A 101,999-nucleotide genomic window follows, 5' to 3' on the forward strand; every position below is an offset into this window, starting at 1 on the left:
GGCCAGGGATGGCCCATGACGGCGGCCCACGGTCCAAAGCCGGAGTGAGGGCACTCCGAGCCTAAGCGAGGTGCCGAGTGGTGGGGCAAGAGCGTTTTGCTTACTTTTGCGCTGTTCAAAAGTGAGCCGCTGTAAGAGCGGAACCAATACCAGCCATAACCGAAGAAACGGATATGTACTCCCGCCTAAGGATCCAACACCCCCCCGCTGTACCCCTCAGACAACCGCGTCCCGGTAAACTTGGCCACCACCGAACCCTGTGAAACCAGCCGCTCCCGATGCCCCGTCACCATCCGCCCGGTTTGCGCCGCATGCAGTACAACCTCAGAAGCCGGATCCCCAGGCCGCCGAATAATCCGCGCAAACCGCTCACCCTCTTCCACCTGTTCACCCAAACCTTTCTCAAACACCAACACCCCGGCACACGGCGCCAGGATGGTCTCCATGCAACCCATATCCACCACCTGCCCGTGCCATTGCGCAATCACCGGCGCCTCATCAATCACCCCACTGGCACAAAGCCAACCCCAGATCCCATCACCATCCTGCCCGGCCAGGGCATCACTCACATCCGCCTGCCCACGCAATTCAATCGTCGCCGCCAACCGCGGCTGCCCATGATCAATGATGGTCTCCTCAAACGACCCATCACCACCCTCGTCCCAGACAATCACCACATCCACCTGCAACGCCGCCGCAAGCGCCCGGCCCGCGGGCCAAAAGCTGCGGTGGATGTAGAGATATGGCAGGGCTTCATCATCGGTGTGCAGGTCCAGCACCAGGTCAGCATCGGCGGCCAGTTGCACCAGGCTTTTCTGCCATTGCGCCAGGTTGCTGGCCGGCCGCTCCATGGCCAATGAATGATCAAACGCCCGGTTGAAATTCTGCCCGGTAGCTTCGTGAAACCGCCCCAACAACCGCCCCTGGCGAAACTGGCCAATGCCAAACGGGTTGGCCTGGGGCACCACCGTCACCGTGCCCTTGAGCCGCCCCTGATCCTGGCAGGCCTGCAAACGCGGCAGCAGTTGATGCAACACCAGCATCCCGGCGATTTCATCGGCATGCACACCGGCCTGCAGGTGCACCCGAGGGCCGTCGCCGTCACCCTCGAAGCGCCAGGCGCCAATGTGCAGGGTGTTCCCGGAATCCCCGGGGACTTGCCACGAAAGGTCTTTTGCCATGCCGTTGCCCTCCTCTTGTTGGTTCTGCAGGTATATATTGAACACACGTTCAACCATGTATCTTCACCGAGGGTGTGCCTGTGGCCGAAGACCGTCGCGACCTGTTGATTGCCGCCACCCTCACCAGCCTCGCCCGTGACGGGCATGCCGGCATTTCCGTGCGGCGCATCGCCGCTGAAGCCGGGGTTTCGGTGGGGTTGCTCAATCACCATTTCGGCAGCATCGATGCACTGATCGCCGAGACCTACCACAAACTCGCCAGCGAACTGACCACCGCCCTGTGGCAGGAAGTGGACCAGGCCGTGGGCCCTGCCGCGCGGCTCGATGCATTCCTCGCCGGTTCGTTTTCCTCGCGGGTCATGGACCCGAAACTGTTGGGCGTCTGGGTGGTGTTCTGGAGCCTGATCCGCCACTCGAACCACGTGAATGACTCCCATGAAAAAAGCTACCGCGCCTACCTCGACCTGATCCGCCAGTTGCTCGACGACCTGGCCGAGAGCGAAGGCTTCGTGATCCACGACACGCGCCTGGCCGCCATCGGCTTATCGGCGATGCTCGACGGACTCTGGCTCGAGTGGTGCCTCAACCCCGGCACCTTCAGCCCCGCCAACGGGCTGCACATCTGCCGTTGCTGGATACAGGGGCTGCGTCACGGAGCATTCGGCGCCGACCACATCCTGTGACACGGGGTGCCGGGCGCTGAGCATGGCCAGGGTGCCGCTGATGGCGATCAGCACGGCGCCGAAAATCAGCGACACGTCCATCACCGTGCCCCAGACCAGGCTCGAGAGCAGGAACGCCCAGATCAACCCGGTGTACTCGAACGGCGCCAGCAGCGTCGCCGTGGCCCGGCGGAAGCTCGCAAACAGCAGGAACTGGCCAATCCCGCCCACCAGCCCCGCGCCGAGCATCCCCAGCCATGCCGGGGTCGGCGATGGCGTGTGGGTCCAGGGCAGCGTCAGCGCCATGCAGATCACAAACACCACATTGGTGATCAGCATCTGCTCCAGCACCGAGGTGTTGTCGTCCACCTGGCGCAACTGGATATAGGTAAACGCCCAGCACAGTGCTGCCGCCAATGTCAGGGCGATTGGCAATGGGTCGAGCATGTTGCTGGGGCGACAGGCGATCACCACGCCGACAAAGCCGATGATCAGCGAAATCCACTGGCCGCGACTGGCGCGCTCCTTGAGGATCAATGCCGCGAGCAACGTGACCATGATCGGTGCGGAAAAATACAGCGTGGTCATTTCCGCCAGGGTCAGGTCTCTGGCGGCGGTGTAGTACAGCAGCCAGGCCAGCAGCGACAGCAGGCCGCGGATGATCAACAGCTTGCGGCTGACCGAGTGCCAGGCACGCTTGAGCAAACCCATTCGCCCGGCGATCACGCACGCGGCGACCACCACCAGGCTGCGCCAGAACAGGATGGTGAACACTGAATAGTCGGCCACCAGCCATTTGATCCCGGCGTCCTGCAGCGCCAGGAACGCATAGGCCAGCGAGCACAGGGCAATCCCTTGCAACGAGCGATCGGTTTTCATCCGGCAGACCTGCGCAACGGTGTGCCGCGTCGCTCGGCAATGGCGTACAGGGCTTCAATCAAAAAGGTCAGGCACAGGTAGACCCCGGCCACCAGCAGCAGCGGCTGGTAGATCTGCAAGGTCTGGGCGCGTACCACGTTGGCGGCGCCAAGCAGGTCGACCACGGCAATGGTCGAGGCCAGCGCCGTGGACTTGAGCAGCATCACCGTCTCCCCCGCCAGGGTCGGCAGCAGCAGGCGCATGGCCCGTGGCAGGCGCACCCGCAACAGTGCCTGGCGTGGCGTCATGCCGAACGCCGAGGCGGCTTCCATTTCACCCTTGGGCACGGCCAGCAGCCCGCCGCGAATCACTTCACCGACGTACGCGCCCACCGACAACACCAGGGCGAACACGATGTACCAGTAACCGTCCCGCAGGAACGGCCAGAGGAAACTCCCGCGAATCATCGGGAACTGGGCAAACAGGCTGCCCAGGCCGTAATAGAAGATGTAGATCTGGATCAGCAACGGCGTGCCCCGCAGCACACTGGTGTAGCCCAGTGCGCAACGGGCCAGCCACTTGCGCCGGGACAGCCGCGCCAGCGCTACCAGCACCGCCAGGGCGAAGCCGAGCACTGCCGAGATCACCAGCAGCGACAGCGTCGTCTGCAAGCCCTTGGCGATCAGTCCTGCGTAATAACTTATCCACTCAGGCATGTGCGGCTCACTCGACAACCGGCATCCAGCGACGAATACGTCGCTCCAGGCGCCCGGACAGGTAGTTGGAGGCCAGTGTCACCAGGTAATACAAGGCGGCGGCCGTGAGGTAGAACAACAGGTAATGCCGGGTCGAGCCCGCCGCCTGTTTGGCGGTGTACAGCAGTTCGTTGGTGCCCACTACGCTGATCAGCGCGCTGTCCTTGATCAGGTTGATCCACAGGTTGGACATCCCCGCCAGGGCGTATGGCGCCATGATCGGCAGGGTCACCCGACGGAACAGGCCAAAGCCGCTCAAGCCAAACGCCCGCGCCGCTTCGATCTGGCCATGGGGAATCGCGAGGATCGCCGCGCGAAAAATCTCCGAGGCGTACGCGCCTTGCACCAGCCCCAGTACCAGGACCGCTACCAGCGGGCCGCTGATGTTGAACTGCGCAAACCCCAGCCACAGCATCAATGCGTTGAGGCCCATCGAGCCTGCGTAATACAGCAGCAGGATCAGCAGCAACTCGGGCACCGCGCGAAACACCGTGGTGTAGCCGCGCATCAGCATGGCTATCGGGCGCGGTGCACTGAGCTTGGCGCAGGCCACCACCAGGCCGATCAGCAGCCCCACCGCAAACGAGCCGGCGGAGATCTGCAGGGTCATCCATAACCCCTTGAGCAATGCGTTGCCCCAGCCTTGTTCGCTGAAGCTGAGTAGATCGAACATCGCGGCTCCCTATTTCGATGACACGCGGTGACCCTGTGGTGAGGGAGCTTGCTGTGGCGAGGGAGCTTGCTCCCGCTGGACTGCGTAGCAGGCCCATTTTTTTGGGGGCGCTTCGCACCCCAGCGGGAGCAAGCTCCCTCGCCACAAGCACTCTCTTTCTACCGGGTTAGTTGGTGTAGGGGCTGTCGCAGACTTTGCTCACATAGGCAGGCGTGTCGGCGCGTTTGCACGGGCTGACCGATACCCCAAACACGCTCTGGGACAGGTCGGCGTAGTCCTTGCTCACCAGCAACTCACCGATGGCCTTGTCGAGCCGGGCCTTGAGTTCGGTGTCTTCCTTGCGCAGGCCAGCCCCCACGCCGCGGCCGATGATCGGGTCATAAGGCACTTCGGCGATTTCGGCCAGGCCCTGGGCCTCAGGGGTCTTGACCATCATGGCGATGGCGACGCCGTCGGCCATCATCAGGTCGGTGCGCCCGGCAATCAGGTCGGCGTTGGCCGATTCCTGGGTGTCGTAGTACTTCAGGTCAGCAATGTTCTCGTAGTACTTCTTCAGGTAGTTGGCGCTGACCGTGGAGATCTGCACGCCGATGATCTTGCCCTTCAGCCCTGCCGGCGAGACTTCGACCGTGGTGCCCTTGGGGCCGGCAATGCCCAGCAGCGAATCGTAGTAGGCGCGGCTGAAGGCGATCTGTTTTTCACGCTCTTCGGTGACCGACATCGAGGAGAAAATCACGTCGATTTTCTTCGCCAGCAGCGACGGAATAATCCCGTCCCAGGCCACTTCCTTGATCTGGCACTCAGCCTTCATCAAGCCGCAGAGCTTATGGATCAGGTCGACTTCAAAGCCCGTCCACTCACCATTGCCGCCCTTTACCGTGAACGGTGGGTAGGGTTCTGCCGCCACCGCGAACACAATGGGTTTCTCCGCCGCCAACGCAGTACCTGCCGCCAGCATCAACACAGCACTGCTCAACCACTTTGCCAATCGTTTGGATTTCATGATCTTGCCCCGTCTTTTTTTGGAGTTAGCGAGTTTGATGCGCGTTGACGAACTGCCGGCAACGTTCACTGCGTGGGTCGATAAACACCGAGTCCGGCGAGCCGGTTTCCTCGATCAGGCCTTGATGCAAAAACGCGACTTTGGATGACACATCCCGGGCGAACGCCATTTCATGGGTCACCAGGATCATGGTGCGGCCTTCTTCGGCCAGGGAGCGAATCACCCGCAGGACTTCGCCCACCAGCTCCGGGTCGAGGGCCGAGGTGGGTTCGTCGAACAGCATGACTTTGGGACGCATGGCCAGGGCGCGGGCGATGGCCACCCGCTGCTGCTGGCCGCCGGAGAGGAACGCCGGGTATTCATTGCGCTTGGCGGCCAGGCCAACCCGGTCGAGCAAGGCTTCGGCGCGCTCGATGGCTTCGGCCCGGCTTTCGCGCAGCACCTGGGTCGGCGCTTCGATCAGGTTCTCCAGCACAGTGCGATGGGGCCACAGGTTGAAGTTCTGGAACACCATGCCGAGTGTCGAGCGAATCCGCACCAGTTGCCTGGCGTCGGCCACCAGCGGTGCGCCGGGCCGGCCGTAGTTGAGCTTGATGCTTTCACCGTCGACGTGAATGCTGCCCTGGTCCGGCACTTCGAGCATGTTGATGCAGCGCAGCAAGGTACTTTTGCCCGAGCCGCTGGCGCCGATCAGCGAGATCACCTCGCCTTCGTGGGCGGTCAGGGAGATACCCTTGAGCACCTCGATATTGCCAAAGCGTTTATGCAGGTCGAGCACCTCGATCATCTTCTTCGCAGCCACCGGCTGTACGCTGATGATTTTCGCCGCAGGCTCGATTCGCGGTTCTCCGGCGAGCTTGGCGACGAAGCGGCTGATACGTTCACAGGCTTCGGCCAGTCGCGCTTCACCCAGGGTAAACGACAGCCGCACAAACCCCTGGGCCGGCTCGCCGAAGGCCGCGGCATCCAGCACGGAAACCCCTGCTTCGCGGAACAGCCGCCAGGCGAAATCCAGGGAGCCGAGGCCGGTGTCCCGCACATCCACCAACACGAACATGCCTGCCTGCGGGGCCCGCACGTGAATGCCCGGGCAACCGCCGAGACCTGCTACCACCAGGTCGCGGCGGCGGCGGTAGGTTTCGCGCATGCCCTGGGTGACTTCATCGTGGGCCAGCACGGCGGCGGTCGCGGCCTCCATCACGAACCCCGGCAAGCCGTAGAGCATGCTCAATACCAGGGTTTCCGCGTGGGCCACCATCGCAGGCGCGGCGACGATCCAGCCGATGCGCCAGCCGGTCATGGCATGGGACTTGGACAGGCTGCCGATCACGATGCAGCGATCGGCCATGCCCGGCAACGCGGCCAGGCTATGGTATTCGCCATCGAACACCAGGCTTTCGTAGACCTCGTCCACCACGACCCACAGTTCATGCTCGATCGCCAGGTCGGCGATCACCTGCAATTCCTGAGGGTTGAGGACAACGCCGGTGGGATTGTTGGGGTTGGAGAAGAAGATCGCCCGGGTGCGAGGCGTAATGGCGGCAGCCAGCAGTGCCGGGTCGAGGCGAAAGCCCGAGTCGGCGGAACACGGCACCCGCACCAGCGTTGCGCCGCTGGCCTTGAGGGTCGCTTCGTAGGTGACGTACATCGGGTCGAGCACGATCACTTCATCACCGGCCTGCAACAGGCACAGCGAGGTGACGAACAAGGCGTTCTGGGCACCGGCCACGGTGATGACGTTTTCAGCGTCGAGCGGGCGAGCCAGGGACTGGCTGTAGCGCGCGGCGATGGCATCGCGCAGTGCCGGGCGGCCGGGGATTTCGGTGTAGTGGGTGTCGCCCTGGCGCAGGGCCTCGACGGCGGCGTCGGTGATGAACGAGGGTGTGGCGAAATCCGGATCGCCCACACTCAGGATGATGATGTCTTCGCCTTTGCTGCTGGCCTGGAAGGCAGCGTGGTGGATGTCCCAGGCGGCTACGCCCTGCCCTGCAATTCGCTCGACAAAAGGTGAAAACCGCATGCCAGTGCCTCTCGTTCAATCAGAAAAAGCGCAAGCCCGCCTGTTACCAGGCAGGGGGTGCAGCCAACATAATTGAAACTGAACACTCGTTCAACGGCAAACTTCACCGGATGTCGTTAACAGCTAAAACAGGTCGTTGTGGTGGTTTGTCCATCAGGTTGCACTGGCGGTCCTGCAGTTCTTCGGCGGAGGCCAGGTTCCATTCCTTGAGCGTCAACCGCGTGGTCAACAGGACGAAGTTGCCGTTCGCCGCCGGTGCCAACAGCAAGCTGTAACTGGCCATGGCGTCGCCCTGGGCCTGCACGTAGTCATTCAGGATGGCCAATGGGTCGCGCAGGTCGAATTCCACCGCCGACAACGTACGGGCACTGTAGGTATGCCCCTGCAGTTTTACCGGCAGGGTTTGCCAGTGCTCGTCGAGGGTTGCCGCGCGTTCGTTGAGGGTGTTGAAAATGTCGGGGCGCAGGCAGGCGATGTGAATGTGCAGTTGGTTTTGCGTGCGGCCATACCGCGAGTTGATCGCCAGGGAAACATAACGGTCGGCAATCGGCGTTTGCAGGCCGGCGGAGAGCACGTCGTGGTGTTTCCAGGCCTGGGCAAAGTAATGCGGCAACAAGTCCCGGGCCAGCGCGACGTCTTCGATTCCGGTGACTTTATCGGTGGGGATCAGCAAGTCCTGGTACGGGCCGTTGAGGTCCTTGAGCAGCGCGAAACCCTTGTCCGGATCAACCTCCAGGCAGGGGCGCGGATTCTGGTGCTGGTTCTGGTCGGGCACGCATTGACGGCTGACGATCTGCCACAGCACATCGGGATTGCCGCGCCATTTCCAGGCGGCTGCCATCGCCACCACACACAGCAAACCACCCATGATCTTGAACAAGGGACCGCGCTTCATGCCAAAAACCTCAACGCCAAAGGAATGTCTTTTGTGTTTTGCAGCTGCAAGACATCCCTGTCGCAAAGGTTAACGCTGGGCCGGGGCCATGAACTCCGGCCCTACCGGGTCTTTTATCGTGCTGGCCAGAATACGGTCGATATGTTGCAGGTCGTCGGCCGTGAGCTGCCAGCCGAACGCATCTTCAACGCCTTTGAGCTGCTCCGGCCGGCGGGCGCCCCACAGTGCAACCGTGGGGCCCTGGTCCAGCACCCAGCGCAACGCCAGGGCCAGCACAGACTTGCCGTGGCATTCGCGAGCGTACACGTCCAATGCCGCGACCGCCGCCAGGTACTGCTCAAAGCGTGGCGCCTTGAATTTCGGGTCGAGCTTGCGCACGTCATCCCCGGTAAAACCCGTGGCCGCGTGCATGCTGCCGCTCAACAAACCCCGGCACAGCGAACCGTAAGCCAAAACCACCAGTGAATTTTGCTTGGCGTACGGCAGGATATCGCTGTCGATCGCCCGCTCAAACAGGTTGTAGGGCGGCTGCACGGTGTCCAGGTGCGTGTACTGGCGGAAATCGTCCATTTGCGCAGGCGAATAATTGCTCACCCCCACGGCAAGGATCTTGCCTTCACGGCGCAGTTTTTCCAGCTCGCCGGCGATTTCCTCCTGGGCTACCAACGGGTCGGGCCAGTGAATCTGGTAGAGGTCGATGTAGTCGGTTTCGAGGCGCAGCAGTGAGTCTTCGATTTCCTTGCGGATACGTCGGGCCGTGGCATTGCGGCGCACCGTGCCGTCGTCCCATTGCAACCCGGCCTTGGTGGCGATCACCGCCGTGTGGCGTACGCCGCGCAGGGCCCGGCCGATCAGTTCTTCCGACAGCCCAAGGCCGTAGACCGGCGCACTGTCGATAAAGTTGATGCCGCTGGCCAGCGCATGGCGAATGGTCTTGACCGAGACCTCATTATCGGCGCCGCCCCACATCGAGCCACCCATGGACCAGGTGCCCAGGGCAATCCGCGAGACGGCCTTGTCGATGCCCGGGATCTTGATGGTTTCGATACTCATGAAAAAGCCTCCGCCAGAAACAATCAGTAAAAAAACGATTACTCTAGATCATCCGTGGTTGAATCGGGCTCAACGCCGCGTGCAACCCAAACCCCATAAAAGGTGCTTGATATGGCTGCGTTCAACCGCTCCGAGTTGGCCGACCTGAATGTTTTCATGGCGATCATCCGTCGCCGCAGTTTCCGGCATGCCGCCAATGAACTTGGCGTCACCACCTCGGCCCTGAGCCACACCATGCGCAACCTGGAAACGCGCCTGGGGGTCAAATTGCTGTATCGCACCAGCCGCGCCGTAGAGCCTACCGATGCCGGCGTGGTACTGGCGGAAAAACTCAGTGCCGGCTTTGCGACGATCCAGGACGGCCTCGACACCCTCGAACTGTACCGCGAGGCGCCGATTGGCCGCCTGCGCCTGAACGTACCCCGGGATGCCGCGGTGCTGCTGATTTCGCCGGTGCTCGGCGAGTTCACCCGCACCTACCCGCAACTGCGCCTGGACGTGATGATCGAGGACCGCATGCTCGACATCGTCGCAGAGGGCTACGACGCAGGGATCCGCTATGGCGCCACGGTGCCCCAGGACATGGTGGCCGTGCCGCTGACCGGCGAGCTGCGCTGGATCATGGTCGCCTCCCCGGCCTACCTCGCACAGGCAGGGACACCTGCAGTGCCCAGGGACTTGCTCACGCACTCCTGTGTACGCATGTACCTGGGCGACAAGACCACCTACAAATGGGAACTGGGCAATGGTGCACGCCAACAGCGGCTCGATGTGCCCGGCCACTTCAGCGCGGCCGACACCCAGACCATCGTTGATGCGGCCCTGCAAGGCGTGGGTATCGCCTATTGCCTGGAGAATCGCGTGCTGGCGGAACTGGCCGAAGGGCGCCTGGTGGAAGTGCTGCCCGACTGGGCCTGCATCGGCGCGCCGCTGTGCATGTACTACCCCAGCCGGCGTCAGTCGCAGCCGGGATTGCGCCAGCTGATCGACATGATTCGGCTGAGGACCGCGGCGCACCCTTAGCATGGGCGCGTAAAACGCCGTATCAATCTGCATGCCAGTGGGATGGAATCGCTGAGGGGGCATCGGGTACGAAGAGTTACACCCGCTGGAGCGAAGCGCTGCTTGGGTGTACTCGATAAATTACCGGATCCCCCTCCTATGACAATTGCTCCTACTCAGGCTACGGCTTCTTTCATTCCTTTGAACGCACCTGACAAGCCGCTTCCCCCGGCGCGGCTCCAGGCCGCAGCGCCGGAAAATGCCGCGCCAGGCTCCCCCGGGACCAGGATCCCCAGCCCGCGTGCCGATGCCGACGGTGAACTGGCAGGCCAGGTAGCCAGCGCGCTGCGTCAGGTCAAGGGCGACGGCCATGACGACGCGATCATGGTCGAGAACATTCCGCCGAACTCAACGTTCGGGCAGTGGTGGTCGCAGTTGGGGCGTGCCATGGAGTCCCCGCAAGTCCGTGACTGGATGAGGGAAAACGGGATAAACCCCAATTCAGTGATGATTGACCCCAATACCGGGAAGATCACCTACCAGCGCAGGCCCTCCGCCGCCGCGCAACCCAACGGCCCCGATGACAAAGGCTGGGCGCAGGTGAGCGCACAGGTCAGGGACGCCGCACGCGTTATCGGCGACGGTAACCCGATCCCCTTCAAACCGCCGCTCTCCCAAAACAGCAACAGTGCCCCCCTGTGGTTGGTGAGCCAATTCTACAAAGAGCAAGAACATATCCTGCCGGATCATGCCCACGAGCGTGCAGATGAGTTGGCGCGCGACAAGGCTTTTACCGGCGTGAGCGGCCCGCGTTTTGCGGACCTGCACGAAACCCGTGGTGAGGATGAGGTTGAGCGCCAGAAAGCCCTGGTGGGCAATACCCAGACGCTGAACACCGTGGGGCGTGAACTCAATTACCTGCTTGAGCGGATTCGATCGGGCAGCATTGGGAGCGGTGACGTTCTCGACTACCTGCAAAAGAATAAAGTCGAGCTTCACCCCGACAGCGCTTACCGCCAGGTCGGGAGCACCGACTCAGGGAGCACCATTAGCCTCAAGGAATTCCTTGAGATCAATGGCTGGGACGTGCCAACCACGCCCGAGGAGGTGGAGAACCTGACGAATTATCTGCTCAGGCCTGAACTCCAGACGCCGCTCCATGGCAATTATGGCGGTGCGCTGGAATGGCAGCCCCCGCTTGCGCCCGAGGCGGCGAATCAGCTGCGGTCCGACCTGCGCCGCGGCAAGATCGGCGACGTTGATTTGAACGGCGCCAGGAACGTAGTGGAATACCTCATGCAGGGCAAGTCGTTCACGCCTTCCGAGCTGGCTGACCCGCAGCGGGTGCTCGACTCGCTGATCCGCTCCCCCAAGGGCAAGGCGTTGGGCGAGGCCCTCCAGGCAAAATTTGACGCGCAGTCCATCAAAGGCAGTGCCACTGATTGGCTGTTGGCAGCCATGAGTGTGGACAAAGACAACTCGTTCCGCGCGACAGACCCCAGGTCCAGGCATCACATCGCCGGTTTTGCCGTGACCGGGAACAGTACCTGGGGCAAACCCGCATCCGGTATCGTCAGCCGGTTGGCCGAACATCTTGTCAGTACCGGCAAGGCATCGTCACCCGAGGCAGCGGCGCTACAAGCGCATCTGCTGCTCTCCACCCGCGCTCCGGAGTTCCTGGTTAAAGACATCCCGGACCAGGTCACCCCCGGTTCCCATAGTTGGGTCAGTTTTGTCACCGCGGTAGAACGCATCGAAGCCCAGTCTCCGGGTTCAACCGCAGGGATGTCCTATGGGCAGGTCATGCTCCACGCTGAGGTCGCGCCGGTCTCCGCCCAGGAGCGTTATGTCGAATATGCCGCCCAGCAAGAGGCGCTCAAGGATTGGGGAAGCGCGAACGGTATGCCGTATCCGGTGACCGAAGGCCAAATGAATGATGTACGCGATGCATTCGATGCGCAGATCACCGAGCTGAGCGCGGCCAGTCAAACACAGAGCATGCCGATGCCATTACGCAAGGAAATGGCCCTGGAGCAGTTGCGCAAAGCCCTGCCAGGCATGGATACGGCAACCCTGGAAGACAAGAGCATCACGCTGGAACCCGCCCATAGCGATTTCCCGGGGCCTTATTCGATCCTCGACTTGTATATGAAGGACGCGCTTCACCATCGACCTGGCGTCGAAGAACCACCGGCCGTAGGGGTACTTGGAATTGGGCCCCCGCCCCCCGCTGACAATCAGTGGGTGACCTCATCCAGTACGTTGAACCTCAGCGAGGTGCTGGAAAAAACCAAAGACCTGCCAAGTATGCCGAACGTGTTCCAGGACGCGTTCGGGGAATACGCCGACGGCATCGAAAAAAGCGTCGCGGCCCAGGTGAAGTGGATGGTTTCGCGGCTCCCTGAAGAAGACCGTAAAAACCTGGAATACGGCGAAATCACAGTGGTCAGGGAAGTCGACGTCGATAAGGACAACTTTGGCAAGGAAACCCGCAAGCGGGTGCCCGAAGACAATTGCCTGCTGGTGAAAACCAGGCGCAAAAACCAGGTGCACACCTACGAAATCAATCTCAGGACCGCGAAGATTACCGAGCGTACGGACCTGGGTGACTTCACGGCAGGCAAACAACCTTCCAACCACACCCATTACCATAAAGACCTGGAAGAAGTCATACCTTCGGGCGAGTACGCACCCGGGTTGACGGATGAAAAAATCCAGGACGCCAACCCCAAGAGCTTTGGCAGTGCCCGAACGTCTTATATTGCCGATGCCATGGTGACGGATGTTGATATCCGGTCATTCAAAAAAGAGGCCGAGGGGGTCACCACGCTTGATACCGAGGTTCCCTTTTACAAGAAAGTCAATGAATTCCTCCTCAACCTGATCCCCTTGAGGTCGGCAATCGTCAACTTTCAAAACGGCAACATCGGCGAAGGTGTCGGCGACCTGGCCCTGGATATATTTGGGTTTGCCGTGGGCCTCGGTGCGGCAGCCAGGGGGGCCAAGGCCGTGGCCGCCGGCGCATCGGCTTTCAGCAAGTTCGCCCAGGGCGCGAAGATTGTCGGGCGCGCGGCGCTGGGGAGTTTCAATCCGTTGAGCGGGGCTGATGATCTGGCCCGGAGTGCATTGAAGCTGGGGCGCACCACGCTGACCGCTGGACGTAACGGCGTCAATCATCTGCGTGGCGCCTTGCGCAGTGTCGACCTGACGTCACTGGCGAAAAAGCCCGGCATTGCCGAAGGCACTTACAAGGCGGCCAATGCGACCGAAGAAGCCAAGGTGTTTGCGAAGTTTGATGACGCCACCGGTAATTGGCACGCCTTGAATGTGAAAACCAGACAGCCCTTTGGCGAGCCGCTGGAAAATTTCAAAGCTGACGCCGTGCCGGTAGAAGCGCTTCGCGACAAACTGGAGAAGCTCCATGCCAAAACGGGATACACCGGGACAATCTGCTACGAAAAAACCATGTTCGTCGGGATGGCAGACAATGCACTCCCGTTGAAAACTCGCGAGGCCGTGCTGGGCAGTGTGGTCAGGAGCGGGGATTCCAATTACACGCAACGCTACAAGGATCTGATGGGTATTACTGTCGAGAATACCAGCGCCGTATTCAGGCCCGCGGACATTACCGAATCAGGCGTTATCAACTTCATGAGCAATAAAGCAGACGGCAATATCGTACACACCGCCTATATTCAAAAGAGCAGTGATGGAAAGCTCTATATCTACAACACCAACCAAGCCGGCCTGGACAAAGCCATGTTCGATGCCACTGGCACTCTTGATCAATCGGTCGGTGCAACGGTATTCAGTCTTGATAATGACGGGCTGCAAAAGTTTCTCGACTCGGGGTTCACCTTCTCCTTCACCCCAAACAGCACCCTCAATGCCAACGTAACACGCCTGGCGACCTGACAAACCGCGGATTGCCCGAGCAGGCAATGCGCGTTTTTTGAACCTCTCTCTCCCGGCAAACCTCAAACGTTCACACAGACCATGCCCGGGACTATTCAATGACCTTCATCCTATGGATGGCCGTACTGGGCGCGGTGTTGCTCACCCTCGCCCTCACCTCCTCCTACCTGCGCTGGATGCCGGTCACCACCTCGGCGGTGTGCCTGTTGCTCGGCGTGGGTATCGGCCCGCTGGGCATGGACCTGCTGCATCTGGACATCAAGGCCTCGGCCAGTTGGATGGAGCACCTGACAGAAGTCGCGGTGCTGTTTTCGCTGTTCGTCAGCGGGCTGAAACTGCGCCTGCCCCTCAAGCACCGAACCTGGCGCATTGCGTTTGGCATGGCCGGGCCGGTGATGCTCTTGACCATCCTCGGGACGTGCCTGGTGCTGCATTGGCTGCTGGGGTTGTCGTGGGGGGTTTCACTGCTGGTGGGGGCGATTCTTGCGCCCACCGACCCGGTGCTCGCGGGCCTGGTGCAGGTCAATAACGCGCAGGATTATGACGCGCTGCGCTTCGGTCTTTCCGGTGAGGCAGGCTTGAACGACGGCACGGCCTTCCCGTTCGTGATCTTTGCGCTGTTTTTCATGCAGCACGGCGGGTTCGACGGTGACTGGCTGGGCGGCTGGGTGCTGAAAAACCTGCTCTGGGCCGTACCTGCCGGGTTGCTCGTGGGCTACTGGATGGGGCGTGGCATCGGTCGCGTCACCCTGAAGATGCGTATCACCAATGCCGACAGCACTCTGTCACCGAATGACTACCTGACGCTGGCGCTGATCGCCCTCGCCTATGTGGTGGCCGAAGCCATCGGCGGCTACGGCTTCCTGTCGGTATTTGCCGCCGGCCTGGGGCTGCGCCAGGCCGAGTTCAAGTCCACCGGCAACTCACAAACCCCGGCGGAACATCTGGCACAGCCGGTGGTTGGCCACATGGAAGTTGAGCCGGAGCATGCGTTGCATGGCGATGTCGGGCAACTGCAGGACACGCAAATCGCCGCCGGGGTGATGATGGGCGACATGCTCGCCTTTGGTGGGCTGGTGGAGCGTTCGATGGAAGTGTTCCTGGTGACCTTGCTGGGCGTGGTGCTGGTCAGCCATTGGGACTGGCGGGCGCTGGCGGTGGGGGCGGTGCTGTTTTGCGTGATTCGCCCCCTCAGCGTGCTGTCGATACCCTGGGGCAGCTTGCTGAATCGCCATCAGCGCGGGCTGGTGGGCTGGTTCGGGATTCGCGGGATCGGCAGCATCTACTACCTGTTCTATGCCATCAACCACGGGCTGGTGGGCACCAGCAGTGCGGTCGCGGTGAACCTGACGCTGTCAGTCATTGCCCTGAGCATCGTCGTTCATGGTCTCAGCACGCAGCCGATGCTGGCGTGGTATGAACGACGTGCCCAGGCACAACAATGACGTCTACTCCTGGTTTTCAGTGTTGCCGACGTCAGCGGCATCATCCAGGTCGTTAAGCGGTACTTCGGCATCATCCATCAATGAACCCGGGTCTTCGTTGCCCGGGTCATTGAGTTCATCGTCTTCGTCTATTTCAACTGACATCACCGTCTCCTCTAACCGCCTTGGGTATCGATATCGGCATCGGTTTCAGGCTTGGGCTCGCGCTCGGGCTTGAAATCTGGACTGTAGTCGTTTTCCTTGGCCTTGGGGTCGCTGGCAGGCTTGGGGTCTTTCGGCGCGTCGGCCGCGGTGCCGGGGGCCGGTTCGCCGCGGTCGATGGCGGGATCGTTACGGTTGCTGGTTTGCGGGTCGTTGTCTGTGCTCATGGCTCACCTCTGTTGGAAAACGCAGACTGCGTAAAGGTAAGGTCCCGTGCGGGTCGGTGAAGTTCCAATTGCTTATGAGCCGGGATTGTCCACCTGGATGTAAAACGCGTAGGCCCCCAGCATCACCCAGAACACCATGAACAGCCAGGGCGCGCGCATCGAGAACAACAGCGACTTGCGATAGCCCTTGTGGGACGACTCCATCTCACTGAACAGTGGCGACTCATCGTAGGCCAGGCCCATCACCGGCTCGCTGCGCAGCAGTTCGCTCTGCTTGTAATGCCAGTGGTCGATGATTTCGTAGGCCGCCCGAATCCCCGGCCAGGCGTTGAGGGAACTGAGAATGCCCAGGGTCGCCAGGAACACGGGCACCACCAGGGTGAACAGCTTGCCCCATTCGGGGTTCAGGTTGCCCATGCCGGACACGAAGGCGATCACCAGGAATGACTGCGCCGTGAGGTAGGCGTCGGTGCGGTTGGCCAGGATGCTGGTTTCGTACTGGATTTCACGCCGGTAAAAGTCGAGACGGTCCTTGGGCGAACCGAAAATCTTCGCGTTGTGTTCGCTGTGGTCGGTCAGGCTCGATTCCGGGGTGTCGGGTGAGATGATTCTGGGCACATCCGTGCTCCGTGCTGGCATTTGAAGCAGTTTAGAAGAACCGGGCTGGTGCAAAGTTCAAGTAATCAGCGCACCGTTTTGAGGCGATAGGGCCGCATCGGTGGCGCGGGAGCTTGGTGCCGCTGGACCGGGACAGCGCTCCGGTGCGCAGCGGTCTGGTTCCTTTTTGGGGCCGCTGCGCAGCCCAGCGGGAGCAAGCTCCCTCGCCACAAGGTGGATGGCACAGGCATTGCTTTAGTCCTTTATCTGCCCGGATACAGGAGCAATCGTTACCCCCCGACCCAGAGCCCACCCCAAAAGAAAGTAAGGACCAGGCCTGCTGGCACCATCAGCCACGGGCTCATAAAAAAATGCGTTTTCTAAAGCGGCAGTGCCAAAGCGCAGTTAGTCCCGGCACTGACAAGGTAATTGGAATGGCTCGATCTTTCTTTGATGAAATGAATGACGCACAAGGCGTTTGCCGTGCGCATTATCAGGAATTCTCCCGCTGGCTGGCCAACACGCCGCCAGAACTGCTGGCCCAGCGCCGCCGTGAAGCCGACCTGCTGTTTCACCGCGCCGGGATCACCTTCACCCTGTATGGCGACGAGCAAGACACCGAGCGCCTGATCCCCTTCGATATCATCCCCCGCAGCATCCCCGCCAGTGAGTGGAGTGTCATCGAGCGCGGCTGTATCCAGCGGGTGAATGCGCTGAACATGTTCCTTGCCGACATCTACCACGACCAACGCATCATCAAGGCCGGGATCATTCCCGCCGATCAGGTGCTGGGCAACGAGGGATACCAGAAAGCCATGGTCGGCCTGGACCTGCACCGCGATATCTACTCGCACATCTCCGGGGTCGACCTGGTGCGCGATGGCGACGGCACCTACTACGTGCTCGAAGACAACCTGCGTACCCCCAGCGGCGTGAGCTACATGCTCGAAGACCGCAAGATGATGATGCGCCTGTTCCCCGAGGTGTTCGCCAAGCAACGCATCGCCCCGGTGGACCACTATCCCAACCTGCTGCTCAAGACCCTGAAAAGCTCCAGCCGCCTGGACAACCCGAATGTGGTGGTGCTGACGCCGGGCCGGTTTAACAGCGCGTTCTTCGAGCATGCATTCCTGGCCCGGGAAATGGGCGTGGAGCTGGTGGAAGGCGCCGACCTGTTCGTGCACGACCTGAAGGTGTTCATGCGTACCACCGACGGCCCCAAGGCCGTGGATGTGATCTACCGCCGCATCGACGATGCCTTCCTCGACCCGCAGGCTTTCAACCCCGATTCGATGCTCGGCGTGCCCGGCCTGGTCGCGGCGTACTGCGCGGGCAACGTAGTGCTGGCGAATGCGATCGGCACCGGCGTGGCGGACGACAAGTCGATCTACCCGTACGTGCCGGAAATGATCCGGTTCTACCTGGATGAAGAGCCGGTCCTGCAAAACGTGCCGACGTTCCAGTGCCGCAAGCCGGATGAGCTGTCCCACGTACTGGCGCACCTGCCGGAGCTGGTGGTCAAGGAAACCCAGGGTTCCGGCGGCTACGGCATGCTGGTGGGCCCGGCGTCCAGCGCGGCCGAGATCGAGGACTTCCGCCAGCGTATCAAGGCCCGCCCTCACGCCTACATCGCCCAACCGACCTTGAGCCTGTCCACTTGCCCGACGTTTGTCGAAAACGGCATCGCGCCGCGGCATATCGACCTGCGACCGTTCGTGCTCTCGGGCAAGGAAACCCGCCTGGTGCCCGGTGGCTTGACCCGCGTGGCGCTGCGCGAAGGCTCATTGATCGTCAACTCGTCGCAAGGCGGCGGAACCAAGGACACCTGGGTGGTGGAGGGCTGAGTATGCTGAGTAGAACCGCCGCAGATCTGTATTGGATGTCCCGTTACCTGGAGCGTGCCGAGAACCTGGCGCGCATGCTGGAAGTCAGTTATTCGCTGTCGTTGATGCCCCAGGCCGGGCGCAGTGACGGGCTGGACGAGTTGGCCATGTCGCTGCTCAGCAGCGGCACCCTGGACAGTTACCTTGAGCGCCATCAGCAACTGGACGCCGAGCGCATGCTGCACTTCTTCGCCCTCGACGAGGAAAACCCCGCCAGTATCTACAACTGCCTGCGGGCTGCACGGGGTAATGCCCATGCGGTGCGGGGACGGATCACGGCTGATATGTGGGAAAACCTCAACGCCACCTGGCTGGAGATGCGCAGTATTGCGGCCGGCGGGTTGGCGCGGCATGGCATCAGCCACTTTTGTGACTGGGTGAAGCAGCGCTCGCACCTGTTTCGTGGGGCGACGTCCGGGACGATCATGCGTAACGATGCGTATCGGTTTATTCGGCTGGGGACGTTTGTCGAGCGGGCGGATAACACGTTGCGGTTGCTGGACGCGCGGTATGAAATGTTTGGGGAAGAGTCCGAGGAAGTCAGCGACCTTTCGGCACGCGGGTATTACCAGTGGAGCGCGTTGTTGCGGGCGCTGTCGTCGTTTGAGGCGTATACCGAGCTGTACCCGAATGCGCTGAATGCGCGGTCGGTGTCGGAGTTGTTGCTGTTGCGCAGTGATGTGCCGCGCTCGTTGCATGCGTGTATCGAGGAGTTGAGCCATATCCTGGCGGACCTGCCGGGGAGTTATGGGCGTACGGCCCAGCGTTTGGCGGCGGAGTTTGAGGCGCGGCTGAGGTATACGGGGATTGATGAGATTCTGGAGGATGGGCTGCATAGCCGGTTGACGGATTTTATCGACACCGTGCGGGAGTTGGCGCGGGCGATTCATAGCTCCTACCTTGAAGTCGTCTGATAATCGTTCCCACGCTGATCGTTCCCACGCTCCGCGTGGGAATGAATCCGGTGACGCTCCGCGTCACGACTTCAAGAGCGGACGCAGAGCGCCCTGGCGGCGTTCCCACGCAGAGCGTGGGAACGATCGTCGATCGTCGAGAGTGGGAACGATCATAGGTCTACTGGTTTTTCACCAGTACCGGTTCTGCGCGGTACTGCTCAGGGAACAATTTTTTCAGCTGGGCCACCTTTGGCAGGTCGTTGATCACGATGTAGGGGTACGACGGGTTTTCGGTCAGGAAGTCCTGGTGATAGGACTCCGCCGGGTAGAAGGCTTTGCCCATCTCGATCTTGGTCACGATCGGCTTGTCGAAGGCTTTCGCGGCGTCGAGCTGGGCGATGTAGGCCTGGGCGACTTTTTGCTGTTCGGCGTTCTGGGCAAAGATCGCCGAGCGGTACTGGGTGCCGCTGTCCGGGCCCTGGCGGTTGAGTTCCGTGGGGTTGTGGGCGACCGAGAAGTAGATCTGCAGCAGCTTGCCGTAGCTGACCTTGCTTGGGTCGTAGGTCACGGCGACGGACTCGGCGTGGCCGGTGTCGCCGCCGCTGACGCTTTCGTACTGCGCGGTGCTCGCCGCGCCGCCGTCATAGCCGGAGACGGCGTTTTTCACCCCTTGTACATGCTGGAACACACCCTGCACGCCCCAGAAGCAGCCGCCGGCGAAGACCGCGGTTTGCAGGTTGTTCGCGTCTGCCGCCAGGTCCATGGCCGGCGGCGCGATGGCCACGGCGTCGTCGGACGGGCCGAAGGAGAACGCCGAGCTGTGGCCGACAAAGGCGGCGAACGCCAGGGCCGGTAAGTACTTAAGCAGTTTCATCTCAGTCACTCCGAAACATCAGGATAAATGCGGTCAACTGTGGGAGCTGGCTTGCCTGCGATTGAGGTGGTGAATTCAACATCGCTATCGCAGGCAAGCCAGCTCCTACATGATCGGGTTAACCATGCCAAATTTCGCTATGGGTTAGCCGAAGGTGAAGGCATAGGCCGCCACTTGCGGGTCCAGGAACTCGATGGTGAAGGTCCGGTCCTTGACCGCGCCCGGCTGGCGCACCAGTTGATACAAACGTTGTTCGGTCACGGTGCCGCTGCCATCCGGTGCGACGTCGGTGCCGTGGGCATCCCCCGGCGCCTGGCCGTCGATGCTGACCTTGAAGCGCACCGGCTTGCCGTCGGCGCCCGGGCCCAGCACCAGGTGCAGGTCACGGGCGTGGAAGCGGTAGACGATCTTGCCGTTGGCCGCTGCGAGGGTGGCTTGCTGGCCGCCGACGTTCCATGGGCCTTCCAGGGTCCAGTTGTTCAAGGCCAGGTTGCCGGCTGCCGGGTAGTTCACCACCTTGTCGGTGCCCAGGGTGCCGGTGGTCACGAAGTTCTCGGCGCGCTGGAAGCCCAGGTAGGTTTCCGGCGACTGCACTTCGTTCATGTCCGGTGCGGCCTGGATGCCCTTGGCATCGGCTTCGATCAAGCCGCCCGCCACCTTGGTAGCGCCTGCCTCACGCAGCAGTTGCTGGATCACTCGTTCGGACTCGGCGTAGTCACCCTCGCCAAAATGGTGATAGCGGATCTGGCCCTTGGCATCGGCAAAGTAATGCGCCGGCCAGTACTGGTTGTTGAAGGCGCGCCAGATCTTGTAGTTGTTGTCGATGGCCACCGGGTAAGTGATGCCCAGGTCCTTCATGGCCTTGGTGACGTTGTTCACGTCGCGTTCGAAGGCGAATTCCGGAGCGTGCACACCGATCACCACCAGGCCCTGGTCGCGGTATTTCTCGGCCCAGGCCTTGACGTACGGCAAGGTGCGCAGGCAGTTGATGCAGGAGTAGGTCCAGAAATCCACCAGCACCACCTTGCCTTTCAACGCCTCGGCAGTCAGTGGCTCGGAGTTGAGCCATTGCACGGCACCGTCCAGCGGCGGCAACTGGCCTTCCACTGGCAGCGTGTCACTGCGGTTGGCGGCCATCATCGCGCCGCCGGCCATCATCGCCCCGCTCTTCTGTTCAGGCTTGGCGCTGAGTTTCTCCACCAGGCTTTGTTCCAGGCCACCGGTTGACGCCGTCGACAGGCGCGCCAGGATCCCGGTGTCCAGGCCCAGGGCGATGGCCGCCACACCAGCCAACATCAGGGCGCCGAGACCACGACGCAGCCATTCACCAGCGCCCAGCGAACGCTTCATGAAGCCGAAGACTTTACCGCCGACCAGCAGCGCCAAGGCCAGGGAGGTGGCAGCCCCTGCCGCGTAGGCCAGCAAGAGCAAGGTAGTGCCGATACTGGCGCCCTGCAGCGCGGCGCCCGTCAGCACCAGCCCGAGGATGGGCCCGGCGCACGGCGCCCACAGCAGCCCGGTGGCCACGCCGATCAGGAACGATGCGCCCGGACGCGGCCGCGAATCGGCCCCGGCGGCTTCCGACAGGCGACTGCCCGCGGCCACCAGCGGCCGGGTCAGGCGCTCGGACAGGCTTGGCAGCAGCAGCGTCAGCCCGAATAGCGCAACAAACAGCAACGCGAGCCAGCGACCGTACTGATTGACTTGCACCACCCAACCGCCGCCCACCGCCGCGAGCGAGGCGACCAGGGCGAAGGTCATCGCCATCCCCAGCAGCAGCGGCAAGCCACTGCGCAAAAACGGCTGCCCGGTGCGAGCGAAGACAAAAGGCAGAACCGGCAGGATGCAGGGACTGACAATCGTCAGCACGCCGCCCAGATATGCGAGAACCAAAAGCCACATGGGGTAGACCCTTATAGGAAGACATTGAATTAAGTCGCGGTGAACGTCATGGCTGCGCCGTTCATGCAGTAGCGCAGGCCGGTGGGTGCCGGGCCGTCATCGAACACGTGGCCCTGATGACCGCCGCAGCGGCGGCAGTGGATTTCCTTGCGTACCACGCCGAAGGAGGTGTCGACGTGGCTGGCCACGGCGTTTTCCAGGGGTTGCCAGAAGCTGGGCCAGCCGGTGTGGCTTTCGAATTTGGTGGCTGAGGCGTACAGGGGCAACGCGCAACCGGCGCAGGCGAAGGTGCCGTTGCGGTGTTCACTGTTGAGGGCGCTGCTGTAGGGGCGTTCGGTACCCTCCTCCCGCAGGATCGCGTACTGCTCGGCGGTCAACAGGGTGCGCCATTCGGCGTCGGTGTGGCTGACTTCGAAATTTTCGGCGGCTTCGGCTTCGGCGATCAGGGCGGGGCCGGCGTTGATTTTTTGCAGCAGGCCACCGGCGATGACTGCGAGGCCGAGGCCGCCGCCGGCGAGCAGGATCTGTCGACGTGAATACATGAGTTGCTCCTCACACAAGTGCGGATGGCTGGCGAAGCCCCTATGGCTGATAAACAAACTGTGGCGAGGGGGGCGTACTTTTGCCGTTGCGATGAGTAAGGTTAGGCCCGGGGTGGTCGCGGAATCCTCACGCAGAGTTAAACAATTCGTGATAACTACACTGTTGCAAAAGCCGCACAATGCGCGAATCAAGAAGACAGGTTTTTATCAATGGATCAGCCCAAACGTGTCCTGGTGGTCGAGGACGATGCCCATATTGCCGATTTGATCTGCCTGCACCTGCGGGACGAGCAGTTCGAGGTGGTTCACAGTGCCGATGGTGACGAAGGCCTGCGCCTGCTGGAGCAAGGCGGCTGGGATGCGTTGATCCTTGACCTGATGCTGCCCGGCGTCGACGGCCTGGAGATCTGCCGGCGGGCCCGGGCAATGACGCGCTACACGCCGATCATTATCACCAGTGCCCGCTCCAGCGAGTTGCATCGCATCCTCGGCCTGGAACTGGGGGCGGATGACTACCTGGCCAAGCCGTTTTCCATGCCGGAGCTGGTGGCGCGGGTCAAGGCGCTGCTGCGCCGGGTCGACGCTATGGCGCGCAACTTGAAGATGGACGCCGGCAGCCTCGACCTCGGCCAGTTGTTCATCAACCCGCTGACCCGTGACGCCACCCTGCAAGGCCAGCGGCTGGACCTCACGCCCCGGGAATTCGACCTGCTGTACTTTTTCGCCCGCCAACCGGGCAAGGTATTCTCGCGCATGGACCTGCTCAACGCCGTGTGGGGCTACAGCCACGAAGGTTACGAACACACCGTCAATACCCATATCAACCGCCTGCGGGCCAAGGTCGAGGCCGATCCGGCCAACCCGGCGCGCATCCTCACGGTGTGGGGCCGTGGCTACAAGTTTGCCGAGCAATCGGCATGAGGCTGACCCTTACCCAGCGCCTGTCCCTGGTGTTCGCGCTGTTGCTGCTGATTTGCAGCGGCACGTCGGCCTGGCTGCAAGTGCGCTCCAACCACATGCATGAACTGGAAGTGGTGCAAGGCCTGTCCCGCGACCTCGCCGCGCACATCGCCCGGGATACGCAGTTGATGGACGCCGACGGTCTCAAGCCGGACGCGGTGCGCAACCTGTTCAGCCAGTTGATGCTGGTAAACCCGAGTGTCGAGGTGTACCTGCTGGACATTAACGGGCGCGTGGTCGGCAACGCTGCGCCCAGCGGCCATCTGCGCCGCGACCAGGTCAACCTGGAACCGGTGCGCCGTTTCCTCAGCGGCGCGATGCTGCCGATCCTCGGCGACGATCCGCGCAGCGTCGACGGCCTCAAGGTGTTCAGCGCCGCGCCACTGCGGGTCAACGGCCAGCAGGCCGGCTACCTGTATGTGGTGCTGCTGGGCGAAGCCCATGATGTGTTCGACGCCCGGGATGCCACCGGCATGGCACTGAACATCGCCCTGTGGTCCATCGCCCTGGTGGCATTGTTGTGCTTGCTCGCGGGTTTGACCGCGTTCGCCTGGATCACCCGGCCCTTGCGGCAACTGACCGAGAAGGTCGGCCAGTTCGACATCAACGGCGCACCGAAAGTCCCGCAGGCCGTGGCGCCCGAGGTTGCCAGCCAGGATGAAATCACCGTGCTCGACCACGCATTCGTGCAGATGGAGAACCGCCTGGGTGAACAGTGGCGCGCCATCACCCATCAAGAGCAGGAACGCCGGGAGATGGTCGCGAATATTTCCCATGACCTGCGCACACCGCTGGCCTCCTTGCATGGCTACCTGGAAACCCTGTCCCTGAAAGACGCCAGCCTGACCCCGCAGGAACGCCGGCGTTACCTGGGCATCGCCCTCGACCAGAGCCGCAAGGTCGGCGGGCTGGCCCAGTCGCTGCTGGAACTGGTACGCCTGGAACACGGGTTTGTGCAGCCGGTCATCGAAGGCTTTTCAATACCCGACCTGGTGCAGGACATTTTCCAGAAGTTCGAACTGACCGCGGAAGCCCGGGCGATCACCCTCACCGCCAGCCTGCCGCCGGTGGTGCCAACCGTATTGGCCGACCTGGGCCTGATCGAACGGGTACTCACCAACCTGCTGGATAACGCCCTGCGCCATACACCGCCCAATGGCGAAGTTGAAGTGACCCTGGCCCCCAAGTCCGGTTTTGTTGAAGTCACGGTGAGCGACAGCGGCCCCGGGATTTCGGCGGATCTGCGCGAAGGTCTGTTCCTGCGCGCCTTCACCATTGGTGGGGCTCGACGCGATGGCGGCCTGGGCTTGCGCATCGTGCACCGGATCCTGCAACTGCACGGTCAGGAAATCCGCCTGATCGATGTGCCAGGACGCGGCGCGACGTTCACGTTCGCCCTAGAAACCCGAGCAGCAGTTCGTTGACCTTGGGCCCCTGCTCGTTCTGAATCCAGTGGCCGCAGTTGGCCAGGACGCTTTGTTGCAGGTTCGGCACGACGTCGGGCATGCGCTTGAGGGTGTGGGCTTCGAACACGCCGACCGGGTCGCGGTCGCCGATCAGGAACAGCGTCGGTTGCAGCACCTGCCTGCCGGCGAGGAACTCGGTGCGCTGCCAGTTGCGTTCGAAGTTGCGGTACCAGTTCAACGGGCCGCGAAAGCCGTCATTGGCGAAGGTCTGAACATACACGTCGAGGTCCTGCTGGCTGCACCAGGCCGGGAGCGTACCGGGCAGCGGCACACCTTCCAGCAGCTTCGCGCTGGCGGGTTTCTTCTGCAGGAAAACGTCCTGGTCCTGCATGAACAGCCGTAATGTCCGCTCGATATCGGCATCCAGTTCCTTTTCAGCCACGCCCGGGGCCTGGAAGTACAGGATGTAATTGAAGCGATCGGCGTACAGCTCGCGCATGATCTCGATCACCGGCCTGCGGGAGCGTCCGGCGAACGGTACCGACATCGTCACCAGCTGGCTGACGCGCTCTGGCTCGAGCAACGCCAGGTGCCAGGCCACCACGGCGCCCCAGTCATGGCCAATCATGACGACCCGGCGATGCCCGAACAGGTCCATGGCGCCCTGGATATCGGCGCACAGGGTCAGCAGGTCATAGTCGGCCACTTCCGGCGGCGCGCTGGATTGTCCATAGCCGCGCATTTCCGGGACAAACACCCGATAACCCTGGGCCACCAGCGCCGGAATCTGCTCGCGCCAGGAGTGCCAGCACTCGGGAAACCCATGCAGCAACCACACCGGCGGGCCGCTCTCGGGGCCGGCGATGTGCACGTTCAACTCAATGCCGTTGACCTTGACCTTCTGCTGCTGGATTTCGCTCATCACTGGGTTCCTTGTGTGGGGTTCGCTCGCGGTATTCCCGGGGAGAACAAGCCATCACGCGCTTGAAAGCATTGCTGAAAGCGCTGTCTGACTGATAACCCAGGGACTGGCCGATCGTGGACACGCTGTTGTCGCTGGCTTTCAAGGCCTGTACCGCCAGGTGCATACGCCAGCGGGTCAGGTATTCCTGCGGTGCCAGCCCTACCCGTTGCTTGAAGTGCAAGGCGAAGGTGGAGCGGGATTGACTCGCCACGCCGGCCATTTCACTCAATGTCCAGCGCCGGGCGGGCGCTGCGTGAATTTCCCGCAGCACCGGGGCCAGCCTTGGATCCGTCAAGGCTCCCAGCCAGCCTGTGGTATGGGTGCCCATGGAAGATTGATAGAGCCGCAGGATTTGCACCAGCATCATTTGCGCCAAATGCTCGGTCATCAGCGCCGCTCCCTGCAACGGGCTGGCGTATTCCCGGGCCAGGCGATCCAGGCACCAACGCAACACGGCGGCCTGTTCGGAGTTGGCACTCACCCGCAACACCGGCGGCAGGCTATCCAGCAACAGTCGGGCGTCGTCCCCGTAGATAAATCGTCCGCCGATCAAGAACAGATCCACCGTGGCACCCACCGTGGCGATGCCTCCCACCGCATCGGCATACACCTCACGTGCATCGAGTCCTTCAGGGCACAGATTGCTGGACAGCCTCCACGGGCGTGCCTGGGTCAACAGGAAACAATCTCCCTCATACAAGCGTATCGGTACTGCCAGCCCTTCCACTTCCAGCCAGCAACTACCCTCCACCACCGCGTTGAACTTGATGCCATCCGGCGCCGCAAAGTCAATGGCCCAGTTGCCGCCAGCCTTCAAGCCGGCGAAGGTCGAGCGATGGCTTTTTAACAGTGCCAGCACATCGGAAAGGGTATCCATAAAAGCTCCGGACGATCGCGACAGAAACACGGACTCTAGGGCATTCCGCGTCCGGGCTCCAGCGAGAGACTCTAGGCCTCCCATAAGGAGATCTTTCATGGCTGACAAACAAACCCCAATTGGCAGCGGCTTCGATGCCGGCACTACCGCCCAGCAAGCCTTGGCGGGCAGCGATTTGCGAGGCAAGACGGTGATTGTCACCGGTGGCTACTCCGGCATTGGCCTGGAAACGGTTCGCGTGTTGGTCGACGCGGGTGCGCAGGTGATCGTTCCCGCGCGGGATCCTGAAAAGGCCGAACGCAACCTCTCGGGCATCATCGGTGTTGAACACGCCAGCCTGGATTTACTCGACCCGATTTCCATCGACCGTTTTGCCGAAAACTTCCTCGCCAGCGACCGGGCATTGAACCTTCTGATCAATAGCGCCGGAATCATGGCCACACCACTGCAACGGGATACGCGAGGTTTCGAAGCGCAGTTCGCCACCAACCACCTGGGCCACTTCCAGCTAACCGCGCGGTTGTGGCCGGCGCTGCGTGAGGCTAATGGCGCACGAGTGGTTTCGGTATCATCCCTCGGCCATCGTCTCAGCCCTGTGCATTTCGATGACCCGCAATTTGAACACCGCCCCTATGACAAGTGGCTCGCCTACGGCCAATCAAAAACCGCCAACGCACTGTTCGCGGTAGCACTGGACCGACGAGGTAAAGCGGAGGGTGTGCGCGCATTTTCCGTGCACCCGGGGGAAATCCTCACCGACCTGATCCGCTACCTGGACAAGGACGACCTGGCATTCGTCGGTGCACTGGATGAGCACGGCAATATCCGCCGCGCCAGTCACTACAAGAGCCCCGAGCAAGGCGCCGCGACCTCGGTGTGGTGCGCTGTCAGCCCGCAACTGGAGGGCATGGGCGGACTCTACTGCGAAGATTGCGATGTGGCCGCTTCGTCGCAGGATGACACCAGCCGTAACGGCGTATGGCCCTGGGCTGTCGACCCGGAGCAGGCCGAACGCTTATGGGCAGTGAGTCAGCAGTTGTGCAATGTCACGTTGTAGTCCGGGACCCCAGCGTTCATATTTGGCAGTCATGCACTGCCAATGAGCGACCTGAACCATGCAGCCTCCTGCCAGATACCTCGTGCCCCTTGTCGCCTCCCTTTGCGCCACCCTCGCCTGCGCCGACAGCCAAGACCCACTGCTCGCCAAGCGCGTGGATGCGGTGGTCGACAGCGCCATTGCCGACAATCGCCTGGTGGGCACCGTGGTGCTGGTGCTGCGGGACGGGCAGCTGGTTTATCACCGTGCTGCCGGCTTGGCGGACCGCGAAGACGGGCGCCCGATGACAGAGGACACGATCTTTCGCCTGGCATCGGTGACCAAACCGCTGGTATCCGCCGCCGCGATGCACCTGGTGGAACAAGGTCGCTTGGGCCTGGACGATCCAGTCAGCCGCTGGCTGCCCGACTTCAATCCCAAGCTGGCGGATGGCACCATCCCGGTGATCACCGTCAGCCAGTTGCTTAACCACACAGCCGGCCTGAGCTATGGATTTCTGGAAAGCCCGCACGGACCCTACCGCACCGCCGGGGTTTCCGATGGTTTGGGCGAGCCGGAAATCAGCTTTGCCGAGAACCTGAAGCGCATCGCCAGCGTGCCCTTGAGTTACCCGCCGGGTACCCGCTGGCAGTATTCGATGGCCACCGATGTGCTGGGTGCGGTGCTGGAAAAGGCGTCCGGCCAGAGCCTGCCGGCATTGCTCCGCGACTCGGTGACCGAACCACTGGGGCTAAGCGATACCGGGTTTTCCGTGACGGATATAAAACGCCTGTCCGCCGCCTATCAGGATGGCTCGCCACAGCCGTTGCGCATGGTCGACAAGGCCACGATCACCTCGGGCAACAGCACCGCGCTGTTTGATGTGCGGCGGATTCTCGATCCCCAGGCCTACCCTTCCGGCGGCGCAGGCATGGCCGGGACGGCAGGTGATATTGCGCGGTTCCTGGAAACCATTCGCCGGGGCGGCGCTCCGATCCTGTCGGCACACAGCGTGCAGTTGATGGTCACCGATTCGGTCGGCGCCAAGGCGCAAACCCAGGACCCGGGCTGGGGGTTCGGTTATGGCTGGGCGGTGCTGGATGACCCGGCGTTGACAGGCACACCGCAATCCCGGGGCACCTTTGAATGGGGCGGCGCCTACGGTCACAGCTGGTTTGTCGACCCGCAGCAGAAGCTTACGGTGGTGGCACTGACCAATACGGCTTACGAAGGCATGTCCGGCCAGTTCACCCACCAGTTGCGGGATGCGGTGTATCCGCCGCAGTGATCGACCACCAGCGCGGCAATAACTGCCGCACTCGCGCTTCGCCAAACCGGTCATCAATCAGCATTACCACCCCTCGGTCCTGCTGGCTGCGGATCACCCGGCCCGCGGCTTGCACCACCTTCTGGATGCCCGGATAAAGGTAGGTGTAGTCATAACCGGCGCCGAAAATCGCGCCCATCCGCAGCTTGAGCTGCTCGTTCACCGGGTTGAGTTGCGCCAGGCCCAGGGTGGCGATAAACGCGCCGATCAGCCGGGTGCCCGGCAGGTCGATGCCTTCGCCGAATGCGCCGCCAAGCACGGCAAACCCGATGCCCTGGCTGTGCTGGGTGAACTGGTCGAGAAATGCCTGGCGTTCAGCCTCGGCCATGCCCCGTGACTGCTGCCACAGCGGGATGCGCGGGTGCCGCTCGGCAAGCAAATGCGCCACTTGCTGCAGATAATCAAAACTGCTGAAAAATGCCAGGTAGTTGCCCGGCGCCTGGGCAAACTGCGCTGCAATCAGCTCGACGATGGGCTCCAGGGACGCCTGGCGATGCACAAACCGGGTGGAGATCCGGTCGACGATATGCACCCGCAGCTGCTCGGCCTTGAACGGCGATTCCACATCCACCCAGGCGGTGTCAGGCGGCATCCCCAGCAAGTCCGCGTAGTAGTGCCGTGGGCTCAGGGTTGCGGAAAACAGCACGCTGCTGCGGGCCGCTGTCAGCCGGGGCCGAATGAATTCGGCGGGCACCACGTTGCGCAGGCACAGGTTTGATGAACTGCGCTTGCCGCTGAGTTCGCGTTTGCTGATGTCGAAAATGAAGTGTTCGTTGAACAGCTCGGCGACCTTGGCAAACTGCAAGGCCTCGAAGTAGAAGGCTTGCAGTTCGCCATTGAGTGCTTCGGGATGGTCGTTGAAATATTCACCCATGGCGCTGGTGCACAGGCTCAGCGCCTGCAGCAGTTTGTCGGGTTTCTGGGCGTAGGCCTGATAAGGTGCCACTTGCTCCTTGTGCAGGGCATTCCACTCACGGTTCAGGCGCTGGAGCGGCTTTTTCAGCGGCTCGGGTGCGATCTCGCGCAGGGTCTTGAGCGTGTACTGGTCGAGGGCCGCGCTGTACATCGAGCGGCCACGCTCCACCAGGTTGTGGGCTTCGTCCACCAGCACCGCGACGCGCCACTGGTTGAGCTGGGCCAGGCCGAACAGCATGGCGCCGAAGTCGAAGTAATAGTTGTAGTCGGCGACCACCACGTCGGCCCAGCGTGCCATTTCCTGGCTCAGGTAATAGGGGCAGACGTCATGGGCCAAGGCGACTTCCCGCAGGTTGCGCTGGTCCAGCAGGCGCACGCGGGAAGCGGCTTCGCGGGCCGCCGGCAAGCGGTCATAAAAACCCTTCGCCAGTGGGCAGGAGTCGCCGTGGCAGGCTTTGTCCAGGTGTTCGCAGGCCTTGTCCCGCGCCACCAGCTCCAGCACCCGCAATGGCAGATCGGGACTGCTGTCATACAGCACCTGCGCCGCATCCAGCGCGAGTTTGCGGCCCGGGGTCTTGGCGGTCAGGAAGAACACCTTGTCCAGCTGTTGCGGCGCCATGGCCTTGAGCATCGGGAAAATCGTGCCGACGGTCTTGCCAATTCCGGTAGGCGCCTGGGCCATCAGGCAGCGGCCGGTGCTGACCGCCTTGTAGACCGTTTCCGCCAGGGCGCGCTGGCCTGGGCGAAACGCCGCATGGGGAAAGCCCAGGGCAACCGCTGCGGCATTGCGGGCTTCGCGCTGGTGCATTTCCTGTTCGGCCCAGCCGAGGAACAGGGCGCATTGCTGCACGAAGAATGCCTGCAGGTCATCAGCCTGAAACCGTTGGCTGAGCAGCGTCTCATGCTCGCCAACAATGTCGAAGTACACCAGCGCCAGGACAATCTCCGACAACCCGAGCTTCTGGCACATCAACCAGCCGTAGACCTTGACCTGGGCCCAGTGCAGTTGCCGGTGGTTGGCCGGTTGTTTGTCCAGGTCGCCGCGATAGGTTTTCACCTCTTCCAGCTGGTTGCGGTCCGGGTCGTAGCCATCCGCCCTGCCCCGGACTTTCAACTGCTGGTATTCGCCCTCCAGCGCGACTTCATTCTGGTAATGGGCGCTGCGCCGCGAGGCCACGGTGCGGTGGCCGACAATCCCTTCCTGGGCACTGGGAGACGGGGTAAAACGCAGGTCGAGGTCGCCGACCTTGGCGGTGAATTCACATAACGCACGCACCGCAACGCTGTAGCTCAAGCGGCCTGCCCCGCCCAGCGCACATAACACACAGTGACGGGCATCTGGTGTTCGCCGCAGAACTCTAGCCAGCGCAACTGGTTGTCCTGCAGGCGATCACCGGGGCCTTTGACTTCGATCATGCGGTAGGTTTTTTCTTCGGGCCAGAACTGGATCAGGTCGGGCATGCCGGCGCGGTTGGCGCGGATATCCAGCAGCAGGCGTTCGAACCAGTGGCGCAGGTGCGCCGCTGGCAGGCAGTCGAGGGCCTGGTCGAGCAGTTCTTCGCTGAGCACGTTCCAGAACACGAAGGGTGACTGGATGCCCCATTTGTCTACATAACGCTGGCGAATGGTGTGCTTGTAGCGCCCATCGTCCAGTTGGCCCAGGCACTCGGCGAACAGCTCGGCGCGCCGCAGATGAAAATCCTCGCTGTGCAGGTCTACCGGCCCGCGCTGGAACGGGTGGAAAAACGACCCCGGCAACGGCGCGAAAATCGCCGGCCAGCACAGCAGGCCAAACAGCGAATTGATCAGGCTGTTCTCGACGTAATGCACGGGTGCACCATGGTCGCTGAGGTGCGCCTGTACGCAATACTCCACCGACATCATCGGTTCCGGGGCCGGCAGTTCGAGGTCCAGGCGCACGATCTCGCGGGGTTTTGCCCTGGGCAGCGCCGGCTCGCCGAGCTTGCGTCGCAGCCTGGGTATCACGCGCAGCAAGTGCTGCTGTTCGGCAGCGCTTTCCGGGGCCTGTTGCGCCTCACGGGCCAGCCCCATCGCCTGGGCAAAATCCTCCTGGCGCTCCAGCACCCGGATCAGCCGCGCCCGTGCGCCGGGATAGGTGCAGCCCCGGTAGATAGCTTCCGCCAGGGCCAACTCGGCGCTGCGCTCACAATACTGGCCCACCTGGAACAACAGCTTGGCCCGACGTTTCTCCAGCCAGGGGTTGTCGGTGTGCAAGGTAGCGATTTGTTCCAGCACGCCATCGAGTGCCTCGCCCGCTTCAAAGGCCTGCTGGCACTGATGCAGGAACAGGAAGCCGTGCACATCGTCACGGCTGCGCAAACCGCGGGATTCGGCGCAGAATTCGACTTTCTCGTAGATAAAGATGCCCAGGTCCGCCAGCACAAATTCCGACCAGTCCTGATAGAGATTACCGAAGAACATCAGGCGCAGGCGGTCGCACAGTTCCATCACGGTGAGGCTGTAAAGCTGATCGGCCAGGTCCGGGCACCAGTGCTGGAAGTGACGCAGTTCACAAAACTGCGTTGACAGCGTTTCCAGCCAGTCCGCCTTCCTGGCCTTGGGTTGCTCGATCCAGGGTTTGAACGCCGCCAGGATTTCCGCTTTCTGCAACAGGCCGAACAACTCGCCGAACGACAACAGGCATTGATCCGTCACCCAACCCTGTTCCAGCAAAGGCACAACCGCCTCGTGCACCGCGCCGATCTCGACATAGTTGAGCTTGCCCGCCCGGAAATGCGCGCCCTTGCGCATCACCATGCGTACCAGTAACGCCTGGGAAGCCTGCGGCAAGCTGTCAAATTGCTGAATGAAATGCTCTTCGTCCGGGGCCAGCAAATCGGCATAACGCTGCCCCAGCCAGGCGAGCACTTGGCGGAAGTTATGCAGGTAATAGAGCGGATCTTCTAGGGGATTGGACATGTCAGGCACTGGATCAACCACTGTTTATGCATACAGAGTGCCGTCCCTGACCGACTGTTGCAATCAGTAATAGATCAAAGGCACACGCAACTTTTTGCGTAATAATGATCAGATGGCTGTCAGCCACATTAAATGAGTCTCCCCCGACCGCTCAGGTGCGGGGTTTTCGAAGGATCAGGGTAAGGGTTATGAGCATGAAGAATTTGGGTCTGGCGGTGGGTATGTTCACGTTGCTGGTATTGGCCGGTTGCTCCACGCAGACGGTAGTGACGTTGCAGAACGGCACTCAATACCTGACCAAGGACGTGCCCAACGCGAAAACCGCCGATGGCTTCTACGAATTCACCGATATCGCCGGCAAGCATATTCGCGTCAAGGCCGATGACGTCGCGACCGTGATGAAGGAGAAATAAAAAGTGGGAGCCCGTCGGCTCCCACTTTTCTTTGCCATGATCGTTTCTTTGCAATGATCGTTCCCACGTTCTACGTGGGAATGCATCCCGTGACGCTCCGCGTCACCACTGCGCAAGACATGAACCGTGGGTTGGCAGTTGGACGCAGAGCGTCCGGGGCGGCGTTCCCACGCAGAGCGTGGGAACGATCAATCCGTGGCGCTACTTAGCCGATGGAAACCCCATCCCCCCAAACCCCGGCGAGCCCAACGCCAACCAGCGTCACCGAGTCCGCGCCAAAACTCAGCACGGTATCGCCCCCCACCACCTTGGCGTGGTCACGCCAGTCCGCACTGCCCTCCACGTCCCGGAACACCAGCTTGTCGGTCGGCTGATAACCAATTACCCGGTCCTGCCCAAACTGCCCGCCGAACAGAAAGGTGTTATGCCCGCTGTTGTCGCGGATCGTGTCATTGCCCTTGCCGCCCTCGATGAAATCCACACCCTTGCCACCCTGGATCAAGTCATCGCCATCACTGCCGATGATGAACGTGTTGCCCTTGTGCGGCTCGGCATTGCGGTTGAGGTCCTGCACCCAGGTATTGGCCCGGGCCGGGTCCGACAGGTTGGCCACGATAATCGTCGAGTCCCGGCTGGTCAGGTCGTAGAACTGCGAGTCCAGGACCCGCGTCATGCCATCCCCATACCCGGTGGGCAAATGAGAAAGCCAGGTGGGAACATTGACGATGGAAAACGGCAGGACATTCCACAGCGTCGACGCGTAGTGATCGTTGAAGCTGACGATATTGTCCGTGGTCGACTCATGGGGCTTGTCGTGCACGCCCAGTGAGGAGAAGTTGAACGACGATCCGTCCAGCGCGCGAAACACCGGGTCGTTTTCATAACCGATGTTCAGCACCTTGTCGCCGGCACTCTGGGTTGGCGAGGCATAAGCCACATAGTTGGAGTCCTTGTAGAACCCCGACCATTTATTGCCGCTCAGATCGGCCATACTGTTGACCGCCAGGCCACCCAGGCTATGACCGCTGACCACCACGTCCTTGCCCGTCAGGCCATGACTGCCGGCATACGCCGCGACATCCTTGAGCAAGGTGCCAAAGGCTTCGCCGGCGTAGTTTTTCGCGTAGTCCTTGGGCCCCAGCGCCGCCAGCAGGTCACTGACCAAATCGCCGATGGAGTCGCTGATCAAGGTTTCCCGAGGCCCCGAAGTCCCGCGAAAACCAATGCCGATTTCCAGCAGCTTGCCGTCGCCATCGTACTTGCCCAGCACTTCCACCTGCGCGGTGGTGTAGCCGGGCTTTTCACCGAAGAACGTGCCCCGGGCGTCCACCTTGCCGCCGTAGCCCAGGGTACTGGCGCTGATGGGCGTCCAGCCGGCCTTGTTGACCGCCTCGAGGGCGGCTTTTTCCGAGTCGGGGTTCCAGGGAATCCCTGGAATAACCCCCTGTGAATCGGTGCTGCCCAGCAGCGCGCCCACCAGAGTGGCGGGCAGCCCCAGGCCAAAACCGTTGTGCTGGTAACCCACGGCAAAGCCGTTGTCCAGATTGTGATAGGAGTACAGCGTGATCGCCATGGCATCGGCGAACAACGCTTTGGAGCCCTCGGTGCCGAGGTTCTTATAGTCGAAAACACCCATGGTATTGCCTCTCTTTTGTTGGAATTGTCGAGAAAGCCGAATCTGCACAAATGGACGATTGGAACCGGATCAATGTGGGAGCGGGCTTGCTCGCGAAGGCGGTGTGCCAGTCGGTGGATGGGTTGACTGATCCACCGCTTTCGCGAGCAAGCCCGCTCCCACATTTCGAACCGCAGTGTTTAGAAAGCCCAGTCCAGGCTCAAACCCACCCCATGGACTTTCTCCTTGCTGGCCAGCAGGCCGTTGTAATCCAGATTCACCTTCGCCTCCTTGCTCAACGCCAGACTGACCCGCGCCCCCACCAATGCCGCATCACGCACCATCGACGAACTCTCCACAGTGAACGAAGGGCCGCCCGAGGCAAACGCCAGGTGCCGCTCGGAATCGACGCTGCTCAGGTTGTGCTGCCAACCCAGGGTGCCGGAAAGCTCCAGTTGCTGATGGTCATTGATATTCAAGGTTTTCAGCGCTCGAGCACCCAGGGTACTCAACACCACATCGCGGCTGTCATCCCGGCCCTTCAAGGCCGCCGCATCACCCTTCTCGGTAAACCCATCGGCATCCAGATGCACGTACGCCAGGTTGGCGAACGGTTCCAGGGCCAGGGGTTGCAGGTTCAGGCGATACGCCGCTTCGGTAAACACCTGGGTACTGCGGGCATCCACCTTGGCTTTCTGCTTGCCGGCGACTTCACCGTATTGCAGCTCGCGCTTCACATCGGCGCGGTGCCAGCTGTAGGTCGCACCACCGCTCAAGCGCAAGGCACCGATTTCATGCCCGGCGTATGCGCCCAAGTGATAGCTATCTACCGACGCCCGTGAATGGGTGTCGCTGCCCATGTTCAGCGACGTGTCGCTGTACCCTGCCACCAGGCCTACACGGGTGTCTTCATCCAACGCGCCGTCCACACCCGCCAGCATGCCGCCGATGGAGGTGGTGTAGCCCGCCGTATCGCTGCCGCTGTCGGTCTTGCCCCAGGCGCCCAACGCCTTGACCCAGACGTTGCCACGGCTGTCGACGGTCTGGCTCGATGCGCCCATTGCCCCTTGCTGCAAACGCTCGCCCACGGCTTCGCGCAGGTAGCGGTTGTCATTCACCAACGCGGTTTCCAGCGCCGGGTAGATCTCCCCGGACAGCTGCTGGAATGCACCCTGGGCCGAGGCCGCATTCGGCGCCAGCAACAGGCTTTCGTACACGGCGTTGCCCGCGCCCAACTGCTCGGCAGCAGCGGCCACCGAACGTTGGTTCGGGGTGGCGGCCACACTGGCAAAGGTGTTGGCATTGCGCCCCACATCCAGCTGCACGCCGTTGGCGGCGTAGTTCAGGGTACCGCCGATAAACAGATAGTTGGGCAGCACCGAACCGAAGCTGCCGGTAATCCCGCCTGCAGCCTGCAGGATGTTGTACTGGCGACCGATCAGGCTTTCGGCCTGGGTCTGGGTCAGCAGCGTCGGGCTGTTTTCCAGGGCCAGGGTCACCGTGCCGCCGCTGAGGGTGGCCTTGCCACCGGCGACGATGCGATCACTGTTGGTGGCCGACAACTCCACCGCATAGGTAGAGCCCGCCGCGAAGTTCACATCCCCGGCCACGTTCAGGGTGCCGATGGAGTTGCCCGGCGCCACGGTACCGCCGCTGTTCGCTGTCAGCGAACCAATGCGCCCGGAACCGCCCACTACGCCGCTGCTGCTGACGGTAACGTCGGAGGTGATCGAGCCATTGATCGCCAGCAACCCTTGGTTGACCAGGGTCGGGCCGCTGTAGGTGTTGGTGCCGGTCAGTACCAGCGCGCCAATGCCCTGCTTGGTCAGGCCGCCATGCCCCGAGATATCGTTGCTCCACACATCCAGCCCGCAATGCACATCGGTGCACGTGCGCTGGGTCGGTTTGCCGGCATCCACCACGGCGCCAATCCCTGGCAGGTCCGCGACAAACTGGCCGGAGCCGTAGGCGCCGTCGATACGAAACTCCGCCGGGATATCCTCAGCCGTCACAAACATCCCCGGGCCGTTGATGGCCTTGCCCAGGTTGATCATGCCCCAACCGTACAGCGAGTCGATGCCCGGTGCGCCGAGGTCGGTCGCGGTGGTTTTCAGCAGCGTGGAGATCTGGTCGCCGCTCATGTACGGGAAGCGCTCCATCAACACCGCTGCACTGCCGGCCACATGCGGCGCGGCCATGGAGGTGCCGTTGAAATTGGCGTAGTCGGTGGTCAGGTTTTCCAGGGAGGTGCCGTTGATCACCGAACTGTAGATCTTGGTGCCGGGGGCCGCGACGCAGAAGCTGGCGGCATACCCGCAGCGCGAGGAAAACGTACTGATCACGTAAGGATCGGAACTGGCGGTGTCGGGATTCTGTTGCAAGGCCGCCACCGACAGCCAGTTGGGTGCAATCTCCGGCACGAAGTACGCCAGGCCCGAGATCGCATCCGGGTTGTTGCGGTTGTAATCGTTTCCGGCGGCAAAGATCGTCAGCACGCCGCTGCGGGCCGCATCAATGGCGCCCTGATAAGCGCCACCTGCGATCGTCCCAAGGATCGGCCGAATGTTATTGAACTGGGCCTGGGCTTCATTGACCGTGAAGTTGGGGAATGCCGGGTCACGTCCACCCTTGGCGTACTGGTCACCGATGCCGATGCCCCAGCTGTTGTTGATAATGCGCGCGCCGCTGGCCACCAGCGCGTCCCAACCGGCTTTGTAGACCGCACCGTCGTTGCCCAGGATGATCCCGTCTTCGGGGCCCGGGTCACCGTTTTCGGCGCTGATGATCTGCGCATCGAACGCCACGCCGTGCATTGGCCCGCCGTCGCGGTTACCCGCAGCGATCCCGCCTACGTGCGTGCCGTGATTGCCGAGCTTGCCGTTGGAACCCAGGGAAGGCGTGCCGTCGTAGCGAAACGCGTCCCCGGCTTTCACCGGGATATACGGGTCGGTGTATTGGCGAATGCCTTCGGTCACGAGCGTGACCACTTTGCCGGGGCTGGCGAATTCCGGATGCTGGGCATACACCGGCTGGTCGAAGATCCCCAGCTTCACGCCCTTGCCGGTGTAGCCGGCGGCGTAGGCGGCGTCTGCATGCACGGCGCCCAGGCCCCAATCGGCCTTGAATTCATTGCTGCGCCAGCTGGCAGCATCTCCCAGTTTTCCGGTTTCCACGTAGGGTGCGGCCTGGGCGGTACCCAGGCTGGCCAGGCAACACAGCAACGCGCCGTATGGCACGCAGCCCAGGGCCTTGAGCGGGTAGCCCGGGCCTGTTGGGATGGCGGATTGAAACCCTCGTTTTGTTTTTTTCACGGTGACCTTCCTTAGTTTTTATTGCACTTGTATAAATCACGTTTCTCCCAAGCGTCGCCGACCCAATGTGGGAGCGGGCTTGCTCGCGAATGCGGTGGCTCAGCTACAGGTGCGTCGATTGACACACCGCATTCGCGAGCAAGCCCGCTCCCACAGTTGACCTCTTTCGACCTCAGGATCTTGCTCAGAACTGCCAGTTCAGGCTCAACCCCACACCCTGGATTTTTTCCCGGCCAGCCAATTGGCCGGTGTAGTCGAGGTTGACCCGTGTGCTTTTGCTCAACGCCAGGCTCGCCTGCACGCCCACCAATGCCGCGTCGCGCATCAACGGCGAGCTTTGCACCGCAAACGACGGCCCTCCGGCGACAAACGCCAGGTGCTCTTCGGATTCAACGGCACTCAGGCTGTGCTGCCAGCCCAGCGAGCCGGAAACGTCCAGTTGCTGGCGGTCATTGAGGGGGAAGGTTTTTGCCGCCCGCAGGCCCAGGGTGCTCAGCACCGCATCGCGGCTGTCACTGCCACGCTCCAGCGCGGCGGCGTCGCCCTTCTCGTGAAAGCGCTCGTTGTCCAGATGCACGTAAGCCAGGTTGGCGAACGGCTCCAGCGCCACCGAGGACACGTTCAAACGGTAGGCCGCTTCGGTAAATACCTGGGCGCTGCGCGCATCCAGCTTGGTCTTCTGCTTGCCGCTGACTTCGCCGTACTGCAAGTCGCGTTTCACGTCGCCGCGATGCCAGCTGTAGGCACCGCCGACGCTCAAGCGCCAATTGCCCAGCTCATGCCCGGCGTAGGCGCCGAGGTGGTAGCTGTCGATGGACGCCGATGAATGCGTGCCGCTGCCCATGTTCAGCGAGCTGTCGCTGTAACCGGCCACGAGACCGACACGGGTCTGCTCGTCCAGCGCGCCGTCGACACCGGCCAGCATGCCGCCCAGTGAGCTGGTGTAGCCTGCCGTGTCGCTGCGGCTGTCGGTCTTGCCCCAACTGCCGAGCGCCTTGACCCACACGTTGCTCTCACCGGTAACCGGCGTATGGCGCAGGCGCTCGCTAACGGCATCGCGTACCTGGCGGCTGTCATTGATCAGCATTGTGCCGATGGCCGGGTAGATTTCTCCCGACAGCTGCTGGAAACCCGACTGCGCCGTGGCTGCCGAGTCTGACCGCAGGATGCTTTCGTACACCGGATTACCGGCGCCCAACTGCTCGGCGGCCGCCGCCACCGAACGCTGGTTACGAGTGGCACCGACACTGGCGAAACTCGCATCACTGCGGGCAATGCCCAGTTGCACACCGTTGGCGGCATAGTCGAGGGTACCGCCGAGGAACAGGTAGTTGGGCAACACGGCACCGAACTGGCCCTGGATCCCGCCAGCCGCCTGGAGGATGTTGTACTGGCGCCCCACCAGGCTTTCCGCCTGTTGCAGGCTGAGCAGGGTCGGGCTGTTTTCCAGGGCCAGGGTCACGGTGCCGCCGCCGAGGATTGCCTTGCCCGTGGCGACAATCCGGTCGCTGGTGGTGGGGGTGAGTTCGACCGCATAGGTCGAGCCGGCGGCGAGGTTTACATCCCCGGCCACCTGCAAGGTGCCCACGGAATTGCCCGGCGCCACGGTGCCGCCGCTATTGACCTGTAACGCCGCGATGCGACCGGAGCCGCCCAACGTGCCGCTGTCATTGACCGTCACCGCGGACGTCAGCGAGCCATTCACCGCCAACCGGCCGCCATTCACGGTGGTCGGGCCACGGTAGGTGTTGTCGCCCGCCAGGATCAGGCTGCCCGCACCGGATTTGGTCAGGCTGCCTTCGTAGATACGCTGGGCCGCGGCTGCCGCACGGGCAGTGCCAACGGCATAGTCCGTCTGGTCCTGCTGACTCGCGCCGGCGCCCACGCCGTTCTCCCAGCCCTTATCGCGCAGGGTTTGCTGCCAGGCCAGGGTTTCGGCGCTGTCTTCGGCCTGGCGCTGGATCAGCGCCTTGTCGGAGATCGCATTGCTCCACACATCGCCCTGCCCGGCCGCCAACGTGACATTCATCGGCCCGAGCAATTGCCCGGGCCCGTGCATTGCTCGGCCAAGGTCCGGCACGCCCCAGCCGACCTGAGTGGTCGGTGCATCGGTGACCGCGCCATTGAGCTGGGTGGCCGTGGTCAACAGCACCTGCAAGGCCTGTTCGTTGTTCAGGTATGGATAGCGTTCCATCACCAGCGCCAGTGCGCCGGTGGCATGGGGCGCCGACATCGAGGTGCCGGATTTCACCCCATAACCGCCATCGGGAATGGTGCTGTTGATCAACGCCCCGGGGGTGGAAATGCACCAGTACTTGGCGATGCCGCACTGGTTGTATTTCTGGTTGTTCGCCTTGTCCAGGCCCGATACCGCCAGCCAGTGGCCTTCCAGCTCCGGCTGGAAATAAGGCAAGGCCGAACGCACGCTGGCGTTGGCGTAGCCGCTGTTGCCAGCACTGAACACGTTGATCACCCCGGCCTTGGCCACCTCCGCAGCGGCATCCAGCCAGGTGTTCTGGTTGTAGTGCTGGGCATAGGCAGCGTGCAGGTCGCCAAGGGTCTGGTAGCTGACATCCTTGGGTTGGCTGCCCCAACTGTTATTGATCGCGCGCACGCCGGAATCCACCAGCGCGCTGTACACCGCCTTGAAGTACTTGGGGTCTGGCGTGGGGCCGAACAGGAAGCTGTCGCTGGCGTTGGTGTTGCCGACGTAGATCTGCGCGTTGTACGCCACGCCGTGCATGCCCACGCCATCGCGGGCCGCGCCCATGGTGCCGGTCACGTGGGTGCCGTGGGAGTCATTGTTTGGGTTGAGCGCGCCGGTGGTCGTGAAGGGGCTACCATCGACATAGGTGCCGCTGGCGGTGACCGCGTGATAGCGGTCTTTTGAGGCTTCAGGATGGTTGGGGTCGAAACCCGAGTCGAGGGCGCCGATCTTCACGCCACTGCCGGTGATGCCGCTCGCATAGGCCTCGTTGGCTTTCATCCGCTCCAGGCCCCAGTCGCTCTGGAACTCGGCGGAACGCCAACTGCCGGGGTCGCCGACTTTGCCGGCTTCGATGTACTGCCCGTGGGCCGCCACTGACAGCAGCAGCAAGGAGCCTGCGGTGAAGGGTTTGAAGCGAGGTGAACCAGTGATCATGAAGAGTCCCTTTTCTTATTGTTGAAATACCTGTGGCGAGGGAGCTTGCTCCCGCTGGAGTGCGCAGCGCTCCCAAGATCTTGGGGCCGCTACGCAGCCCAGCGGGAGCAAGCTCCCTCGCCACAACAAGCGCCCTTGCCACAGAAAACTCCCTTGCCACAGAAAGCTCCCTTGCCAAAACAAGCGCCCATGCCACCAAAGCTCCCTTGCACCAGGTGCTACTCGTCCAGGCATCAGCGGCTCTCAGGACCAAACGCCTCGTCCACCTTGGCCAGGTCGGTGTCACGCAAGTTGCCCGCGTAGTAATGCAATTTGGTCCAGGCCATCAGGTAGTCGTACCGTGCCTGGGCCAGGTCGCGACGGGTGCTGTACAGCTGCTGCTCGGCGTTCAGCGCATCGAGGTTGACCCGCTCGCCGCCGAGGATGCTTTGCTTGGTCGAGACCACCAGCGCTTCAGCCGAAGTCAGCGCCTTTTGATACGCCCGCAACTTGCTCACTCCCGACAGGCAAGCACTGAACTGGCGCCGCAGTTCGATCAGGGTTTCGCGAGTCTTGCCTTCCAGTTCGTACTCGGCCTGCTCCATGGCGCGGCTGGCCTGGCGGGTGGAAGCCGAGACGCCGCCACCGGCATACAACGGCATGCTGACTTCGATGCCGATGGTGTTGGTGTCGTAGCGCTGGTTGTAGGTGTTGCCGCTGTCGGACTCCTGCTGCCTCGAGCTGGCATACGCCGTGATGCGTGGCAGGTGCCCCGAACGGTTGCGCTCCACTTCATAACGCGCCACTTCCACGGACTGGCGTTGCGAGGCCAGGTTGGGGTTGTTGGTCAGCGCCAGTTCGTGCCAGGTGTCGTAATTGGCCGGGGTCAGGGTGAAGGCGGCAAACCCCGGGTTCAGCGGCGCCAGGTCGTTGATGTTGACGCTCTGCACGCCAATCAGCGCCCCGAGTTCGCGCAGCGAGGCGTCCTGTTCATCCAGCGCCTGGATCTCTTCGGCAGTCGCCAGCTCATAGCGCGACTCGGCTTCCAGGATGTCGGTGCGGGTGCCCTCGCCCTGCTGGAACAGATGCTGGTTCTGCTGGAACTGCTGCTCGTAGGCCTTTTTCTTAGCGCGGGCAATGTCGATCTGGTCCTGGGCAAACAACGCCTGGGTGTAATAGGTCAGCACCCGCACCAGCAGCGCCTGGCTCTTGTCGCGGAAGCTCTCGTCGGCAAACAGTGCCTGGGCCACGCCCTTGCGGTAGTTGGCATAGGCTTCGTAGTCGAACAGCGGCTGTTGCAGGGTGAACGTGGAACCATAGCTGTTGTAGTTGCGGTCATCGTGATAATTGCCGCCGCGCCCGTCGGGCAAGGTGGCCTGGGAGTTGTTGCGGCCCTTGTTGTAGTTGTACGAGAGCTTGGGCAGCAGGCCGGCGCGGCCGATGGTGCGGTTTTCCAGGCCGGCATCGCGTTCCTTGATGGCGCCGAGGAATACCGGGTCGTTGCGCAGGGCCTGTTCGTAGACATCGAACGGGCCCATGGCGGCCTGGGCGCTGCCGCAGGCGAGCAGCAAGGCGATGAACATCGGCTTCATGCTCATTCCTCGGTCAATGCCGAGCCGGCGCGGTCCAGCAGCGGCTTGAACAGGTAATTGAGCAAGGAGCGCTCGCCGGTGCGGATGAACATCTCAGCGGGCATCCCCGGCTTGATCACCAGGCCATGGAGTTTCTCCAGGGCGCTGCTGCTGACGGTGGTGCGCAGCACGTAGTAAGGCATGCCGGTTTTTTCGTCGAGCATCTGGTCGGCGGAGATCAGGCTCACCTCCCCCGGCACCCGCGGCGTGCGGCTCTGATTGAAGGCGGTGAAGAGAATGTCCACCGGCAAGTGCGCACCGACCTTGTCCACCAGGTGCACTGGCAGGCGCCCTTCGACTTCCAGGCGGGTGTCCTGGGGCACGATTTCTAGCAGGGTTTCACCGGCACGCACCACGGCGCCTTCGGTGTGCACGCCCAGGTTGACCGCGATGCCATCGGCGGGCGCGTTGATCTCGCTGTGCTGCAGGTCGAAACCGGCGGAGGTCAGTTGTTGTTCCAGGGTCAGGCTGCGCAGCTGCGCGTCGGCCAGTTGGCTGCGGACTTCCTTCTGGTACTCCTCGCTGTGCTGCTGCAACTTGAGGCGCGATTCGAGGATGCCCTGCTCCACCCGCCCGCTTTCGCCGGTGTTCTGCGCCAGGTCCTGTTGCACCTGGGACAGTTGCCGCTGGTACTCCATCAGCCGGTTGCGCGGGATGTAGCCGTTGTCGGCCAGGGGTTGCAGGTTGTTCAACTGGTCTCGCAGGGATTGCGCTTGGGCGGTCAGGTCACTGCGGGCGCGGCGCATGCCGTTCAGTTGCGCCGTAGCGCCTTCGATACTGGCGCGAATCCCGGCCTGTTCCCGGGCAAAGGCTTCGCGGCGGCTGCTGAACAGTTGACGCTGGCCTTCGAGGACCAGTGCCAGGGCTTGGTCCGGGTTGCCGCTCAATTGCGCCGGAAAGGTGATCGTCGACTGGTTATCCCGCTCGCTCTGCCACCGTGCCACGCTGGCCCACGCCATGCGGTACTGGGCTTGCAGGGAGTGCACGTCGGCCTGGTTCTGCGTCTGGTCGAGCCGGAACAGTGGCTGGCCCTGCTTCACCGTCTCGCCCTCACGCACCAGGATCCGGCTGACCACGCCGGGGCTCAGGGTTTGTACCGCCTTGCGCTTGCCCGATACCACCACCGTGCCTTGTACCGGGATCCCCTGGTCCAGCGGCGCCAGGCTGGCCCAGAGGAAAAACCCGCCGGCGCCGACCACCGTCAGCAGCCAGCCCATGCGGGCGAAGAAACGCGCGTCGTGCTCGGGATGGGTCTGTTCGTAATCGCGGTTGATTTGAATGCTGCTGTCGCTGCTCATGCGCCTGGATTCCTTCCGGCTTGATACTGACGGCTGAGGCTGACCCCGGCCTTTTCTCGTGGTGCTTCCTGCTGGCCGGACAGTGCGCGCAGCACGTCCTGGCTCGGACCAAATGCCTGCAAACGACCTTCGTTCAGCACCAGCAGCTTGTCGGCCTGGGCCAACGCCGAGGAACGGTGAGTCACCAGTACCACCGTGCTGCCCTGGGCTTTCATCTGCATGATCGCGCTGGCCAGGGCGGCTTCACCCACGGTGTCGAGGTTGGAGTTGGGCTCGTCGAGCACGATCAGGCGTGGCCCGCCGTACAGCGCGCGGGCCAGGGCGACCCGTTGCTTCTGCCCACCGGACAGGCCGCTGCCCTCGTCGCCGAGCACGGTGTCGTAGCCGTGGGGCAAGCGCAGGATCAATTCGTGCACACCAGCCTGTTGGGCGGCCTGCACCACCAAATCCGGGTCGGCTTCGCGAAAGCGCGCGATGTTGTCGGCGATGCTGCCGCTGAACAGTTCGATGTCCTGGGGCAGATAACCGATATGCGGCCCGAGGTCGTCGCGGTCCCAGCGATGAATGTCGGCTCCGTCCAGGCGCACGGTGCCTGCCAGGGTTGGCCATACGCCCACCAGCACGCGGGCCAGGGTTGATTTGCCGGAGCCGGAAGCACCCAGCACGCCGAGCACTTCGCCCGCAGTCAGGTTGAAGCTGACTTGATGCAAGGTCGGCACACGTCGCCCCGGCGGGCCTGCGCTGACTTGCTCGAAACTCACATTGCCCTTGGGCGCCGGCAAGGCCATCTGCTCGCCCTGAGGCGGAAACTCGCGCATCAGGTTGTCCAGGCGCTGGTAGGCCAGTTTGGCCGAACTCCATTGCTTCCACACGGCAATCAACTGGTCGATGGGGCTCAACACCCGACCCATCAAAATGGAGCCTGCGATCATCATCCCGGCGGTCATGTCGCCCTTGATCACCAGGAGCGCACCCAGGCCCAGCACCAACGATTGCAGGCACAGGCGCAGGGATTTACTCAGGGAACTGATGATCGAGCCGGTGTCGCTGGCCTTGTTCTGCAGGCCCAGGAACTGCGAATGCACCTTGAACCAGCGCTTGCGCAATGCACCGAGCATGCCCATGGCCTGGATGGTTTCGGCGTTGTGCAGGTGGCTGGTGGCCAATTGGGTGGACTGCTGGGAATAACCGCTGGCTTCACCCAGAGGCTTTTTGGTCAGGTATTCGTTAAGGCACGCCAGGGCTATCAGCAGCACGGCACCGGCACTGGCCAGCACCCCAAGCCATACGTTGAACAGGAAAATCACGAACAGATAGATCGGAAACCACGGCGCGTCGAAAAACGCGAACAGCGCAGGCCCGGTGATGAATTGGCGGATGTGGGTCAGGTCCCCCAGGGATTGCCCGCCATGGCCTTCGCCCCGTTGCAGGTTGCGCTCGAAAGCGGCCTTGTAGACCCGCAGGTTGAAACGCCGCTCCAGCTGGCTGCCGATGCGAATCACGATAAAGCTGCGGATCACCTCCAGCACACCGATAAAGGCGAAGAACCCCACCACCATCAGCGTCAACATCACCAGGGTGGTTTCGTTCTGTGAAGACAGCACGCGGTCGTAGACTTGCAACATATAAATCGATGGCACCAACATCAATACGTTAATCAATGCCGTGAAACAGCCAATACTGATCAGAATACTTTTGTAGTCGCCGAGTGCCTTGAACAGTGGTGCAACGGGAGTGGTCTTCGCCATGTTGCCTGATCTTCCCTGAGCCGAATGACGCGCAATAGTTTACCGAGCGCCCCAATAAGGGGCGGGCAAACATTAAAATCGGGTTATATCGTTATAACGAACTATTACGGTGCACGTTGCAATATCAATACCGCGCCGGTTTTTGCGCGACCTTCATATTCGCCTTCTTTCTGGCGATTCAAATGGGTTATGCCGGTGCCTTCGGCATTCATCAGCCAAATACCATCGGGAGTAGGCGTCCAACTAACGGGGGCTTCCCCCAGCCATTGTCCGGCGCACTCCACATCGCCCCCTAACGCGTTAGCCTGCTCAATCAAGTCCAGTGCGCACACCTGCTCTTGCTGATGCAGCGCCCAATGCCCGGCCAACTGCGCGGAAGTAGGTAAAACCAGACTGCTTGCCATTGCTGTGGCTCCTGCCGACATAAGCAACACCTGGAAACTCCAGGCCACGGTACTGCGAAATAGCGTCATCACCTTCGCCCGTTCATGGGGTGGATGCAAGGGCAGAGGGCGGCGCGTGTGCGCCACCCTCCTTTACGCGTGTATCAGGCCACGATGTCGCTGACGGCTGCCTGGCCAACGGTGGTGACGAGGAAATCCGCCACGCCGTGCCCGGAGAAGTCCACGGCCAATGTGCCCAGGTTGGTACCCGAAGCGTAGGACAGCACCGCGTCGCCGGCATGACCGGTAAACGCGTTGACGAAGGTCAGGCCTGCACCTTTGGTGATGCCGGTGAGGTCGATCTTGTCGGAACCCGAGGTGAAGTCGAAGATCTTGTCGGCCGCACCCGGCTTGGAGTCGGAGCTGGCGCCGAACACGAAGGTGTCGTTGCCTGAGCCGCCCCACAACTGGTCTGCACCGCCGCCGCCGAAGATGATGTCGTTGCCGGCACCGCCCTTGAGGACGTTGGCGGCTGCGTTACCGATCAGCAGGTCGTTGCCCGAACCGCCGATGGCGTTCTCCACGGTCACACCCTTGGCGATGGAAACGTTGCCCACCAGGCCGCCAACGTCGGAGAACGAGGTTTCATTGAGGTTGATCTTCTGGTTCTGGGTAAAACCGGAGAAGTCCAGGGTGTCGTTGCCGCCACCGTCCCACACCGAGAACACCAGCTTGTCGGCCGATGAAGTGGCGCTGAGGAAATCACGCCCGGTGTTGGAGTTGAAGCCATAGGTGGTGTCACCGGCACGGGTGTTGTAGTTGGCGCCGTAGAGCTTCTGGATCGCGGCGATGTCGTCGATCAGCGGGCCGGACGAGTAGGCTTCTACCCCGCCTTTGCTGAAGTTCTGGTTGGTGTTGCTCTCGCTCCAGTAACTCATGACGCTGTAGCCACGCGTGTCCTGTCCATAGTCCGCGTCTTTGTACGAAGGGTTGCCGGTCCCGGCGTTGTAGTCGCCAGGGTGGTCCAGGCCCAGGGTGTGGCCGATTTCGTGGGTCAGGGTCTGCCGGCCATAGTTGTTCAGGTCCGGGGTCTTGTTCGGCGTGTAGCTGTTGTTCGTCAGGTACCAGGAAGTGCCGTCAAGGCCGCTTTCGTTGTACTTGGCGTTGGTGCCTGGCAGGTAGGCAAAGGCCGCTGCGCCGTCCTGGCCGCCGCTGTAGTTGCCGAAGGTCATGTGGAAGTCACCGCCCGAGGCTTTCTCGGTGAAGGTGACATTGGCCACATCGGCCCAGGATTGCATGGCCAGTACGGCCTGTGCTTTCTGCTGGGTGTTGAACTGGCTGAACCCGGTGATCCCATGCTTGTTCATGGTCGCGTTCGAAGCCGAAGTCAGGAAGGTGTAGGTGAGATCGATCTTGCCGTTGCCATCCACGTCCCGGTACGCGGCGTTCTCACGCAGCAGGTGGTCGGCGGCCTGGTCAACGGTGAACGACGGTTTGCCATTGACCGTGAGGTTGCCACCGCGGTCGTATTGATGGCTAAAGCTATCGATCTGGGTGTAAGCGGTACTTGCTTGAGCCGCCGACACAATAGCTTTGTCTTTTACTTTTGACATAAACGTACTTCCTTGTTTGCAAGTGGAACAGTTTTTGTCCGACCGGACCCACTCTGGCGAGTAAGTCCGATCACTCGCCCCTTTTGAAGGCGAAAGAAAACTGACACAACCTGAAATCATTCGTCCAGCGGTTTTTATCCAAGGATAAAGTTGGGCCGGTGAACAAAACCTGCAAACACTGGTAAATAGCGCGTTATTAAAATCCAGCTATTTAAATATTAAATACTCCTAAAGACATTTAGCCACGAATGGATCCAAAGTATTGACTGAGGTGCACTAAGAAAGTGTCACCGTGTCATTGTTAGTATTGATTGGCCACTATTTAAGTGTTTGTCCCGTATTACCGGGACAAGACTTAGTTTACTTACTGGCCGCGCCAGCCGGTTTGGCGCAATGCCTGCAGGAGCGTGTGGGCATCCAGCGCGGGCACCCGCACACCCTGGTCGGTGGTCATGTCTTCGCCGGCCACTATGGCATTAATGATCGCCTCTTCCACGGCCTCCGCCGCCGCGCTGAACAGCGGTGAAATGTGGTCGTTATTGACCATTTGCAGGGCTGTGCTGAGGGGCGAGCCCTTGCGCCCGTAGTCGGCCACCGGCAAATCCTGATTGCCGGTGGCGAACGCCAGGAACAGGTCCCCGCTGGAGTCCTCGGTACCGCCACCCGTGCGCGCGATCCCGATGGACGCGCGTTGTGCCAGGCGCTGGCATTGATGGGGCAGCAACGGCGCATCGGTGGCGATGATCACCACGATGGAGCCCATGCCGGGTGTGCCGCGATCGGCAAAGGGTGACGGGATGTCCATCAATTGCCGGCCTACCGGGTAACCATCCACGCGCAGTTCCTGGCGCTTGCCATGGTTGGCCTGCACCAGCACACCGACGGTCCAGCCACCCTGCTCCGCCGGCAAGCGCCGTGACGCGGTACCGATGCCCCCCTTGAACTCATGGCAGATCATCCCGGTGCCGCCGCCCACGGCGCCCTCCGCCACCGGCCCGGATTCGGCGTTGGCCAGCGCCTTGCGCACATGCTCCGGGCCGACGTGCTGGCCCCAGATATCGTTGAGCAAGCCGTCGTAGGTTTCCATCACCACCGGCATGCACCAGTACACGGCGGGGTCTTCGAGGCTTTCGCGCTCCAGGGCGATCAGCGTGTCGCGCACAATCCCGATGCTGTGGGTGTTGGTGATCGCCAGCGGCGTGGTCAGCAACCCTGATTCGCTGATCCATTCAAGGCCCGTGGCGTCGCCATTGCCGTTGAGCACGTGGTAGCCGGCAAAACATGGCTGATACCGCGCGGCACCGGCCCGGGGCTGGATCGCCGTCACGCCGGTACGTACCTGTTTGCCGTCGATGCGGGTCTTGATCGTACTGTGGCCGACCCGAACCCCTGGAACGTCGGTGATGGCATTCAACTCACCGGGCGTACCCAGTCCCAAGGTGATGCCCAATTGACGTGCACGCATAACCACTCCTTACAATTTCTGAAACGCCGGACTCAACCGGCCACTGATGCAATACAGGATCACCGACAGTGCCAACAGGCCGATGATAATCATGATGTCGCGAACCGAGGCGGCAATCGCCAGGGTCACCAACAGGTAGCCGGCGCCCAGCACCGCCAGCAAGGCCGGCACCGGCCACAACGGCATGCGATACGGGTGCTCGCGGTCACGCAGCAACACCCGGCTCATCAACGCGCTCAACGCCACGATCAGGTACACCAGCATGATCAGCAGCACGCTGAAAGACGTCAGGTCCGCCAGGTTGGAGCTGAAGCTGAGCAATGCCGAAGGGACCGCCAGGAACAGCGTAGCCAACCACGGGGAATCCCAGCGTGGATGAATCCGGGTGAAGAGTTTGTTGATGGTGGGTGTCCACAGCGCATCGCGGCCGCTGCTGAACACCACCCGGCCAATCTGGATGACGATGGCGACGATGGCGTTGAATACCGACAGGAAGATCCCGGCGCTGACCAGCCGCGACAGGGTTTCGTTACCGTGGCTGGTCAGCAGGTAGCCGATCGGGTCGGGGCTGCTGATCATCGCGCTGAGGGATGGCGCACCGATCAGCAAGGCGGTGATCGGCACCAGCTCGATGACCACCACCAGGCCCAGGGACCACAACACCGCCTTGTGCACGCCCTTGCCGCCGCATTTCATGTCTTCGGCCAGCAAGACGGCGGGACCGTAGCCATTGAACGAGAACAGGCCGATGCCCACCGCGCCGATGACCAGCGCCCAGGGCGCCAGGTGCAGCACGCCGTTCTCGACGATTTGCGGTTGCAACAGCACGCTGACCGGCTGCACCGGGTTGCCGAAGCCGATAAACACGATCACCAGCAACGCCGCCACTTCCAGCAGCAGGCAGGTGCCGGTGATCCAGGCATTCAGCTTGATATTGAGGATGCCCAGGGCGTAGCTGCACACCACAATCACCAGGGCCACGGTTTGCGAATCGAATTGGGTGCCGAGGGCGTTATTCAGGTAAGTCGCCGCCCCGGTGGCCAGTACCGGCGGGATAAACAGCAGCATCACCAGTACCGTGAGGAACGTCGCGTAGCCGGCCATGCCGCCGAACACCCGCTTGGCATACACGTATTCGCCGCCGGCGCTGTTGTGGGCACGCCCGAGTTCGGCGTAGCAAAAGGCGAACATCAGCGCGAGCAAGGCGGCCATCACAAAGGCCAGGAACACCCCGCTGCCGGCCTGCTGGATGGCAAACGGCGCAATCACGAACACTGAACTGGCCGGGGTGACCGCCGAGACGGTGATGGCCACTACATCGAATACGCTCAGGGTGGGTTTCAGCACGCCGTCGGGCGTGGAAGGAGCACTCATATCGTTATCCTCTTGATTGTTCTTGGTTTGAGGCAGAAACGAAAAGGTGAAGCGGCGCAGGGTATGTTCCCCACTGACTGACGGCCAACTTAAACACTCTGTGTAGATCGGCCAATTCCCCTATTGGAGTACTCCCCTTGACGCCGCCGGGCAAAAGTCGAACCCTTGCGGCCTGAATCCTTAGCGTGGAGCTGCACATGAGCCTGTTCAGGGAAGTCGGCATGCACGCGGGCCTGGGGCGTACCGTCGCACAGATCGGCACCGGGCGTTTCTGGAAGCAACTGGTGCTGTTGCTGCACCAATGCCTGCCCTTCGACAATGCCCTGGCGATCTTCTACCCCGCCGATGGCCCGCCCGAAGCGCTGGAAGAATACGACGCACAACCGAGCAGCAAACCGGCGTCGATGCTGGTTTATCTGAATGGCTTGTACCTGTTGGACCCGTTTTTCCAGGCGTGTCGCGAGGGGTATGCCAGTGGCGTGTACCGCCTTGAGGAAGTGGCGCCGGATCATTTTCGCCAGAGTGAATACTTCCTCAATTACTTCCACGACAACGTGCTGGAAGACGAGGTGCAATTCATCCTGCAATTGCCGGATGCGGGGACGTTATCGCTGTCGTTGGGGATGCAGCGGTTGTTTACCGGCGAGGAAACGGGGTTGATGACCACGCTCGCGGCCTGGGTGTTGCCGTTGATGCTGCAGCATTGGCAGCAGAGCACCCAGCGAGTGGCCGCGCCGGCGGAAATGGCCAGCCAGATACGGGACGCGTTGAGTCATTTCGGCTGTGGCGTGTTGTCGGAACGGGAGCTGGAAATAGCGCGATTGGTGTTGCGCGGGTTTTCGTCAAAAGCCATGGCCGAACGGCTGAATATCTCGCCGGATACGGTCAAGGTTCACCGCCGGCACCTGTATGCCAAGCTGGATATCTCATCGCAGCCGGAGCTGTTTTCGTTGTTTATCCAGTCGTTGGGGCATGACTTGGAGAATCCTTAATGATCGTTCCCACGCCCTGGACGCTCCGCTTCCGCTTTTGAAGTCGTGACGCGGAGCGTCACAGGATGCATTCCCACGCGGAGCGTGGGAACGATCATCAACGCCCGGTACGAATGGTGTTCCACACCCGCGTACGAATCCGGTCGATGTTCAGCGGCATTGCTTCCAGTGCGAACAACTTGCCCATCATTTCCGGACTTGGGTACACCTTGGTGTCGCTCTTGATTGCCGGGTCCACCAGGCTGTCCGCCGCGGCATTGCCGTTGGCGTAGTGCACGTAGTTGGTGATGCTGGCCATCACTTCCGGGCGTAGCAGGTAGTTCATGAAGGCATAGCCGGCTTTTTCATCCGGGGCATCGGCGGGCATGGCGACCATGTCGAACCAGATCGCGGCGCCTTCTTTCGGAATGTTGTAGCCGATGTTCACGCCATTCTTGGCTTCCTTGGCGCGGCTTTCGGCCTGGAGGATGTCGCCGGAGAAGCCGACGGCCACGCAGATGTCGCCGTTGGCCAGGTCGGCGGTGTATTTCGAGGAATGGAAATACGCCACGTATGGCCGCACTTTCATCAGCAGGTCCTCGGCCTTTTTGTAGTCTTCCGCCTTCTTGCTGTGGTGCGGCAGGCCCAGGTAGTTGAGCGCCGCCGGCAGCAGCTCCGGGCCGTTGTCGAGGATGGCGACGCCACACTTCTGCAGTTTTTGCATGTTCTCGGGCTTGAAGATCAGGTCCCAGGAATCCACTGGGGCGTTGTCGCCGAGTACCGCCTTGACCTTGTCGATGTTGTAGCCGATACCGGTGCTGCCCCACAGGTACGGGAAGCCGTGGGCGTTGCCCGGGTCGTTGTTTTCCAGGGCCTTGAGCAGCACCGGGTTGAGGTTCTTCCAGTTGGGCAACTGGCTCTTGTCGAGTTTCTTCAGCGCCCCGCCCTGGATCTGCCGGGCCATGAAGTGGTTGGAGGGGAACACCACGTCATAGCCGGATTTGCCGGTCATCAACTTGCCGTCGAGGGTTTCGTTGCTGTCGTACACGTCGTAGGTGAAACCGATGCCGGTTTCTTTCTGGAAGTTCCTGGTGGTGTCGGGGGCGATATAGTCCGACCAGTTGTAGATCTTCACCGTCTCGGCGGCTTGGCTGAGGGTGGCGACGAATACCAGCGGCAACAGGGCAATGGGTCTCATGGTTCGATTTCCTGGCGGTTTTAGGGCTGTTTTTATGGCAGGCGATCAAAGATCAAAGAATCAGAGGATCAATACATAGGTCTTGCGCACGGTTTCCTGGATGTCCCAGATACCGGTGCTGTTGGCCGGCAACATCAGTGCGTCGCCGGCTTCTATGTGGAGCATTTCCCCGTTGTCGGGGGTGAAGGTGCACCGTCCCTGGATAAAGTGGCAAAACTCCTGGGCTTTGATCTGCCGGCGCCAGCGCCCGGGCGTGCATTCCCAGATGCCGGTTTCGACGCCGTCGCTACGTTCCACGCTCAAGGTCGAGGCCACCGCGACCGGTGTGCCCAGTGGCACGGCGACGGGCGAGGAGTCCGGCAAATGGGCGCTGAGTGTGTCTTTGAACTGGGTAATGCTCATGTTCATACCTGTGGTGATTGAAACGACTTAGTGCATGAAACCTTCCATGAACCCGGCAACCCCGCTGGCCAGTTTGCGGCGCCACGGGGCGGTATTGGGGTTGGCCAACACCTGGTCCTCATGCACAAAACTGCGGATGATCGCGTTGTAGCCCAGCCAGCGGCAGGGTTCCGGTTCCCAGGCCTTGAGCCCGTCCAGCCGGCCCGGCTGAATCACCCATGGCTGGCGAACCAACGGCGTATCGAGCCCCAGGATCAGGTCCGCCAGGGTGCGGCCACCGAGGTTGCTGGCGCCTACGCCCTCGCCGCCGTAACCACCGGCCAGGGCGATGCCTGCCGCGTGATCGCAGAGCATGTGCGGCTTGAAGCGCCGGGACATGCCCAGGTTGCCGCCCCAGGCGTGGGTGATCCGGACTTTCTTGAGCTGCGGGAACAGTTCGCCGAACAGGTAGCGACGCAGCTCGACTTCGCTGTCGGTGAGCTCGAAGTTGTGCCGCAACTTGCCGGCAAACTGATAACCCCCGCGAGCGCCGAACACCAGGCGGTTGTCCGCCGAACGCTGGCCGTAAGTCACTTGCCGGCTGCTCTCGCCGAACGCCTGGCCACGATTCAGGCCGATCTCGTCCCAAGTGCTGGCCGGCAACGGCTCGGTGGCAACGATCAGGCTTTGCACCGGCAACTGATAGCGCCCCAGCGGAGCCAGCGTGGTGGCATACCCTTCCACTGCCGGCACCACCCAGGAGGCGCGCACCGAGGCTTTGTCCGTGCGCAGGCTGCCGGACTGCCAATGAGTGACGGGACTGTTTTCGTAGATCTTGACGCCCATCCGCTCCACCAACCGCGCCAGGCCGCGCACCAGCTTGGCCGGGTGAATCGTGGCAACGTGGGGTGCATAGATGCCGCCATAAGGCTTGGCGATACGGATCTGCTCGGCCAGTTGTTGCGGGCCAAGCCAACGGTAATCGTCGTCGGTCAGGCCCTGGCTGTGAAGTTTGGCCAGGTACGCACGCAGGGTGACTTCCTGTTCGGGGTAGCGCGCGGCGCAATACAGCACACCACCCTTGCGGTAGTCGCAGTCAATGCCTTCGCGCTCGATCACTTGCGCGACTTCGTCGGGGATGGCGTGCAGCAGGTCGAACGAGGCCCGGCGCTGTTCCGGGGTCAGGCCGGCCAACAGGCGGTCCTCTCCCAGCAGATTGCCCATCAGCCAGCCGCCGTTACGGCCCGAGGCACCGAACCCGGCGGTTTGCGCCTCGATGATTGCGATTTTCAGCTCGGGCGCCTGGCGCTTCAGGTAATACGCGGTCCAGAGCCCGGTGTAGCCGGCACCGATGATGGCCACGTTGACGTCCAGGTCCTGCTCCAGGGACGCGCGTGCCAGCAGCGGCTCGTCCAGCTGGTCCATCCATAAACTGATATTGCGCCATGCAGGCATGCCAAGCTCCACCACCACACTTCGATGGCAGTGATCCTAGAGCCTGGCCTCAGCGGCTGTCTTGCGCGCGTGCACGCAGGGAAATTTGTTTGACGTAGGCCTTGGGCGACTGGCCGGTGTGCTGGCGGAAGCTGCTGTAGAACGCCGACGTCGAATTGAAGCCGGCGGCAAACGCCAGTTCGTCGATGCGGATCGGCGGCGCGGCCATTTCCAGTGCAGCCAGCAAATGCTGGAGGCGTGCCTGGTTGACGTAGCGATAAAAACTTTGCCCCAGCACCTGGTTCAACAGGTAGGAAATCTGGTTGCGGCTGTACCCGCACTCCTTCGCCACCCGTTGCAGGTCCAGTTCGGGGTCCAGATAGGGTTGCTGGCGCTCGAAGTACTGTTGCAGGTCGTTGGCCATGTAGCTCAGTTGCTGCGGCGACAGGCCCAGGCGGCTGACGGTCGGGCGTGTGGTCTCGCGGCGGCTGGCAGACTGCTCGTGGACCAGGGAGGCGTACTCGTTGACCCGCCAGATCAAGCCATCGCGCACGGTAATCGCTTCGCTGGTGCGAAACGACACCAGGCCCTGGCCGCCACGCAAGGTGATGCGGTATTGGATGAACGCGGTGTCGCCGTCGGCGCGGATGCGGTCGGTGTGTTCGATCGCTTCGTCGGCGCCACGGGGCATGCTGGCTTGCAGGTATTCGCGCAGCTCGCCGGCACCCACCACGCGGTTCTGGAAGAAATCGTGGTACTGGATGTCCGGATGGTAGTACGACATCACTCCATCCAGGTCCCGATCCCGCCAGCACAGATGGTGACGCAGTACCAGCTTGGCCGTAGCTTGGGTTTTCTGGGAGTCATCCGGAATGATGTCTTGCATTGAGCGCTCTACGCCGGTGAAAAAAGAGGCAGCTTGCCCAACTGCCCGTACCCGCTCAACGGCCATTTGATATTTCCGACTAATGGCCTTTCGCTTAATACCACGCAGCACGTGACCCATATCAACGTTATTGAAAACAACTGCCGGACGGGACGAAAAAACTCCCATGCCCGATGCGAACGAATGCTATTTTTAGTGCTCACGACGGCCAGGACCAGTGACGGTCATGGCGCCCCTGCAGCGAGCTAAAGGAAGCGCTCAATGAACAAGGTGGGCAACATGAACAAAGTGACATTCCCCAACGCCTGCCAGTTGATGCGCTGGCACTTTCATCCCATGGGCTTTGAGGCGAGCATGGATGCTCCCGGCAGTATGATTGCCCGCCTGTTCGACCGCGCCAGCGGGGAAACCCTGATTGCAATTGCCGGTATCCCTTGCGCCACGGTGATGAACGCTGCGGACGTGGAGCGGATCATCGAGGCGGTTGAGGATGAACTGGAGTCGTTTGTGCCGCCGCTGTCGCTGCGGGCTTGATCTGGCAACGCAGGTATCCTGTGGCGAGGGAGCTTGCTCCCGCTGGGTTGCGTAGCAGCCCCAAAATCCTGGGAGCGCTGCGCACTCCAGCGGGAGCAAGCTCCCTCGCCACAGCAAGCTCCCTCGCCACAGGATTCAACGTCACCCCTTATGATTTGCTGATGCGCTGGTCGTCAAAAAACGGTTTGTCCCCGGCAACCCGGTCCGAAGCTTTTGGCACATTCACCCCTTGGCCATCCTGGCCGTCGACATACCAATAGCAATGGCTCACCGCCCGGGTAATGCCCACGTAGGCCAGGCGCAGCACTTCGTCTTTCTGCGCGCTGTCGTAAGCTTCGGTATCGCCGTCCTTGCCCAGTCCTGCCATGCGGTAGACCTGGTTCTTGTACGGCGAACTGGTCAAGTGCTGGCAGTCGCCCAGCAGGAATACCGCATCCGCTTGCAGGCCCTTGGCGCTGTGATAAGTCAGTTGCTTGAGCCGGCGGCTGCCGTACGGCAAACTAGAATCCACATTAACTACCGACTGAATATGCTCTTGCATCAATGACTTATCGCTGCTTTTTCGATACAGCATTAATACCGAGTCACCCTTTTGATAGTGCGCCAGCAGTTGTTGGCCCAGCGCCGCATCGTCACGGTCACGCACCGTGACCGGCACCAACTCCTTCGCGGTTCCACTGGCCTTGGCTTTCTTACCGCTGATGGCCGGGGCCGCCCGCACAATGTGCTCGGCAGCATCGATCACGTGCTGATGGCTGCGGTAGTTCTCGCCCAGCATCACCCGGGTGGTCGTGGGTGACGGGAACTCCTTGTTGAACTCCATGAAATACTTGGGCGAACTGCCACGCCAGCCATAGATCGACTGCCAGTCATCGCCCACGCACAACAGCGAAGAGCGCTGGGCCCCGCGCCCCACGTGCATGGCCGGCCCGCGGCTGCGGATCTCCCGCAGGCTGGCCCGGATCCACGAGACGATCTGCGGCGATACGTCCTGGAATTCGTCGATCATCAGGTGCGACATCGGCCGTAGCAGCGGGTCGCTGAGCAACTTCAGGTTCTCCGGGGTGTTTTCGCCAAACAGCGAGAACATCCGGTTGTAGGTCATGACCGGTGGCGACTGGTCCAGCAAGTGATCTTCGAGGGCCTTCCAGAAAATGCTCAGTGCCTCGAAGTAAAAACGGTCTGGATCATCCTTGGCAAAACTCATCTTGCCCACGGCGGTGGGCACATCCAGCCCGAGGTTCTCGATGAACCCGGCGGCGGCAACAAAGCTGTCCAGCAACGGTGCCGAACCCAGCTCGCCCTTGACCTTGTAATCGAAGCCCGGGCCCGCTGTTGCGTCACCTGCCAGGCTGCTTAAAAGCCGCTTGGAAGACTCGTAGCTTTCTAGCCATATCAATGGTTTACGGCAGAAAGCTTGAAATAGGGTTCGCTTTACCGCCCACTCGGCACGTACTGACAGCTTGGACCCGGGTCGACTGACCTGGGCATTTTCCCGCGGGTCGAAGCCCAGTACGACCCAGGCATCCAGTTCGGCAATGTAGCCATGGCAGTGAAACTTCGCGCCGTTGATATCGAACGTCTGGCGATTGGGCTCGATGCCCTTGATCGGCCAGGCGCCGGCACGAAACCACAGGTCTTCGATCACATCGCAGAGTTCTTCATCGCGCTTGGCCGCCAGTTCGGTCACCGCCACGCGTTTTTGCACGTCCGGGTGATCGCGCTCCAGCTCCTTGAGTTGCAGGGCATGGCGCGCCAGCGGGGCGATCAGTTCGCGGAAGCGTTCATGGCGGCCATGCAGCCGGTGATAGCAGGCATTCAGTTGCTGGCGCTGGGCGTCGTTGATCCGCAATTCGAAAGGGTTGCTGTCGGCCTCATCAAAGTCCGCTTCGGTCCGCGCATTGAGGTTCTCGAACGCCTGCAGCCGCTCAAGGCCCGGCAGGCTGCGCACCATTGGCAGGATGCGTGAGTGAAAGGTCCGCACCACCGCTTGCGCGTCTTTCATACCAAGGGGTTGGCCCCACAAGGCGAGAATTTCCATGAGCTTGTTGATGAAGTCCTTGCGCGACTCACGGGTGAAGGTCACCACCGTCATCGAGCTCAGCTCGAAGCCCAGGTAATGGGTCAGCAGCAGGATACGCAGCACCAGCGAGGTGGATTTACCCGCGCCGGCGCCGGCGATCACCGAGGTGGACGGCGTATCGCTGAAAATCATCTTCCATTGCGCCGCACTCGGCTGGGCATGGGCCGGCAGCAGGCGCGCCACATCAGCCTTGATGCGTTTTTTCAACTCGGCGGTCAGCGGCAGGCGCCAATCATCGAACAGATTGTCGTCAACACCCGGCGCAGTGTGCTCATCCGGCCGGAAGTCACGAATCAGCAGGACCTGGCGGCCTTCTTCGATACCATCCGCCTTGCCTTCCTTATAGCCATACTCAACGCCGGCCGTGTGGCCACTGCGAAAGCCGTCGGCCTGGCCATGCAGCCATGAGAAACGGTGCTGTGCCCGCAGGCGCGTCAGGCCGTGACCGAATAATCGGGCGGCGAGCCGTTTCAACAGGGGCATTTCGGCCAGTGGCCGCAGTTCGGGAGGCAGATCGGGGGTGTGTTGCGGCACGCGGACTCCTGCGATGCTTTAACTCGGACAAGAGCCCTATGGTCGCCGCAAATGCCCCACAGTTCCAGCCAATTGCTTTGCGCTCATGCAGTTAGGCGATGAAGTGAAGACAAGTCCTGAGCATCGGCATCGAAGCATTCGATAGGAATCCAGCATTTTTTACGCTTTTTATCGATCTGGCGCTGCTGGATGATGGCTCCCATCCACAGGAGACGATCATGCTTGAACTTCGACCTTTCAACACCCTGGGCGGCGCCAATCACGGTTGGCTGGACGCTCACCACCACTTCTCGTTTGCCGAATACCATGACCCCAAGCGCATGCACTGGGGCAACCTGCGGGTGTGGAACGATGACCTCATCGCACCGGGCACCGGCTTCCCGCAGCACCCGCACCGGGACATGGAAATCATCACCTATGTGCGTGAAGGCGCCATCAGCCATGCCGACAACCTGGGCAACCAGGGCCGCACCGAGGCCGGCGACGTCCAGGTAATGAGCGCCGGCACCGGGATCGCCCACAGCGAGTACAACCTGGAAGCTACGCCGACCAAGATTTTCCAGATCTGGATCATACCCAATGAGGCCGGTTTGCCGCCGTCGTGGGGCGCGAAGCCGTTTCCGAAAGGTGACCGCGAAGGTTTTGTGACCCTGGCCAGTGGCAAGGCCGGAGACAGCGAAAGCCTGCGGATTCGGGCCGATGCACGCTTGGTAGCGGCAAACCTGAAAGCCGGTGAAAGTGCCGAGTATCGGCTGGACAACGGACGCCGGGCGTACCTGGTACCGGCCACCGGGGTGATTGAAGTCAATGGCTTGCGTGCACAAGCTCGAGACGGTGTGGCGGTTGAGGATGAGCAGGTACTGCGGGTGACAGCGGTTGAGGACAGCGAGATCGTGTTGGTCGACCTCGCCTGACCGAGCTTGAATGTGGCAAGGGAGCTTGCTCCCGCTGGGGTGCGAAGCGCCCCCAAAAATGGGACTGCTGCGCAGTCCGGCGGGAGCAAGCTCCCTCGCCACAGGTTAATCAGTCATAGGTTGGGCATCAGTTAGCCGAGATCGCCCCGTCCACCAACACCTGGGCCTCTTCCACCAGTTGCTTGAGGTGATCTTCGCCGATAAAGCTCTCGGCGTAGATCTTGTAGATGTCCTCGGTGCCCGATGGCCGTGCGGCAAACCAACCGTTTTCAGTCATGACTTTCAGCCCGCCGATCGCCTGGTCATTGCCCGGCGCGTGGCTGAGGATCTGCTGGATGCTTTCCCCGGCCAACTGCGTGGACGTCACCTGGTCTGGCGACAGCTTGCCCAACAAGGCCTTCTGCGCCGGAGTCGCCTTGGCATCCACCCGAATGGCGAACGGCTCGCCCAGTGCATCGGTCAGCCCGCGATAAATCTGGCTTGGGTCCTGGCCTTTGCGCGAGGTCATTTCCGCCGCCAGCAGCGCCGGGATCAAGCCGTCCTTGTCAGTGCTCCACACGCTGCCGTCCTTGCGCAGGAACGAGGCGCCGGCACTTTCTTCGCCACCAAAACCCAGCGAACCGTCGAACAGGCCATCGGCAAACCACTTGAAGCCCACCGGCACTTCGTACAGGCGACGGCCAATGCGCTTGGCCACGCGATCAATCAAGCCGCTGCTGACCACGGTCTTGCCCACCGCAGCATCAGCGCGCCATTCGGGGCGGTTCTGGAACAGGTAGTCGATGGACACGGCCAGGTAGTTGTTCGGCGCCAGCAAGCCACCGGACGGCGTCACGATGCCATGGCGGTCGTGGTCCGGGTCGCAGGCGAAGGCCACGTCATAACGGTCCTTGAGGCCGATCAACCCCTGCATGGCGTAGCTGGAGGACGGGTCCATGCGGATCTGGCCGTCCCAGTCGACGCTCATGAAGCGGAAGGTCGAATCCACTTCGGTGTTCACCACGTCGAGGTTCAGGCGGTGATGCTCGGCGATGGCCGACCAGTAGCGCACCCCTGCTCCGCCCAGCGGATCGACGCCCAGGCGCAAGCCAGCGTTGCGGATGGCATCGAAGTCGATGACGTTGACCAGGTCGGCCACGTAGGTGTTGAGGTAGTCGTGGCGATGAGTGGTGTCGGCCTTCAGCGCCTGGGCATGGGTGATGCGCTTGACCCCGGCCAGCTTATTGGCCAGCAGTTCGTTAGCCTTGGCTTCGATCCACTTGGTGATGTGGGTGTCGGCCGGGCCGCCGTTGGGCGGGTTGTACTTGTAGCCGCCGCTTTGTGGCGGGTTGTGGGACGGCGTGATCACGATGCCGTCGGCCAACCCACTGGTGCGGCCGCGGTTGTAGCAAATGATGGCGTGGGAAATCGCCGGTGTCGGGGTGTACTCATCGCCTTCGGCGAGCATCACGTGCACGCCATTGGCGGCCAGCACTTCCAGCGCACTGGCGCCGGCCGGGGTGGACAACGCGTGGGTGTCGAGGCCGACAAACAGCGGGCCGTTGATGCCCTGGGCTTCACGGTACAGGCAAATGGCCTGGCTGATGGCAAGCACGTGCCATTCATTGAAGCTGAGGTCGAACGAGCTGCCGCGGTGCCCGGAGGTACCAAAGGCGACGCGCTGGGTGGAGATCGCTGCATCAGGCTGGCCGGTGTAATAGGCCGTTACCAGTCGCGGGATGTCTACCAGCAATTGAGCTGGTGCCGGCTTGCCCGCAAAAGGACTGAGAGTCATGCATAAACCTCGGAAAGAGAAGGATTCGGAAAAAAGTGCAGTTTACTGGGACTTGGACTGCTCCGCGACGTTATAAATCCTACAGCAATCAGCGAAATTTCATTCAGTGCCGGTCTGTGCCTGCCTGAGCGCCAGAGCCAGCTCATCCAGGGCATTCTCCAGGTTATGGGCGCCGTCAACGGCATGGCTCAGCCGCAGATGCTGGCAGTGCAGGCCACTGAGGCTGAACAACTCCCCCGGCGCAATCACCACCTGCCGGGTGAGCAGGCGCTGGAACACCTGGCGCATATCCACCGGGGCCTCTGAGCGCAACCAGAAGGTCGCGCCAGCGGCAGGCATTCGGTAGCTCACCTGGTTGCCCAGATGCGTGTCCAGCCGCAGGCCCATGAGCCGGGCCTGCTCTTTGAGTTGCGGGCGCAACTCCCGCAGATGCTGGTCGATGCGCCCGCTTTGATAGAGCCGCGCAATCGCGCGCTGGCGGATAGAGGACAACCGGAATGCGCGCAACAGGAACTGGCGCTGCAGCTCGCCGCTGAGGTGGCGCGACAGCAAATAGCCAAACGGCGCTTCCGGCCCGAGCATCTTCTCGAACGTGGAAAACACCATCAGCCGCTCGGGATTGGCCAGGTCCCGTAACGCGGTGATTGACTGCCCGAAGCCGAGGTCACCATGGCTGTCATTTTCTAACAACCAACAGCCATGCTGGTCCAGCAATCGCACTAGCTGCAGGCGGTCATGGGTGGACAGGACTACGCCGGACGGCAGGCTGACACCGGATGACAGCAACGCCAGCTGCACCGGCTCGGTGCTGAGCAAGTGCTCGAACAACGCCAGGTCCAGGCCGTCGTCCGCCGTGAATGGCAATTCGAGAACCCTCACGCCTGCCCCCTGCAACAACCGCAGGATCAGCCAGTCACACGGGGATTCGACGATGATCGCAGCGCCCTTGAGACCCAGCACCTCGATCAGGATTTCCAGTACCCCGCGCAAGTCGGCGCCGATGTATACCTCGTCCGCCTGCCAGCAACGGGTCGGCGACGAGGTATAGCGCGCCGCGAGCGTCGCCCGCAGTTCCCACACGCCACAGGGCTGCGACCATGGCTGCAGATGATGCGGGTAATGCCGCAACAGTTCGCGCTCGAGCAGCAACAGCGCTGCGTCCAGTGACGCCGCAAGTGCCGGCTCATCGGCGCTGAGCACGCGCATTCCCGGACGTCGCGCACTGGCATAGAGGCGCTCCAGCAGGTCGCCACCGCTGCTGCCTGGCGGTCTATTCAACACCGGCCAGGCGTAGTAGCCCGACTTGGGCACCGAGTACACCCGGCCCTCCTTCTCGAGCAACGAATAAGCGTATTGAATGGTCGAGATCGACACATTCAGGCGCTCCGCCAGCTGCCGCAATGATGGCAGTTTTACCCGGGCATCCGTGCCCACCTCGCCGATGAGGTTGATCATGTAGCGATACACCGCCTGGTAGGCGAAGTCGGTTTGCCGGTCGTCCCTGAGGTTCATCGCTGGTCACCCGCCGCCACCCGCTTAACGCCCCGCCAGTTGGTAGGCTGCCAGGGCGGGCGCATCTTGCTGTGGCGTCTCGGCCATGCCCGGCACGCCGGTGGCTGGCCGCTTGCGATAGAGATGTTGCAGCAGGTCGATCGGCAACCCGCTGGTGTCGATGGCCCATTGCACCAGCATCTCGGCCACCGGCTTGCCTTGCAGCGCCTTGTGCAGCTCGGGGAGCGCCACCAGCATGCCGGGGTGGCATTGGCGCAAAAAGCTTTCGAGACGCTCGCCGTGACGGATAAACGGCGAAAACATCAGGCAGTTCAGTTGGCTTTCATCCAATCGGAACATCGCCTGGGCGTAGTCGGCCGCCAGCGCTCGGCCGTCCTGGGTCGCTGCCTGGGCAATCAGGTGTTCGGGAATCTGCTTGCGCCGCATGAACAGCGCGGCCTGCTGCATGAAGCCATGTGCGCCCTCCTCGTAATCCAGTTCCCGCAGGCACTCGGCCTGCAAGCCCCGCAGATGGGCCATCAGCAACGGGTTCGCATAGCTCGCGTGGCTGAAATGAAAGCCAAACTCGTCCGGTTCATAGCCCATGAACTGACGCAACAGCGGCCCGGAGGAGTATTCGGCCGCGTCCTTAAGGTCGGCAGCGCCGATATAGGCCAAGTGGCGATGGTTGTCCGTGTCGGACTTATCGGCGACGGCGTAACGCTCGCCGTAAAGGTCGCAGTAATAGGCGTTGCTCCACTCATCCATGCGCGCGAACAGTCCGCTGAGCACCAGAGGCTGGCGCGGCGGGACCTCTGCACCGCTCGCCAGCGCAGCCTTCTTCAGCCACGCCAGGTACTCCCGCTGCTTGCGCGCGGAGTCACCGCTGACCAGCGCGTGCACGCCGCCATTGCAGGTGGTGACGCGCTGGTAAAAGTCACCGAGGGCCAGGTAGGCGTCGTTGCACAGGGTTTGGCGAATATCTCCCGAAGTCAGGTGCCCCACCATCAGCATATTGCGCCGGCTGGTGTCGCGCGCCGCACTGGAGGCCGGCCGCAGGTGATTGAACGGCAAGACTTCCTGATTCTCGACCATCAGCAATTCGACACGCGCATCGTCATGCAGGAACAGCGCGCTGTAGCCGCGATGCAGCGTGTCCAGGGCATTTTGCGACATGCCGGCATGGCGCAAGGTCGCGACCCGCAGTTGAAACGTCCGCGGCGCCCGGCCTGCAAGCGTCAGCTGGGCTGCGCGCAACAACGCCAGGACATAGCTGCTGCCGGCGCCTGCGCCGTGAGCGACCAGCACCTTGTATTCACCGATCCGCTCCATGCCGCCTGCCGCTACCACGATTCGTTGAATCAATAACTGGAGCGAGGTACGTTCTGTTCGAGAGAAATGCCCTATCAAGCGTTGCAATACTTGTTGATAGACATAGTTCATGGCTTGTTCGTGAATAGCGCTCATAGTTCTACTACCTGAGTTGAAATATCAGTTTCGGGTAATCGTTGACGGCATTTGCCTGACCTGTTGTTTCTGTAGGGGCGTTACAACATGTGACATTCAATGGAGATTAGCACCGGGCCCTACCTGCCAGGCCTGCCTTTGGGGGCTTCCAGTCCCGAAAAGGCGCCAAGCCAAGGGGCACGCAGCCCAAACCGAAAGTCTTAGGAACGCTCTGACAACTTCCTACGCTGCTTTAACTTACAAACTAGAGAAGCATCCGACATAACCCACTTCAATATTGATGTTCCGGCAAAACAGCCATGGGAAACATTATTGGGCTTGACGGATGTACGGGGTGATTTCATATATTCAATCATTGCTCAATCCTTGAGATAAAAGTGACGGGGCAATTATCGGCACTTGAATAATGATTAACAGATACAGAACGCCGGCTAAAACCGGTTCAGATGGGGGCTTGCATGGGGTATCGAGTGTGCAGACACGACAACGCCGCGCTGGGATTCAGGGCGGCGTCAGGGGCATACATCTGGTTTATCGGGCTGAAGTGCTGAAATCCCGATTCAAGCGGTGGGCAGGTTAAGTCCTGTCAAATGGCGCATTTGCCCCATGCGCCCGGGGGCAGGAATACTCGCTTGAGAATATTCCCACAGATCAAACAGTTTCTACCTGCAAGGCAACCCGTTCACGGCACGGACATTCGTCCATATAGCGGTGCGCTTCAACGAACTGGCTGAACGGAAATACCGTGGTTTTCAGCGGTACCAGCACCTTGTCGGCGGTCAGTTGGTTGATGTCACGCAGGGCTCGCTGCAAGGCCACCTGGTCCTGGATGATGCCCAGTTCCGGTTTGCCGGTGAAGTTGCCGATGCAGTGCACAAAGAACTGAATGTTCTTCTGGAACGCCGCGCAGGCCGGGAATGGCGTCTGGTTGCCACCTTGCAGGCCGTACAGCACCAGGCTGCCACGCGGCGCCAGCACATCACCCAGCAACGACATCTGCGGGCCACCCAAGCCATCGAACACCACGTCTACGCCGCGGTTGTCGGTGAACTTGTTGACTTGCATCAGCAGGTCCTGCTCTTCGGTGACGATGACCTTCTCGGCCCCGAGGGACAGCAGGTATTCGCGCTCATCACTGGTCTTGGTCGCAGCAATCACCCGCACACCCAGGGCTTTGCCCAGTTGCACGAACGATGGGCCGGCACAGTGGCTGGCGTCCGTTACCAGGGCGAATTGCCCGGGTTTGACCCGCGCCAGGTCCATGTACGCAAAGTAGGCAATCAGCAGCGGCGTGTAGTGCACGCTGGCTTCGATCGGGCTCAGGACATCCGGGTAGCGGGTCAGCGCCGAGCGCGGCAGGACGATCTGTTCGCCGTACACCGGGTAGTCATTCGGGCTCTCGGCCGGGAAGCTGGCGACCTTGTCACCCACCGCCAGGTCGTCGACACCCTCGCCAACGGCCACAACCACGCCGGCCATTTCATGGCCAAGGCCGGAAGGCAAGCGGGCATGGGACGACGCCAGGTTCTGGCGCCACAGAATGTCGTACCAGCTGATGCCAATCGCCTCGACGCGCACCTGCACTTCGCCCGGTGCGGGCTTAGCGGCTGCATGCTCTTCGCATTTGAGCACCTCGGCCGGACCAAACTTGTGAAAACGGATCGTGCGGGACATCGCAAACCTCGTCAAAGTAACCTCTATTGCCATGAACTCTATCTGGGCTTTCGGGGCAAGACCACCGGTCGCCGTTAATAGTCGACATGCCTGTCATTGATTCCGCACATACGGAAAAGGTGCCAAGCCATGTAGGAAAACTGAATTAGCCGGTGCAGAGTACCAGCCTTTCCCCGTAAGATTCATGCCGGTCATTGTTCTTATATGACCGCTCCCGTCAAGTTTACTGACGCCGCCTGGGACACAAGATGAACCGTAACGACCTGCGTCGTGTCGACCTCAACCTGTTGATCGTATTCGAAACCTTGATGCATGAGCGCAGTGTGACCCGCGCTGCCGAGAAACTGTTCCTTGGCCAGCCGGCCATCAGCGCAGCCCTGTCACGCCTGCGCGGCCTGTTCGACGACCCGTTGTTCGTGCGTACCGGACGCAGCATGGAGCCCTCGGCCCGTGCGGTAGAAATCTTCGCCCTGCTCTCCCCGGCCCTGGACTCGATTTCCACGGCCGTCAGCCGCGCCTCCGAATTCGACCCGGCCACCAGCACCGCGGTATTCCGCATCGGCCTGTCGGACGACGTCGAATTCGCCCTGCTGCCGCTGCTGCTCAAGCGCCTGCGGGCCGAAGCCCCCGGCATCGTGCTGGTAGTGCGCCGCGTCAACTACATCCTGATGCCCGGCCTGCTGGCCTCCGGCGAAATCTCCATCGGCGTGAGCTACACCACCGATTTGCCAGCCAACGCCAAACGCAAAGTCCTGCGCCGCAGCAAGCCGATGCTGTTGCGAGCCGACAGCATGCCGGGCTCCATGAGCCTGGATGACTTCTGCGCCCGGCCCCATGCTCTGGTGTCGTTTGCCGGGGATTTGAGCGGGTTTCTGGATGAAGAACTGGAAAAACTGGGCCGCAAGCGCCATGTCGTGCTGGCTGTGCCGCAGTTCAATGGGCTCGGGACATTGCTGGCGGGCACCGATATTGTCGCGACCGTGCCGGACTATGCCGCTGAAGCGTTGACTTCAGCGGGTGGCTTGCGAGCTGAGGAGCCGCCACTGCCGGTGCGCACCTTTGAATTGCACATGGCGTGGCGTGGGTCCCAGGACAATGATCCGGGGGAACGGTGGTTAAGGTCGCGGATTCAGATGTTCTTTGGCGACCCGGACAGCCTATAAAGCAACAGCACCGCCGGGCATCACACCGAACTCGTCACTTCGCTCTGAACAGATTGCAATTCCCCGGGAACCGGCTCATCGCTGGCGATCGGCCTTGGGCCTTGAATCACGGCCAGGCGCCCGATGCTCGGCGAGCTTTTTTTGCTCTTGTTTGAATTGCTGTTGCCAGCGGGCCAGCGCCTCAGCCCCGTCCGATGCCTGCACCGCCATTGGCACAGACACAATCATCCCGAAAAGCGTCCAGATAAGGAGTTGCTTCATTTCATCTCACCTTCGTTGTTTTAGCTGAAACGGGTTCGGATATCGGCACGCTGGTATTGGTCGAGCAACCCCGCCAAATCCCGGTAACAAGCAGCCAGGTCGCGGGCACCAAGGCGGATCAGTGATCTCGACGTACGCCGGGCCTGGGCCGCGCTGATCGCTGAATCGAAGGCATATCTGGCAATACGCCGATCGCCCGCTTGCACACACCTGGCGATTGACGAATCAGGCTCCAGGTCGCGTGTCTTGCGGTGCAGCAACCTTAACTGTCGACCCAGTTGAAGCGAGACGGCACCGGCCTCATCGGCGCCCGACAGCGCTTGCAGGGCAACCATCCGGTGCTGTTGCGTGGCCTGCCACTTCAGAAGATCCATGCGGTGCCAGCGACGCAGTAACTGGCGCGTGTCTTTGTGCAGCGCGGTCCTCAGGACGTCGGCGTGGCTGGCGGGTTTCCCCGGCAGCAACTGGAAGGCCAGCAGGCAGATAGCGAGCGTCACCATCCAGGCCAGGGCTTGATTCACGAAGTCAGCGAAGTCGTATTGGGCGGTCCCGGCGGTGCCGACCAGGGTGTTGAACGTAATCAGGTAGGCGACGCCTTGCAGGGCATGGCGCGGCCGGGTCGTGGCATGAATCCCGACCGCCCAGAACGCAACCAGCACCACCGTGAGCAACCCGAACCCGCTGATGTGCGGCAACAGCAGGAACTTGCACCCCGCCGCTGCCAGGATTGCGTAGAAGGTTCCCCTGGCAAGGCTCGCAATGCCTTGCTCGGGCGCCGCGCTGGTGGCCAACAAGGTGCAGAACGGACCCAGTACGGCCAGCAAGGTTGGCCCCTGGTCCCAGCCGGTGAGGTACCAGACAGCACCGGTCGCCAGCGTGGCCAGCAACGCTCGCACACCGTTACGCAGTGCAGCGCCGTAGTGTCGGTGAAACCCCACGGCGCGGGCCGGCGGCAGGGGCGCGCGCTCAAGGCAGGCAAAACTCGACAAGGCGCTGGCCAGTTCGGCCAATGGTTCATTCAGACGCCGCTGGCTCGCGCCTGGTTCAAGGCTGGCTTGCAGCTCCCGGACACGATCGGCCGCCACGCAAAACCCGGGCATGGCTTCAGCCAGCTGGCGCAACTGTGCGCCGATTCCAGCGTGCGAAGGTATCGCACATTCGTCGAGCACCACGGCATGCAGATACGCAAGTCCTGCCTGCAGGGTCGCCAGCCTGGCGCGGATCAGCACCGACTCGCCCCGACCAATCCCGAGAAGGTCGTCCACTTTGCTGATATCGATGGCCAGCGGGTCCTGCGCACGCGCCGGCCCGCCGTCAAACCGCACGGCCAATAACCGCAGGGTGCGCGACGAGACGTCGCGAAGTGCCATGGTCAGTGTGCGCTCGACGGTCTTGCGGCTGAATAATGTGGCCACCAGGCTCAGGCTCAACACCCCCAGAACAACGGCCGTGCCCCGCCCGACGATATGTTCGAAACCTTGCTGTGGCGCGACGATGGCGGGCCCCAGGGCCAGGCAAACGGTGTAGCCGGCGACCACCGCCGCCGTGGCCTGGTAGTGCCGAAACACGGTCATGGCGCCGACACAAAGGCCCAGCCATACCCCGATCCCGAGGATAAACAGCAGCATTTGCTGGGCGAACAGGCTGGTCAGGACCAATGCCACAGCCAACCCCACGAGGGTGCCCAGTGCCCGGTGGAAGCCCTTGCCAACCACTGCCCCCTGCAGCGGATGGATCAGCAACAACACGGTTGAGGCGGCCGAGAACGGCGAATCCAGGTGTAATTGGAACCCCAGCCACAGGGCCAATGAGGCCGCCAAAAGACTACGCAGCACATAGCCCGAGGTAGCAGCTTCCCATGCCCCCAGCATGCGCAGTGCACGGAGCATCACATGAACGCCTGAAGCCATTGCACCAGCCTCCAGCGCGGCGCCGTGCCCTCCTCGGCAACCTCGATGCTGGCGGTCATCCCCGCCGCCAGCTCCACACCGGGCGGCACCTTGTCCAGTTCAATCCGCACGGGCACGCGCTGGGCCAGGCGTATCCAGCTGAACGTAGGCGCCACCTGGGGCAAACCACTGTTACTGCGCAGCTCGTTACCGTCGGCAATGCCCCGACCAATGCTCGCCACATGCCCTTCGAGCAGCGGTGAAAAACCCATCAGCTTGATGGACGTCACAGCCCCCACCCGAACACCAGCCAGCTTGGTCTCCTCGAAGTAACCGGTGACCCAGAAGCTATGGCTATCGACCACAAAGATATTGGTCTCGCCCGCTGCCGCGTAGTCACCCGGCTGCAGCCGCAACTGGGTCACATAGCCGTCGACCGGCGAACGAATCGTCGTGCGGTCCAGATCCAGCCGCGCATGGGCCAGTTGGCTGCGGGCCGCATCCAGGCGCGCCCTGGCCACCGCCAGGTCCCGGGCTGCGTTGTCGGTTTCCTCCCGCGCAATCGCATCGCCGAGCTGGTTGCGGCGTTTGAGCTGTGCACTGCGCTGCTCGAAAACACTGCGCGCCTCGGCAAGCTCGGCCGTGCGCTGTTGCTGGGCAAGCAAGTAGCTGCTGCGATCGATCTGGTACAGCAACGCGCCCTTGGCGACCCACTGGTTGTCGCCCACCAGCAGGTGTTCGACCTGGCCGGACACCTCGGGGGCAATACGGATAACTTGTGCGCTGACACGCCCGTCCCGCGTCCAGGGGGCCAACTCATAGGCACGCCACAGTTGCGTGCAGAACAGCAATGCGGCCAGCCCGAGCACCAGGGTGACGAGGGTCTTGAGGATGTGTTTGATGATCATCGCGCTGCCCTCAAAAGCTCAGAACCAAGGTCGAGAGCACGATCAGCGACACAAAGAAACGCGCCAGGCTGGGGTGCCAGGCCCAATCCAGCCAGCGCCGCAGGGCCCGCTCCAGTAGCCCGTACACCAGGGCTGCAACGCCGACGTAGAGCAAGAACGGAGGAATGTAGAGGTGGGCAATCGTGATTTCGCTGAGCATCGGTTGAATCTCGCAGTCGGCAATCACCTTGATCGCCTTGATGAAGATGGTAGGGACTGCAAGGTCGTGCCGATATTGAGTATGCTGCCAGGATATAATCAATTTCAGACAATCGAGGCGGTGCAACATGGGCGAGATGAAGCTCCAGGGCGTTGATCAATTCGAACTGGACAGTTTTGATCAGCCCGCCGTCGCGTTGATGCTCGGCAGCCAGCGCAACGACACCGAATTCCCCGTGCACAGCCACCGCAAAGGCCAACTGGTGGTGGCATATCACGGCGGTATCGTGTGTACCGTAGAGGATGGCGTGTGGATGGTGCCGTCGGGCTTCGGCGTGTGGATTCCGGGCGGTATCGCCCACAGCAACCGGGTGACCGCCAACGGCAGGATCGGCTATCTGTTTGTCGAGCCCGGCGCCGCCGCGCTACCGGAGAAATGCTGCACGCTGGTGCTTTCGCCGCTGGTCCTGGCGTTGATCCTGCACCTGAGCGCCCAGCCCCAGGATTATCCGCCTGCCTCTGCCAATTCGCGCCTGGCGAGCGTGCTCCTTGAACAACTGGAACTGGCTCCTTCGGAGCAGTTGTACCTGCCGCTCCCCGCTGCTACGCAGTTGCGCTTCATCGCCCGCGGCCTGGCCCAGGCCCCGTCAAACCGTTGCACCATGGCCCAGTGGGCACGCCAGGTGGCCATGAGCGAGCGCTCCCTGGCCCGCCTGGTCAAGAGCGAAACAGGCCTGACTTTTGGCCAATGGCGCAAACAATGGCAAATCATCGTGGCCTTGCAGAGCCTGGCCGAGGGCGAATCGGTGCAACGGACCGCCGAGGCGCTGGGGTATGAGTCGGTCAGTTCGTTCATCAGCATGTTTCGCAAGACGCTGGGCTCGTCGCCGGCGCGTTATATCCGTCGTACTGCAACGCGCTAGCCTCGGGGAGCCTCAATCACGTTCACCTGCTCCGCCAGCAACACCGGCAATTGCACCTGCAAAAACGCGACCCACGTGCGCACCTTGGCATCCAAAAAACGCCTCGACGGATACACCGCGAAAATGCTGCGCTCCCTTAGCCGATAGTCGGGCAACAGCCGTACCAGCGAACCTTCCCGCAGTGCCGCGCTTGCACTGAAAAACGGCAACAGACTGATGCCCATGCCTTCCTGCGTCGCCTTGACCATCGCATCCGCGACATTGGTCCTGAAGGTGTCACCCGGCGAAATCGCAATCTCGCCCTCTTGCCCCTTGAACAACCACGCATCCTCCTGGAAATCCTGCAGATGCAACCGTCGATGCTGCATCAACTGCTGCGGATGCTCGGGCACGCCGTACCGGGCCAGATACCCCGGTGCCGCACAGGGCACACTGAACAACTGCCCGATCGTCTGGCTGACCAGCGCCGAATCCGGCAACGAATGGGCGATGGAGATCACCACGTCGTGACCCTCTTCAAGCGGGTCCGGGTTGTGCTGGGACAGGGTCAACTCGATGGACACGTCCGGGTATTGCTCGCTGTAGCGGGCAATCAGCGGCGTGATCAGCACCCCCAACCCGCTCATGCAATGCACCCGCAATCGCCCGCGCGGGTTGAGGTGCGCGCCGCTGGCTTCTGCCGTGGCCTCCCTGACGTCTTCAAGAATGTCGCGACAGCGCAACAGAAAGCGCTCGCCCGAATCGGTAAGGCCCAGGCGTCGGGTGGTGCGTTGCAACAGGCGGGTCTGCAGGTGTTTTTCCAGCTCGCAGATCAACCGTGATACGTGTGCCCCGGACAGGTCCAGCGCCTCGGCCGCTGCGGCAAAGCTGCCAGTGTCGACAACCCGGGCAAACACCCGCATGCCATTGAGCAAATCCATCAACATTGCCCCTCGATTGCTACGTGATACGTACGAGTCATTCACCTGTTCCTGTCTTTATCCCGCTGCGGCAATCACTAAAATGAACCCTACTCACAGAGGAACTCATCATGAATATCAAATGGCTCAGCCTGCTCCTGTTTTTCACCGCCGCCGGCGCCATGGCGGCCGGCAGCAATGAAGCGCTGGATATCCAACACGTTGTTTCAATCACGCCCGTGCCGGGCAGTTGCCAGGTAGAACCGGCGACCATGGTGTATCTCGACAGCCAGGGCGTCAGCCACACCCTCAACTACCAGGTCATGGGCACGTGCCAGGGCGGGGTTTAAAGCAGCTTCCAGGTGTAACTGAGGATCAGCCGGTTCTCGTCGATGTCGCTGCGGTAGTTTGAACGAGCCATGACGTTACGCACTCGGATGCCCAGGCCGCTCAATGTGCCGCTTTGCACCACATAGCCGATATCCAGGTCGCGCTCGCGATCCTTGCCTTCATAACCCGCGCCGGTGGTCACGTTGTTACCGGTGATATAACGCACGGTGGTGGTCAGCCCCGGAATGCCCAGCGCCACGAAGTCATAGTCGTACCGCACTTGCCAGGAGCGCTCGTCGGTGTAGGCAAACTCGTAGGTGGGTACTTCGTTGCCCAGCGGCGTGATGTTGGCGAAGACCCGCGGGAAGGCACTGTCGCCATACATGGCTTGATAACCGACGTAGAAGATATGGCCGCCATGCTTGGCCGACAGCAGCGAGAAAAACGCCTGGTTGTCGATCTTGCCGAGCAGTTTGTCGCCGTCTTCCCGCGCATCGTAGTAGCCGAGGTTGGCGCCGAGCGTCCACTCACCCATTGGCTGGCTGTGCTTGAGGCCGACAAAGTCCTGGCGGTAGATGTCCTTGAGTTGGCCATGCCAGTAGCTGACGCTGGTGCGGTTGGTGTTGAAGGCGTAGTCGCCGCCGACGTAGTTGAACCCATCACTTTCAGCGCCGCGTTGCGGCACATGGCCGAGCATGGCGATCATTTTCTCGTCGCCGGCTTCGTTGCGCAGGCGGGTGGTGGTCAAGTGCCCGGCCTGTAGCGCAAGGCCGGCGATTTCGCCGGAGCTGACACTCACGCCCTGATAGCTCGGCGGCAGCAAGCGGATATCGCTGAAGGCCAGCACCGGCAGGTTCGGTTGCAGTTCGCCGACCTTCAATTCGGTCCTGGAAAACCTGGCCTTGAAGGTCAGGCCCAAACGGCTGTAATCATGCGGGGCGCTGCCGTCGCCCTTGACCGGGAGCAGGCCGGTATTGGTGCGGTCCGGGCTGCTGTCGAGCTTGAGGCCGAGGGTGCCCAGGGCATCCAGGCCAAAGCCCACGGGCCCCGGGGTGTAGCCGGATTTATAGGTCAGGATAAAACCCTGGCCCCACTCCTCTGCCTTTGATTGCTTGTTGGCGCCGACGATGTCCGAGAAATCGCGGCTGAAGTAATAGTTGCGCGCCTGCAAGGTGGCGGTGGAGTCCTCGAAAAACCCGCCCTCGGCCGCCGTCGCCGCAAGGGGCACGCCCAACAGGGATAGCCAGATACGTTGTGTGTTCATGTCGTTGCTCTTAGTTATTGTTATCGACAGTTACTGCGCCGGGGCGGCGATCACCTCCTGCCGGCCCCGACGCTCATTCAGCGCATACGCCGTCATCGCCAGCACGGCGATGGCCCCGGGGATGGCAAAGGCCATGAAGTTCAGGTGCAGCGGCAGTTCAATCCCCATCAGCGCGCCGCCCAGCAGCGGGCCGACGATGGCGCCGGTACGACCGATACCGGAAGCCCAGCCCAGGCCGGTGGCTCGAATGTTCAAGCCATAGAGTTGTGCGGCGCCGGCGTACAGCAGGATTTGCGTGCCGATGGTGGTGGCGCCGGCAAAAAAGATCAGCAGGTACAGGACCGGCATCGGGCTCTTGATACCCAGCAGGCTGATGGAGAGCAGCGCGGCGATAAAGAAACCGATCACCACCTTCACCAGGTTAAGCCGGTCACACAGCCAGCCACCGACAAGCGCCCCGGCGATGCCGCCAAAATTCAGCGCCAGCAGGAACGACAGGCTCGATCCCAGGCTGTAACCGGCACCCGCCATCAGTTTGGGCAGCCAGGAACTCAGGGCGTAGACCATCAACAGGCAGCAGAAAAACGCGACCCAGATCGCCGCCGTCCTCAAGGCCAGGCCGTGTCGGAACAACTCCAGCACCGAAGCGCCCTTGCCTTTACCGGCGCTGACGAGCAGTTGGTCTTGCGGGTCGATCCGGGTCTGCGGCGACAGGCGCTTGAGCAGCTCACGCGCCTGTTCCTTGCGGCCCTGGCGAATCAGGAACCCGATGGACTCAGGCAGCCAGTACACAATCAACGGCATCAGCAGCAGCGGGATCGCCGCGGCGAAGAACATGGACGACCAGCCAAAACGCGGCAGCATGAAAATCCCCACGCCGGCCGACAGCATGCCGCCCAGCGAGTACCCGCCAAACATCACCGCCATCAGGATGCTGCGCATTTTCTTCGGTGCGTATTCGGTAATCAGTGCGGCCGCATTGGGCATCAGGCCGCCACAGCCGAGCCCGGCAATAAACCGGCAGATTCCGAACTCAGTCGGGTTGCTGGCAAAACCGTTAATCACCGTGGCGACGCTGAACAAGGCAAAGCAGATGGCGATGCCTTTGCGGCGACCGAACTTGTCGGCCAGGCTGCCGAAGACCAGCGCGCCGAACATCATCCCGAACAGCGCATAACTGCCCAGAGCGCCGGCCTGCAGGGGCGATAGTCCCCATTCCTTCATGATCGACGGCAAGACCACGCCGTAGATGAACAAGTCATAACCGTCAAAGATCAACAGCACAGCACACAGGCTGACCACCAGCCAGTGGAAACGATTGAAATGGGCATTATCGATAATCGAATTGACGTCATGGGTACGCATGGCAGTGCTCTCATTATTGTTGTTGTGAGTCAGTGTCTGCAGGTACGGCGCTGGGTCAGCCGAGGTCGCCGCCTCCTACCGGCAAGGTGACGCCCGTGATGTAGGAGGCCTCATCAGAGGCCAGAAACAGAATCGCGCCGGCTTGTTCGTCGATGCTGCCGTAGCGCTTCATCGGGCTGCTGTCGAGGGTCTGGTCGACGATCTGCTGGTACCAGACGCGCTCCTGGTCGCTCTGGGGCTGGCTGTTGCGCGGGATCCGGCGCGGTGGCGCCTCGGTGCCACCGGGTGCGGTGGCGTTGACCCGAATGCCGCTGCCGGCGGTCTCCAGGGCCAGGCACGCGGTCAAGGCGTTGACGCCGCCCTTGGCCGCGCCATACGGCACACGGTTCACTCCGCGCGTGGCCACGGACGAGACATTGACGATGGCACCGCTGCCCTGCTCCAGCATGTAGGGCAACACGCAATGGCAGCACCACAGGGTCGGGAACAGCGAGCGGCGCACCTCGGCTTCGATTTCGTTCTCGGCGTAGTGCTCGAAGGGCTTGGCCCAGATGGTCCCGCCGACGTTGTTGACCAGGATGTCGATACGCCCGAACCGTGCCTTGGCAGCGGCCATCACACGGGCACATTCGGCATGCTGCTCCAGGTCGGCGGTGAGGATCAGCGCCCGCTCATGCTGCAATTCATGCACGAGTTCCGAGCGATCGACGGCCACCAGCCAGGCGCCCTCTTCCAGCAAACGCTCGGCAACCCGCCGGCCGATGCCCTGGGCGGCGCCGGTCACCAGCGCAACCTGGGTGTTGAAACGTGGAGTCATGGGGGATTCCTCAGGCGGCGTCGCCGGTGACGATGGCGTTGGGGGTGAACTTCTCGTAGTGGAAGCTGGCGGGGGTGACGCCCTGGTTCTTGAAGTGCTGGCGTACCGCGTCGACCATCGGTGGCGGCCCGCACAGGTACACATCCACGTCGCCATCGTTCAGCACGTCAGCGGCCATGTGCTGGGTGACATACCCCTGCCGGGGGTGCGCGGTCTGGGGGTCGGCCACGCAGGTGACAAAACCGAAGTTGGGCAGGCGTTGGGCGAACGCCTCCAGCGCCTCGACCATCACCAGGTCCTGGTCCCGCGTCACGCCGTAGATCAGCGTGACCGGCCGGGTTTCCTCGCGCTCGGCCAACACTTCAAGCATCGACAGGAACGGCGCAAGCCCCGTACCACCTGCCAGCAACAGCAGTGGCCGCGCCACTTCGCGCAGGTAGAAACTGCCCAACGGCCCGGTCATCGGCACCGCGTCGCCGGGTTGGGCGCGCTCCAGCCAGCCACTCATCAACCCGCCGGGCACATGCTTGATCAGGAAGCTCGCGCGTTTGTCGCCGGGGCGACTGCTGAAGGAATACGCGCGGGTCTGCCCACTGTCGGGCACGCCGATATTCACGTATTGCCCCGGCAGGAACACCGGCGCCTGATCCAGTTCGAAGCTGACTTCCAACGCGGCATCGGCATGCCGGGTAATACTCGCCACCGTCGCGGCAAATTGCGCGGTGCCGGTCTTGCAGGCACCGGACGGCACCGGCACGGCAATCACGCAATCGGATTGCGGCACCATCTGGCAGGTGAGCACCTGGCGTTCGCCGGCTTCATCCTCGCTCAGGGCGTCTTCGATGTAGTCGTCGCCCAAATCATAGGCGCCGGTTTCACAGCGACATTTGCAGGTGCCGCACACACCGTCGGAGCAGTCCATGGGCAGGTTGATACGTTGGCGAAAGGCCGCGTCGAGGACCTTTTCACCCACCTTGCAGTCGATGAAACGGGTTACCCCGTCCTCGAAGTTCAGGGCAATGGAGTACGTCATGGGCGTGTCCTCAGATGTGGTAGATATCGATGACCTGATGGATGTAGTCGTTTTTCAGCACCACCTTCTTGCGCGTGATCAGCGGCTGTTCGGCGCGGATATCGAGGCGATAGAACGAGGTACCGAAGTACGTATCCGTGGTCTTGTAGCGATGGCTGAGGGTTTGCCAGTTGAAACGCAACTCCACGTGCTGCCCGTCGTCGGCCAGCACTTCGAGGTTGGTGATCAGGTGCGCGGTGCGCGGCTCCGGGGTGCTGGCGCTGGAGCGCTCGGTCTTGATCCGGAACACCCGGTCTTCCAGGCCGTCGCGGCTGGGGTAATAGATCAGCGAGATTTCTCTCTGGGGGTCTTCGGTCAGCGTGTCGTGGTCGTCCCAGGCCGGCATCCAGTACTCGACCTTGGGTGAATAGCATTCGAGCCACTCATCCCACTGGCGGTCATCCAGCAGGCGGGCTTCGCGGTACAGAAAGTCCAGCAGGCGGTCACGGGAAGCACTCATGCCAGCACCTCCTTGTCCGTCGCGATCAAGCCTTGCTGCTCCCGTTCGATAGCGCGTTGCAGGCTCTGGGCCCAGTGGGCGTGCTGGCGCACGAACAGGCCTTCGTCCTCGGTCTTGACGCCACTGAGCTGCGGATTCATGCCCATGGCCCGGGCGTTTTCGTCAGGGCCTTCGACCCACTGTTTGGCGCCGCGGCTGAGGTCATTCCACAAGGTGGTCGCGCCCTGGTAGCCGGTCTGGCAGGCGCGGAATTCTTCCAGGTCGTCCGGTGTACCCATGCCGCTGACGTTGAAGAAATCTTCGTACTGGCGGATGCGCGTGGTGCGTTCCTCGGCACTTTCGCCCTTGGGCGCCATGCAATAGATCGTGACTTCGGTCTTGTCGACCGCGATTGGCCGTACCACGCGGATCTGCGTGGAGAACTGGTCCATCAGGTACACATTCGGGTAGAGGCACAGGTTGCGGGTTTGGTCGACGATAAAATCGGCGCGTTCCTGGCCCAGGCGCTCGGCCAGCGCCTCGCGATGGGCATGCACCGGACGCACTTCGGGGTTGAGCAGGCGCGTCCACAGCAGGATATGGCCATGCTCGTAGGCGTACACGCCGCCCAGGCTTTTCGACCAGCCATTGGCATCCACGGTGCGCGTGCCTTCGGCTTCGTAATTGCGCCGGCCCATGGTCGCCGAGTAGTTCCAGTGCACGGAGCTGACGTGATAACCGTCGGCGCCGTTTTCGATCTGCAGCTTCCAGTTGCCGTCATACACATATGACGAACTGCCCCGCAGCACCTCCAGCCCCAGCGGGGCCTGGTCGACCATCTGGTCGATGATCACCCGGGTCTCACCCAGGTAGTCGCTCAGCTCCGGCACCGTCTCGCTGAGGCTGCCGAACAGGAAGCCGCGATAGTTTTCGAAGCGGCCAAGGCGTTTCAAGTCGTGGGAGCCGTCACAGTCGAAGCTGTCGGGGTAGGCGCCGGTCTTGGCGTCCTTCACTTTGAGCAGCTTGCCGGCGTTGCTGAAGGTCCAGCCGTGGAACGGGCAGGTAAACGAGCCTTTGTTGCCTTGTTTACGGCGGCAGAGCATCGCGCCACGGTGGGCGCAGGCGTTGACCAGGCCGTGCAGCGTGCCGTGTTTGTCGCGGGTGATGACCACGGGCTGGCGGCCGATCCAGGTGGTGAAGTAGTCGTTGATCTCCGGCACCTGGCTTTCGTGCGCCAGGTAGACCCAACCGCCTTCGAAAATGTGCTTCATTTCCAGGGCAAACAGGTCGGGGTCGGTGAAGATGTCGCGGCGGCAGCGGAACACCCCAGTGGCGGGATCTTCCTGGACAGAGTCGCGCAATTGTCGGGCGAGTCGGTCGAATGTGCTGATCATGGGGTAGGCCCTCGGTTGTTCTTGTATCAGGCCCCCCCACCTTATGTGCTTGCCCTACCCCTCAATATCCGCTGACTGCAATTCGTTATCCGCCTGGCGCGAGCCGGCGCTTCCACGTTTGCGAAGGCAGCTCGCCAAAGCGTTTGCGATAGGCCTCGGAGAACCGCCCCAAATGCACAAACCCATGATCCAGCGCCACCTCCGTCACGCTGCGCGCCGTGGCCAGTTGCAGCATGGCGTGCACCCGCTCCAGCTTGCGCTGGCGCATGTAGTCACGGGGTGACAGGCCGACCTGGCGTTCAAACAAGGTATACAACGAACGCTCGCTGACCCTGGCGATGGCCATCAGTTGTTCGACGCTGATGTCGTCGGCCAGGTGCTCCTCGATGAACTGACGCACGGCTTCAAAGCCCCCACCCTGATCCGGTCGCGGAATCACCCGCAGGACGTTGCTGGCCAGCAGCGCCAACAGCTTGTTCGCCACAATGCGCTCGTACAGGCCCTGCACTTCGGGTTCGGCGGCGTTTTCGGCCTCATGGCAGATCAGCCCCAGCAATTGCAGGAACCCACCCATTTCGGCAAGTGCGTGGCGCGGCGCCGCAAAACGGATGCCCGGCTGCGGCAACGTCCAGTGCTGCTCAAGGCAGGCGTTTTCCAGCAGGCGCACGGGCACCTTGACGATGAATTTTTCGCAGTCGGCGGAATAGGTCAGGTCTACCGGGTCATCCGGGTTGATCAGCAGCACTTCGCCGGGGCCCAACACCTGTTCTTCGCCACGGGAGCTCGAGCGGCAGTGGCCGTGCAGCAGGATCTGCAGGTGGTAGATGGTTTCCAGCGCCACCGAGGTCACCCGCACCGGCGCGCCGTAGCTGATGCGGCACAGGTCCAGGCTGGAAAAGGTCCGGTGGCTGATGCTCGCCTGCGGGCGGCCCTTGGGCGGCAGGCGGATGCAGTGGCTGCCGACATGCTGGTTGACGTAGTCGGACACGGCATAGGCATCCGCACGGTCGAAAATCTGGCTGCGCTCACTCAATAGCACGGTCATGGTTGCGCCTTTTATTGTTATGGGCCCTGCGTATGTACTTCACCGCAGAGTGATGCGGGGGACGCAAGCCGTCAAATATTCAATAGGTGTTGCGTCATACCCCGAAGGTATCGTGGGTTCACTTTCGCTGCAAAACCGACTCACCGGCCTGGGGCGGCAGCCGCAGGTTATCCAGCAGCGCCACGCCGGCGATCACCGCCACTAGAAGAAACGTCAGCTGGAAATCGGCGGTGGCGGCCTGCCCGGTATTGCCGTGAAAATTCATGGCAAAACGTAACAACAGCGCGCCAATCGCCACGCCCATGGCCATGCTCAGCTGGAAGAACATGCTGAACAAGGTTGAGGCGTCGCTCATCTGCGCCTTGGGTATATCAGCGAACCCCAGGGTGTTGAACAAGGTGAACTGCATGGAGCGTGACAGGCCACCCACGAACAGAATGAACAGGATCAGCGCCCAGCTCATGCGCTCGTCCAGCAGCGCACAGGCCGCAATCGCGAGCACGCCAAGGATGCCGTTGATCATCAGCACCGAGCGAAAGCCCCAGCGCTGCATCACCGCCGTGGTGAACGGCTTCATCGCCAGGTTGCCGGCAAATACCGCGAGCACCAGCAACCCCGCATCGAATGCAGAAAGGCCGAACGCCAGTTGAAACATCAGCGGCAGCAGGAACGGCAAGGTGCTGATGGCCACCCGGAAAATCGACCCGCCGCACAGGCACACACTGAACGTGCGCACACTCACCACACCCAGCGCCAGCAATGGTTGGGCATGCCGGCGCATATGGCGCCAGGCAAAGGCGCCGAGCATTACGCCTGCAGCGCTGAGTAACAGGCCCTGCAACAAGCTGCCACGGCTTTGCCCGAGCAGTTCCACGCCGTACAACAGCGCCGCGCTGGCGACACCCACCAGCAGGAAGCCGCTGAAATCGAATGAGCGGGACGTGACCTCGTCGTGTTTGGGGATCAGTACCAGCGTGGCAATCAGCGCCAGCAGGCCCAGCGGCAGGTTGAGGTAGAAAATCCACGGCCAGGACGCGTGGGTAACGATAAACCCGCCCACCGGCGGCCCGAGTATCGGCGCCACCAGGCCGGGCCAGGTGATGAATGAAATCGCCCGCACCAGGTCTTTTTTCTCGGTAGCCCGCAGCACCGCCAGGCGCCCCACCGGCACCATCATCGCGCCGCTGATGCCCTGCAACACGCGCGCGGCGACGAAGGTCTGCAGGCTGTCGCTCCACCCGCACAGCAGTGACGACAGGCTGAACAGCACGATTGCCCAACCGAATACCCGCCGCGAGCCAAAGCGGTCGGCCAGCCAGCCGCTGATGGGAATGAACACCGCGACGGCGAGCATGTAGGCGCTCATACCGATGTTCACGTCCACCGCGCCCACGCCGAAGGTTTTGGCGATGTCCGGCAACGCGGTCGCGATCACGGTGGCATCGAGGTTCTCCATGAAGAAGGTGACGGCGACCAACAAGGCAATCAGGGTTGAGCGGCGTTGGGAGGTCGACGTCATTGCTGTTCACTCATGGTTTCGAATCGGCACTTTATCAATAAGTGCGTCCTTTATGGTCCGCGAAATGCCTGCCTCACAACGTGGCGCCCGGTAACGAATTGCCCCGAATTGGGGTGCGCGCTTGCAAAAAACGGCTGTCTCACGCGTCAAAACCCATCAAAAACCTGAAAAAGTCATTAGTTGGCACGATAACCGCTTACTAGCTAATACAGGATTGTTGAACAATCCAAATCACCCTGCATCCAGCAACCGAGGCGACGAACATGCAAAAAGGTCTGACGGGCAAGAACACCCTGCGCACATTGGCGCTAGCGATCACCCTGGCGTGCGTGACGCCGCTGCTGTCGGCTGCCGAAATCAAGGGCACCCTGAAACCGGGCGAGCTGTCCATCGGCTCCGACCTCACCTACCCGCCTTACACCTACCTTGAGCAAAAGACCCCGGCCGGTTTCGACCCGGAGTTCATGCAACTGATGGGCAAGCAACTGGGGCTCAAACCACGTTTTCTCGACACCCGTTTCGCCAACCTGATCCTCGGCGTCAACGCTCGGCGTTTCGACGTGGTGGCCTCGGCGCTGTACGTCACCCCCGAGCGCGCCAAACAGGTGGATTTCCTCAGCTACCTGAAGACCGGTTCTTCGCTGATGGTGCTCAGCGCCGGCGACTTCAAGCCCCAGCGCCCGGAAGACCTGTGCGGCAAGCGTGTCGGGTCGATCAAGGGCGCGTCGTGGGTGCCAAAGCTGAACAAGGTTTCGGCGGACTACTGCCTCCCTGCGGGCAAGCCGGCGATCGAGTCGCGTGAGTTCCCGACGTCTCCGGAAGCCGCCCAGGCCCTGCTCGCCCAGGCGGTGGACGTGCAGATGGAAGACGCGGCGGTCGCCAAGATCACCGTGGAAAAACTGCAAGGCAAAACCGTGATCAGCTCCAGCGAGTTGATCTACCCGGTGGTGGTCGGCCTGGCCGTGCGCAAGGAAAACCCGGCACTGCTCCAGGCGCTGACCGGCGCCCTGAGCCAGATCAGGCAGGACGGCAGCTACGGCAAGCTGCTGGCGCGCTACAACCTGGCCGAGCCGAACGCCGCCGAGATCAGTGCGGCACTGGGTAACTGAAACGCGGAGCACCTTTATGCAATTCGATTGGCACTACACCCTGGGCTTGTTATGGAACGGCGACTTCTGGCGAGCCGTCGGCACCGTGGTCGAACTGAGCCTGGAAACCTGGCTGCTGGGCATTGTGCTGGGGTTTTTCCTGGCCCTGGCGCGGCAGTCGGAGCGCCGCTGGCTGCGGGACTCCGCCGGCGTCTACATCTGGTTCTTCCGCAGCCTGCCGTTGCTGGTGCTGTTGATCTTCGTCTACAACCTGCCGCAGGTGTTTCCGTCCACCAGCGTGGTGTTGTCCAACCCCTACTCCGCGGGCCTGATCGCCCTGGTGCTGAGTGAGGCGGCCTACATCGCCGAGATCCATCGGGGCGGCCTGCTGGCGGTGGTCAAGGGGCAGCGCGAAGCCGGCAAGGCGCTGGGCGTGGGTTATCGTGGCGTGCAGCGGTTGATTGTGGTGCCGCAGGCGCTGCGGGTTGCGTTGCCGACACTGGCCAACGAATACATCACCATCGTCAAGCTCACCTCGCTGGTGTCGGTGATTTCGCTTTCGGAAATCCTGCTGGTGGGCCAACAGCTCTACACCCAGAACTTCCTGGTGATGGAGACCATGCTGGCCGTGGCGTTCTATTACGTGTTCATCGTGACGGTGTTCAGTTGGCTGTTGCGGGTGCTGGAGAACCACCTGGACGTGACCCGGCGCAAACCCAAGGCCATCGCCCCCGCCATGCTCGACCAGGTGGCGACGCGTCGTGCCCCCGGCCAGGCCGAGCCCGGCGAGTTTGCCTTGCAGGCCCGCGGGGTGCGCAAGGCCTATGGCGAGCTGGAAGTGCTCAAGGGCGTCGAACTGAATGTGCGCTGGGGCGAGGTGGTGTCGATCATCGGCCCGTCAGGCTCTGGCAAGACCACGCTGATTCGTACCATGAACGGCCTCGAAAGCCTCGACCGTGGCGAAATCACCCTGCAAGGCCAGCCGTTCCTGCGTGGCAGTCAGGAGCCGCAAGGCGCGCTGGGGCACAAGGTGCATATGCGCGGCATCGTGCATGTCGGCATGGTGTTCCAGGGGTTCAACCTGTTCCCGCATAAAACCGCCCTTGAGAACGTGATGCTCGCGCCGGTCTACCATGCCCATGGTAGCGGCGAAGAATTGCGCCTGTTGAGCCTGGCCCTGTTGCGCAAGGTCGGCATGCTGGAGCACGCCGGCAAATACCCGCACCAGCTATCCGGCGGCCAACAGCAACGGGTGGCGATTGCCCGCGCCCTGGCGATGCGGCCCTCGGTGATGCTGTTCGATGAACCCACCTCGGCCCTCGACCCGGAACTGGTGGGCGACGTACTGGCGGTAATCGAGGAATTGGCTCGCGAGGGCATGACCATGGTCATCGTCACCCATGAAATGAACTTCGCGTTCAAGCTTTCCGATCGTGTGGTGTTCATGGAAGGCGGAGAGATTATCCAGGACGCCGCACCGCGTGACATGCTCGAGCAACGCAGCGAACGCATGACCAAGTTCCTCAAAGACGTCCAACTGGCGTGAGCCCAAGGAGCCCCGACGTGAGCCAAGCCAAGGAACCCAGCCTGTCGCTGGCCGACCAGGTTGCCATCGAACTGCGCGAAGACATCATCGGCGGCCGCCTGCTGCCCGGCATGCCGCTGGTGGAAAGCGAACTGGTGAACGCCTACAACGCCTCGCGCAACACGGTGCGTGAAGCCTTGCACCACCTGGGCCGCGAAGGCCTGACCAGCTACGTGCGCAACAAAGGCGTGATCGTGCGCCGCCTGGGGGTGGAGGAAGTGCGTGACATCTTCAAGGTGCGACGCACCCTGGAGCTGCAGGCCATCGCCGCCAGCAAGCCGCTGCGCGAATACCAGTCCGACCTGATGCTGGAGTCCATCGAGGCTGCGCAACTGGCCCAGGACCGCGAGAACTGGCAAGCCTTCGGCACCCACAGCCTGCGCTTTCATCAACACATTGTCGGGCTGATGCGCAGCCCGTTGCTGGACGAGTTTTTTACCCATATTGCAGCCCAGATGCGCCTGGTGTTTTCCAACGCGCCCAGCGAGGAAACCTTCCAGAAGCCCTGGCTGGAGCGCGACCGGCAGATTCACGACTTGCTGGTTGACGGCCACAAGCAAGCCGCCGGCGAAGCCCTGGCCAGCTACCTCAATGACTCCGAATCGCTGCTGCTGGACATCCTGAGCAGCATTCCAAAACCCTGAAGCGAGGACCCACCATGTACAAGGACTACCCAGCGGCCTACCAAGTCAGCAAAGGCGCTGCCTTGCAGGTCGACAAAGCCTTCTATGACCGCGTGCGCGAGTCCCGGGACGGGCGCACCCTGATCGAGCAATTCGAAGTGCCGATCCGCACCGGCCGCGCCTGGAAAGTACCGGCAGGCCATGTGTTCCGCGTGACCACGCCGGTTGGCCCGCAGGTCGGCGACTTCAACGCGTGGAGCGCCAACGACCCCCGCGAACGCATGTGGGCGGCACGCACCCGCCAGCTGCAAGGCGCGCACGTCACCACCTACGACCGCCTGTGGTCGAACCTGCCGTTTTTGCGGCCGATGGTCACCATCACCGATGACAGCCTGGCCGGCTATGGCATCGACGAACACGGCGGGCGCCTGCATGACTTGCTGGGCACGCGCTGCGACCCTTACGTGAACAAGATGCTCACGGGCGAAGACTTCCACCACCACTGCCACTCCAACCTGACCCGCGCCGTGCTGCCCCATGGCCTGACCGAGTTCGACGTGCACGACGTGCTGAACATTTTCCAGTGCACCGGCCTCAATCACGACGACATGTACTTCATGAAAGCCTGCCCGGCCAAGCAGGGCGACTATCTGGAGTTCTTCGCCGAAATCGACCTGCTGTGTGCCCTCTCCACCTGCCCCGGTGGCGACCTGTCGCTGCCGATGTGGGGCCCGGATGCGGAAGACCCGTTGAAGGTCTGCCGTCCGCTGGGGGTGGAAATCTACCGCCTCGACGACGCGCTGCTGGAGGGCTGGAAACAACCCGAGCGCGCCGCCTATAACGGCAACCATGGCCTGTTGATTGCCAAGGCCGACTGGGAAAAGTAAAGGGCAGGCCCGCACCTGGGGCGCCGCGCCTCAGGTGTTCTGCGCAATCCTGCGGCTGACAAAACTGAAGGCCAGCACGATAAAAATCAGCACGCCGGTTGCCACCTGCTGCCAGTAGAAGTTCCAGCCGATCAACAGCAAGCCATTGGCGATGACGTTGATGAACAGCACCCCCAGCAACGTGCCCGGAATATTCGCGCGGCCCTGGCGGTTCAATGTGGTGCCGATAAACACCGCACCAATCGCATTCAGCAGGAACGCATTGCCCGACAGCGGCACGTAGGCGCTCACCGTCGAACTGAGCAGGATCCCCGCCACCGCGCACGCCAGCGCCGCCGCCAGCACCGTGGTGGTGACGATGCGCCGCACCGACAACCCCGAGTAATACGCCAGCAGCGGCTGGGTACCCTGGGCCAGCAGTTCGCGCCCCAGGCGTCCACGGGCCAGCAACAGGCCGTAGACCACGGCCAATACCAGCACGATCAACAGCGGCAAGGGCACGCCCAACGGGCTGAAGCTCGCCAGTTCCGGCTTGAAACCCTGGGCGATATAAATTGGCTGGCCGCCGTCCGAGAGCAGTTGCTGGGCACTGGTGCCGATAAACAAGGTGCCGAGGGTGGCCAGGAACGGGCTGATCCGCAGCCCCGCGATCAAGCCGGCATTGAACAGTCCTACCAGCAGCCCGGCGGCCAACGCACCGGCAATCGCCACACCCAGCCCGTGCCCGGCGTTAAGCAACACCACGAAGCTGAAGCTGGCGAAATCCAGCGCGGTGCCTACCGACAGATCGATGCCACCGGCCGCCACCGCATAGGTCATGCCGATCGCAACAATCGCCAGCAGCACGAAGTTATTCAGCACCAGGCTTTTCAGGTTGCCGCCACTGAGAAACCCCGGGGCCTGCCAGGCAAACACCACCACGATGGCCACGAACACCAGCGGCAACGTCAGGGGCAACAGCGAACGCCAGCCGCCATGGGCTTGCAGGATGGATACCTGACTCATGAATGTTCTCCCCGGTTCAATGCGCTGGAAGCGGCGACCACCAGCAGAATCAGCACGCCCTGGACACCGTTGACCCAGAAGCTCGATACGTTGAGCAACTGAAACCCGTTGATCAAAAAGCCGATCAACAGCGTCGCGAGCAAGGTGCCGGGGATGCTTGCCACCAGTCGCCGGGAAAACACCACGCCAAGAAAGGCTATGGCGACCACCGACAACAGCATGTCACCGGAGCCGGTGGTGCTGCCGCTGAAAAATGCCGCTGAACACAACGCCGCCACCGCGGCACACAGCCCAGACAGCAAATAACTGGAGAGTACGTAAGCCGGCACTCGAATCCCGGCGGCCTCGGCGGCGTGCGGGTACTCGCCGACGGCATGCAGGCGCAGCCCATAGGCGGTGTGCTGGATCAGCAGCGTCAACACAAAGGCCGTCACCAGCAACACCCAGGCGAGTGCCGGCACGCCCAGCCAGGTCCCGCCACTGAGCAGGTCGAGCAACGGTGAGTCAGTCGAGACCACGGTGTTTTCGGTGAGGACCAGCTCCAGCCCGGCCAGTACATTCATGCTTGCCAGCGTTGCGAGCAACGGTGGCAAGCGCAGCACCACCACGGCCAGGCCATTGAGCAGGCCCACCGCCAGGCCGCAACCCAAGGTCAGCAGCAGGCTTGCCCACAGGTCGAGGCCTGCGTTGTTGAGTCGACTGAACACGGCCGCACACAAGCCCAAATTGGCTGCCAGCGACAGATCAAGCCCGCCGGCCACCACGTTGGAGCCGCCGCCGATAATCACGCAGGTCAGGCCGAAGGCAAGTACGCCGAGGATCGCCGACTGGCTGAACACATTCGCGATATTGCCGACTGAAAAGAAGTTCGGCGCGGCGACGGCAAAGCCCAGCAAAATCGCGAGGAATACGCCCACCGAGCCGCGCCGCAACAGCAGTACCCATAACCGTTGGGACAAGCCAGGAGTAGCAGCTTCAAGCAGGGACATGCACCACCTCCTGTTTCACCTGCACAGCCACTGTGGACTGCACCGCACCCGTGGCACACGCCAACAGTTGATCACTGTCCGCCTCACCGGCATGGAACTCCCCGGCTATTTCACCGCGATGCAACACCAGGATGCGGTCGCAGATCCCCAGCAGCTCAGGCAAATCCGAAGACAGCACCAGCACCGCTGCGCCCTCTTCCACCAGCCGCCCGATCACGCGATAAATCTCGACCTTGGCGCCGACGTCCACACCTACGCACGGTTCGTCCAACAGGTACACCGCCGAGCGCCGGCTCAGCCATTTGCCCAGGGCGACTTTCTGCTGGTTGCCGCCGCTGAGCTGGCTGACGGCAGCCTGCGGGCCCGGCGTCTTGATCGCCAACTCGTCGATCAGCCGCAGGCTTTCGGCCTGCTCCTTACGCTGGCTCAGTAACCCCCAGCGACTGAAACGCCCAAGCCCGGCGAGCGTGAGGTTTTCCAGCACCGACAGCAGCGGTGAAATCCCCTGGCTGCGGCGTTCTTCCGGCACCAGTGCAATCCCTTGGGCAATGGCTTCTCCGGGTGAACGCAGGCGCAACAAACGCCCCTCCAGATGAATGCTGCCGCTGTCGGCGCGCACCACACCGAACAGGGTCTTGAGCAGGTCCTTGGCGCCCGACCCGACCAGCCCGGTGAGGCCGACGATCTCGCCCCGACGCAATTCCAGGTCGATCTGCCGGTAGCGCCGGGCCAGGCTCAGCCCGCGCACCTGCAGCAATGGTTCGCCGCGCTCCACCTGCGCCTTGGGGTACATCTCCTGGACCTCGCGGTTGACCATCAACCGCGCAATCTGCGCGCTGGTGGTGTGCCGTGGCTCTACCACGGCCACATCTCGACCATTGCGCAACACCGTCACTTCATCGCACAGGCTGTCGATTTCCTGCAGGTAATGGGAGATGTAGAGAATCGACAAACCCTGGTCCCGCAGGCGCTTGACGATCCGCAGCAACTGGTCGACTTCGCGCTTGACCAGCGCCACGCTGGGCTCGTCGAACACCAGGATCTTCGGCTGGCGAATCAACGCCCGGGTGATTTGCAGCACCTGGCGCTCGGCGCTGTTCAGCTCGCCCACCAGTGCCCCGGCCGGCAGTTGCAGCTCAAAATATTCCGCCAGCAAGCGCTCGGCCTCGCGCTGCTGCCGGCGCCGGTCGACAAACGGACCACGGCGTAATTCATGGCCGAAAAACAACGCCTCGCCCACGGTAAAACTCGCCGGCAACAGCCGCTCCTGATGGATGAACTGCACGCCCAGCGCGTCCACCTGGCGCGGCGACAGTGCGGAGTACACCTGGCCGTCAATGCTCACCTGCCCCGAGTCCGCTTTGTGGATCCCCGCCAGGACCTTGATCAAGGTCGACTTGCCGGCACCGTTCTCGCCCACCAGGCCGTGAATGGTGCCGCGCTCGACCTTCAGGCTCGCATCATCCAGCGCCAGGGTGGCGCCGAAGCGTTTGCGCAGGTGCTGCAAGTGCAACGCGGCCATCAATCACCCCGCAGTTGCTGGACCTGCGCCAGGTTGGCGGCGGTGGTCAGCAGCGTCGGCACGTGGGTTTCCTTGGGCAGGTCACGCTGCCCGGCCAGGTAGCGGGCCACGTTCTGCACAGCAGTCTTGCCGATCAGCGCCGGTTGCTGGGCGACTACCGCGCCCACCGGCGAATTGGCCTGGCCGAGCAGCTCCAGTACCTCCGGCGTACCGTCCACGCCGTAGGTCTTGATCTCGGTGCGCTTGGCGTCGATCAACGCCTTGCTTGCCCCCAGTTGCGGAATGTCCCACGCCGCCCAGATCGCCGAGACACTGCCGGCCGGGTACTTGTTGAGCAACGCGGACACCTGGGAATAGGCATCCTGCACGGTGTTGGGGATCACATCCCGCAGCTGCGGCTCGATGATTTCCAGCTGCGGGTGATCCTTGAGCGCCAGCTTCAACTGGTCGTAGCGAATCGCGCACACCGGCACGCCGTAGAAGCCGTTGAACACCAGGATCTTGCCCTTGCCGCCGGCATCCTTGATCAACTGATCGGCCAGGGCCTTGCCGGTGGCGACGTTATCCGAGGTGGTGTTGTTGAGGCTGTACTGCGACGGCGCGTCGATGGTGAACAGCGGGATGCCGGCCTTGCTGATGCGCTTGAGCCACGGGTCGATCACGCTCAGGGTGCCGAGGGTCTGGATCACCGCATCGGGTTTCTGGGTGACCACGGTTTGCAGTTGGGTCACCAGGTTCTTGTCATTGCGCCCTGCATCCAGGGTGATCGGCGTGCCGCCGAGGCGCTTGATCTCATCGACCTGGGCCTGGAAGGCCTTGATATCGAAGTAGTGACTGGTGCCGGTCATGCTCACGGCAATGCGCTTGCCGGCCAGGGACGGCACCGCGTCATCGCCCTCGGCGGCCTGGGACACGGCGGCGTGGCCCAGCAACAACGCTGCGCCGAGCAAGATGTAACGTGAACGCGAGAAAAAGGTGCAAGGCATACAGGGCTCCGCTGAGCAACGGGTGAAAGGGTTCACCTGTGTGCATTGCAGAGCCCATGCCATAAATTATTTCGAATAAAATCAAGCAGATGAAAACATTGGATGACGTTGCGCTGTCCCGCCCAAACCACAACTGTCCGACTGCTGTTGCCCAGCCAACAGTTGGCCGGGAAATCCGGCCAGCCACCTCAGGCCGCCGGGTAAGCAAAGATCAGCTCGACCCTGATCCCGTTGGGGTCTTCGACAAACAATTGGTGCTCGAACAGCTCCGGCACCACCCGCTCGGTAAAAGGCAGCCCTAGCGTGTGCAGGCGTTGCCGGTGAGTTTCAAGGTCATTGCAGCGCAATGCAATGTGATCGAGCGCACTTGAGCCGTCGCCGGCAGCACGCACCCCAAGATACGTTTCAAGCTGCGCGGCGCTGCCCTGCAGGCTGGCGATATGCAGCAGCGGGCGACCTGCTGAATAAAGCCAACTGCCCGGAAAAGGAAACGCCGGGCGCCAGCCCTCCTCCAGGCCGAGGGCGTCACGATAGAAACTCACCGTCGCGTCGACATGCTCCGTGCGGAGCGTGAAGTGATCAAGGTAGTGAACGGTCATGTGCAGAGCCCTCCCGTCAGAGCGCACCCAACTGCTTCATCAGCGTCAGGTTGTCTTCGATGTGCCAGTTGGCGACGATCTTGCCCTTGCCGATCTGGTAAATGTCGGTGGCAATAAAGTCTACGACCTGCCCAGTGCCCTTGATCTGACCAAAGGAACCGGTGAAGTGCCCGCGAAAATGCAAATGTGCCACCACGCGGTCGCCGGCAATGATCATTTGCTCTACTTCACAGCTCAGGTCCGGCACCGCGCCGCGAAACGCACGGGAGGCCAGCAGCGGTCCCTCCGGCCCTTGTTTGCGCCCGGCGGGCGGTGTTTTATCGATGAAGTTGAGCGCCAGCGCTTCACGGGCCAGGCTCTCGTCACCGGTATTCCAGAAAGTGTCGTAACGCCGGGCGACAGTTTCCATGATCTTCAGTTGCGCGGCGGTCAGGCTCTTGTCCACCACCAGGACACCCGGCGTCACCAGTTCGGTGGTGGCAAACGCCACGCCGGAGAGGGTCAGGGCCAGGAATCCGGCGGCGATAAGGGGAATGGAACGTTGCATACGGGCACATCCTTTAAAGGCGAAGAGAACGAACTCAGATGGTTTCGCTTTCCCTGAGGCTGAGGGGGCTTTTCAAGGTGTATTGAGCGATGGCGTCCTTGCGCATGAACGCCACGCCGGGATGGCTGTTGGCGTACCGCAGAAACTCGTCCCAGACCCTGACCATTTGCGGCGTACCGCTGATGCGATCGTGGGCACTGATCGCCATCATGCGGCGTCGGCTTCCGGCTTCCAGGTAGAGCTGGTCGAACTCCAGCTTGACCTGTTGAAGGAATTTCGAGGGCGAGTAATTGCGCCCCTCAATCAACACGATGTCGTTGTTGCGCAGGGTATACGGGACCACGACAAAGTCCTTGCCATTGACCTGCTCGATAAACGGCTCATCGCGACTCACATCATCAATGTGATAGACGTAGCCCAGCTCCTGCAACAACGACAAGGTATTGGGCCCGCGCCGCAGCCAGTTGCAGTTGTAGCCGGTGACCGGCTGACCGGTGACGTCCTGCAACATGCTCGCGGCCTGGCGCAGGAAAGTGCGCTCTTCATCCCGGCTCATGGCAAATTGCGAGCTCCAGTGCGGGCCATGCCCCGAGGCTTCGTGCCCACGGGCGACGATCTCCCGGGCCAGCGCTGGGTTGCGCTTTACGGCGTCGCCGATCATGTGGCAGGTGACTTTCACCCCATGCCGGTCCCAGAGATCAAGCATCCGCGGAATACCTTCACGGTAGCCATAGGCAAACCAGGTATTGGTGGCCACATCCTCCGGAACACTGTCGGGAAAATCCACGTGGGGAAACGGACTGTCAGTGCCCTTGAGCGGTTGGCCGCCTGCCTCGAATTGCATGGAAATGGACACCACCAGCCGGGTGTCCCCTGGCCAGAAACGCCCGATTGCCTTGCCGGCAGTCGCCGCGGGGGCAGCGTTGCCCGGCCCTGTCACCGCAGCTTTGGCAGCGGCCGGGCCGAGCAGCGATCCTGCGGCCAGAACAGCAGCACCTGCGCCGGCCTGGGCGAGGAAAGTACGACGATGCGGGTTATCGGTTTTGTCCATGTTGGTTCACCTCATACTGAATTCAGGGGATCAGGCAATCGCTGCAGGCCGGGTGGCTTTACCCGCGCCTTCCTGGGAAACAATGAACAGCACACCGAGCAATGGAATCGCCGCAGCCGCAAACGGAATCGCCGCCGCGCCCCAGTGGCTGTCCACCACGATGCCGCCGATGATGCCGCCCAGGGCGTTGGCCAGGTTGAAGGCCGAGATATTCGCCGTGGCAGCCAGCTCCGGGGCCTTGCCGCCGTGCTTCATCACGCGCATTTGCATGGATGGCACGTTGGCGAACGAGGCGATACCGAAGAGGAACGCGGTCACCAGGAACGGCCACTTGTAGGGCGCCACAAGGCCTGCGGCGATCAGTGTCACGATCATCGCCGCCGGCCAGAACATCAGCGAAAAGCGCAAGTTGGCGTCTGCGGTACGCGCCCCGAGACTGTTGCCGACTACCAGGCCAATGCCGACCACGACCAGCACAGCGGTCAGCATCGTCGAATCAAACCCGGCCACCTGTTCGGCGATCGGCGCGATATAGCCATAAAAGGCCATGAACCCGGCCCAGCCGAGCACCGTGAACATCAGACTGGCCAGCAGGTTGCGGTTACGGAACACCGCCAACTGGTTGATCAACGACACTGACTGCTCGGTGCCCTGGCGCTTGATCGACACAATGATTGCCAGCAACGCGAGCACGCCCAACGCGGCGACTATCAGGAATGCGGTGCTCCAGCCATATTGATTGCCAATCCACGAGCCGGCGGGAACGCCCAGCACGTTGGCCAACGTCAGCCCGGCAAACATCTGGCCGACGGCGCGGCCTTCCATGCCGCTGGCCACCAGGCGCGTCGCGACCACCGCGCCGATCCCGTAGAACGGCCCCTGGGTCAGCCCGGCAATCGCCCGGCTGACCAGCAACACGCTGTAGTCGCTGCTGAGGGCAGTCATTACGTTGGCGCCGACGAACACCGCCATCAACAACCACAGCACCGTGCGTTTTTCGTAGCGCGAGAGCCAGATGGTCAGCACCGGGCCTCCGACCACGATGGCCAGCGCGTAGGCGGTAATCAGGCTGCCAGCCTGCCCTTCGCTGATGTTCAAGCTGTGGGAGACCTGGGTCAGTAATCCGGCAATCACGAACTCGGCGGTGCCGATGGCGAAAGCCGCCAGGGTCAGCACCCAGACCTGGATGGGCATTTTCGAAGAATTGGATGACATGTCAGTCACTCCGATGGTTAACGATGGATGCAAAACTAGTTCTTTTGGCTTAACTTGATAATTGAGTCGAAATCAAAAACCACTTTCGGAAATACCGAACAATGCTGCTGAAGAACCTTGAGTTGTTTTTGCTGATTGTGGAAAAAGGCGGGTTGTCGGCAGCGGGTAGAGAGCTGGGACTGTCACCCGCCTCTGTCTCGGAAAGGCTCGCGCAGTTGGAGGGTTTCTATGGCGCCAGCCTGCTCAACCGCACCACCCGGGCGATCAACCTGACGGACGAAGGCCGCTTGCTGGTGGAAGGCGCCCGCCGCTTGCTGGCAGAGGCCAACGAGCTGCACAGCAGCATTCGCCATGGCACCCACACCCTGTCCGGGCCGATTCGCCTCAGCGCCCCGGAAGACCTCGGGCGCCAATACATCGAACCGATCCTTGCCGCATTCATGCTGGAGTATCCCGAGATCAGCATTGACCTGAACCTGAGCGACGGCTACGCCGATCCGGTGAGCCAGGGCATCGATTTCGCGGTGCGCTACGGCGAACTGGCGGACAGCACCCTGCATGCCAGGCCGATTGGCGAAAACCGTCGCGTGCTGTGTGCGTCACCCCACTATCTGGCGCTCAATGGTACGCCCCGACACCCCGAGGAGCTGGCGCGCCACGAGTGCCTGGTGATGCGCTTCGGCATCAATATTTCGCGGGAATGGACCTTCAAGCGGCACGGGCACGCCCATCGGGTGCTGGTCCAGGGCCGGCGGGTGGCGAACGACGGTGCGCTGGTACGCCAGTGGTGCCTGGCGGGCCATGGCATTTGCCTGAAATCGGTGTGGGACGTGCGCGCCGACCTTGAGGCCGGGCGATTGGTCGAGCTGCTGGCTGACTATGATTTGGGCAGTACCGCGCTGAACATCGTCTATCCGCCGACACGGGTTCAACCGCGCCGGGTCAGGGTGTTGATCGAGCGGATAGTGGATGAGCTGTCACTGCACGATCATTCAATATCCGGCCGGCCGTTAGGCCTAACTTAAGGCTCCAATGTCCTGAAACCCTGGAACCTACAATGCCCGCCTCCCACACTTCGACGAATTACGCCTCGATCAACTTCGCCCAGAAATACGCCCTGTTCAGCGAGCAATGGGCGCCCAAGGTCGTCGCGCTGATGAACGACTACCAGTTCAAGGTGGTGAAGATTGAAGGTGACTTCATCTGGCACGACCATGCCGACACCGATGAAACCTTTATCGTCCTCGAAGGCACCCTGCGCATCGACTTCCGCGACGGCGCGGTGACCATCGGCCAAGGGGAAATGTACGTGGTGCCCAAGGGCGTCGAGCACAAGCCGCACGCATTGGGTGAGGTGAAGTTGCTGTTGATCGAACCCTGCGGCGTGCTGAACACCGGCAGCGAGGGTGGCGAGCGCACGGCAATCAACGACGTGTGGATTTAGCACCTTCCGGCGTTGCCTGTTTGGGCTAGTCTTTACCTCACAGTTACTCCAGACCAGGAGCACGCGTGATGAACAGGCAGCTCAGGAAAACCTCAGCCCTCGTGATTACCCTGATGGCGTTGATGGGCAACGTCTACGCTGGCACTGGTGCCTGCCCGCCCACCCATGCCCTTAAAGACGCGTTCAAAAAGACGCCGACCGGGGAAGTGGTCGCCTACACTGCGTCCGGCCCGGACGGTCGGCAATGGACTGGGCAAAACCCGATGACAGAGCAGAAGGACCTGCACCAGGTCCACTTTGAAAAGGCGGTGATCCAAAGCAGCCAGGGCCAGTCATCTGTGGCATGCCACTACCTGGATCAGAACCATGAACCGGTAAGCATGACCCTGAAAAACCAGCTCAATGCCAGGCCTCTGGGCAGCGCATGGTCAGGCAACGAATGCACGGCAACCAACCCGGCGCTCTGTACATTTGAATAGCAGACACGCCCGACAATTTATGCGGCGCGCTGTTCCTTGCATCTTGCGCAACAGTCCTTTGTCATCAACAGCATTGATAGCTTCCTAACGAAAGCCCCATGCTAGAGGGCTCGCTTTACGCTTATATCATTCCGAATGATAGTTACCTTTGTTTCATTCGATTCGTGAGATAGCACCCTGCCGAGCATGATCCGCCCATCTTAAATACATTGGCGGATGCACCTCATGGAACAGTCACTCAAACATTTGCGCTATCCCTTGGCCATTTTGGCCGTGATGGTGATGAGCGCCTGCGGCAAAGCGCCCGAACAGGCAGCCGCCATGCCACCAAGCCACGTCAGCGTGGCCAAGGTGCTGGAACAACCGGTCAATGAGTGGGACGAATTCACCGGCCGGCTCGAAGCGCCGGAAACCGTGCAGATCCGTCCGCGCGTGTCGGGCCAGATTGATCAGGTCGCCTTCACCGAAGGTGCCTTGGTCAAGAAGGGCGACCTGTTGTTCCAGATCGACCCACGCCCATTCCAGGCTGAGGTGCGCCGCCTCGAAGCACAACTCGCACAAACCAAGGCCGCCGCCACCCGCAGCGATAACGAAGCCCAGCGCGGCGAACGCCTGCGCCAGAGCAATGCGATCTCCGCCGAGCTGGCCGACTCGCGCACCACCGCCGCCCAGGAAGCCCATGCGACTGTCGCCGGCATCCAGGCGCAGTTGGACCTGGCCAAGCTGAACCTGAGCTTCACCCGTGTCAGCTCGCCCATCAGCGGCCGCGTCAGCCGTGCCGAGATCACCGCCGGCAACCTGGTGACCGCCGATGTCACCGCGCTGACCAGCGTGGTGTCCACCGACAAGGTCTACGCCTACTTCGACGCCGATGAACGTGTGTACCTCAAGTACACCGAACTCGCGCGCCAGGGTCGCCGTGGCGCGACTACCCCGGTGTACCTGGGCCTGTCCAATGAAGACGGCAACCCGCACCTGGGCCAGATGAACTTCGTCGACAACCAGGTCAACCCGGCCACCGGCACCATTCGTGGTCGCGCCGTGTTTGATAACAGCAAGGGCGAATACACCCCAGGCCTGTATGCGCGCCTGAAGCTGGTAGGCAGTGGCACCTACTCCGCCGTGCTGATCAGCGACGAAGCCGTGGGCACCGACCTGGGCAAGAAGTTCGTACTGGTGATGGACGGCGACAAGCCTGCCTACCGCGCGGTGGAGCTGGGTCCGAAGATCGAAGGTTTGCGCATCGTGCGCAGCGGCCTGACCAAGGACGACACGATCATCGTCAAGGGTTTGCAGCGCGTTCGCCCGGGGTCGCCGGTTGCACCGGAAACCATCCCGATGGCCAGCAAGGAAACCCTCGCCGCCTTGGCACAACAACGACAAGCGCTTGAAGCCAGCAACCTGGAGCAAGTGGCGCCGGATAAAGCCGCGCCCAAGCTCGCAAGTACAGCGACTCCACGCGGTTAAGGGATACGACTCAAGATGAATTTTTCCAAGTTCTTCATTTCGCGGCCGATCTTCGCAGCGGTGCTGTCGCTGTTGATCCTGATCGCCGGCGCGATTTCACTGTTCCAGCTGCCGATCAGTGAATACCCGGAAGTGGTGCCGCCGACCGTCGTGGTCCGTGCCAACTTCCCGGGCGCCAACCCCAAGGTCATCGGTGAAACCGTGGCCGCGCCTCTGGAGCAAGCCATCACCGGCGTCGAGAACATGCTGTACATGTCCTCGCAGTCAACCGCCGACGGCAAGCTGACCCTGACCATCACCTTCGCCCTGGGCACCGACCTGGATAACGCGCAGGTACAGGTGCAGAACCGGGTAACCCGGACTCAGCCCAAACTGCCCGAGGAAGTGACGCGCATCGGTATTACCGTGGACAAGGCCTCTCCCGACCTGACCATGGTGGTGCACATCACCTCCCCCGACCAGCGCTACAACATGCTCTACCTGTCCAACTACGCGATCCTCAATATCAAGGATGAGCTGGCACGGCTGGGCGGCGTGGGTGATGTGCAGCTGTTCGGCATGGGCGATTACTCCCTGCGTGTGTGGCTGGACCCGAACAAGACCGCCTCGCGCAACCTGACCGCCACCGACGTGGTCACGGCCATTCGCGAACAGAACCGCCAGGTGGCGGCCGGTGCCTTGGGCGCGCAACCTGCGCCAAATGACACCAGCTTCCAGCTGTCGGTCAACACCCAGGGCCGACTGGTCACTGAGGAAGAGTTCGAGAATATCGTCATCCGTGCCGGCGCCAACGGCGAAATCACGCGTTTGAAGGACATTGCACGGGTTGAGCTGGGTTCCAGCCAGTACGCCCTGCGCTCGTTGATCGACAACCAGCCGGCCGTGGCGATCCCGATCTTCCAGCGCCCGGGCTCCAACGCAATCGACATCTCCAATGAAGTGCGCGCCAAGATGGCGGAGCTGAAACAGAGCTTCCCGGAGGGCATGGATTACCGCATCGCCTATGACCCTACCGTCTTCGTACGTGGCTCCATCGAGGCCGTGGTTCACACCCTGTTCGAAGCACTGATCCTGGTGGTGCTGGTGGTGATCCTGTTCCTGCAGACCTGGCGTGCGTCGATCATTCCATTGGTGGCGGTGCCGGTATCGTTGATCGGTACCTTTGCGGTGATGCACCTGTTTGGCTTCTCGCTCAACGCGCTGTCGCTGTTCGGGCTGGTGTTGGCGATCGGTATCGTGGTGGACGACGCCATCGTGGTGGTGGAGAACGTCGAACGGAACATCGAATTGGGCCTGGAACCGTTCCCGGCCACTGAAAAGGCCATGAGCGAAGTAACCGGCCCGATCATCGCGACCGCGTTGGTACTGTGTGCGGTGTTCATTCCAGCGGCATTTATCAGCGGCTTGACCGGCCAGTTCTACAAGCAGTTCGCCTTGACCATTGCGATCTCGACCGTGATCTCGGCGTTCAACTCGCTGACCCTGTCGCCCGCACTGGCAGCGGTATTGCTCAAAGGCCACAACGCTCCGAAAGACGGGTTCTCCAGGTTCCTCGACAGGATGCTGGGCGGCTGGTTGTTCAAACCGTTCAACCGCTTCTTCGACAAGGCCAGCCATGGTTACGTCGGCACGGTACGCCGGGTGATCCGCGGCAGTGGTATCGCGCTGTTCCTGTACGCCGGCCTGATGGTCCTGACCTGGATGGGCTTTGCCCACACGCCGACCGGTTTCGTACCGGCCCAGGACAAGCAATACCTGGTGGCCTTCGCGCAATTGCCGGACGCCGCGAGCCTGGACCGTACCGAAGACGTGATCAAGCGCATGTCCGACATTGCGATGAAACAGCCCGGCGTGGAAAGCGCGATTGCCTTCCCCGGCTTGTCGATCAACGGTTTTACCAACAGCCCGAACAACGGCATCGTGTTCGTGACCTTGAAGCCGTTCGATGAGCGTAAAGACCCGAGCCTGTCTGCCGGTGCGATTGCCGGTGCACTGAACGGCAAGTACAGCAGCATCCAGGAAGCCTACATGGCGATCTTCCCACCGCCGCCGGTACAGGGCCTGGGTACGATCGGCGGGTTCCGCCTGCAGGTCGAAGACCGTGGCAACCTGGGTTACGACGAGCTGTACAAAGAAGTGCAGAACATCATTACCAAGAGCCGTGGCGTACCTGAGTTGTTCGGCCTGTTCACCAGCTACACGGTCAACGTGCCCCAGGTCGATGCTGCCATCGACCGCGAAAAGGCCAAGACCCATGGCGTGGCGATCAGCGACATCTTCGACACCCTGCAGATCTACCTGGGCTCGTTGTATGCCAACGACTTCAACCGCTTCGGGCGCACCTATCAGGTCAACGTGCAGGCTGAGCAACAGTTCCGCCAGGATGAAGACCAGATCGGCCAGCTGAAAGTGCGCAACAACAAAGGCGAGATGATTCCCCTGGCGACCTTCATCAAGGTCAGCGACACCTCGGGCCCGGACCGCGTGATGCACTACAACGGCTTCATCACCGCCGAGATCAACGGCAACGCCGCACCGGGCTACAGCTCCGGCCAGGCCCAGGCGGCGATCGAGAAACTGTTGAAAGACGAACTGCCCAACGGCATGACCTACGAGTGGACCGACCTGACCTATCAGCAAATCCTCTCGGGCAACACTGCGCTGTTCGTGTTCCCGCTCTGCGTACTGCTGGCGTTCCTGGTACTGGCCGCCCAATACGAAAGCTGGAGCCTGCCACTGGCGGTGATCCTGATCGTACCGATGACCCTGTTGTCGGCCATCACCGGGGTGATTATCTCTGGCGGCGACAACAACATCTTTACCCAGATCGGCCTGATCGTCCTGGTGGGCCTGGCCTGTAAGAACGCGATTCTGATCGTCGAGTTCGCCAAGGATAAACAGCAGGAAGGCCTCGATCCGCTCGCTGCGGTACTGGAAGCCTGCCGTCTGCGTCTGCGGCCGATCCTGATGACCTCGTTCGCCTTCATCATGGGTGTAGTGCCTCTGGTGATGTCCAGCGGTGCCGGTGCCGAGATGCGCCATGCCATGGGTGTGGCGGTGTTCTCCGGGATGATCGGCGTGACCTTCTTCGGTCTGCTGCTGACGCCAGTGTTCTATGTACTGATCCGCCGGTTTGTTGAACGCGGTGAAGCGCGCAAAGCGGCCAAGGCCTTGAAGCTGGAGACACAGCAATGAGCGTGAAAGTATTTTTGCCGAGCTTGCTGGTACTGGCGCTGAGCGCCTGTGCCGTGGGCCCGGACTATAAAACCCAGCCACTGGAGGCGGCCAACGTAACGGCCGCCGCCGATGCCAAGCAGTACGACCACGCGAAGTTCGAAGGCATCTGGTGGCAACAGTTCGAGGACCCGACCCTTAACCAGTTGGTGACTCAGTCCCTGAACGGTAACCGTGACCTGCGGGTGGCATTTGCCCGCCTGCGGGCAGCCCGGGCGATTCGTGACGACGCTGCCAATGACGTGATGCCGGTGATCACCAGCCGTGTCAGCAGCGATGTGGGCAAAGGCCAGATTCCGGGCCAGACCACCAAACGCGTCAACAGTGAGCGTTATGACCTGGGCCTGGACATGGCCTGGGAAGTCGACTTGTTCGGCCGCATCCGCCGCAACCTGGAGGCCAGCGACGCTGACCAACAGGTTGCCGAAGCTGACTTGTATCAGCTGCAAGTGACGATGATTGCCGAGCTGGTGGACGCTTACGGTCAACTGCGGGGCGCGCAACTGCGCGAAAAAATCGCGGTGGCCAACCTGAAGAACCAGGAGGATTCGCGCGGTATCACCGTCAGCCTGCGGGACGCCGGTGTGGGCGATCAACTCGATGTGGTACGGGCCGATGCGCGTCTGGCGGCTGTAGAAGCCAGTGTGCCGCAGCTGCAGGCCGAGGAAGTTCGCGAGCGTAATCGTATCGCTACCCTGCTCGGTGAGCGGCCGGACAAGTTGAGCGTGGATTTGAGCCCGAAAGATTTGCCGGCGATTGCCAAGGCGTTGCCGATTGGTGATCCGGGGCAACTGCTGCAACGTCGTCCGGACATTCTCAGTGCCGAGCGTAAGTTGGCAGCCGCCACGGCGCGGATTGGGGTGGCCAAGGCTGATCTGTTTCCGCGGGTGAGCCTCAGTGGGTTCCTCGGGTTTACCGCTGGGCGGGGTTCGCAGATTGGGTCGGCGGCTGCTAATGCCTGGTCGCTGGGTCCGAGCATTACCTGGGCGGCGTTTGACCTGGGCAGTGTGCGGGCAAGGTTGCGTGGTGCGGATGCCGAAGCGGATGGCGCCCTGGCGACTTATGAGCAGCAGGTGCTGTTGGCGCTGGAAGAATCGGAGAATGCCTTCAGTGATTACGGCAAACGCCAGCAGCGGTTGGTCTCGCTGATTCGTCAGAGTGAGTCGAGCCGGGCTGCTGCGGATCTGGCGGAGATTCGTTACCGCGAAGGGACGGTGGACTTCCTGGTGTTGCTGGACGCGCAGCGTGAGCGTTTGGCCGCCGAGGACTCCCAGGCTCAGGCCGAGGTGGATCTGTATCGCGGGATTGTGGCGATCTACAAGGCGTTGGGCGGTGGGTGGCAGCCGAGTACCACGATTGCCAGTGCCAAGTGATTTGACTTAAAGAGCTCCTTTGGTTGGTCGCATCCAGCCAATTTTTAGCCCCGTGCCGTCATTCGGTCGCGGGGCTTTTTTTTGCTCGCTTGTGGTGTGTGCATATCCGTTATTTCGGTCAGGGCTGCTATTGGCTCCGCTCTTACAGCGGCTCACT

At 61.9% G+C, this 101,999-nt stretch carries 84 protein-coding genes and 1 pseudogene; 27 read left to right on the plus strand and 58 right to left on the minus strand.

Annotated features, from left to right (window positions below):
- Positions 1 to 185: 185 nt before the first annotated feature.
- Positions 186 to 1,181: a succinylglutamate desuccinylase/aspartoacylase family protein gene (locus tag HX801_RS05025; protein ID WP_177021704.1), complete on the minus strand. Its 996-nt coding sequence runs from the start codon at positions 1,179 to 1,181 to the stop codon at positions 186 to 188.
- Between the two features lie 158 nt (positions 1,182 to 1,339).
- On the opposite strand from HX801_RS05025, the pseudogene HX801_RS05030 reads away from it, so the two are divergent.
- A pseudogene (locus HX801_RS05030) lies at positions 1,340 to 1,768 on the plus strand (TetR family transcriptional regulator C-terminal domain-containing protein); the annotation flags it as partial.
- On the opposite strand, the gene HX801_RS31945 reads toward HX801_RS05030, so the two are convergent.
- The 7 genes from HX801_RS31945 to HX801_RS05060 all read right to left on the minus strand — a co-directional run bounded on the left by HX801_RS31945 (position 1,724) and on the right by HX801_RS05060 (position 9,100).
- Positions 1,724 to 2,722, minus strand: coding sequence for a DMT family transporter (locus HX801_RS31945; RefSeq protein WP_008433732.1), 999 nt, complete (start codon positions 2,720 to 2,722; stop codon positions 1,724 to 1,726). The pseudogene HX801_RS05030 and the gene HX801_RS31945 sit on opposite strands and share 45 nt — an antisense overlap.
- A complete protein-coding gene (locus HX801_RS05035; RefSeq protein WP_003217050.1) occupies positions 2,719 to 3,417 on the minus strand; it encodes an ABC transporter permease in 699 nt (232 codons plus the stop codon). Before HX801_RS05035 ends, HX801_RS31945 begins: the two co-directional genes overlap by 4 nt.
- A 7-nt stretch (positions 3,418 to 3,424) precedes the next feature.
- A complete protein-coding gene (locus HX801_RS05040; protein WP_003217052.1) occupies positions 3,425 to 4,129 on the minus strand; it encodes an ABC transporter permease in 705 nt (234 codons plus the stop codon).
- A 166-nt stretch (positions 4,130 to 4,295) separates the two neighbouring features.
- Complete coding sequence (locus HX801_RS05045; RefSeq protein ID WP_087692319.1) at positions 4,296 to 5,132, minus strand: transporter substrate-binding domain-containing protein; 837 nt, start codon at positions 5,130 to 5,132, stop codon at positions 4,296 to 4,298.
- A gap of 25 nt (positions 5,133 to 5,157) precedes the next feature.
- The gene (locus tag HX801_RS32155; protein WP_102604649.1) at positions 5,158 to 7,152 is read right to left on the minus strand and encodes an aminotransferase class I/II-fold pyridoxal phosphate-dependent enzyme; all 1,995 of its coding nucleotides are present in this window, start codon (positions 7,150 to 7,152) and stop codon (positions 5,158 to 5,160) included.
- A 103-nt stretch (positions 7,153 to 7,255) separates the two neighbouring features.
- Positions 7,256 to 8,047, minus strand: coding sequence for a CDP-diacylglycerol diphosphatase (locus HX801_RS05055; RefSeq protein ID WP_177021705.1), 792 nt, complete (start codon positions 8,045 to 8,047; stop codon positions 7,256 to 7,258).
- A 69-nt stretch (positions 8,048 to 8,116) separates the two neighbouring features.
- Complete coding sequence (locus HX801_RS05060) at positions 8,117 to 9,100, minus strand: aldo/keto reductase (RefSeq protein ID WP_177021706.1); 984 nt, start codon at positions 9,098 to 9,100, stop codon at positions 8,117 to 8,119.
- Between the two features lie 111 nt (positions 9,101 to 9,211).
- On the opposite strand from HX801_RS05060, the gene HX801_RS05065 reads away from it, so the two are divergent.
- The 3 genes from HX801_RS05065 (at position 9,212) to HX801_RS05075 (ending at position 15,462) form a co-directional block, all read left to right on the plus strand.
- Entirely contained in the window at positions 9,212 to 10,123 is a 912-nt protein-coding gene (locus HX801_RS05065) for a LysR family transcriptional regulator (protein WP_134326650.1), read from the plus strand.
- Between the two features lie 102 nt (positions 10,124 to 10,225).
- Complete coding sequence (locus HX801_RS05070) at positions 10,226 to 14,017, plus strand: hypothetical protein (protein WP_256344215.1); 3,792 nt, start codon at positions 10,226 to 10,228, stop codon at positions 14,015 to 14,017.
- Positions 14,018 to 14,115: 98 nt separating this feature from the next.
- The gene (locus HX801_RS05075) at positions 14,116 to 15,462 is read left to right on the plus strand and encodes a sodium:proton antiporter (protein ID WP_177021707.1); all 1,347 of its coding nucleotides are present in this window, start codon (positions 14,116 to 14,118) and stop codon (positions 15,460 to 15,462) included.
- 3 nt (positions 15,463 to 15,465) lie between these two features.
- Here HX801_RS05075 and HX801_RS05080 read toward each other — a convergent pair whose 3' ends face one another.
- From HX801_RS05080 to HX801_RS05090, 3 genes are all read right to left on the minus strand, one after another.
- Positions 15,466 to 15,606, minus strand: coding sequence for a hypothetical protein (locus tag HX801_RS05080; RefSeq protein ID WP_003217070.1), 141 nt, complete (start codon positions 15,604 to 15,606; stop codon positions 15,466 to 15,468).
- An 11-nt stretch (positions 15,607 to 15,617) separates the two neighbouring features.
- Entirely contained in the window at positions 15,618 to 15,830 is a 213-nt protein-coding gene (locus HX801_RS05085; RefSeq protein WP_003217072.1) for a hypothetical protein, read from the minus strand.
- Between the two features lie 72 nt (positions 15,831 to 15,902).
- Complete coding sequence (locus HX801_RS05090; RefSeq protein ID WP_003217074.1) at positions 15,903 to 16,448, minus strand: hypothetical protein; 546 nt, start codon at positions 16,446 to 16,448, stop codon at positions 15,903 to 15,905.
- A gap of 413 nt (positions 16,449 to 16,861) precedes the next feature.
- Between HX801_RS05090 and HX801_RS05095 the strand changes: the two genes are divergently transcribed.
- Together HX801_RS05095 and HX801_RS05100 are read left to right on the plus strand one after the other, a co-directional pair.
- The gene (locus HX801_RS05095; protein WP_003217076.1) at positions 16,862 to 18,271 is read left to right on the plus strand and encodes a circularly permuted type 2 ATP-grasp protein; all 1,410 of its coding nucleotides are present in this window, start codon (positions 16,862 to 16,864) and stop codon (positions 18,269 to 18,271) included.
- Between the two features lie 2 nt (positions 18,272 to 18,273).
- Positions 18,274 to 19,224 carry an alpha-E domain-containing protein gene (locus tag HX801_RS05100; protein WP_003217078.1) on the plus strand — a complete coding sequence of 317 codons (951 nt, stop codon included), beginning with the start codon at positions 18,274 to 18,276 and terminating at the stop codon, positions 19,222 to 19,224.
- Between the two features lie 160 nt (positions 19,225 to 19,384).
- On the opposite strand, the gene msrA is transcribed toward HX801_RS05100, so the two are convergent.
- The 3 genes from msrA to msrB all read right to left on the minus strand — a co-directional run bounded on the left by msrA (position 19,385) and on the right by msrB (position 22,524).
- The gene (gene msrA, locus HX801_RS05105) at positions 19,385 to 20,080 is read right to left on the minus strand and encodes a peptide-methionine (S)-S-oxide reductase MsrA (RefSeq protein ID WP_177021708.1); all 696 of its coding nucleotides are present in this window, start codon (positions 20,078 to 20,080) and stop codon (positions 19,385 to 19,387) included.
- Between the two features lie 144 nt (positions 20,081 to 20,224).
- A complete protein-coding gene (locus HX801_RS05110) occupies positions 20,225 to 21,982 on the minus strand; it encodes a cytochrome c biogenesis protein DipZ (RefSeq protein ID WP_008433757.1) in 1,758 nt (585 codons plus the stop codon).
- A gap of 29 nt (positions 21,983 to 22,011) precedes the next feature.
- Complete coding sequence (gene msrB, locus HX801_RS05115; protein WP_177010013.1) at positions 22,012 to 22,524, minus strand: peptide-methionine (R)-S-oxide reductase MsrB; 513 nt, start codon at positions 22,522 to 22,524, stop codon at positions 22,012 to 22,014.
- Positions 22,525 to 22,734: 210 nt separating this feature from the next.
- On the opposite strand from msrB, the gene HX801_RS05120 reads away from it, so the two are divergent.
- Together HX801_RS05120 and HX801_RS05125 are read left to right on the plus strand one after the other, a co-directional pair.
- Complete coding sequence (locus HX801_RS05120) at positions 22,735 to 23,445, plus strand: response regulator transcription factor (RefSeq protein WP_003217086.1); 711 nt, start codon at positions 22,735 to 22,737, stop codon at positions 23,443 to 23,445.
- Entirely contained in the window at positions 23,442 to 24,908 is a 1,467-nt protein-coding gene (locus HX801_RS05125) for a HAMP domain-containing sensor histidine kinase (RefSeq protein WP_177021709.1), read from the plus strand. Before HX801_RS05120 ends, HX801_RS05125 begins: the two co-directional genes overlap by 4 nt.
- Here HX801_RS05125 and HX801_RS05130 read toward each other — a convergent pair.
- Together HX801_RS05130 and HX801_RS05135 are read right to left on the minus strand one after the other, a co-directional pair.
- Positions 24,871 to 25,812 (minus strand): alpha/beta fold hydrolase, encoded by a 942-nt coding sequence (locus HX801_RS05130; RefSeq protein ID WP_087694403.1) that lies wholly within the window; start codon positions 25,810 to 25,812, stop codon positions 24,871 to 24,873. The two genes, HX801_RS05125 and HX801_RS05130, sit on opposite strands and share 38 nt — an antisense overlap.
- Positions 25,769 to 26,731 carry an AraC family transcriptional regulator gene (locus HX801_RS05135; RefSeq protein WP_177021710.1) on the minus strand — a complete coding sequence of 321 codons (963 nt, stop codon included), beginning with the start codon at positions 26,729 to 26,731 and terminating at the stop codon, positions 25,769 to 25,771. The genes HX801_RS05130 and HX801_RS05135 overlap by 44 nt, the downstream gene beginning before the upstream one ends.
- Positions 26,732 to 26,828: 97 nt before the next feature.
- Between HX801_RS05135 and HX801_RS05140 the strand changes: the two genes are divergently transcribed.
- Positions 26,829 to 27,788 (plus strand): oxidoreductase, encoded by a 960-nt coding sequence (locus HX801_RS05140; RefSeq protein WP_102369111.1) that lies wholly within the window; start codon positions 26,829 to 26,831, stop codon positions 27,786 to 27,788.
- Between the two features lie 58 nt (positions 27,789 to 27,846).
- Positions 27,847 to 29,055, plus strand: a complete 1,209-nt coding sequence (locus tag HX801_RS05145; protein WP_177021711.1) for a serine hydrolase — start codon at positions 27,847 to 27,849, stop codon at positions 29,053 to 29,055.
- On the opposite strand, the gene HX801_RS05150 is transcribed toward HX801_RS05145, so the two are convergent.
- Complete coding sequence (locus tag HX801_RS05150; protein WP_177021712.1) at positions 29,015 to 31,303, minus strand: ATP-dependent DNA helicase; 2,289 nt, start codon at positions 31,301 to 31,303, stop codon at positions 29,015 to 29,017. The genes HX801_RS05145 and HX801_RS05150 overlap by 41 nt on opposite strands.
- Complete coding sequence (locus HX801_RS05155; protein WP_177021713.1) at positions 31,300 to 32,949, minus strand: VRR-NUC domain-containing protein; 1,650 nt, start codon at positions 32,947 to 32,949, stop codon at positions 31,300 to 31,302. The genes HX801_RS05150 and HX801_RS05155 overlap by 4 nt, the downstream gene beginning before the upstream one ends.
- A 188-nt stretch (positions 32,950 to 33,137) precedes the next feature.
- On the opposite strand from HX801_RS05155, the gene HX801_RS05160 reads away from it, so the two are divergent.
- Positions 33,138 to 33,362, plus strand: a complete 225-nt coding sequence (locus tag HX801_RS05160; protein ID WP_102369114.1) for a YgdI/YgdR family lipoprotein — start codon at positions 33,138 to 33,140, stop codon at positions 33,360 to 33,362.
- Positions 33,363 to 33,567: 205 nt separating this feature from the next.
- On the opposite strand, the gene HX801_RS05165 is transcribed toward HX801_RS05160, so the two are convergent.
- From HX801_RS05165 to HX801_RS05210, 10 genes are all read right to left on the minus strand, one after another.
- Positions 33,568 to 34,998 carry a lipase gene (locus HX801_RS05165; RefSeq protein ID WP_008433771.1) on the minus strand — a complete coding sequence of 477 codons (1,431 nt, stop codon included), beginning with the start codon at positions 34,996 to 34,998 and terminating at the stop codon, positions 33,568 to 33,570.
- 179 nt (positions 34,999 to 35,177) lie between these two features.
- Positions 35,178 to 38,288, minus strand: coding sequence for an autotransporter serine protease (locus tag HX801_RS05170; protein ID WP_177021714.1), 3,111 nt, complete (start codon positions 38,286 to 38,288; stop codon positions 35,178 to 35,180).
- Positions 38,289 to 38,472: 184 nt separating this feature from the next.
- Positions 38,473 to 41,430, minus strand: a complete 2,958-nt coding sequence (locus tag HX801_RS05175; RefSeq protein WP_177021715.1) for an autotransporter serine protease — start codon at positions 41,428 to 41,430, stop codon at positions 38,473 to 38,475.
- A gap of 233 nt (positions 41,431 to 41,663) precedes the next feature.
- A complete protein-coding gene (locus tag HX801_RS05180; protein WP_003217106.1) occupies positions 41,664 to 43,001 on the minus strand; it encodes a TolC family outer membrane protein in 1,338 nt (445 codons plus the stop codon).
- 2 nt (positions 43,002 to 43,003) lie between these two features.
- Positions 43,004 to 44,338, minus strand: coding sequence for an HlyD family type I secretion periplasmic adaptor subunit (locus tag HX801_RS05185; RefSeq protein ID WP_003217108.1), 1,335 nt, complete (start codon positions 44,336 to 44,338; stop codon positions 43,004 to 43,006).
- On the minus strand, positions 44,335 to 46,086 hold the full coding sequence (locus tag HX801_RS05190) for a type I secretion system permease/ATPase (protein ID WP_003217110.1): 1,752 nt from the start codon (positions 46,084 to 46,086) through the stop codon (positions 44,335 to 44,337). The genes HX801_RS05185 and HX801_RS05190 overlap by 4 nt, the downstream gene beginning before the upstream one ends.
- Before the next feature lie 104 nt (positions 46,087 to 46,190).
- Positions 46,191 to 46,559: an AprI/Inh family metalloprotease inhibitor gene (locus HX801_RS05195; RefSeq protein ID WP_158213549.1), complete on the minus strand. Its 369-nt coding sequence runs from the start codon at positions 46,557 to 46,559 to the stop codon at positions 46,191 to 46,193.
- Positions 46,560 to 46,633: 74 nt separating this feature from the next.
- Positions 46,634 to 48,082 carry a serralysin family metalloprotease gene (locus HX801_RS05200; RefSeq protein WP_003217113.1) on the minus strand — a complete coding sequence of 483 codons (1,449 nt, stop codon included), beginning with the start codon at positions 48,080 to 48,082 and terminating at the stop codon, positions 46,634 to 46,636.
- Positions 48,083 to 48,446: 364 nt separating this feature from the next.
- Positions 48,447 to 49,547: a P1 family peptidase gene (locus HX801_RS05205; RefSeq protein WP_134326664.1), complete on the minus strand. Its 1,101-nt coding sequence runs from the start codon at positions 49,545 to 49,547 to the stop codon at positions 48,447 to 48,449.
- 9 nt (positions 49,548 to 49,556) lie between these two features.
- A complete protein-coding gene (locus HX801_RS05210; protein WP_177021716.1) occupies positions 49,557 to 50,921 on the minus strand; it encodes an APC family permease in 1,365 nt (454 codons plus the stop codon).
- Positions 50,922 to 51,118: 197 nt separating this feature from the next.
- On the opposite strand from HX801_RS05210, the gene HX801_RS05215 reads away from it, so the two are divergent.
- A complete protein-coding gene (locus tag HX801_RS05215) occupies positions 51,119 to 51,913 on the plus strand; it encodes a response regulator transcription factor (RefSeq protein WP_371316556.1) in 795 nt (264 codons plus the stop codon).
- A 97-nt stretch (positions 51,914 to 52,010) separates the two neighbouring features.
- Here HX801_RS05215 and HX801_RS05220 read toward each other — a convergent pair whose 3' ends face one another.
- The 4 genes from HX801_RS05220 to HX801_RS05235 are packed head-to-tail and all read right to left on the minus strand — an operon-like array spanning position 52,011 to position 55,791.
- Positions 52,011 to 53,090, minus strand: a complete 1,080-nt coding sequence (locus HX801_RS05220; RefSeq protein ID WP_003217120.1) for a polyamine ABC transporter substrate-binding protein — start codon at positions 53,088 to 53,090, stop codon at positions 52,011 to 52,013.
- Positions 53,091 to 53,150: 60 nt separating this feature from the next.
- Entirely contained in the window at positions 53,151 to 53,492 is a 342-nt protein-coding gene (locus HX801_RS05225; protein WP_003217122.1) for a cupin domain-containing protein, read from the minus strand.
- A 27-nt stretch (positions 53,493 to 53,519) separates the two neighbouring features.
- A complete protein-coding gene (locus tag HX801_RS05230) occupies positions 53,520 to 54,926 on the minus strand; it encodes an FAD-binding oxidoreductase (RefSeq protein ID WP_177021717.1) in 1,407 nt (468 codons plus the stop codon).
- 49 nt (positions 54,927 to 54,975) lie between these two features.
- A complete protein-coding gene (locus tag HX801_RS05235) occupies positions 54,976 to 55,791 on the minus strand; it encodes an AraC family transcriptional regulator (protein WP_177021718.1) in 816 nt (271 codons plus the stop codon).
- A gap of 261 nt (positions 55,792 to 56,052) precedes the next feature.
- Here HX801_RS05235 and HX801_RS05240 point away from each other — a divergent pair, with 261 nt between their 5' ends.
- Positions 56,053 to 56,325 (plus strand): DUF1652 domain-containing protein, encoded by a 273-nt coding sequence (locus HX801_RS05240; protein ID WP_003217129.1) that lies wholly within the window; start codon positions 56,053 to 56,055, stop codon positions 56,323 to 56,325.
- A gap of 148 nt (positions 56,326 to 56,473) precedes the next feature.
- On the opposite strand, the gene HX801_RS05245 is transcribed toward HX801_RS05240, so the two are convergent.
- On the minus strand, positions 56,474 to 58,942 hold the full coding sequence (locus HX801_RS05245; RefSeq protein ID WP_177021719.1) for a UvrD-helicase domain-containing protein: 2,469 nt from the start codon (positions 58,940 to 58,942) through the stop codon (positions 56,474 to 56,476).
- Between the two features lie 218 nt (positions 58,943 to 59,160).
- Between HX801_RS05245 and HX801_RS05250 the strand changes: the two genes are divergently transcribed.
- Positions 59,161 to 59,856, plus strand: a complete 696-nt coding sequence (locus tag HX801_RS05250; RefSeq protein WP_003217133.1) for a pirin family protein — start codon at positions 59,161 to 59,163, stop codon at positions 59,854 to 59,856.
- A gap of 127 nt (positions 59,857 to 59,983) precedes the next feature.
- Here HX801_RS05250 and pgm read toward each other — a convergent pair whose 3' ends face one another.
- From pgm to HX801_RS05270, 4 genes are all read right to left on the minus strand, one after another.
- The gene (pgm, locus tag HX801_RS05255; RefSeq protein ID WP_087694418.1) at positions 59,984 to 61,630 is read right to left on the minus strand and encodes a phosphoglucomutase (alpha-D-glucose-1,6-bisphosphate-dependent); all 1,647 of its coding nucleotides are present in this window, start codon (positions 61,628 to 61,630) and stop codon (positions 59,984 to 59,986) included.
- A 99-nt stretch (positions 61,631 to 61,729) separates the two neighbouring features.
- Complete coding sequence (locus HX801_RS05260; RefSeq protein WP_177021720.1) at positions 61,730 to 63,142, minus strand: PLP-dependent aminotransferase family protein; 1,413 nt, start codon at positions 63,140 to 63,142, stop codon at positions 61,730 to 61,732.
- A gap of 24 nt (positions 63,143 to 63,166) precedes the next feature.
- The gene (locus HX801_RS05265) at positions 63,167 to 64,588 is read right to left on the minus strand and encodes a hypothetical protein (RefSeq protein WP_177021721.1); all 1,422 of its coding nucleotides are present in this window, start codon (positions 64,586 to 64,588) and stop codon (positions 63,167 to 63,169) included.
- Between the two features lie 651 nt (positions 64,589 to 65,239).
- Positions 65,240 to 66,262 (minus strand): zinc-dependent alcohol dehydrogenase family protein, encoded by a 1,023-nt coding sequence (locus HX801_RS05270; RefSeq protein WP_003217140.1) that lies wholly within the window; start codon positions 66,260 to 66,262, stop codon positions 65,240 to 65,242.
- A gap of 248 nt (positions 66,263 to 66,510) precedes the next feature.
- Between HX801_RS05270 and HX801_RS05275 the strand changes: the two genes are divergently transcribed.
- A complete protein-coding gene (locus tag HX801_RS05275) occupies positions 66,511 to 67,425 on the plus strand; it encodes a LysR family transcriptional regulator (protein WP_003217142.1) in 915 nt (304 codons plus the stop codon).
- Between the two features lie 75 nt (positions 67,426 to 67,500).
- Here HX801_RS05275 and HX801_RS05280 read toward each other — a convergent pair whose 3' ends face one another.
- The 4 genes from HX801_RS05280 to HX801_RS32210 are packed head-to-tail and all read right to left on the minus strand — an operon-like array spanning position 67,501 to position 70,682.
- Positions 67,501 to 67,686, minus strand: coding sequence for a hypothetical protein (locus HX801_RS05280; protein WP_003217145.1), 186 nt, complete (start codon positions 67,684 to 67,686; stop codon positions 67,501 to 67,503).
- 20 nt (positions 67,687 to 67,706) lie between these two features.
- Entirely contained in the window at positions 67,707 to 69,575 is a 1,869-nt protein-coding gene (locus HX801_RS05285; RefSeq protein ID WP_177021722.1) for an FUSC family protein, read from the minus strand.
- Entirely contained in the window at positions 69,575 to 70,483 is a 909-nt protein-coding gene (locus HX801_RS05290; RefSeq protein WP_177020820.1) for an HlyD family secretion protein, read from the minus strand. The genes HX801_RS05285 and HX801_RS05290 overlap by 1 nt, the downstream gene beginning before the upstream one ends.
- 10 nt (positions 70,484 to 70,493) lie before the next feature.
- Positions 70,494 to 70,682: a DUF1656 domain-containing protein gene (locus HX801_RS32210; protein WP_032899212.1), complete on the minus strand. Its 189-nt coding sequence runs from the start codon at positions 70,680 to 70,682 to the stop codon at positions 70,494 to 70,496.
- Between the two features lie 127 nt (positions 70,683 to 70,809).
- On the opposite strand from HX801_RS32210, the gene HX801_RS05300 reads away from it, so the two are divergent.
- Positions 70,810 to 71,604, plus strand: coding sequence for a helix-turn-helix domain-containing protein (locus HX801_RS05300; RefSeq protein WP_177021723.1), 795 nt, complete (start codon positions 70,810 to 70,812; stop codon positions 71,602 to 71,604).
- On the opposite strand, the gene HX801_RS05305 is transcribed toward HX801_RS05300, so the two are convergent.
- Positions 71,601 to 72,524 (minus strand): LysR family transcriptional regulator, encoded by a 924-nt coding sequence (locus HX801_RS05305; protein ID WP_177021724.1) that lies wholly within the window; start codon positions 72,522 to 72,524, stop codon positions 71,601 to 71,603. The two genes, HX801_RS05300 and HX801_RS05305, sit on opposite strands and share 4 nt — an antisense overlap.
- Before the next feature lie 110 nt (positions 72,525 to 72,634).
- Between HX801_RS05305 and HX801_RS05310 the strand changes: the two genes are divergently transcribed.
- Positions 72,635 to 72,853: a DUF2790 domain-containing protein gene (locus HX801_RS05310; protein ID WP_008433828.1), complete on the plus strand. Its 219-nt coding sequence runs from the start codon at positions 72,635 to 72,637 to the stop codon at positions 72,851 to 72,853.
- Here the strand turns inward: HX801_RS05310 and HX801_RS05315 are convergent.
- The 8 genes from HX801_RS05315 to HX801_RS05350 form a co-directional block, all read right to left on the minus strand.
- A complete protein-coding gene (locus HX801_RS05315) occupies positions 72,850 to 74,097 on the minus strand; it encodes an OprD family porin (protein WP_102604629.1) in 1,248 nt (415 codons plus the stop codon). The two genes, HX801_RS05310 and HX801_RS05315, sit on opposite strands and share 4 nt — an antisense overlap.
- 30 nt (positions 74,098 to 74,127) lie before the next feature.
- Positions 74,128 to 75,462 carry an MFS transporter gene (locus HX801_RS05320; protein ID WP_008433830.1) on the minus strand — a complete coding sequence of 445 codons (1,335 nt, stop codon included), beginning with the start codon at positions 75,460 to 75,462 and terminating at the stop codon, positions 74,128 to 74,130.
- 55 nt (positions 75,463 to 75,517) lie between these two features.
- Positions 75,518 to 76,279 carry a 1,6-dihydroxycyclohexa-2,4-diene-1-carboxylate dehydrogenase gene (locus tag HX801_RS05325; protein ID WP_008433831.1) on the minus strand — a complete coding sequence of 254 codons (762 nt, stop codon included), beginning with the start codon at positions 76,277 to 76,279 and terminating at the stop codon, positions 75,518 to 75,520.
- A gap of 10 nt (positions 76,280 to 76,289) precedes the next feature.
- Positions 76,290 to 77,312, minus strand: coding sequence for a benzoate 1,2-dioxygenase electron transfer component BenC (benC, locus tag HX801_RS05330; RefSeq protein ID WP_177021725.1), 1,023 nt, complete (start codon positions 77,310 to 77,312; stop codon positions 76,290 to 76,292).
- 10 nt (positions 77,313 to 77,322) lie between these two features.
- Positions 77,323 to 77,811, minus strand: coding sequence for a benzoate 1,2-dioxygenase small subunit (gene benB, locus HX801_RS05335; RefSeq protein WP_102604627.1), 489 nt, complete (start codon positions 77,809 to 77,811; stop codon positions 77,323 to 77,325).
- Positions 77,808 to 79,184 (minus strand): Rieske 2Fe-2S domain-containing protein, encoded by a 1,377-nt coding sequence (locus HX801_RS05340; protein ID WP_003210841.1) that lies wholly within the window; start codon positions 79,182 to 79,184, stop codon positions 77,808 to 77,810. The genes benB and HX801_RS05340 overlap by 4 nt, the downstream gene beginning before the upstream one ends.
- Positions 79,185 to 79,269: 85 nt before the next feature.
- The gene (locus tag HX801_RS05345) at positions 79,270 to 80,229 is read right to left on the minus strand and encodes an AraC family transcriptional regulator (protein ID WP_008433834.1); all 960 of its coding nucleotides are present in this window, start codon (positions 80,227 to 80,229) and stop codon (positions 79,270 to 79,272) included.
- A gap of 118 nt (positions 80,230 to 80,347) precedes the next feature.
- A complete protein-coding gene (locus tag HX801_RS05350) occupies positions 80,348 to 81,748 on the minus strand; it encodes a DHA2 family efflux MFS transporter permease subunit (protein WP_102604625.1) in 1,401 nt (466 codons plus the stop codon).
- Between the two features lie 263 nt (positions 81,749 to 82,011).
- On the opposite strand from HX801_RS05350, the gene HX801_RS05355 reads away from it, so the two are divergent.
- The 4 genes from HX801_RS05355 to HX801_RS05370 are packed head-to-tail and all read left to right on the plus strand — an operon-like array spanning position 82,012 to position 85,931.
- On the plus strand, positions 82,012 to 82,857 hold the full coding sequence (locus HX801_RS05355) for an ABC transporter substrate-binding protein (protein WP_177021726.1): 846 nt from the start codon (positions 82,012 to 82,014) through the stop codon (positions 82,855 to 82,857).
- Between the two features lie 16 nt (positions 82,858 to 82,873).
- Positions 82,874 to 84,382, plus strand: coding sequence for an amino acid ABC transporter permease/ATP-binding protein (locus HX801_RS05360; protein WP_087694530.1), 1,509 nt, complete (start codon positions 82,874 to 82,876; stop codon positions 84,380 to 84,382).
- A gap of 17 nt (positions 84,383 to 84,399) precedes the next feature.
- The gene (locus HX801_RS05365; RefSeq protein WP_003210850.1) at positions 84,400 to 85,065 is read left to right on the plus strand and encodes a GntR family transcriptional regulator; all 666 of its coding nucleotides are present in this window, start codon (positions 84,400 to 84,402) and stop codon (positions 85,063 to 85,065) included.
- Positions 85,066 to 85,079: 14 nt separating this feature from the next.
- Complete coding sequence (locus tag HX801_RS05370) at positions 85,080 to 85,931, plus strand: DUF1989 domain-containing protein (protein ID WP_177021727.1); 852 nt, start codon at positions 85,080 to 85,082, stop codon at positions 85,929 to 85,931.
- 30 nt (positions 85,932 to 85,961) lie between these two features.
- On the opposite strand, the gene HX801_RS05375 is transcribed toward HX801_RS05370, so the two are convergent.
- The 8 genes from HX801_RS05375 to HX801_RS05410 form a co-directional block, all read right to left on the minus strand.
- Positions 85,962 to 86,936, minus strand: a complete 975-nt coding sequence (locus tag HX801_RS05375; protein WP_177021728.1) for an ABC transporter permease — start codon at positions 86,934 to 86,936, stop codon at positions 85,962 to 85,964.
- Complete coding sequence (locus HX801_RS05380) at positions 86,933 to 87,925, minus strand: ABC transporter permease (RefSeq protein WP_102369138.1); 993 nt, start codon at positions 87,923 to 87,925, stop codon at positions 86,933 to 86,935. Before HX801_RS05380 ends, HX801_RS05375 begins: the two co-directional genes overlap by 4 nt.
- Positions 87,912 to 89,447, minus strand: coding sequence for a sugar ABC transporter ATP-binding protein (locus HX801_RS05385; protein ID WP_177021729.1), 1,536 nt, complete (start codon positions 89,445 to 89,447; stop codon positions 87,912 to 87,914). Before HX801_RS05385 ends, HX801_RS05380 begins: the two co-directional genes overlap by 14 nt.
- Positions 89,447 to 90,433, minus strand: coding sequence for a sugar ABC transporter substrate-binding protein (locus tag HX801_RS05390; protein ID WP_177021730.1), 987 nt, complete (start codon positions 90,431 to 90,433; stop codon positions 89,447 to 89,449). The genes HX801_RS05385 and HX801_RS05390 overlap by 1 nt, the downstream gene beginning before the upstream one ends.
- A 188-nt stretch (positions 90,434 to 90,621) precedes the next feature.
- Positions 90,622 to 91,032: a VOC family protein gene (locus tag HX801_RS05395; protein WP_177021731.1), complete on the minus strand. Its 411-nt coding sequence runs from the start codon at positions 91,030 to 91,032 to the stop codon at positions 90,622 to 90,624.
- Between the two features lie 16 nt (positions 91,033 to 91,048).
- Positions 91,049 to 91,579, minus strand: coding sequence for an ester cyclase (locus tag HX801_RS05400; RefSeq protein WP_177021732.1), 531 nt, complete (start codon positions 91,577 to 91,579; stop codon positions 91,049 to 91,051).
- Positions 91,580 to 91,613: 34 nt separating this feature from the next.
- Entirely contained in the window at positions 91,614 to 92,630 is a 1,017-nt protein-coding gene (locus HX801_RS05405; protein WP_177021733.1) for a polysaccharide deacetylase family protein, read from the minus strand.
- Between the two features lie 30 nt (positions 92,631 to 92,660).
- Entirely contained in the window at positions 92,661 to 93,845 is a 1,185-nt protein-coding gene (locus HX801_RS05410) for an MFS transporter (RefSeq protein WP_177009928.1), read from the minus strand.
- Between the two features lie 101 nt (positions 93,846 to 93,946).
- Between HX801_RS05410 and HX801_RS05415 the strand changes: the two genes are divergently transcribed.
- The 6 genes from HX801_RS05415 to HX801_RS05440 all read left to right on the plus strand — a co-directional run bounded on the left by HX801_RS05415 (position 93,947) and on the right by HX801_RS05440 (position 101,842).
- Positions 93,947 to 94,870, plus strand: coding sequence for a LysR family transcriptional regulator (locus HX801_RS05415; RefSeq protein WP_177021734.1), 924 nt, complete (start codon positions 93,947 to 93,949; stop codon positions 94,868 to 94,870).
- 32 nt (positions 94,871 to 94,902) lie between these two features.
- Positions 94,903 to 95,289, plus strand: a complete 387-nt coding sequence (locus tag HX801_RS05420) for a cupin domain-containing protein (protein ID WP_177021735.1) — start codon at positions 94,903 to 94,905, stop codon at positions 95,287 to 95,289.
- 68 nt (positions 95,290 to 95,357) lie between these two features.
- Positions 95,358 to 95,768 carry a DUF3757 domain-containing protein gene (locus HX801_RS05425; protein ID WP_177021736.1) on the plus strand — a complete coding sequence of 137 codons (411 nt, stop codon included), beginning with the start codon at positions 95,358 to 95,360 and terminating at the stop codon, positions 95,766 to 95,768.
- A gap of 225 nt (positions 95,769 to 95,993) precedes the next feature.
- Positions 95,994 to 97,235, plus strand: coding sequence for a multidrug efflux RND transporter periplasmic adaptor subunit MexE (mexE, locus tag HX801_RS05430; RefSeq protein WP_008433857.1), 1,242 nt, complete (start codon positions 95,994 to 95,996; stop codon positions 97,233 to 97,235).
- Positions 97,236 to 97,250: 15 nt separating this feature from the next.
- On the plus strand, positions 97,251 to 100,430 hold the full coding sequence (locus HX801_RS05435) for an efflux RND transporter permease subunit (protein ID WP_003210869.1): 3,180 nt from the start codon (positions 97,251 to 97,253) through the stop codon (positions 100,428 to 100,430).
- The gene (locus HX801_RS05440) at positions 100,427 to 101,842 is read left to right on the plus strand and encodes an efflux transporter outer membrane subunit (protein ID WP_177021737.1); all 1,416 of its coding nucleotides are present in this window, start codon (positions 100,427 to 100,429) and stop codon (positions 101,840 to 101,842) included. The genes HX801_RS05435 and HX801_RS05440 overlap by 4 nt, the downstream gene beginning before the upstream one ends.
- Positions 101,843 to 101,999: the final 157 nt, after the last annotated feature.

This window comes from Pseudomonas sp. G1002, from assembly GCF_013385455.1.
GTDB lineage: Bacteria > Pseudomonadota > Gammaproteobacteria > Pseudomonadales > Pseudomonadaceae > Aquipseudomonas.

Excerpts from the sequence above, each read along its gene's own strand:
- HX801_RS05400 (WP_177021732.1), bottom strand. The coding sequence starts at position 91,579 with ATGCAACGTTCCATTCCCCTTATCGCCGCCGGATTCCTGGCCCTGACC.
- HX801_RS05085 (WP_003217072.1), bottom strand. The coding sequence starts at position 15,830 with ATGAGCACAGACAACGACCCGCAAACCAGCAACCGTAACGATCCCGCC.
- HX801_RS05120 (WP_003217086.1), top strand. The coding sequence starts at position 22,735 with ATGGATCAGCCCAAACGTGTCCTGGTGGTCGAGGACGATGCCCATATT.
- benB (WP_102604627.1), bottom strand. The coding sequence starts at position 77,811 with ATGAGTGCTTCCCGTGACCGCCTGCTGGACTTTCTGTACCGCGAAGCC.
- HX801_RS05355 (WP_177021726.1), top strand. The coding sequence starts at position 82,012 with ATGCAAAAAGGTCTGACGGGCAAGAACACCCTGCGCACATTGGCGCTA.
- HX801_RS05275 (WP_003217142.1), top strand. The coding sequence starts at position 66,511 with ATGAACCGTAACGACCTGCGTCGTGTCGACCTCAACCTGTTGATCGTA.
- HX801_RS05425 (WP_177021736.1), top strand. The coding sequence starts at position 95,358 with ATGAACAGGCAGCTCAGGAAAACCTCAGCCCTCGTGATTACCCTGATG.
- HX801_RS05075 (WP_177021707.1), top strand. The coding sequence starts at position 14,116 with ATGACCTTCATCCTATGGATGGCCGTACTGGGCGCGGTGTTGCTCACC.
- HX801_RS05210 (WP_177021716.1), bottom strand. The coding sequence starts at position 50,921 with ATGAGTGCTCCTTCCACGCCCGACGGCGTGCTGAAACCCACCCTGAGC.
- HX801_RS05250 (WP_003217133.1), top strand. The coding sequence starts at position 59,161 with ATGCTTGAACTTCGACCTTTCAACACCCTGGGCGGCGCCAATCACGGT.
- HX801_RS05305 (WP_177021724.1), bottom strand. The coding sequence starts at position 72,524 with ATGGATTTGCTCAATGGCATGCGGGTGTTTGCCCGGGTTGTCGACACT.
- HX801_RS05065 (WP_134326650.1), top strand. The coding sequence starts at position 9,212 with ATGGCTGCGTTCAACCGCTCCGAGTTGGCCGACCTGAATGTTTTCATG.
- HX801_RS05145 (WP_177021711.1), top strand. The coding sequence starts at position 27,847 with ATGCAGCCTCCTGCCAGATACCTCGTGCCCCTTGTCGCCTCCCTTTGC.
- HX801_RS05185 (WP_003217108.1), bottom strand. The coding sequence starts at position 44,338 with ATGAGCAGCGACAGCAGCATTCAAATCAACCGCGATTACGAACAGACC.
- HX801_RS05320 (WP_008433830.1), bottom strand. The coding sequence starts at position 75,462 with ATGCGTACCCATGACGTCAATTCGATTATCGATAATGCCCATTTCAAT.
- HX801_RS05100 (WP_003217078.1), top strand. The coding sequence starts at position 18,274 with ATGCTGAGTAGAACCGCCGCAGATCTGTATTGGATGTCCCGTTACCTG.
- pgm (WP_087694418.1), bottom strand. The coding sequence starts at position 61,630 with ATGACTCTCAGTCCTTTTGCGGGCAAGCCGGCACCAGCTCAATTGCTG.
- HX801_RS05040 (WP_003217052.1), bottom strand. The coding sequence starts at position 4,129 with ATGTTCGATCTACTCAGCTTCAGCGAACAAGGCTGGGGCAACGCATTG.
- HX801_RS05240 (WP_003217129.1), top strand. The coding sequence starts at position 56,053 with ATGAACAAGGTGGGCAACATGAACAAAGTGACATTCCCCAACGCCTGC.
- HX801_RS05155 (WP_177021713.1), bottom strand. The coding sequence starts at position 32,949 with ATGTCCAATCCCCTAGAAGATCCGCTCTATTACCTGCATAACTTCCGC.
- HX801_RS05080 (WP_003217070.1), bottom strand. The coding sequence starts at position 15,606 with ATGTCAGTTGAAATAGACGAAGACGATGAACTCAATGACCCGGGCAAC.
- HX801_RS05270 (WP_003217140.1), bottom strand. The coding sequence starts at position 66,262 with ATGTCCCGCACGATCCGTTTTCACAAGTTTGGTCCGGCCGAGGTGCTC.
- HX801_RS05060 (WP_177021706.1), bottom strand. The coding sequence starts at position 9,100 with ATGAGTATCGAAACCATCAAGATCCCGGGCATCGACAAGGCCGTCTCG.
- HX801_RS05220 (WP_003217120.1), bottom strand. The coding sequence starts at position 53,090 with ATGAGACCCATTGCCCTGTTGCCGCTGGTATTCGTCGCCACCCTCAGC.
- HX801_RS05345 (WP_008433834.1), bottom strand. The coding sequence starts at position 80,229 with ATGACCGTGCTATTGAGTGAGCGCAGCCAGATTTTCGACCGTGCGGAT.
- HX801_RS05360 (WP_087694530.1), top strand. The coding sequence starts at position 82,874 with ATGCAATTCGATTGGCACTACACCCTGGGCTTGTTATGGAACGGCGAC.
- HX801_RS05395 (WP_177021731.1), bottom strand. The coding sequence starts at position 91,032 with ATGACCGTTCACTACCTTGATCACTTCACGCTCCGCACGGAGCATGTC.
- HX801_RS05285 (WP_177021722.1), bottom strand. The coding sequence starts at position 69,575 with ATGCTCCGTGCACTGCGCATGCTGGGGGCATGGGAAGCTGCTACCTCG.
- HX801_RS05175 (WP_177021715.1), bottom strand. The coding sequence starts at position 41,430 with ATGATCACTGGTTCACCTCGCTTCAAACCCTTCACCGCAGGCTCCTTG.
- HX801_RS05415 (WP_177021734.1), top strand. The coding sequence starts at position 93,947 with ATGCTGCTGAAGAACCTTGAGTTGTTTTTGCTGATTGTGGAAAAAGGC.
- HX801_RS05315 (WP_102604629.1), bottom strand. The coding sequence starts at position 74,097 with ATGAACACACAACGTATCTGGCTATCCCTGTTGGGCGTGCCCCTTGCG.
- HX801_RS05200 (WP_003217113.1), bottom strand. The coding sequence starts at position 48,082 with ATGTCAAAAGTAAAAGACAAAGCTATTGTGTCGGCGGCTCAAGCAAGT.
- HX801_RS05370 (WP_177021727.1), top strand. The coding sequence starts at position 85,080 with ATGTACAAGGACTACCCAGCGGCCTACCAAGTCAGCAAAGGCGCTGCC.
- HX801_RS05190 (WP_003217110.1), bottom strand. The coding sequence starts at position 46,086 with ATGGCGAAGACCACTCCCGTTGCACCACTGTTCAAGGCACTCGGCGAC.
- HX801_RS05195 (WP_158213549.1), bottom strand. The coding sequence starts at position 46,559 with ATGACGCTATTTCGCAGTACCGTGGCCTGGAGTTTCCAGGTGTTGCTT.
- HX801_RS05135 (WP_177021710.1), bottom strand. The coding sequence starts at position 26,731 with ATGGATACCCTTTCCGATGTGCTGGCACTGTTAAAAAGCCATCGCTCG.
- HX801_RS05215 (WP_371316556.1), top strand. The coding sequence starts at position 51,119 with ATGAGCCTGTTCAGGGAAGTCGGCATGCACGCGGGCCTGGGGCGTACC.
- HX801_RS32210 (WP_032899212.1), bottom strand. The coding sequence starts at position 70,682 with ATGCTCAGCGAAATCACGATTGCCCACCTCTACATTCCTCCGTTCTTG.
- HX801_RS05205 (WP_134326664.1), bottom strand. The coding sequence starts at position 49,547 with ATGCGTGCACGTCAATTGGGCATCACCTTGGGACTGGGTACGCCCGGT.
- HX801_RS05420 (WP_177021735.1), top strand. The coding sequence starts at position 94,903 with ATGCCCGCCTCCCACACTTCGACGAATTACGCCTCGATCAACTTCGCC.
- HX801_RS05125 (WP_177021709.1), top strand. The coding sequence starts at position 23,442 with ATGAGGCTGACCCTTACCCAGCGCCTGTCCCTGGTGTTCGCGCTGTTG.
- msrB (WP_177010013.1), bottom strand. The coding sequence starts at position 22,524 with ATGTATTCACGTCGACAGATCCTGCTCGCCGGCGGCGGCCTCGGCCTC.
- HX801_RS05385 (WP_177021729.1), bottom strand. The coding sequence starts at position 89,447 with ATGGCCGCGTTGCACTTGCAGCACCTGCGCAAACGCTTCGGCGCCACC.
- msrA (WP_177021708.1), bottom strand. The coding sequence starts at position 20,080 with ATGAAACTGCTTAAGTACTTACCGGCCCTGGCGTTCGCCGCCTTTGTC.
- HX801_RS05130 (WP_087694403.1), bottom strand. The coding sequence starts at position 25,812 with ATGAGCGAAATCCAGCAGCAGAAGGTCAAGGTCAACGGCATTGAGTTG.
- HX801_RS05235 (WP_177021718.1), bottom strand. The coding sequence starts at position 55,791 with ATGCAAGACATCATTCCGGATGACTCCCAGAAAACCCAAGCTACGGCC.
- HX801_RS05230 (WP_177021717.1), bottom strand. The coding sequence starts at position 54,926 with ATGCCTGCATGGCGCAATATCAGTTTATGGATGGACCAGCTGGACGAG.
- HX801_RS05300 (WP_177021723.1), top strand. The coding sequence starts at position 70,810 with ATGGGCGAGATGAAGCTCCAGGGCGTTGATCAATTCGAACTGGACAGT.
- benC (WP_177021725.1), bottom strand. The coding sequence starts at position 77,312 with ATGACGTACTCCATTGCCCTGAACTTCGAGGACGGGGTAACCCGTTTC.
- HX801_RS05380 (WP_102369138.1), bottom strand. The coding sequence starts at position 87,925 with ATGTCCCTGCTTGAAGCTGCTACTCCTGGCTTGTCCCAACGGTTATGG.
- HX801_RS05280 (WP_003217145.1), bottom strand. The coding sequence starts at position 67,686 with ATGAAGCAACTCCTTATCTGGACGCTTTTCGGGATGATTGTGTCTGTG.
- HX801_RS05055 (WP_177021705.1), bottom strand. The coding sequence starts at position 8,047 with ATGAAGCGCGGTCCCTTGTTCAAGATCATGGGTGGTTTGCTGTGTGTG.
- HX801_RS05435 (WP_003210869.1), top strand. The coding sequence starts at position 97,251 with ATGAATTTTTCCAAGTTCTTCATTTCGCGGCCGATCTTCGCAGCGGTG.
- HX801_RS05180 (WP_003217106.1), bottom strand. The coding sequence starts at position 43,001 with ATGAAGCCGATGTTCATCGCCTTGCTGCTCGCCTGCGGCAGCGCCCAG.
- HX801_RS05375 (WP_177021728.1), bottom strand. The coding sequence starts at position 86,936 with ATGAGTCAGGTATCCATCCTGCAAGCCCATGGCGGCTGGCGTTCGCTG.
- HX801_RS05440 (WP_177021737.1), top strand. The coding sequence starts at position 100,427 with ATGAGCGTGAAAGTATTTTTGCCGAGCTTGCTGGTACTGGCGCTGAGC.
- HX801_RS05225 (WP_003217122.1), bottom strand. The coding sequence starts at position 53,492 with ATGAGCATTACCCAGTTCAAAGACACACTCAGCGCCCATTTGCCGGAC.
- HX801_RS05110 (WP_008433757.1), bottom strand. The coding sequence starts at position 21,982 with ATGTGGCTTTTGGTTCTCGCATATCTGGGCGGCGTGCTGACGATTGTC.
- HX801_RS05405 (WP_177021733.1), bottom strand. The coding sequence starts at position 92,630 with ATGGACAAAACCGATAACCCGCATCGTCGTACTTTCCTCGCCCAGGCC.
- HX801_RS05140 (WP_102369111.1), top strand. The coding sequence starts at position 26,829 with ATGGCTGACAAACAAACCCCAATTGGCAGCGGCTTCGATGCCGGCACT.
- HX801_RS05265 (WP_177021721.1), bottom strand. The coding sequence starts at position 64,588 with ATGAGCGCTATTCACGAACAAGCCATGAACTATGTCTATCAACAAGTA.
- mexE (WP_008433857.1), top strand. The coding sequence starts at position 95,994 with ATGGAACAGTCACTCAAACATTTGCGCTATCCCTTGGCCATTTTGGCC.
- HX801_RS05325 (WP_008433831.1), bottom strand. The coding sequence starts at position 76,279 with ATGACTCCACGTTTCAACACCCAGGTTGCGCTGGTGACCGGCGCCGCC.
- HX801_RS05260 (WP_177021720.1), bottom strand. The coding sequence starts at position 63,142 with ATGAACCTCAGGGACGACCGGCAAACCGACTTCGCCTACCAGGCGGTG.
- HX801_RS31945 (WP_008433732.1), bottom strand. The coding sequence starts at position 2,722 with ATGAAAACCGATCGCTCGTTGCAAGGGATTGCCCTGTGCTCGCTGGCC.
- HX801_RS05310 (WP_008433828.1), top strand. The coding sequence starts at position 72,635 with ATGAATATCAAATGGCTCAGCCTGCTCCTGTTTTTCACCGCCGCCGGC.
- HX801_RS05035 (WP_003217050.1), bottom strand. The coding sequence starts at position 3,417 with ATGCCTGAGTGGATAAGTTATTACGCAGGACTGATCGCCAAGGGCTTG.
- HX801_RS05410 (WP_177009928.1), bottom strand. The coding sequence starts at position 93,845 with ATGTCATCCAATTCTTCGAAAATGCCCATCCAGGTCTGGGTGCTGACC.
- HX801_RS05095 (WP_003217076.1), top strand. The coding sequence starts at position 16,862 with ATGGCTCGATCTTTCTTTGATGAAATGAATGACGCACAAGGCGTTTGC.
- HX801_RS05290 (WP_177020820.1), bottom strand. The coding sequence starts at position 70,483 with ATGATCATCAAACACATCCTCAAGACCCTCGTCACCCTGGTGCTCGGG.
- HX801_RS05045 (WP_087692319.1), bottom strand. The coding sequence starts at position 5,132 with ATGAAATCCAAACGATTGGCAAAGTGGTTGAGCAGTGCTGTGTTGATG.
- HX801_RS32155 (WP_102604649.1), bottom strand. The coding sequence starts at position 7,152 with ATGCGGTTTTCACCTTTTGTCGAGCGAATTGCAGGGCAGGGCGTAGCC.
- HX801_RS05165 (WP_008433771.1), bottom strand. The coding sequence starts at position 34,998 with ATGGGTGTTTTCGACTATAAGAACCTCGGCACCGAGGGCTCCAAAGCG.
- HX801_RS05160 (WP_102369114.1), top strand. The coding sequence starts at position 33,138 with ATGAGCATGAAGAATTTGGGTCTGGCGGTGGGTATGTTCACGTTGCTG.
- HX801_RS05350 (WP_102604625.1), bottom strand. The coding sequence starts at position 81,748 with ATGACGTCGACCTCCCAACGCCGCTCAACCCTGATTGCCTTGTTGGTC.
- HX801_RS05390 (WP_177021730.1), bottom strand. The coding sequence starts at position 90,433 with ATGCCTTGCACCTTTTTCTCGCGTTCACGTTACATCTTGCTCGGCGCA.
- HX801_RS05025 (WP_177021704.1), bottom strand. The coding sequence starts at position 1,181 with ATGGCAAAAGACCTTTCGTGGCAAGTCCCCGGGGATTCCGGGAACACC.
- HX801_RS05340 (WP_003210841.1), bottom strand. The coding sequence starts at position 79,184 with ATGATCAGCACATTCGACCGACTCGCCCGACAATTGCGCGACTCTGTC.